At 71.7% G+C, this 113346-nt stretch carries 98 protein-coding genes and 3 pseudogenes (2 of these 101 cut by a window edge); 38 read left to right on the top strand and 63 right to left on the bottom strand.

What is annotated here, in order from left to right:
• The 4 genes from ACNYS0_RS31640 to ACNYS0_RS31625 form a co-directional block, all read right to left on the bottom strand.
• Window positions 1-143: the 5' portion of an MFS transporter gene (locus ACNYS0_RS31640; RefSeq protein WP_422478424.1), read on the bottom strand. 1084 nt of this gene lie to the left of the window's left edge; 143 of the gene's 1227 nt are visible here — the first part of the coding sequence; the start codon lies at window positions 141-143; the stop codon falls past the left edge of the window.
• Window positions 144-164: 21 nt separating this feature from the next.
• Window positions 165-1562 (bottom strand): CitMHS family transporter, encoded by a 1398-nt coding sequence (locus ACNYS0_RS31635; protein ID WP_422478422.1) that lies wholly within the window; start codon window positions 1560-1562, stop codon window positions 165-167.
• 143 nt (window positions 1563-1705) lie between these two features.
• A complete protein-coding gene (locus tag ACNYS0_RS31630; protein ID WP_422478420.1) occupies window positions 1706-2317 on the bottom strand; it encodes a TetR/AcrR family transcriptional regulator in 612 nt (203 codons plus the stop codon).
• A gap of 10 nt (window positions 2318-2327) precedes the next feature.
• A complete protein-coding gene (locus tag ACNYS0_RS31625) occupies window positions 2328-2816 on the bottom strand; it encodes a hypothetical protein (protein WP_422478418.1) in 489 nt (162 codons plus the stop codon).
• A 177-nt stretch (window positions 2817-2993) separates the two neighbouring features.
• On the opposite strand from ACNYS0_RS31625, the gene hmgA reads away from it, so the two are divergent.
• The 3 genes from hmgA (at window position 2994) to ACNYS0_RS31610 (ending at window position 6497) form a co-directional block, all read left to right on the top strand.
• Window positions 2994-4316: a homogentisate 1,2-dioxygenase gene (hmgA, locus tag ACNYS0_RS31620; protein WP_422478416.1), complete on the top strand. Its 1323-nt coding sequence runs from the start codon at window positions 2994-2996 to the stop codon at window positions 4314-4316.
• A gap of 53 nt (window positions 4317-4369) precedes the next feature.
• A complete protein-coding gene (locus ACNYS0_RS31615; protein ID WP_422478414.1) occupies window positions 4370-5119 on the top strand; it encodes a GntR family transcriptional regulator in 750 nt (249 codons plus the stop codon).
• A 175-nt stretch (window positions 5120-5294) separates the two neighbouring features.
• Complete coding sequence (locus ACNYS0_RS31610) at window positions 5295-6497, top strand: type ISP restriction/modification enzyme (protein WP_422478412.1); 1203 nt, start codon at window positions 5295-5297, stop codon at window positions 6495-6497.
• 19 nt (window positions 6498-6516) lie between these two features.
• On the opposite strand, the gene ACNYS0_RS31605 is transcribed toward ACNYS0_RS31610, so the two are convergent.
• Complete coding sequence (locus ACNYS0_RS31605; RefSeq protein WP_422478410.1) at window positions 6517-7227, bottom strand: TetR/AcrR family transcriptional regulator; 711 nt, start codon at window positions 7225-7227, stop codon at window positions 6517-6519.
• A gap of 63 nt (window positions 7228-7290) precedes the next feature.
• On the opposite strand from ACNYS0_RS31605, the gene ACNYS0_RS31600 reads away from it, so the two are divergent.
• A complete protein-coding gene (locus tag ACNYS0_RS31600; RefSeq protein WP_422478408.1) occupies window positions 7291-8268 on the top strand; it encodes an ATP-binding cassette domain-containing protein in 978 nt (325 codons plus the stop codon).
• Window positions 8265-9050 carry an ABC transporter permease gene (locus ACNYS0_RS31595; RefSeq protein ID WP_422478406.1) on the top strand — a complete coding sequence of 262 codons (786 nt, stop codon included), beginning with the start codon at window positions 8265-8267 and terminating at the stop codon, window positions 9048-9050. Before ACNYS0_RS31600 ends, ACNYS0_RS31595 begins: the two co-directional genes overlap by 4 nt.
• A gap of 13 nt (window positions 9051-9063) precedes the next feature.
• Here the strand turns inward: ACNYS0_RS31595 and ACNYS0_RS31590 are convergent, their stop codons facing one another.
• The 4 genes and pseudogenes from ACNYS0_RS31590 to sigK form a co-directional block, all read right to left on the bottom strand.
• Window positions 9064-10803, bottom strand: a complete 1740-nt coding sequence (locus tag ACNYS0_RS31590) for an amidohydrolase (protein WP_422478404.1) — start codon at window positions 10801-10803, stop codon at window positions 9064-9066.
• Window positions 10804-11077: 274 nt separating this feature from the next.
• On the bottom strand, window positions 11078-11347 hold the full coding sequence (locus ACNYS0_RS31585; RefSeq protein ID WP_422478402.1) for a hypothetical protein: 270 nt from the start codon (window positions 11345-11347) through the stop codon (window positions 11078-11080).
• 126 nt (window positions 11348-11473) lie between these two features.
• Window positions 11474-12220: an anti-sigma factor gene (locus ACNYS0_RS31580; RefSeq protein ID WP_422478400.1), complete on the bottom strand. Its 747-nt coding sequence runs from the start codon at window positions 12218-12220 to the stop codon at window positions 11474-11476.
• Window positions 12217-12768: pseudogene (gene sigK / locus ACNYS0_RS31575) on the bottom strand (ECF RNA polymerase sigma factor SigK); the annotation flags it as partial. The pseudogene sigK and the gene ACNYS0_RS31580, both read right to left, overlap by 4 nt.
• 320 nt (window positions 12769-13088) lie before the next feature.
• Between sigK and ACNYS0_RS31570 the strand changes: the two are divergent.
• From ACNYS0_RS31570 to ACNYS0_RS31555, 4 genes are all read left to right on the top strand, one after another.
• On the top strand, window positions 13089-14618 hold the full coding sequence (locus ACNYS0_RS31570) for a DUF4331 domain-containing protein (protein WP_422482830.1): 1530 nt from the start codon (window positions 13089-13091) through the stop codon (window positions 14616-14618).
• Between the two features lie 122 nt (window positions 14619-14740).
• On the top strand, window positions 14741-16099 hold the full coding sequence (locus tag ACNYS0_RS31565) for a tetratricopeptide repeat protein (RefSeq protein WP_422478398.1): 1359 nt from the start codon (window positions 14741-14743) through the stop codon (window positions 16097-16099).
• Complete coding sequence (locus ACNYS0_RS31560; protein WP_422478396.1) at window positions 16096-17616, top strand: nickel transporter; 1521 nt, start codon at window positions 16096-16098, stop codon at window positions 17614-17616. Before ACNYS0_RS31565 ends, ACNYS0_RS31560 begins: the two co-directional genes overlap by 4 nt.
• A gap of 49 nt (window positions 17617-17665) precedes the next feature.
• Window positions 17666-19354 carry a serine/threonine-protein kinase gene (locus ACNYS0_RS31555; protein WP_422478394.1) on the top strand — a complete coding sequence of 563 codons (1689 nt, stop codon included), beginning with the start codon at window positions 17666-17668 and terminating at the stop codon, window positions 19352-19354.
• 22 nt (window positions 19355-19376) lie between these two features.
• Here the strand turns inward: ACNYS0_RS31555 and ACNYS0_RS31550 are convergent, their stop codons facing one another.
• Window positions 19377-20186 (bottom strand): SGNH/GDSL hydrolase family protein, encoded by an 810-nt coding sequence (locus ACNYS0_RS31550; protein ID WP_422478392.1) that lies wholly within the window; start codon window positions 20184-20186, stop codon window positions 19377-19379.
• A 224-nt stretch (window positions 20187-20410) separates the two neighbouring features.
• Here ACNYS0_RS31550 and ACNYS0_RS31545 point away from each other — a divergent pair, with 224 nt between their 5' ends.
• From ACNYS0_RS31545 to ACNYS0_RS31525, 5 genes are all read left to right on the top strand, one after another.
• Window positions 20411-20821 carry a hypothetical protein gene (locus ACNYS0_RS31545; RefSeq protein ID WP_422478390.1) on the top strand — a complete coding sequence of 137 codons (411 nt, stop codon included), beginning with the start codon at window positions 20411-20413 and terminating at the stop codon, window positions 20819-20821.
• Window positions 20822-21216: 395 nt separating this feature from the next.
• On the top strand, window positions 21217-22047 hold the full coding sequence (locus tag ACNYS0_RS31540) for a glycosyltransferase family 2 protein (RefSeq protein WP_422478388.1): 831 nt from the start codon (window positions 21217-21219) through the stop codon (window positions 22045-22047).
• Complete coding sequence (locus ACNYS0_RS31535; protein WP_422478386.1) at window positions 22044-23072, top strand: glycosyltransferase family 2 protein; 1029 nt, start codon at window positions 22044-22046, stop codon at window positions 23070-23072. Before ACNYS0_RS31540 ends, ACNYS0_RS31535 begins: the two co-directional genes overlap by 4 nt.
• Window positions 23073-23116: 44 nt before the next feature.
• Window positions 23117-23926, top strand: coding sequence for a polysaccharide deacetylase family protein (locus ACNYS0_RS31530; protein WP_422482829.1), 810 nt, complete (start codon window positions 23117-23119; stop codon window positions 23924-23926).
• Window positions 23919-27875, top strand: coding sequence for a lipopolysaccharide biosynthesis protein (locus ACNYS0_RS31525; RefSeq protein ID WP_422478384.1), 3957 nt, complete (start codon window positions 23919-23921; stop codon window positions 27873-27875). Before ACNYS0_RS31530 ends, ACNYS0_RS31525 begins: the two co-directional genes overlap by 8 nt.
• A gap of 84 nt (window positions 27876-27959) precedes the next feature.
• Here ACNYS0_RS31525 and ACNYS0_RS31520 read toward each other — a convergent pair whose 3' ends face one another.
• On the bottom strand, window positions 27960-29381 hold the full coding sequence (locus ACNYS0_RS31520; protein WP_422478382.1) for a GH39 family glycosyl hydrolase: 1422 nt from the start codon (window positions 29379-29381) through the stop codon (window positions 27960-27962).
• Window positions 29382-29543: 162 nt separating this feature from the next.
• On the opposite strand from ACNYS0_RS31520, the gene ACNYS0_RS31515 reads away from it, so the two are divergent.
• Window positions 29544-30638 (top strand): DUF5925 domain-containing protein, encoded by a 1095-nt coding sequence (locus tag ACNYS0_RS31515; RefSeq protein WP_422478380.1) that lies wholly within the window; start codon window positions 29544-29546, stop codon window positions 30636-30638.
• 185 nt (window positions 30639-30823) lie between these two features.
• Here the strand turns inward: ACNYS0_RS31515 and ACNYS0_RS31510 are convergent, their stop codons facing one another.
• Window positions 30824-31189 carry a GntR family transcriptional regulator gene (locus ACNYS0_RS31510; protein ID WP_422478378.1) on the bottom strand — a complete coding sequence of 122 codons (366 nt, stop codon included), beginning with the start codon at window positions 31187-31189 and terminating at the stop codon, window positions 30824-30826.
• 71 nt (window positions 31190-31260) lie between these two features.
• On the opposite strand from ACNYS0_RS31510, the gene ACNYS0_RS31505 reads away from it, so the two are divergent.
• Together ACNYS0_RS31505 and ACNYS0_RS31500 are read left to right on the top strand one after the other, a co-directional pair.
• Window positions 31261-32202: a GNAT family N-acetyltransferase gene (locus ACNYS0_RS31505; RefSeq protein ID WP_422478376.1), complete on the top strand. Its 942-nt coding sequence runs from the start codon at window positions 31261-31263 to the stop codon at window positions 32200-32202.
• The gene (locus ACNYS0_RS31500) at window positions 32174-32683 is read left to right on the top strand and encodes a ribonuclease FAU-1 family protein (protein WP_422478374.1); all 510 of its coding nucleotides are present in this window, start codon (window positions 32174-32176) and stop codon (window positions 32681-32683) included. Before ACNYS0_RS31505 ends, ACNYS0_RS31500 begins: the two co-directional genes overlap by 29 nt.
• Before the next feature lie 60 nt (window positions 32684-32743).
• Here ACNYS0_RS31500 and ACNYS0_RS31495 read toward each other — a convergent pair whose 3' ends face one another.
• Window positions 32744-33367 (bottom strand): class I SAM-dependent methyltransferase, encoded by a 624-nt coding sequence (locus ACNYS0_RS31495; RefSeq protein ID WP_422478372.1) that lies wholly within the window; start codon window positions 33365-33367, stop codon window positions 32744-32746.
• Window positions 33368-33475: 108 nt separating this feature from the next.
• Here ACNYS0_RS31495 and ACNYS0_RS31490 point away from each other — a divergent pair, with 108 nt between their 5' ends.
• Entirely contained in the window at window positions 33476-33613 is a 138-nt protein-coding gene (locus tag ACNYS0_RS31490; RefSeq protein ID WP_422478370.1) for a hypothetical protein, read from the top strand.
• A gap of 10 nt (window positions 33614-33623) precedes the next feature.
• Here ACNYS0_RS31490 and ACNYS0_RS31485 read toward each other — a convergent pair whose 3' ends face one another.
• Genes ACNYS0_RS31485 through ACNYS0_RS31470 form a run of 4 tightly spaced genes read right to left on the bottom strand, consistent with a single transcriptional unit; the run spans window position 33624 to window position 37138 of the window.
• Entirely contained in the window at window positions 33624-34100 is a 477-nt protein-coding gene (locus tag ACNYS0_RS31485) for a GNAT family N-acetyltransferase (protein WP_422478368.1), read from the bottom strand.
• The gene (locus ACNYS0_RS31480; protein WP_422478366.1) at window positions 34097-35605 is read right to left on the bottom strand and encodes a tripartite tricarboxylate transporter permease; all 1509 of its coding nucleotides are present in this window, start codon (window positions 35603-35605) and stop codon (window positions 34097-34099) included. Before ACNYS0_RS31480 ends, ACNYS0_RS31485 begins: the two co-directional genes overlap by 4 nt.
• 4 nt (window positions 35606-35609) lie before the next feature.
• The gene (locus tag ACNYS0_RS31475; protein WP_422478364.1) at window positions 35610-36158 is read right to left on the bottom strand and encodes a tripartite tricarboxylate transporter TctB family protein; all 549 of its coding nucleotides are present in this window, start codon (window positions 36156-36158) and stop codon (window positions 35610-35612) included.
• A complete protein-coding gene (locus ACNYS0_RS31470) occupies window positions 36155-37138 on the bottom strand; it encodes a Bug family tripartite tricarboxylate transporter substrate binding protein (RefSeq protein ID WP_422482828.1) in 984 nt (327 codons plus the stop codon). The genes ACNYS0_RS31475 and ACNYS0_RS31470 overlap by 4 nt, the downstream gene beginning before the upstream one ends.
• A gap of 155 nt (window positions 37139-37293) precedes the next feature.
• On the opposite strand from ACNYS0_RS31470, the gene ACNYS0_RS31465 reads away from it, so the two are divergent.
• Both ACNYS0_RS31465 and ACNYS0_RS31460 read left to right on the top strand, forming a co-directional pair.
• The gene (locus tag ACNYS0_RS31465) at window positions 37294-37983 is read left to right on the top strand and encodes a response regulator (RefSeq protein ID WP_422482827.1); all 690 of its coding nucleotides are present in this window, start codon (window positions 37294-37296) and stop codon (window positions 37981-37983) included.
• A 179-nt stretch (window positions 37984-38162) separates the two neighbouring features.
• Window positions 38163-39113, top strand: coding sequence for a lytic polysaccharide monooxygenase auxiliary activity family 9 protein (locus tag ACNYS0_RS31460; RefSeq protein ID WP_422478362.1), 951 nt, complete (start codon window positions 38163-38165; stop codon window positions 39111-39113).
• Window positions 39114-39204: 91 nt separating this feature from the next.
• On the opposite strand, the gene ACNYS0_RS31455 is transcribed toward ACNYS0_RS31460, so the two are convergent.
• On the bottom strand, window positions 39205-40227 hold the full coding sequence (locus tag ACNYS0_RS31455; RefSeq protein WP_422478360.1) for a DNA polymerase Y family protein: 1023 nt from the start codon (window positions 40225-40227) through the stop codon (window positions 39205-39207).
• The gene (locus ACNYS0_RS31450; protein WP_422478358.1) at window positions 40224-43712 is read right to left on the bottom strand and encodes a DNA polymerase III subunit alpha; all 3489 of its coding nucleotides are present in this window, start codon (window positions 43710-43712) and stop codon (window positions 40224-40226) included. The genes ACNYS0_RS31455 and ACNYS0_RS31450 overlap by 4 nt, the downstream gene beginning before the upstream one ends.
• Before the next feature lie 200 nt (window positions 43713-43912).
• Between ACNYS0_RS31450 and ACNYS0_RS31445 the strand changes: the two genes are divergently transcribed.
• Window positions 43913-44956 carry a DUF3533 domain-containing protein gene (locus ACNYS0_RS31445; RefSeq protein WP_422478356.1) on the top strand — a complete coding sequence of 348 codons (1044 nt, stop codon included), beginning with the start codon at window positions 43913-43915 and terminating at the stop codon, window positions 44954-44956.
• A 28-nt stretch (window positions 44957-44984) separates the two neighbouring features.
• On the opposite strand, the gene adhE is transcribed toward ACNYS0_RS31445, so the two are convergent.
• The 9 genes from adhE to ACNYS0_RS31400 form a co-directional block, all read right to left on the bottom strand.
• Window positions 44985-47600: a bifunctional acetaldehyde-CoA/alcohol dehydrogenase gene (gene adhE, locus ACNYS0_RS31440; protein ID WP_422478354.1), complete on the bottom strand. Its 2616-nt coding sequence runs from the start codon at window positions 47598-47600 to the stop codon at window positions 44985-44987.
• Window positions 47601-47775: 175 nt separating this feature from the next.
• Complete coding sequence (locus ACNYS0_RS31435; RefSeq protein ID WP_422478352.1) at window positions 47776-48858, bottom strand: S1 family peptidase; 1083 nt, start codon at window positions 48856-48858, stop codon at window positions 47776-47778.
• 230 nt (window positions 48859-49088) lie between these two features.
• Window positions 49089-50021 carry a slipin family protein gene (locus ACNYS0_RS31430; protein WP_422478350.1) on the bottom strand — a complete coding sequence of 311 codons (933 nt, stop codon included), beginning with the start codon at window positions 50019-50021 and terminating at the stop codon, window positions 49089-49091.
• A 163-nt stretch (window positions 50022-50184) separates the two neighbouring features.
• A complete protein-coding gene (locus ACNYS0_RS31425) occupies window positions 50185-51090 on the bottom strand; it encodes a S1 family peptidase (RefSeq protein WP_422478348.1) in 906 nt (301 codons plus the stop codon).
• Window positions 51091-51331: 241 nt separating this feature from the next.
• The gene (locus ACNYS0_RS31420) at window positions 51332-51928 is read right to left on the bottom strand and encodes a GTP-binding protein (protein WP_422478346.1); all 597 of its coding nucleotides are present in this window, start codon (window positions 51926-51928) and stop codon (window positions 51332-51334) included.
• Complete coding sequence (locus ACNYS0_RS31415) at window positions 51912-52268, bottom strand: DUF742 domain-containing protein (protein WP_422478344.1); 357 nt, start codon at window positions 52266-52268, stop codon at window positions 51912-51914. The genes ACNYS0_RS31420 and ACNYS0_RS31415 overlap by 17 nt, the downstream gene beginning before the upstream one ends.
• Complete coding sequence (locus ACNYS0_RS31410) at window positions 52265-52693, bottom strand: roadblock/LC7 domain-containing protein (RefSeq protein WP_422478342.1); 429 nt, start codon at window positions 52691-52693, stop codon at window positions 52265-52267. The genes ACNYS0_RS31415 and ACNYS0_RS31410 overlap by 4 nt, the downstream gene beginning before the upstream one ends.
• Window positions 52690-55050 (bottom strand): sensor histidine kinase, encoded by a 2361-nt coding sequence (locus ACNYS0_RS31405; RefSeq protein WP_422478340.1) that lies wholly within the window; start codon window positions 55048-55050, stop codon window positions 52690-52692. Before ACNYS0_RS31405 ends, ACNYS0_RS31410 begins: the two co-directional genes overlap by 4 nt.
• Window positions 55051-55245: 195 nt before the next feature.
• A complete protein-coding gene (locus tag ACNYS0_RS31400) occupies window positions 55246-56412 on the bottom strand; it encodes a DUF5685 family protein (RefSeq protein WP_422478338.1) in 1167 nt (388 codons plus the stop codon).
• 329 nt (window positions 56413-56741) lie between these two features.
• Here ACNYS0_RS31400 and ACNYS0_RS31395 point away from each other — a divergent pair, with 329 nt between their 5' ends.
• A complete protein-coding gene (locus ACNYS0_RS31395; protein WP_422478336.1) occupies window positions 56742-57191 on the top strand; it encodes a cell division protein SepF in 450 nt (149 codons plus the stop codon).
• A 28-nt stretch (window positions 57192-57219) separates the two neighbouring features.
• Here the strand turns inward: ACNYS0_RS31395 and ACNYS0_RS31390 are convergent, their stop codons facing one another.
• Entirely contained in the window at window positions 57220-58851 is a 1632-nt protein-coding gene (locus tag ACNYS0_RS31390; protein ID WP_422478334.1) for an MFS transporter, read from the bottom strand.
• Between the two features lie 259 nt (window positions 58852-59110).
• On the opposite strand from ACNYS0_RS31390, the gene ACNYS0_RS31385 reads away from it, so the two are divergent.
• Complete coding sequence (locus ACNYS0_RS31385; RefSeq protein WP_422478332.1) at window positions 59111-60244, top strand: hypothetical protein; 1134 nt, start codon at window positions 59111-59113, stop codon at window positions 60242-60244.
• A gap of 222 nt (window positions 60245-60466) precedes the next feature.
• A complete protein-coding gene (locus ACNYS0_RS31380) occupies window positions 60467-61456 on the top strand; it encodes a phosphatase PAP2 family protein (protein ID WP_422478330.1) in 990 nt (329 codons plus the stop codon).
• Window positions 61457-61558: 102 nt separating this feature from the next.
• Here the strand turns inward: ACNYS0_RS31380 and ACNYS0_RS31375 are convergent, their stop codons facing one another.
• A complete protein-coding gene (locus tag ACNYS0_RS31375) occupies window positions 61559-61774 on the bottom strand; it encodes an I78 family peptidase inhibitor (protein ID WP_422478328.1) in 216 nt (71 codons plus the stop codon).
• A gap of 334 nt (window positions 61775-62108) precedes the next feature.
• Between ACNYS0_RS31375 and ctaD the strand changes: the two genes are divergently transcribed.
• Window positions 62109-63794, top strand: a complete 1686-nt coding sequence (ctaD, locus tag ACNYS0_RS31370) for an aa3-type cytochrome oxidase subunit I (protein ID WP_422478326.1) — start codon at window positions 62109-62111, stop codon at window positions 63792-63794.
• Window positions 63795-63801: 7 nt separating this feature from the next.
• On the opposite strand, the gene ACNYS0_RS31365 is transcribed toward ctaD, so the two are convergent.
• From ACNYS0_RS31365 to ACNYS0_RS31350, 4 genes are all read right to left on the bottom strand, one after another.
• Window positions 63802-64584, bottom strand: a complete 783-nt coding sequence (locus ACNYS0_RS31365) for a hypothetical protein (RefSeq protein ID WP_422478325.1) — start codon at window positions 64582-64584, stop codon at window positions 63802-63804.
• Window positions 64585-64640: 56 nt separating this feature from the next.
• Window positions 64641-65888, bottom strand: coding sequence for a glycosyltransferase family 4 protein (locus tag ACNYS0_RS31360; RefSeq protein WP_422478323.1), 1248 nt, complete (start codon window positions 65886-65888; stop codon window positions 64641-64643).
• Window positions 65889-66054: 166 nt separating this feature from the next.
• A complete protein-coding gene (locus ACNYS0_RS31355; protein ID WP_422478321.1) occupies window positions 66055-67344 on the bottom strand; it encodes an ABC transporter substrate-binding protein in 1290 nt (429 codons plus the stop codon).
• A complete protein-coding gene (locus ACNYS0_RS31350; protein ID WP_422478319.1) occupies window positions 67319-67891 on the bottom strand; it encodes an MTB12 C-terminal domain-containing protein in 573 nt (190 codons plus the stop codon). Before ACNYS0_RS31350 ends, ACNYS0_RS31355 begins: the two co-directional genes overlap by 26 nt.
• Before the next feature lie 166 nt (window positions 67892-68057).
• Here ACNYS0_RS31350 and ACNYS0_RS31345 point away from each other — a divergent pair, with 166 nt between their 5' ends.
• The 3 genes and pseudogenes from ACNYS0_RS31345 to ACNYS0_RS31335 all read left to right on the top strand — a co-directional run.
• Window positions 68058-68522, top strand: a complete 465-nt coding sequence (locus tag ACNYS0_RS31345; protein ID WP_422478317.1) for a hypothetical protein — start codon at window positions 68058-68060, stop codon at window positions 68520-68522.
• Between the two features lie 12 nt (window positions 68523-68534).
• Window positions 68535-71081: an ABC transporter permease subunit gene (locus ACNYS0_RS31340; protein ID WP_422478315.1), complete on the top strand. Its 2547-nt coding sequence runs from the start codon at window positions 68535-68537 to the stop codon at window positions 71079-71081.
• A pseudogene (locus ACNYS0_RS31335) lies at window positions 71078-71728 on the top strand (ATP-binding cassette domain-containing protein); the annotation flags it as partial. The gene ACNYS0_RS31340 and the pseudogene ACNYS0_RS31335, both read left to right, overlap by 4 nt.
• Before the next feature lie 303 nt (window positions 71729-72031).
• Here the strand turns inward: ACNYS0_RS31335 and ACNYS0_RS31330 are convergent.
• Window positions 72032-72337 (bottom strand): annotated as a pseudogene (locus ACNYS0_RS31330) (transglycosylase family protein); the annotation flags it as partial.
• A 110-nt stretch (window positions 72338-72447) separates the two neighbouring features.
• A complete protein-coding gene (locus tag ACNYS0_RS31325; protein ID WP_422478313.1) occupies window positions 72448-73098 on the bottom strand; it encodes a LysM peptidoglycan-binding domain-containing protein in 651 nt (216 codons plus the stop codon).
• A gap of 400 nt (window positions 73099-73498) precedes the next feature.
• Between ACNYS0_RS31325 and ACNYS0_RS31320 the strand changes: the two genes are divergently transcribed.
• Both ACNYS0_RS31320 and ACNYS0_RS31315 read left to right on the top strand, forming a co-directional pair.
• On the top strand, window positions 73499-74296 hold the full coding sequence (locus tag ACNYS0_RS31320; protein ID WP_422478311.1) for a hypothetical protein: 798 nt from the start codon (window positions 73499-73501) through the stop codon (window positions 74294-74296).
• Between the two features lie 205 nt (window positions 74297-74501).
• The gene (locus ACNYS0_RS31315) at window positions 74502-74789 is read left to right on the top strand and encodes a hypothetical protein (protein WP_422478309.1); all 288 of its coding nucleotides are present in this window, start codon (window positions 74502-74504) and stop codon (window positions 74787-74789) included.
• Window positions 74790-74871: 82 nt separating this feature from the next.
• Here the strand turns inward: ACNYS0_RS31315 and der are convergent, their stop codons facing one another.
• The 5 genes from der to aroH all read right to left on the bottom strand — a co-directional run bounded on the left by der (window position 74872) and on the right by aroH (window position 79323).
• Entirely contained in the window at window positions 74872-76347 is a 1476-nt protein-coding gene (gene der / locus ACNYS0_RS31310) for a ribosome biogenesis GTPase Der (RefSeq protein WP_385765043.1), read from the bottom strand.
• Window positions 76348-76428: 81 nt separating this feature from the next.
• Complete coding sequence (locus tag ACNYS0_RS31305; RefSeq protein ID WP_422478307.1) at window positions 76429-77076, bottom strand: lysophospholipid acyltransferase family protein; 648 nt, start codon at window positions 77074-77076, stop codon at window positions 76429-76431.
• Window positions 77073-77765, bottom strand: coding sequence for a (d)CMP kinase (gene cmk / locus ACNYS0_RS31300; protein WP_422478305.1), 693 nt, complete (start codon window positions 77763-77765; stop codon window positions 77073-77075). Before cmk ends, ACNYS0_RS31305 begins: the two co-directional genes overlap by 4 nt.
• A 113-nt stretch (window positions 77766-77878) precedes the next feature.
• On the bottom strand, window positions 77879-78964 hold the full coding sequence (locus ACNYS0_RS31295) for a prephenate dehydrogenase (protein ID WP_422478303.1): 1086 nt from the start codon (window positions 78962-78964) through the stop codon (window positions 77879-77881).
• A complete protein-coding gene (gene aroH / locus ACNYS0_RS31290; RefSeq protein WP_422478301.1) occupies window positions 78961-79323 on the bottom strand; it encodes a chorismate mutase in 363 nt (120 codons plus the stop codon). The genes ACNYS0_RS31295 and aroH overlap by 4 nt, the downstream gene beginning before the upstream one ends.
• A gap of 176 nt (window positions 79324-79499) precedes the next feature.
• Between aroH and ACNYS0_RS31285 the strand changes: the two genes are divergently transcribed.
• Genes ACNYS0_RS31285 through ACNYS0_RS31270 form a run of 4 tightly spaced genes read left to right on the top strand, consistent with a single transcriptional unit; the run spans window position 79500 to window position 81982 of the window.
• Window positions 79500-80180, top strand: coding sequence for a hypothetical protein (locus ACNYS0_RS31285; protein WP_422478299.1), 681 nt, complete (start codon window positions 79500-79502; stop codon window positions 80178-80180).
• 47 nt (window positions 80181-80227) lie between these two features.
• The gene (locus ACNYS0_RS31280) at window positions 80228-80806 is read left to right on the top strand and encodes a DUF6529 family protein (protein WP_422478297.1); all 579 of its coding nucleotides are present in this window, start codon (window positions 80228-80230) and stop codon (window positions 80804-80806) included.
• Window positions 80803-81270, top strand: coding sequence for a Rieske (2Fe-2S) protein (locus ACNYS0_RS31275; RefSeq protein WP_422478295.1), 468 nt, complete (start codon window positions 80803-80805; stop codon window positions 81268-81270). Before ACNYS0_RS31280 ends, ACNYS0_RS31275 begins: the two co-directional genes overlap by 4 nt.
• Before the next feature lie 22 nt (window positions 81271-81292).
• A complete protein-coding gene (locus tag ACNYS0_RS31270; protein ID WP_422478293.1) occupies window positions 81293-81982 on the top strand; it encodes a nucleotidyltransferase domain-containing protein in 690 nt (229 codons plus the stop codon).
• On the opposite strand, the gene ACNYS0_RS31265 is transcribed toward ACNYS0_RS31270, so the two are convergent.
• From ACNYS0_RS31265 to ACNYS0_RS31215, 11 genes are all read right to left on the bottom strand, one after another.
• A complete protein-coding gene (locus tag ACNYS0_RS31265) occupies window positions 81972-82988 on the bottom strand; it encodes an ADP-ribosylglycohydrolase family protein (protein WP_422478291.1) in 1017 nt (338 codons plus the stop codon). The genes ACNYS0_RS31270 and ACNYS0_RS31265 overlap by 11 nt on opposite strands.
• Window positions 82985-83731, bottom strand: a complete 747-nt coding sequence (locus ACNYS0_RS31260; RefSeq protein ID WP_422478289.1) for an NUDIX hydrolase — start codon at window positions 83729-83731, stop codon at window positions 82985-82987. The genes ACNYS0_RS31265 and ACNYS0_RS31260 overlap by 4 nt, the downstream gene beginning before the upstream one ends.
• 80 nt (window positions 83732-83811) lie before the next feature.
• The gene (locus ACNYS0_RS31255) at window positions 83812-85002 is read right to left on the bottom strand and encodes a pseudouridine synthase (RefSeq protein ID WP_422478287.1); all 1191 of its coding nucleotides are present in this window, start codon (window positions 85000-85002) and stop codon (window positions 83812-83814) included.
• 11 nt (window positions 85003-85013) lie between these two features.
• Window positions 85014-85646, bottom strand: a complete 633-nt coding sequence (gene scpB, locus ACNYS0_RS31250) for an SMC-Scp complex subunit ScpB (protein ID WP_422478285.1) — start codon at window positions 85644-85646, stop codon at window positions 85014-85016.
• Complete coding sequence (locus tag ACNYS0_RS31245) at window positions 85643-86740, bottom strand: segregation and condensation protein A (protein WP_422482826.1); 1098 nt, start codon at window positions 86738-86740, stop codon at window positions 85643-85645. The genes scpB and ACNYS0_RS31245 overlap by 4 nt, the downstream gene beginning before the upstream one ends.
• Window positions 86741-87097: 357 nt before the next feature.
• Window positions 87098-87676, bottom strand: coding sequence for a hypothetical protein (locus tag ACNYS0_RS31240; protein WP_422406478.1), 579 nt, complete (start codon window positions 87674-87676; stop codon window positions 87098-87100).
• Entirely contained in the window at window positions 87661-88839 is a 1179-nt protein-coding gene (locus ACNYS0_RS31235) for a ParA family protein (protein ID WP_422478283.1), read from the bottom strand. The genes ACNYS0_RS31240 and ACNYS0_RS31235 overlap by 16 nt, the downstream gene beginning before the upstream one ends.
• Before the next feature lie 342 nt (window positions 88840-89181).
• Window positions 89182-90297 carry an alanine dehydrogenase gene (ald, locus tag ACNYS0_RS31230; RefSeq protein WP_422478281.1) on the bottom strand — a complete coding sequence of 372 codons (1116 nt, stop codon included), beginning with the start codon at window positions 90295-90297 and terminating at the stop codon, window positions 89182-89184.
• A gap of 145 nt (window positions 90298-90442) precedes the next feature.
• Window positions 90443-92425, bottom strand: coding sequence for a tetratricopeptide repeat protein (locus ACNYS0_RS31225; protein WP_422482825.1), 1983 nt, complete (start codon window positions 92423-92425; stop codon window positions 90443-90445).
• A 345-nt stretch (window positions 92426-92770) separates the two neighbouring features.
• The gene (locus ACNYS0_RS31220) at window positions 92771-93409 is read right to left on the bottom strand and encodes an NUDIX domain-containing protein (protein WP_422478279.1); all 639 of its coding nucleotides are present in this window, start codon (window positions 93407-93409) and stop codon (window positions 92771-92773) included.
• 105 nt (window positions 93410-93514) lie between these two features.
• Window positions 93515-95200, bottom strand: coding sequence for a CTP synthase (locus ACNYS0_RS31215; protein WP_422478277.1), 1686 nt, complete (start codon window positions 95198-95200; stop codon window positions 93515-93517).
• A gap of 542 nt (window positions 95201-95742) precedes the next feature.
• Between ACNYS0_RS31215 and ACNYS0_RS31210 the strand changes: the two genes are divergently transcribed.
• A complete protein-coding gene (locus ACNYS0_RS31210; RefSeq protein ID WP_422482824.1) occupies window positions 95743-97545 on the top strand; it encodes a glycoside hydrolase family 15 protein in 1803 nt (600 codons plus the stop codon).
• Here the strand turns inward: ACNYS0_RS31210 and ACNYS0_RS31205 are convergent.
• Together ACNYS0_RS31205 and ACNYS0_RS31200 are read right to left on the bottom strand one after the other, a co-directional pair.
• Window positions 97542-99140, bottom strand: coding sequence for a flavin monoamine oxidase family protein (locus ACNYS0_RS31205; RefSeq protein WP_422478275.1), 1599 nt, complete (start codon window positions 99138-99140; stop codon window positions 97542-97544). The two genes, ACNYS0_RS31210 and ACNYS0_RS31205, sit on opposite strands and share 4 nt — an antisense overlap.
• 25 nt (window positions 99141-99165) lie before the next feature.
• Window positions 99166-100692 carry an APC family permease gene (locus tag ACNYS0_RS31200; protein ID WP_422478273.1) on the bottom strand — a complete coding sequence of 509 codons (1527 nt, stop codon included), beginning with the start codon at window positions 100690-100692 and terminating at the stop codon, window positions 99166-99168.
• Between the two features lie 233 nt (window positions 100693-100925).
• On the opposite strand from ACNYS0_RS31200, the gene ACNYS0_RS31195 reads away from it, so the two are divergent.
• Window positions 100926-102590 carry a PucR family transcriptional regulator gene (locus tag ACNYS0_RS31195; RefSeq protein WP_422478271.1) on the top strand — a complete coding sequence of 555 codons (1665 nt, stop codon included), beginning with the start codon at window positions 100926-100928 and terminating at the stop codon, window positions 102588-102590.
• 6 nt (window positions 102591-102596) lie between these two features.
• Here the strand turns inward: ACNYS0_RS31195 and ACNYS0_RS31190 are convergent, their stop codons facing one another.
• The 5 genes from ACNYS0_RS31190 to ACNYS0_RS31170 form a co-directional block, all read right to left on the bottom strand.
• Window positions 102597-103727, bottom strand: coding sequence for a glycosyltransferase family 4 protein (locus ACNYS0_RS31190; RefSeq protein ID WP_422478269.1), 1131 nt, complete (start codon window positions 103725-103727; stop codon window positions 102597-102599).
• A 234-nt stretch (window positions 103728-103961) separates the two neighbouring features.
• Window positions 103962-105686, bottom strand: a complete 1725-nt coding sequence (gene recN / locus ACNYS0_RS31185) for a DNA repair protein RecN (protein WP_422482823.1) — start codon at window positions 105684-105686, stop codon at window positions 103962-103964.
• A 136-nt stretch (window positions 105687-105822) separates the two neighbouring features.
• The gene (locus ACNYS0_RS31180) at window positions 105823-106752 is read right to left on the bottom strand and encodes an NAD kinase (protein WP_422478267.1); all 930 of its coding nucleotides are present in this window, start codon (window positions 106750-106752) and stop codon (window positions 105823-105825) included.
• Complete coding sequence (locus ACNYS0_RS31175; RefSeq protein ID WP_422478265.1) at window positions 106749-107564, bottom strand: TlyA family RNA methyltransferase; 816 nt, start codon at window positions 107562-107564, stop codon at window positions 106749-106751. The genes ACNYS0_RS31180 and ACNYS0_RS31175 overlap by 4 nt, the downstream gene beginning before the upstream one ends.
• Before the next feature lie 6 nt (window positions 107565-107570).
• Entirely contained in the window at window positions 107571-107855 is a 285-nt protein-coding gene (locus tag ACNYS0_RS31170; protein WP_422478263.1) for a hypothetical protein, read from the bottom strand.
• A 42-nt stretch (window positions 107856-107897) separates the two neighbouring features.
• On the opposite strand from ACNYS0_RS31170, the gene ACNYS0_RS31165 reads away from it, so the two are divergent.
• Complete coding sequence (locus tag ACNYS0_RS31165; protein ID WP_422478261.1) at window positions 107898-108245, top strand: SCP2 sterol-binding domain-containing protein; 348 nt, start codon at window positions 107898-107900, stop codon at window positions 108243-108245.
• Here ACNYS0_RS31165 and ACNYS0_RS31160 read toward each other — a convergent pair.
• From ACNYS0_RS31160 to ACNYS0_RS31145, 4 genes are all read right to left on the bottom strand, one after another.
• Window positions 108229-109095, bottom strand: coding sequence for an ABC transporter ATP-binding protein (locus tag ACNYS0_RS31160; protein WP_422478259.1), 867 nt, complete (start codon window positions 109093-109095; stop codon window positions 108229-108231). The genes ACNYS0_RS31165 and ACNYS0_RS31160 overlap by 17 nt on opposite strands.
• Window positions 109092-110156, bottom strand: coding sequence for a FecCD family ABC transporter permease (locus tag ACNYS0_RS31155; protein ID WP_422478257.1), 1065 nt, complete (start codon window positions 110154-110156; stop codon window positions 109092-109094). Before ACNYS0_RS31155 ends, ACNYS0_RS31160 begins: the two co-directional genes overlap by 4 nt.
• Entirely contained in the window at window positions 110153-111199 is a 1047-nt protein-coding gene (locus tag ACNYS0_RS31150) for a FecCD family ABC transporter permease (RefSeq protein WP_422478255.1), read from the bottom strand. Before ACNYS0_RS31150 ends, ACNYS0_RS31155 begins: the two co-directional genes overlap by 4 nt.
• Window positions 111200-111409: 210 nt before the next feature.
• On the bottom strand, window positions 111410-112477 hold the full coding sequence (locus tag ACNYS0_RS31145) for an HAD hydrolase-like protein (protein ID WP_422478253.1): 1068 nt from the start codon (window positions 112475-112477) through the stop codon (window positions 111410-111412).
• Between the two features lie 72 nt (window positions 112478-112549).
• On the opposite strand from ACNYS0_RS31145, the gene ACNYS0_RS31140 reads away from it, so the two are divergent.
• A protein-coding gene (locus ACNYS0_RS31140) for a DUF1015 family protein (RefSeq protein ID WP_422478251.1) crosses the window boundary here: on the top strand, window positions 112550-113346 show its 5' portion. It continues 505 nt past the right edge of the window; only the first 797 of its 1302 coding nucleotides appear in the window; its start codon is at window positions 112550-112552; the stop codon falls past the right edge of the window.

Raw genomic sequence — 113346 nt, 5'->3', positions numbered from 1 at the left:
TAGACCCCCGCGATGACGCCGACGGCACGCTCGTCGGCGCCGAGCGCGAGGGCCCGGTAGGAGACCGCGGGCCGCGCCATCGACACCGCCCCCTGCGCGAAGCTGAAGGCGATGACGAGGCGGAGCAGCCAGGCACGGCTCATGAGGTCACGGGATTCATCGGGTCACACGATTCCGAACAGCAGACCGGCACCGAGGACGACCAGCGCGGTCAACGCCGCCCATTTCACGGTGAACTTGGTGTGGTCGCCGAACTCGACCTTAGCCATGCCCACGAGCACGTAGACCGCCGGGACCAGCGGGCTCGACATGTGCAGCGGCTGTCCGACGAGCGAGGCCCGGGCGATCTCGAGGGTCGAGACACCGTGCGCGTTGCCGGCCTCGGCGAGCACCGGAAGGATGCCGAAGTAGAAGCCGTCGTTGGACATGAAGTACGTGAAGGGGATGGACAGCACGCCCGTCACGAGCGCCATGTGCGGGCCCATCCAGTCCGGGATGCCGCTCACGACCCACTTCGCCATGTGGTCGACCATGCCGGTGCCCTGGAGCACGCCCGTGAAGACGGCGGCGGCGAAGACCATGCCCGCGACGTTGAGGACGTTCTCGGCGTGCGCGCCGATCCGGGCCTTCTGGTCGGCCATGTGCGGGTAGTTGACCGAGAGCGCGAGCGCGGCGCCGAGCATGAACAGGACCGGGATCGGAAGCAGCTCCATGATCATGGAGGCCAGGAGCACCACGGTGAGCAGCGCGTTGAACCAGTACAGCTTGGGGCGCAGGGTGGCCCGGTTCGGGTCGAGCCCGGAGAACGTCTCGCCCTCCTCGTTCTCGTACGAGGGGGCGGCGGCGGAACCGCCGCCGGTGCTGGTCCCCTTGCCGCCGCTTCCCGCGCCGACGAGCACCTTCTCCTCGACGGTCTCGGTGACCGTGACGCCCTCGTCCAGGGAGAGGTAGCCGAGCCGCTTGCGCTCCCGGCGCCCGAGCACGTACGAGAGGGCGAACACGAAGAGCAGTCCGACGCCGAGCGCCGGGATCATCGGCACGAAGATGTCGCTGGCGTCCACCTTCAGCGCGGTGGCGGCGCGGGCCGTCGGGCCGCCCCACGGCAGCGTGTTCATCACACCGTTGGCCGTCGCGGCGACACCCGTCATCACGACGAGGCTCATCTTCAGGCGCTTGTACAGCGGGTACATCGCCGAGACGGTGATCATGAAGGTGGTCGAGCCGTCGCCGTCGAGCGAGACGATCGCGGCGAGCACGGCGGTGCCGACCACGATGCGGACGGGGTCGGCCTTCGCGAACTTCAGGATGCCGCGCACGATCGGGTCGAAGAGCCCGACGTCGATCATCACGCCGAAGTAGACGATCGCGAACATCAGCATGGCGGCCGTGGGCGCCAGGTCACCGATGCCGGCGATCACGTAGTCACCCAGCTTGGCGCCCTGGCCCACCAGGACGCAGAACAGCGCCGGTATGAGCACAAGTGCCGCGATGGGCGACACCTTCTTCATCATGATCAGCACCAGGAAGGTGGCGATCATCCCGAATCCGAGGATGGTCAGCATGGGGAGGGCCCTCTCACGTCTACGTTCGCCTTCGAACAGCCGCCGTGGGGGAGGCAGCCAGCGAGACGCTAGGTGGGCCGGAGAAGTGTTAACAAGACATTGACACGCGAGCAATAAGCGCAAAACTCCAGGTCACGGGCTGTTCAGTCGAGCACGCGTGCCAGATACGCGCGCAGCAGCTCCCGCACCTCCGCGATGATCGCCTCGTCGCCGCGCTCCGGGTCGATCCGGAACGCGAGCCGGACCAGGGCGTCGGCGGACTCCACGGCCACCAGGAACGCGCGGCGCAGGGCCGCGTCCGGGGTCCGGTCGAGGCGCGGGGCGAGGAGTTCGGTGAGGGTGTCGGCGACGCGGTGGTTGGGGCCGGCGTCCGGGGCGCCCACGGGGAGCTGGGTGCCGAAGTCGACCAGGGAGAAGCCCGGCGCCGTGCGCTTCATCGCGAGGTACTCGTCGAGCACCGCGTCCATGGCGGCCCGCCAGTCGCCGGTGGGGACGTCCCTGAGGCGCGCGTCGACCCGCCGCACGTACCGCTCCAGGTTGCGCTCCGCCAGCGCGTCGACCAGGGCCCGCTTGTTGCCGAAGAAACGGTAGACCGAGCCGATGGGGACCTCGGCGCGGTGCGCGACGGCGCGGGTGCTCAGCTCGTCGTAGCCCGTCTCGTCGAGGAGTTCGGCGCAGGCGTCGAGGATCCGGGTCAGACGCTCGGCGCTGCGCCGCTGAACGGGCGTGCGGCGCAGGGACGTTGGGTGGGCCATGCGGGCCACCCTACGGGGACGCGGTGAGGTCCGCGGTGGCCTGGACGGGCTTGTTCGCGACGGCCCACACCGTGTGGTCGTCGGCGTAGAGGCGGGCGGTGAGGTGGTGGGTGCCGCGGTGCAGACGGGTGCCGGGGAGGCGGTAGTCGACGGCGCGCAGCCGGGCCAGGCAGCGGCCGTCGAGGTAGAGCCGGGCGTAGCCGCGGCCCCGGGCGGCGCGGGCCGGGGTGCCGTGGGGGCTCAGGCGGAAGCGGCGCACCCAGATACGGACCTCCCAGCCGCCCGCGGGGCCCGTCCGCGGCTTCACGATCAGGCCGATCTCGGGCGCGCCCTCCTCGGGGACCCGGCGGTAGTGATGGCCCGAGGAGTCGGTGCGGGAGAGGACCTCGCCGACGGGCCGCCGGCCGCCGCCGTCGCCCCCGCAGCCCGCGGCGCCGGCGAGCAGGGCACAGGTCAGCAGCACCGCGGCGACCGTGCGCAGGGACGGAGAACTGGGCATGTCCGGGACGGTAGAGGACCGTCGGCGCCGGCGGATCCCTCGCGGGGAGGACGACCGCGGGCCCCCGCTCGGCCGCTGGTACCGCCGCGCGTCAGCCATCCGAAGGACGGGGTGTCTTGCGCCGCACACCCGTGAATCCTACGGTGTTGCATAGGAATCATTGACCAGGGAGCGATGATGAGCGGGGACGTACGCAAGACCGCCGAGGGGCTGACCTACCTCTCCGGCTTCGGGAACGAGCACGGCTCGCAGGCCGTGCCGGGAGCCCTGCCCGAGGGGCGCAACTCGCCGCAGCGCGCACCGCTCGGCCTGTACGCGGAGCAGCTCAGCGGCAGCGCGTTCACCGAGCCGCGGGCGCGCAACCGCCGCTCGTGGCTGTACCGGATCCGCCCGTCGGCGGCGCACCCGGAGTTCACCCGGGTCGACAACGGGGCGGTGCGCACGGCCCCGTTCACCGATACCACGCCCGATCCCAACCGCCGCCGCTGGGACCCGCTGCCGGAGCCCGCGCCCGGCACGGACTGGCTGGCCGGCCTGTGGACCCTCGGCGGCAACGGCGACGCGACGCAGCGCACCGGCATGGCCGTGCACCTCTACCACGCCAACTCCCCCATGCTGGACCGGGTGTTCAGCGACGCGGACGGCGAGCTGCTGATCGTCCCGGAGCGCGGCGGGCTGCTGCTGCGCACGGAGTTCGGGGTGCTCGCCGTCGAGCCGAGCGAGGTCGCGCTGATCCCGCGCGGCGTCCGCTTCCGGGTGGAGCTCCTCGACGAGTCCGCGCGCGGGTACGTCTGCGAGAACTACGGCGCCCCGTTCCAGCTCCCCGACCTCGGCCCGATCGGCGCCAACGGCCTGGCGAACGCGCGGGACTTCAGGGCGCCCGTCGCCGCGTACGAGGACACCGATGGCCCGGTCGAGGTCGTCAACAAGTTCTGCGGAAACCTCTGGACGGCGACGTACGACCACTCCCCGCTCGACGTCGTCGCCTGGCACGGCAACCACGTCCCGTACGTATACGATCTGCGGCGCTTCAACGTCATCGGGACCATCTCGTACGACCACCCGGACCCGTCGATCTTCACGGTGCTGACGTCGCCGTCCGACACCCCGGGCCTCGCGGGCGTCGACTTCGTCGTCTTCGCGCCGCGCTGGCTGGTCGGTGAGGACACGTTCCGGCCGCCGTACTTCCACCGGAACGTGATGAGCGAGTACATGGGGCTCATCGAGGGCGCCTACGACGCGAAGACCGCCGGAAAGGGGGGTTTCGTGCCGGGCGGCGGCTCCCTGCACAACATGATGTCGGCGCACGGCCCCGACCGGGACACGTTCGACAAGGCGAGCGCCGCCGAGCTGAAGCCGCAGAAGGTGGACGACGGTCTGGCGTTCATGTTCGAGACGCGCTGGCCCGTCACCCTCGCGCCGCAGGCCTCGACCGCCGGGCATCTCCAGCGCGGCTACGACGACGTGTGGCGGGGTCTGGAACGCCACTTCCGCGGATAGACCCCGTGGTCGCCGCATTGCACCACTCCCCCCGCGACCGGTACGGATAACCCGTGACGTCATTCGCCCCGGACTCGATCGTCCTGAACCGCAAATTGCCGCTCTGGTATCAGGTGTCGCAGTCCCTGCGCGCCTCGATACTCGGAAGATCGCCGCAGGACCCGCTCCGCCTGCCCACCGAGGAACAGCTCGCGGGGCACTACGGGGTCTCCGTGCTCACCATGCGTCAGGCGCTCAAGGAACTGGAGGACGAGGGCCTCATCACGCGGCACCGGCGCCGCGGCACGTTCATCGAGCCGGATGCCCAGCAGGGCGCGCCGGTGCGCCTGCTGGGCTCGGTCGACGCGATCGTCGCGCAGCAGTCCGGCATGACGACGCGGCTGCTCGACCACGCCACGGTGCCGGTTCCGGTGGCCTTCGCCGAGCACTTCCCTGGCTTCGCGGCCGTTCCCACGTACCACCGGCTGCGCTCCGACGAGAAGACCGGCGAACCGACGAACCACGCCCGCAACTATCTGCGGCCCGACATCGGCGCCCGCGTCGACCTCGCGGACCTGGAGCGGTGGCCGATGACGAAGGTGCTGCGGGACGTGGTCGGCGTGCGCATCAGCCGGATCACGGACTCGGTGCAGGCGCGCCTCGCGGACCCCGAGACGGCCCGGCTCCTCGAAGTCCCCCTGCTCAGCCCGATCCTGCACTACACGGGTGTGACGTACGACGAGGAGGGCAGGGTGCTGGACGTGGCGGTCATCCACTACCGGGGCGACCGCTTCTCGTTCACGGTGACGCTGGACGCGGACTGATGTTGCGCGGCACCGGCGTTGCGGCCTCGGGGCTCCGCCCCGGACCCCGCTGCTCAATCGCCGCAGGGGCTTGATTCGGGTGGGCCATTCAAGCCCCGCCGGCGATTGAGGCGCGGGGTCCGGGGCAGAGCCCCGGGAGCGCAACCACGGTGCCGCGGAAGAAGGGGGACGTACCATGCCGGGCGTGACGAACGACCCGCTCCTCGCGGAGCTCATGCCCTGGTCCGTCGCCCCGCTGCGCACGGGCCGCGGCTGGCCCGTCGCCCCGGACGCCGCCTCCCTCAAGGCCCGTTGGAACGCCTTCGTGGCGGCAGGACAGGACGAGCGCGCGGCCCTCCTCGAACCCTCGCGCGCCCGCACCCTGCACACCGCCGCCGCCCAGCTCCCCGGCCAACGCACCGGCACCGAGCCGCTCGCGCACGCGGAGGGCCCCTGCCCGGAACCCGTACCGCTGCTGCACGGCCCGTTCGACGAGCAGTGGCTCATCCCGGACCAGCGCCTGATCGACGCGGCACGCCCCGAGCTGTGGCGGGTCGCGGACGAGCGGCAGCTGTTCCTCGTCGAGCAGGGGTACGTGCCCGACGCCGAAGGGCCCGCGCTGCTCGCGTCCGCCGTGCTCCCCGAGGGCCGCTCCCCCGCGGGCCGGCCCGGCCGCATCCGCCCGCTGTACCGCCGCCCCGGCGGCGCGGAGCCGAACGTCGCGCCGGGCCTCCTCACCCACCTCTCCGGGGCGTACGACCGGGAGGTGACGGCGGCCGACCTGTTCGCGTGGATCCTGGCGGCGGGCGCCCGCGACGGCTCGCCCGACATCCGCGTGCCGCTGCCGGACGCCCCCGACGTATGGGCGCGCGGCGTCGAACTCGGCCGCCGCGTGCTGTGGTTGGAGCGGCGCGGCACGGACGGCGAGCGCCCCAAGCTGCCGGGAGGCCGCCGCCCGTACGTGCGCGCCCCGCTGCCGGCCCGGCCGACGGAGATCGTCTACGACCGCGAGGAGGAGGCCCTGCTCGTCGGCGAGGGACGGGTCTCCCCGGTTCCCGCGGCGGCCTGGGACTTCCACGTCAGCGGGGTCCGGGTCCTGGAGCAGTGGTTCGCGCGCCGCACCGCACCCGCCGAGCCCGGCACCCTCGCGGCCCTGCGCCCGGCCACCTGGCCGCAGCCGTGGACCTCGCAGCTCCTGGAAGTCGTCACGGTCCTGACCCTGCTCGCCGAACTCGGCCCGCGGCAGGACGAGTTGCGCCGGGCCGCCCAGGCGGACCCTCTCACCACGAAGGATCTGGAACGGGCCCGCGTGCTCCCGGTGCCGGACGCGGCCGCCCGCCCCGCTTCGGTCCTCGACCACCAGGAAGAGGGCCCTGGCGGCCAGTTCGCGATCCTGTGACCCGGCGGGGCGGGCCTCCTCACTCCGCCGCGAACCCCTCCAGCGTCCGCCGCAGCGCCCGTTCGAACACGGCCTCCAGGTCGATCGGGCCCGCGTCCTCGGCGAACGACGCCGCGAGGCGCGGGTAGCGGCCCGAGGCCACCTGCTGCCCCAGGTACGCGATGCGCACCGCCTGCTCCTTCTCGGCGCTCCACGGCAGGGACCGGGTGCGCTCGGCGGTGGCGATCTCGTTGGCCACGTACGTCGTGACCACGCTGGTCACCGCCGCGATCAGCTCCATCTTCGTGCCGTACGGCAGATCGAGCGGGTCGAGGCAGCTCAGGCAGTACTCCAGGTACGCGAGCGCGTTCGGGCTGAACCCGTAGACCGGTGACATCAGGCCCGGCATCCAGGGATGCCGGTGCATCAGCGCCCGCGACTGCCGGGCGAGGCCGAGCACGTCCGCCCGCCAGTCGCCGCTCGGCTCGGGGAACTCGTACTCGCCGCTGACGGCGTCGACCATCAGCTCGTACAGGTCCTCCTTGCGCGGCACGTAGTTGTACAGCGACATCGTGCCCATGCCCAGCTCGGCGGCGATCCGCCGCATGGACACCGCGTCGATGCCCTCGGCGTCGGCGACGCGGACCGCCGTCGCCGCGATGTCGGCCCTGCTGTGCGCAGGTCTCGGCCCCCGCCCGGCGCGCTCGGGGCGCGCCCAGATCACTTCGGGTTCGGCCGCTCGGCCCGCCATTGATCATCACCTCGCGCACCATCCTAGTTACGTACACCGTACGTAGTGCGCTACGGTGGGGCCATGACTTCTACGTACGCTGTACTTAGTGAAGGTCTGGAGAAGCGCTTCGGCAAGGGGCCGAAGGCCGTGCACGCCGTGCGCGGCCTGGATCTGGCGGTCCGTGAGGGCACGGTGTGCGGCCTGCTCGGGCCGAACGGGGCGGGCAAGACGACCGCGGTCCGGCTGCTCACGACCCTGCTCCGCCCCGACGCCGGCACCGCGCGTGTCGCCGGGCACGACATCACCGCGGACCCGCACGCGGTACGCCGCCGCATCGGCGTCACCGGCCAGTACGCCTCGGTCGACGGGGACCTCACGGGCCGCGAGAACCTGCGCCTGTTCGGCCGCCTGCTGCGCGCGCCGCGCGCCCGTTCCCGCGCCGACGAGCTGATCGAGCGCTTCGAGCTGACCGACGCCGCCGACCGCCCGGCCCGTACGTACTCCGGAGGCATGCGCCGCCGCCTCGACCTGGCCGCGAGCCTGATCACCCGGCCCGCCGTGCTCTTCCTCGACGAGCCGACGACCGGCCTCGACCCGCACAGCAGGAACGGCATCTGGGAGGCCGTGCGCGAGCTCTCCCGCGAGGGCACGACCGTCGTCCTCACCACGCAGTACCTGGAGGAGGCCGACCAGCTCGCCGACGACATCGTGCTGATCGACGGTGGCCGCGCCGCCCACTCGGGCACGCCCGCCGAGCTCAAGGCGCAGATCGGCCACTACGCGCAGGTCGTCGTGGCGGACGACGCGGACGAGCGGGCCCTGCACGCCGCCGCCGTCGTCCTCGACCAGCTCACCGGCGCCCGGCCCCGCGTGGACGCCGAGCGCCGCACCGTGGGCGCCGTCGTCCTCGACCCGGCCGTCACCCTCCCCCGCGTCGTACGCGAACTCGACGCTTCCGGCGTCCCGTTGCTCGACGCGACGCTGCGCCCGCCCACCCTCGACGAGGTGTTCCTGCGCCTCACCGTCACCGGCCGCGAGACCCAGGAGGTCGCCGCATGAGCACCGCCATCCTCTACGACGGCACGGCCATGCTCGGCCGGCACCTCCAGCGCGTCCGGCACTCCCCGGCCATCCTGATCATGACGCAGACCATGCCGATCGTGTTCCTGCTGTTCTTCGGCTACGTGTTCGGCTCCGCGCTCGCCATGCCGGGCTCGGACTACCGGGCGTTCCTGGTGCCGGGGATGCTGGTGGCGACCGCCGCCAACGGGATCATGACCGGGATGTTCGGCGCCGCCCAGGACTCGCACCGGGGCGTGATGGACCGCTTCCGCACGCTGCCGATGAGCCGGGCCGCGGTGCCTCTCGGGCAGGCCGTCGCCGATCTGCTGACGACGGCGGCCGGGCTCGTGCCCCTGGTGCTCGTGGGGCTCGCGATGGGGTGGCGGATCGAGGGCGGCCTGCCGGGCGCGCTCGGCGCGTTCGGGCTGCTCCTGCTCTTCCGGTTCGCGACGACCTGGGTGGGGATCCTGCTCGGCCTCGCCTCGCAGAGCGAGGAGGCGGCGGGGCAGCTGGGCGGCGCCACGTTCATGCTGCCGCTGCTGTCGAACGCGTACATCCCGACCGACGGGATGCCGGGCTGGGTGCGCACCCTCGCCGAGTGGAACCCGATCAGCGCGGTCGCCACGGCGGTGCGCGAGCTGTGCGGCAACGCGCCGGTGCCGCACGGCGCGGCCTGGCCCGTGGCGCATCCGGTGGCGGGCTCGCTGGCGTGGTGCGCGGTGCTGCTCGCGGTGTGCGTGCCGCTCGCCGTCCGCCGCTGCACCAACGGCGGACGGTGAGCGGATCACCTGCCTACTTCTGCGGCTCCAGGGCCGGGCCGAGCGAGGAGAACTTCTCCTGGGACACGACCCGCTTCGGCGGCCAGGTGATGTTGCTCGGCGGCCACTTCTGCCCGGTCTTCTTCAGGAACCACTCCGGCGGCTCGTACATGGGCGGCTCATAGCCGTCGGGGATCGCCGTCTTCCACTCGACGTCCTTGGTGCGGTCCTTGAACTCGTCCTTGATGGCCTTGAGCCGCTCCGGCTGGGTGATCAGGTCGACCGCCGTGGCCGCCAGGTACTTCGCGGCGGCGAGCACCGCGGCCTGACCGGGAGCCGCCGCCGCACAGGCGGCCGTGGACCAGGTGTGCATCTTCGTGCCGATCGGGGCGAGCGCGGAGCCCATCGACACGGTCGGCACGTTCCAGCTGATGTCCGCGACGTCGGTCGAGCCGCCACCGAGGAACACCGGGTCCGGCGGCTTGAGCTCGGCGACCTTGTCGTGCATGCCGGACTCGGGGAGCCCCAGGGACTTCTGAAGGTCCTTCGCCAACTGGTGCGCCGCCGCACTGAACTTGGGCGGGCCGATCTGTTGCATGTTGTCGTGCAGCAGCTCCGCGAAGGCCTTGGACGGCAACTGGTTCCAGCAGGCCGAGGTGATGCGGTGCTGCACCTTCGTCTGCGAAGCCTTGGCGGCGGCCTCGGAGATCGCGATCACCTTGTCGAGCAGCACCTGGACGCGCGCGGTGCTGCCCTCGCGGACGTAGTAACTGATCTCCGCCAGCTCCGGGGTGACGTTCGGTATGTCACCGCCGTTGTTGATCACCCAGTGGAGGCGGGCGCTCGGCGCCATGTTCTCCTCGCGCAGGAACTCCGACATCGTCGCCATCATCACGGCGGCGTCGAGCGCGGACTTGTTGCCGAGCGGGGTGCCGCCGTGCCCGGCCACGCCGAGGAAGGTGAAGGTCACGGCGGTCATGGCGTTGCTGGTGCCCCAGCCCGTGGCGTTGGCGGTGGAGGGGTGCCAGTCGAGGAAGGCGTCGAGCCCCTCGTACACGCCCTTGCTGACCGCGTACGTCTTGCCGATCAGGGTCTCCTCGGCGGTGGAGCCGAAGAACTTCACCGTGACGGGCAGCTTGTGCTTCTTCGCGGCCTGGGCGACGGCGGCGGCAGCGGCCGCCGCGGCGGTGCCGAGCGCGCTGTGCCCGCAGCCGTGCCCCGGGCCGTAGCTCGGGGCGAAGGGGTCGTGGATGTACTCGCGCGGGTCGTGGTGTCCGACGCCCTTGTTCTGGGAGAGGCCGGGCAGCGCGTCGTACTCGCCGCTGAAGCCGAGCACCGGGCCGCCGCTGCCGTACGAGTAGGTCGCGGTGAACGCCGTCGGGAAGCCGGCCGTGCCGAACTTCACGTCGAATCCGGCCTGTTCGAGGAAGCCCGCCTCGGCGAGTGAGGAGTTCCACTCGCGCAGCGACAGCTCCGCGTGCTCCCAGATCTCCTCGTTCAGGCCGGTGATGCGGGAGCTGTTGTCCCCGATCCAGCCGAGGGCGGCGGACTTGGCGGGGCTGTCCTCCGCGAGCCCTTCGGGCGCTTTGTATTTGAGCGGGGCCGCGTCCGCGCCGTCCGACGCGGCGGCCATCGCCGGGTCCGCCTGGGCGGTCACCGCGGCGGTGGTCACTCCGGCGGCGCCGAGCATCTGCATGATGCGGCGTCTGCTGATCTGCGGCCCTGACATGGCCTGGGGCATCTCGTGCTCGTGGTGGTCGTGCAGGTCACACACGCGTACCTCCGGGGGGTGAGGTGGGTGTAGCTGTAACTGCCAACGACGATCACGCGCCACACTGAACCCTGGAGGTTGCCCCGTCAACATCCGTGCGTGACAGGGGCGTTACGCGATGTACAGGAACGCGGACACGGCAAAGGCCCGCACCGTCCTCCTTGCCGGAGTGTCCGCCGCGTGCCGTGGGGATGACGGTCGCTGTGATGCGCGGCGGTACACCGGACGGCGCGGAGGCGCGATGCGGGCCTTGTCTCTAGCTGAAGCGGCCGTCCTTCTAGTGGCCGCCGAAAAGCGAGCGACGAAGCCGCCGCAGCGGCGCGAAGAGGGAGACCCTCCGCACGCGTGCGCGCCTGCCGCTGCGCTCGTGCGCCGTGTCCCGCGTGGTCAGCTCGCGCATCAGAGACGTCGCCTCCATCGTCTCGCGCTGCGGGACGGCAGGGCCGCCGAGCACCGAGAGATGGCGGTCGAGACGCGAACTGGTCGCACTGTTCCCGCAGGTAATCGCAGGCACTCGCGGCCTGCTGCGCACTGTTATCTGTTCCATGTCACTCCCCACCCGTACGAGGGCACCCGGCCCGGGCAGGTTAACCCTATCGCCCCAGCGCGACACCCGTGTATCCCGGTGGCAGTATTCACCTCCCCCGTAAGGGGGTTGACGGTTCGAAAGCGATCACTCTCCGAATCCGACTGATTCCAGGGCGAGTTGGACAAGTGGGGCTCCCGTGGGCCGTTCTGAGCCGCCGTCCGGCTCCGTCGTGACAGCGAGTGAGGAGGCGTCCGGAGTCAAGCCGGTGGCCACCACGGGCGTGTCGGAGCCGCCGTCGGGCAGCAGACCGAGGGAGCGGGGCGGCGCCGAGGGCTCCATCAGCCACAGCTGGTGGACCCGGCCGCGGGGCGGCGTCCGGAGACCTGTGACAGTGATCACCGCGCTGCCCCGCTCCGGCGACGCGACCACGTTCAGGCCGTCGGCGCGCACCGCACCGGCGTCCGGCGCCGCGAGCACCCGCGCCACCTCGCGCGCGGCGGCCCGCTGCGCGTCGAGCCGGTCCGAGGTGCGCTCCAGCTGTACGGCGAAGAGCGCGGCCACGGTGAGCGCGCCCGCCCCCGTGGCGACGCCGAGCGGAATCAGCAGCCCACGCGCGCGTGGTGCGACGCGGGGCCGCGGCTCCACCGTGACCTGCCCGGTGAGCCGTACGGCGGTCAGGACCCGCTCGCGCAGTTCGGTGGGCGGCGCGACGGCGGCCGAGCAGGCGAGCCGCACGGAGCTCTCCGTGAGCGCGCGCACCTCGTCGGCGCAGGCGTCGCAGCGCTTCACGTGCCGCTCGAAACGAGCGCGTTCGCGGTCCTCCAGGGCGTCGAGGGCGTAGGGCGCCACGAGGGAGCGCGGCCGATGGGTCAACCGGATGCGGAGGTTCATGCGGCGTCCCCCAGGCAGGCGCGCAGCCGGGTGAGGCCGTCGCGCATCCGCGTCTTGACGGTGCCGAGCGGGACCGCGAGGCGTTGGGCGACCTCCCGGTAGGTGTAGCCCTCGTAGTAGGCGAGGGTCACGGAGCGGCGCTGGAGTTCGGTGAGCCCTTCGAGGCAGCGGCGCACCCACTCGCGGTCCAGGTTCGTCTCGACCTGCTCGGCCACCTCGTCGAAGGCGGTGCGGTGCCAGCGGCTCGCCGCCCGCTCCTCGCGCTCCCTGGCCGCGCGGGCCTGCCGCACCCGGTCGACCGCTCTGCGGTGGGCGTGGGTGAGCACCCAGGCCATGGCGGTGCCCCGGCCGGGGTCGAAGCGGGCCGCGTCCCGCCACAGTTCGAGGAACACCTCCTGGGTGACCTCCTCGGACTGGGCGGGGTCGCGAAGGACCCGGAGCACGAGCCCGTACACCGCGCCCGACACCAGTTCGTACAACTCCTCGTACGCCCGTACGTCGCCCTGTCCGACCATCGGCAGCAGCTTGTCCGCCCGCATCCGGTTCCCCTCCCGCTCGGCGGCGCGCGGCCCGGTGCCGCGCCGCCCCCACTAGGTGGTTCGCGGCCGGTCCCGGTCCGGATCGGGGGTGCCGCGAGGTTTCGTGAGGGAAGTACGGGCGGCCGGGGGTCCGTCGCCCAATCGGCGGCCGACCAATCCGCCGGGCGCGGCGCGCCGAATGGCTTGGCGTCAACCGCACTTCGTGCACGGACCGCGTGAGGACGTAACCCATGACCTCTCAGTCAGCGAAGCCATCGACGGCATCGACGGCATCGAAGACATCGGCTTCGGCAAGCCCCGACAGGGCACGCGGCGCGCCCCACGCGCGGATGCGGCGCCGGAGCCTGGCGCTCCTGGTCTGCGGCGGTCTCGCCGCGGGCGGTCTCGCGGCCGCCGGGGCGACCGGTGTCGGCCCGCAGCGGGCCGAGGCCTCCAGCCACCGCGAGGCTCCCTTGATCTCGGGCCAGCCCCAGTACGACAACACCGACGTGTACGCGTTCGTGAGCCCCGACAAGCCGGACACCACGACCCTGGTGGCCAACTGGACGCCCTTCGAGGAGCCCGCCGGCGGCCCGAACTTCTACCCGTTCCCCGAGGACGCCCATTACGACCTGCACATCGACAGCGACGGCGACGCGCAGGGCGATCTGCTGTACCGGTGGACGTTCAGGACCCACACCAAGAACGGGAACACGTTCCTCTACAACACCGGCCCGGTGAACAGCCTCGACGACCCGAACCTCAACGTCACACAGACCTACGACATCGATCTGCTGCGCCTCAAGGACCAGAAGATCGTCTCGAAGTCGAAGATCGCCGACGACCAGCCGGTGGCGCCGTCGAACGTCGGCAAGGCGTCGATGCCCGACTACAAGAAGCTGCGCGACCAGGCGGTCAAGAAGGTCGGCGGCGGCGTCACCTCGTACGTGGGCCAGGCCGACGACCCGTTCTTCCTCGACCTGCGCGTCTTCGACCTGCTGTACGGCGGGAACCTCTCGGAGGTCGGCCGGGACACCCTCAAGGGCTACAACGTGAACACGGTCGCCCTCCAGGTGCCCACCGCGTTCCTGACGGAGTCCAAGGACCAGCCGACCATCGGCGTGTGGTCGACGACCTCCCGCAAGGACGCGAAGGGCGACTGGACGCAGGTGTCGCGGCTCGGCAGCCCGCTGGTCAACGAGGTGGTGAACCCGCAGAAGGTCAAGGACCGCTTCAACGCCTCCGCGCCGTGGAACGACGCCCAGTTCCTGCCGTTCGTGACCGAGCCCGAACTGCCCAAGCTGATCGAGTCGATCTACAAGATCAAGGCTCCGAAGACGCCGCGCAACGACCTGGTGGACGTCTTCCTGAAGGGCGTGAAGGGCCTCAACCAGCCGCCGGGCGTGCGCCCCTCGGAGATGCTGCGCCTCAACACGTCCATCCCGCCAACGAGTTCACCGAAGCGACTCGGCGTCCTCGATGGCGACAAGGCCGGCTTCCCGAACGGCCGCCGGCTCTCCGACGACGTCGTGGACGCCGAGCTCCAGGTCGTCGAGGGCGAGCTCCTCGGCAAGAAGAACGACCTGGGCGACGCCGTCGACGCCAACGACAAGAAGTTCGAGTCGTCGTTCCCGTACGTGGCGCTGCCCACCGAGGGTTCGCGCGGGCCGCTCGCCAAGACCAAGTCGCAGAGCGACACCGAGGTCCGCGACCAGCTCACCGGCAGCTCGGTGTCCTCGGGCTCCGGCGACGACAACACCCTCGTACTGGCCTCCGCCGCCGCGGCGGGCGCCGGATTCCTGCTGATCGGCACCGGTCTCGTGTGGTGGCGCGGCCGGAGCAGGCGGCGGGCGCGGTTCGATCCGCCGTTCTCCATATGAGCCGCCCCCGCTGAACGGCGCGGCCCGCGTGCCTGATCCTCCACACCGCGGGCCGCGCCTTCCACCCGTCTCTTTGTCTCTTCATCCCTTCATCTCTCGCCACCTCGTCCCAAGGAGCGCGCATGCAGGCCTTGTCCGTCAAGGGAATGTGGGCGTCGGGGCTCGGGCGGCTGCTCGCCCTGGGCGCCGCGCTCGCCCTCGCCGTCACCGCGGGCGCCCTGGTCGCCGACGACGGCTCCCCGCCGAGCGCCGTCACCACGGGGACCGTCCCTGACCCGGCACCGGCCCGGCTCGCCTCCGGCGATCTCGACCGGGGCGTCGCCGAGCTGCAAAAGCATCTGAAGGCCCGGCCCAGGGACTACGCGTCGTGGGCATCGCTCGGCACCGCGTACGTCGAGCAGGCGCGGGTGAACGCGGACCCGTCCCGCTACCCGCAGGCCGGGCGCGCCCTGGCCCGCTCCCTGAAGCTGCGGCCGGGCAACGACCCGGCGCTCGCCGGACAGGCCGCGCTCGCCGCGGCCCGGCACGACTTCCACGGCGCGCTGCGCCACGCCCGCAGGGCCCTCGCCACCAACCCGTACAGCGAGGCCGCGCTCGCGCTGCGCGTCGACGCGCTCGTCGAACTCGGCGACTACAAGGGCGCGTCGAAGGCCGCCGACGTGGCGGACGCGCGGCGCCCCGGCATCCCGACCTTCACCCGCTTCGCGTACGTACATGAGCTGCGCGGCGACGCCTCCACCGCACGCAAGGTCCTGGAGCGGGCCCTCGCCACGTCCACGGCCCCCGGCGACGTGTCGTACGTGGCGACGTCGCTCGGCCAACTCGCCTGGCGCCAGGGCGAGTACAAGGCGGCCCTGCGCCACTACGCGACGGCGCTGCGCGCGGACCCGGACGCCGTCGCCGCCCTGGAGGGGCGCGGCAGGGCGCGGGCCGCGAGCGGGGACACGGCGGGCGCGATCCGTGACCTGAAGGCCGTCGTCGCGCGCGCCCCGCTGCCGACCGCGCTGGTGGAACTCGGCGAGCTCCACGAGACGCGCGGCGAGAAGCAGGCGGCGAAGCGGCAGTACGCCCTCGTCGGCACGTGGCTGCGGCTCGCGCGCGCGGGCGGCGTCGACGTCGACCTGGACACGGCGCTCGCCTCGACGGAGCACGGCGACCGGGCCGCGGGCCTGAAGGCGGCGCGCGCCGAGTGGCAGCGCCGGCACACCGTGCACACGGCGGACGCGCTCGCCTGGGCGCTGCACGTCAACGGCCGGGACGAGGAGGCGCTGCCGTACGCGCGGCGGGCCACGGCGACCGGCTTCGGCGAGGCCGCGTTCCTCTACCACCAGGGCGTGATCGAACTGGCCGCGGGCGACCGCTCCGAGGGCCGCGAGCTGCTCCGCGAGGCGCTGGACCGCAACCCCGGATTCTCGCCGCTGGGCGCGAAGGCGGCGCGGGCGGCGCTCGACGGGGCCGCGAAGAAGGGGGCGGAGCGATGAGGCGCTGGAAGCGGTACGTCGTCCTGCCCACGGCCCTGGGCGCCGCCACGGCCGGGCTCCTCCTGGCCGCGTCCCCGCAGGCCTCCGCACACCCGCTCGGCAACTTCACGGTCAACCGCTACGACGGGCTGCTCGTCCGCCCCGGCACTCTGCGCGTGGACCACGTGGAGGACCTGGCCGAGATCCCGACGCAGCAGGTGCGGCCGGAACTCGACGCGCGGGGACGGGAGGCGTGGGCGAAGGAGCGCTGCGCGAGCGCCGCGCGGCGCACCGAGGCCGACGTCGACGGGCATCGGGCCGCCCTTGCGGTGGGTACCGCCGACGCGGTGCTCCGCCCCGGCCAGGCGGGCCTCAGGACGCTGCGCGTGGAGTGCGCGTTCACGGCGCCGCTGCCGCGCGGGAAGGGCGCAGGGAAGGTCGGCGCCACGGTCCGCGTCGAGCTGCGCACCGGCGCCGCCGAGGGGCCGGGCTGGCGGGAGATCACGGCGCGCGGCGACCGGACGACGCTGACGCGCTCGAACGTGCCCGCCGCGTCGACCTCGGACCGGCTGACGCGCTACCCGAAGGGCCTGCTGTCCTCTCCCCCGAACCGGACCTCCGCCGTGGTCACGGCGGCGCCCGGCGGCCCGGCGGCCCCGGCCGAGGAGGACCGCGCGGCCGGATCCGAGATCCTCCCGCGCGGCGCCGACCGCTGGACCGAGGCCCTCACCGGCCTGGTGTCGCGGCACGAACTCGGCCCCGGGTTCGCGGCGTTGGCGCTCGCCGTCGCGCTGCTCCTCGGCGCGCTGCACGCGCTCGCGCCCGGACACGGGAAGACCCTGATGGCGGCGGCCGCGGCGGCCCGGAGCCGGGCCCGGCTCCGGGACGTACTGCCGCTCGCCGCGTCCGTGACCGTCACCCACACGCTCGGCGTGATCGCCCTGGGCATCCTCGTCACGGCCGGCTCGGCGGCCGCGCCCTCGGTGATCGCCTGGCTGGGCCTGGCGAGCGGTGTGCTGGTCACGGCGGCGGGCGTGGGCCTGCTGCGCAGGGCGTGGCGGTACCGCGCGGCGGCACGGGCACACACGCACGACCACGGGCACACACATGACCACGGACACGATCACGGCCACCCGCACCCGCACCCGCACCCGCACCCGCACCCGCACCCGATGCCTCAACCCACCCTCCGCGGAACGCTGTTCCTCGGATTCGCCGGAGGTCTCGTGCCCAGCCCCTCGGCCGTCGTCGTCCTCGTCGGCGCCTCCGCGCTCGGCAAGGCGTGGTTCGGCCTGCTGCTCGTGTTCGGATACGGTGCCGGGCTCGCGCTGACCCTCACCGCCGTCGGTTTCACGGTGGTGCGGATCGGCGGCCGGATCGCGCAGGCGCTCGCCGATCTGCCGCGCCCCGGACACGGTCCGCTCACCGCGTTCGTACGCCGTGGTCTGAGCCGCGCGGTGCCGTTCGGTTCCGCCTTCGTCGTCGTGGCCCTCGGCTGCGGATTGGTGTTCAGGGGGGCGGCAACGGCGCTCGGTTGAGCTACTTTTGTTCAGACTTGTCGTGCCGCACCTGCTTGTCTTCCCACGAATGGGGGCGCCCGTGGTTGAGCGTGTGGTCGCCGGACGGTACCGGCTGCTCGACCCCCTCGGTGAGGGCGGCATGGGCACCGTGTGGCGGGCCCGCGACGAGGTGCTCGGGCGCGAGGTCGCCGTGAAGGAGGTGCGCGCGCCCGCCGGGCTCCCGGACGCCGAGGTGCAGCGCATGTACGCGCGCCTGGAGCGGGAGGCGTGGGCGTCGGCGCGGGTCACGCACCGCAACGTCGTGACGGTGTACGACGTGGCCACCGATGAGGAACGCCCGTGGATCGTCATGGAGTTGGTGCGCGGCGTCTCGCTCGCCGAGCAGCTGGACGCGGAGGGCCCGATGCCCCCGGCGCGCGCGGCGCACATCGGCGCCGAGGTGCTCGCCGCACTGCGCGCCGCGCACGGCGTGGGCGTGCTGCACCGCGACGTGAAGCCCGGCAACGTCCTCCTGTCGAACGACGGCAGGGTCGTGCTCACGGACTTCGGCATCGCCATGGTCGAGGGGACGCAGGCCCTCACCATGACGGGCGAGGTCATCGGCTCCCCCGAATTCCTGGCCCCTGAAAGGGCGTTGGGGCGCACGCCGGGACCCGAGTCGGACCTGTGGTCGCTCGGTGTGCTGCTGTACGCGTCCGTGGAGGGGCACTCGCCGTTCCGCCAGGACACCCCGCTCAGCACGCTGCGGGCCATCGTGGACGAGGAGTTGCCGCCGCCGCGCCGGGCGGGCCCGCTGGCCCCCGTGATCGAGGGTCTGCTGCGCAAGGATCCGGCCGAGCGGACCCCGGCGTCCGACGCCGAGCGGGACCTGCGCATCGTCGGCTCGGGCGGCACGCTGCGCGCGGGCCCGGTGCAGGCCTCGCCGCTCGCCTCGCAGCCGACGGTGACGTCGATGCGGCCCCCCGTCCGCACGCCTCTCCCGGCGCCCCTCCCGGCGGGCTCGGCGGGGGCGACCGGGACGGCCGCCACGACACCCGTCGCGGCCCAGTCCGACCCGCGGTACCCGCGCCGCGCCTCGATGGCGATGATCGCGGGCATCGTGGTCCTCCTCCTCGCCATCGCGGGACTGACGTACGCCCTGATGAACCGCGATTCGAACCCCAACGGGAACACGAACAACGGCGGCGGCAGCTCCGGCGGCGGGACCAGCGGGGGCACCACGGGCGGCGACAACGGCGGCAGTGGCGGCGGGAACGGGGACGGCACGGGCGGCGGAACGACCGGCGACAACAACGGCGGCGACGGCGGCTCGTCCAACGGAGGAAGCGGCGGCAACGGCGGTTCCGGCGGCGGCCCCACGACCACGCCGGCGCAGTCCGTCCGGGTCAGCGTCCATGCGGTGCGGGGCAGCTACTCGGGCCCGTGTCCGCCGCCCGCGGCGGCCGCCCCGGCGTTCAGCGCGACGATCACGCTGGGCCGCGTCCCGGCCTCCGTGCAGTACCGCTGGGTGGTGCGCGGCGGCGAGGCCTCCGACCCGGGCTGGAAGACGCTGAGCGTCCCCAAGGGAGCCGCGAACAGGGCCCGTACGGTCACCACCACGCAGACGCGCTACGAGGAGGGCGGGACGCTGCGCGACCAGATCGGCGTCGAGGTGCGCAGCCCCGTGGCGGCGACGTCCAACTACGTCTCGTACACGACCACATGCAAGGTGGTGACCCCGACGAGCGGGGCCACCACCGGTTCACCCACGTACTGAGGTTCGCGTTCCGGGGTCCGCGCTACGCGGCGGACGCGAACACGGGCAGGTAGCCGCTCGACTGTCCGGTGGCCGTGGGGTGGTACGACTCGCCGATGTTCGACCAGTTGACGCTGTGCAGCCACGCGTCGCCGGAGCAGATCTCGTGCCCGGTGAACGTGGTGGTCACGTCGCCGAAGGCGAAGCCCCGGGTCGCCGCGTTCTGCTTGATGGTGGAGTTGAGGAGGTCCGCGGCGCCGTTGATGGCCGAGCGCTCGTTCTCGGTCAGGCCCGCCACGCAGGTGCCGCTGAGCTTGTAGAAGCGGGGGTAGCCGAGGACCACCACACGGGCGGCGGGGGCCTTCGTGCTGATGGCCGAGTAGACGTCGGAGAGCTTGCTCGGGAGCGTCGAAGTGACGTACGCACGCGCCTGGTTGACGCGGTCGATGCAGGTGGACTCGGAGTACAGGACGCAGGTCGTCATGACGTCCGCGAAGCCCGCGTCATTGCCGCCGATGGAGATGGACACGAGCCCGGTGCCCGAGCCGAGCGGGCCGAGCTGATTGGCGATGACATCACCCGTACGAGCACCCGAGCACGCGGTGAAATTAAAGCTTGAGGGTGAGTGGGCCGCCGCCCACAAGGCGGGGTACGCCTTCGTGGAGCGCTTGCAGGCTCCGCTGCCGGAGTCGTAGCTGCCGGCGCCGACACCGGAGGAGTAGGAGTCGCCCAGGGCCACATAGCCCGTGGCGGCAGCGGAGTCGGAGGCTTGCGCGGCCGTTGCCCCGGTCAGGGCTGCCACCGCGGCGAGAGCGAAAGAGGAGACGTAGGCCGCAATCCGGAAAGATCTCATGGAACCTCCCTTTAGCAGGATCAGCAGGGTCTCTGCCGCCCACCGTTGTTGCAGGTTCATGTCAGAGGTATGACATACCCGCGCCGCGCTGGCGCTACGCCCGTAGAGCGCCCACCAACTGGGCCGCACCGGGCCCGAGTTGCCCGGTCGACACCTTGACGCCGGACCGCGGACTGCGCCACATTGAAGCCCGGCATCCGGCGCTTCGGGGGGCAAAGTCGCCAATGCAGACCATCGGCATCAAGCCGTCGTCATCGGACGGCCAATATCTGCTCGCGGGGGCGGGCGTCGTCGCGGCAGGCGCGGGGCTCGTCCTCGCGCTCTCGCACGCCGAGTCGCCGCTGCGCGGACCACTCGCACTCTTCTTCCTGCTCGCCGCGCCCGGCGCCGCGTTCGCGGCCGCCCTGCGCGGACTCGACCCGTGGGCCCGGGTGCTCACTTCGACGGCCGGCGCGATCGCGGTCGTCATGCTGGTCGCCCAGGGCATGCTCGCCGTGCACCGCTGGTCGGTGACCGGCGGAGTGCTCGCCGTGGCGATACTCAGCGCTTCCGCTTTTCTTGTGCAATGGATCATTCGGCGGCTGCGCGGGGGCGCGGTCGAGGAGATCCGTAAACGGATCGGGAAAATCCACTAATGGGGACGGAAGTTAAGAGAATGGCCAAAACAATAAAAACGTGAGGCCTCGTTCCAGGTCTTGCCATACAGTCTCAATCATCAATACCGTCGTACATCCACCCGCATCGGACCGGCACGAAATGCGATCTAGGGGAGGGACCGAGGTCGCGAAGGTCCGGAGCGGGGCGCGGCAGGGGGGTGCCGCGTTCCGGTGAGCCGCTCGCTTCGGCGTCCTGGGTCGCCGGGTCGCGTGCCGCGCGACCGGTCCGACAAACCGGTGTGTACAGCCAGCTCACCCGGCCTGCTCGGAGAGCTCTTCCGGCACGGCCGTCAGTGAGAACCCCCCTTTCGAACCGGACACGAAGCCGGACCGCCCGGGGGCGGGCGGTCCACCGGACGAGAGGGACCAGACTCATGAGCAGTTCCGTTGTGCCTCCGGTGATACCCGAGGGGACACCTCCGGAAGGCCGAATTCCCGCCCGTTACCGGGCCATCTCCACGCACCTGGCGATCGCGCCACGGGTCAGCGTGGTCATTCCGGCCATGAACGAGGCGGAGAATCTTCCGTACGTCTTCAAGACCCTTCCCGACTGGATCCACGAGGTCGTTCTGGTGGACGGCAATTCCACCGACGACACCGTGGAAGTAGCCAGGGAATTGTGGCCGGAAGTGGTGGTCGTACCGCAGCGCGGAAAGGGCAAGGGGGATGCCCTGATCACCGGCTTCACGGCCTGCACCGGAGACATCATCGTCATGGTCGACGCGGACGGCTCCGCCGACGGCCAGGAGATCGTCTCCTACGTCTCCGCCCTCGTCTCGGGCGCCGACTTCGCCAAGGGCTCGCGGTTCGCCAACGGCGGCGGCACGGACGACATGACGCCCATCCGCAAGCTCGGCAACTGGGCGCTGTGCTCGGTCGTCAACGCCAAGTTCGGGGCCCGCTACACCGACCTCTGCTACGGGTACAACGCGTTCTGGCGGCACTGCCTGGACGAGATCGAGCTCGACTGCACCGGGTTCGAGGTGGAGACCCTGATGAACATCCGGGTCGTCAAGGCCGGCCTGAAGGTCCAGGAGATACCGAGCCACGAGTACCTGCGCATCCACGGGACCAGCAACCTGCGCGCCGTCCGCGACGGCCTGCGCGTGCTCAAGGTCATCATGAAGGAGCGCTCCAACCGGCGCGCCCTGCGCAGCAGGCAGACCCACGCGAAGCTCAACCTCGTGCGGGAGGACGGGTCTTGACGCAGCGACAGACCACGCGGGTGACGGCATCCGTCGTCATCTGCGTGTACACCGAGGACCGCTGGGGCGACATCCTCGCCGCGGTCGCCTCCGTGCGCGCGCAGTCGTACGCCGCCCTGGAGACGCTCCTCGTCGTCGATCACAACCCGTCCCTGCTGGAGCGCCTCACCAAGGAGTTCGACGGCGCTGCGGACGTGGCGGTGCTGGCGAACGCCGGGCCGCGCGGGCTCTCCGCCGGGCGCAACACCGGGATCGCCGCGGCGCGCGGCGACATCGTCGCGTTCCTCGACGACGACGCCGTCGCCGAGCGGGACTGGCTGCACTGGTTCGCCGACGGGTACGACGACCCGCGGGTCCTCGCGGTCGGCGGGCGCACCGAGCCGATCTGGGCATCCGGGCGCAGGCCGCCGTGGTTCCCGGAGGAGTTCGACTGGGTGGTGGGCTGCTCGTACAAGGGCCAGCCGCCCGGCAAGATCCGGGTGCGCAACGTGCTCGGCGGCAACGCCTCCTTCCGGCGCGACGCCTTCGACATTGCGGGCGGCTTCGCGACCGGCATCGGCCGGGACGGCGACAAGCGCCCGCTGGGCTGCGAGGAGACGGAGCTGTGCATCCGGATCACGCGGGCGAGACCGGACGCGGTGCTCCTGATCGACGACCGGGCCGTCATCCACCACCGGGTGCCGGCAGGCCGCGAGCGCTTCGCCTACTTCCGCACCCGCACCTACGCCGAAGGCCTCTCCAAGGCACTGGTCGCCCGAAGTGTCGGTGCCGACAAGGGACTTGAGACCGAGCGGGCCTACTCGACGCGGGTGCTGCCCGCCGGAGCGGCGCGCGGCGTGCGGGACTTCGCGCTCGGCCGGGCGGGCGGCGCGGGCCGTGCCGGGGCGATCGTGGCCGGGGTGCTGACGGCCGCCGGGGGCTACGCACTCGGCAGCTGGCGGGCGCGCGGCGCGGGCGCGACGTTCACCGTGGCGCGGATCGACGCGCCCGCGAAGGACGTCGGGAGAACGGAGGCGGCGGCGTGAGCGCCCAGCAGCGGAGGTCCGACGGCGGGCCGGTGCCGATCCTCATGTACCACGCCGTGTCCCGCGAACCGAACCCCGAGACGCATCAACTGTCCGTCTCTCCGAGCCAGTTCGCCGAGCAGATGGAACTGCTCGCCGACCGCGGCTGCACCCCGCTGACCACCGCCGAGCTGGCCGGGATCTGGCGCGGCGGCCGGGCGCTCCCGGACCGGCCCGTCCTGATCACCTTCGACGACGGCTACGAGGGCGTCCACACGCACGCCCTGCCAAGCCTCGCCAAGCACGGCTTCGCGGCCACCCTGTTCGTCTCGACGGGGTGGCTGCGCGGCGCGTACGACACCGGGGGCGGGCTCGATGCGATGCTCGACTGGAACCAGGTGCGGGCCCTCGCAGGACAGGGCGTGGAGATCGGCGGGCACAGCCACACGCATCCGCAGCTCGACCAGCTCGACGACGCGGACCTGGAGTTCGAGCTGCTGCGCTGCCGGGAGATCGTCACCGGCGAGCTGGGCCGGGCGCCGGTCTCCTTCGCGTATCCGTACGGGCACTCCGACCGGCGGGTGCGGCAGGCGGTGCGCGCCGCCCACTTCGCCCAGTCGCTCGCCGTCGGCAACGCGCTCGCCGCGCGCCGCCAGGGCCCCTACGCCCTGCGGCGGGTCACCGTGCGCCGTTCGACCGGCGTCACCGAGTTCGAGCGGCTCGTCGACGGCCGCGCCATCGGCCGCACCTTCGCCGCGGACCGCGCCCTCACCAAGGGCTACGCCGTGGTCCGCAGAGCCCGGCGGGCCCGCCGGAAGGCGGCCGCCCTGCTCCCCGGCCCGATCCGTCAGAAGGGCCCGAGCACCCGTGTCTGACACGACGACCACCCGCGCCAAGGCCGACCGGGCCGCCACCACCGACGCCGAGTCGCCGGCCACCTCGGGACGGCGGCTCAGGCTGCCCGGCATACGGCGCGGCAAGAAGGGCACAGAAGACGGCATGGGCGGTTCGGGGGGCGGGAGCCAGCTGTTCCGGAACGCCTACGCGCTGATGCTGAACACCGGCATCTCCGGCGTGCTCGGCGTCGGCTTCTGGCTGGCCGCCGCGCACTACTACACGGCGGACGCGGTCGGGCAGGGCTCCGCGGCCATCGCGGCGATGAAGTTCCTCGCGGGACTCACCGCCGTGACGCTGACCGGCGCGCTCGCCCGCTTCATCCCGATCGCCGGGCGCGGCACGGGGCGGCTCATCTTCCGTACGTACGCGGGGAGTTCGGCGGCCGTCGCGTTCGCCGCGCTGGTCTTCCTGCTCACGCTCGACGCGTGGGGGCCCTCGTACCGGTTCCTGCACGGGACGCTCCACGGGCTCGGGTTCATCGCCGCCGTCATCGCCTGGTCGCTGCTCACCTTGCAGGACGGGGTGCTCACCGGGCTGCGCAGCGCGCTGTGGGTGCCGGTGGGCAACACCGTGTTCTCGCTGGTGAAGCTGGGCCTGCTCGTCGCGTTCGCGACGGCGCTCGCGACGACGGGCGTGTTCGTCTCGTGGGTCGTCGCGATCGCGTTCTCCGTGGTCCCGCTCGGCCTGCTCGTGTTCCGGCGGCTGGTGCCGCGGCACATCGAGGCCACGGACGGCAGGACCGAACCGCCCTCGCTGCGCGAGATGGGCCGGTTCCTGGCCGGCGACTACACCGGTTCGCTGTTCTCGCTCGCCGTCGTCTACCTGATACCGGTGATCATCGCCTCGCAGGTCAGCTCGGCGGACAACGCGTACTTCTACATCGCGACCACGATCGGCGGCACGGTCAACCTGCTGGCCATCAACATGGGTGCCTCGCTGACCGTGGAGGGCTCGCACGACCCGGCGCAGCTCGCCGCGAACACCCGGGCCGCGCTGCGCCGCATGGCCCGCATCATGCTCCCGATCTGCGCCCTGCTCTTCCTCCTCGCCCCGTACGTGCTGCGTGTGTTCGGGCAGGACTACTCGGACGCGGCGACCCCGCTGCTGCGCTGGTTCGCGGTCGGCGCGGCGCTGCGCGTGGTCATGGAGACGTACTTCGCGGTGCTGCGCGCGCAGAGCCGTACCGCCGGACTCGCGTGGCTCCAGGGCCTGTTGTGCCTGCTCGTGCTCGGCCTCACTGTGCTGCTCCTGCCCCGGATGGGACTCACAGGGGCCGGCGTCGCCGAGATCTCCTCGCTCACCGTGATCGTGGCGATCGCCGCGCCGAAGCTGTGGCGTGTGGTGCGCACCGCGCCCGCCGAGCCGACGCCCGTGGACGCGCCGCCCGACGGCGACCTCGCCGACCTGGGCACGCCGAAGGCGCACGCCGGCAAGGAGGACGGCCCCAAGTGGGCGCTGCGCGACGCGATGGACTCGGACACGCTGAAGCTCGCGGTGCAGCTGAACCTGGACCACCAGGAGCGCCGTCCCGACGTCCGACCGGGCCCCGTGACACCTCCGGCGGGCACCCATATGCCCAGGTGGGCGACCAAGTCGACGGCCCCTTCTTCCGCTTCCGCTTCCGCTTCCGCATCCGCATCCGCATCCGCATCCGCTTCTGCCTCCGCGCCCGCTTCTGCCTCGCAGGCGTCGAGCGGTGTCCATGGGGAGGAGGACTCGGCCCTTCGTCCCGACCCGTACCCGGAGGCCGTCGACCTGGCCTTCGAGCCCGACACCGACACCGGCCTCGACTCCGGTCTGGAGGCCGACCTCGATTCCGACGCCGGCACCGGCCCGGCCGCCGAGCCCGGCCCGGATACGGCCGCCCCGGCCCACCCCGCCGCGCCGCCGGAGCCGGGCCGCCGGGCCCGGCTCACCCCCACCGTCGTCGTCCTCGCGCTGCTGCTCGTAGCGGCCGTCGGGCTCTACTGGGGGCCCGTCCTCGGGATGGGCGAGCCGGATCTGGACCGGATGGGCGGGCTCGGACTGATCTCCGTCCTGTCCCCCGTGACACTGCTCGGCGCCGCCCTGCTCGTCGGCGTCTTCGCCTCGCTCCTGTGGCTCGAACGCCCGCACAAGCGGCTGCTGTTGCTCACCCTGCTCGCCACCGTCGTGTCGCTGCACGCGCTGCCCGCCGTCATCGAGGCGGAGCCGCGGTTCGCGACGGCCTGGCAGCACCTCGGCTTCATGGACTACATCGACCGCACCGGTTCCGCGGTCCCCGACCTGGACGCCCGCTGGAGCTGGCCCGGCTTCTTCGCCGCGGCCGCGTTCCTCGCGAAGTCCTGCGGCGTCAGCGATCTGACCGAGATCATCCGCTGGTGGCCCACGGCCATCCAACTCCTCTACCTGGCACCGATGTTCCTGCTGCTGCGCTCGGTACGGGCGAGCTGGCGGGCCAAGTGGTCCGGCGTCTGGATCTTCGTCCTGAGCGGCTGGGTGGGCCAGGACTACTTCTCGCCGCAGGGCTTCACGTACCTCCTCTATCTGGTCTTCGTGGCGATCCTGCTGGTCTACTTCCGGGCGCCCCGGATGCTGTGGGCGAAGCGGCGTCCCGGCGAGGCGGAGGTCGCGCCGACGGACAGGCGGCAGCGCGCGGTGCTGCTCGTCGTCCTGATCGCCCTGTTCGCGGCGACGGTCCCGGCGCATCAGCTGACCCCGTTCGTGATGCTGGGCGTCCTCGCGGTCCTCGTCCTGGTCGGCAGGTCGGAACTGCGCGGCCTGCCGCTCCTGTTCGGCGTCATCGTCGCCGTCTGGCTGGGCTTCCTGGCCGAGCCGTACTGGTCCGGTCACTTCAACGACCTGTTCGGCGGGATCGGCGGCGTCGGCGGCAATGTGACGTCCTCGGTCTCCGGCCGCATCCAGGAGGGCAGTTCGTCCCACAAGCTCGTCCTCTACACGCGCGTCCTGCTCGCCGGCGCCGTGCTCGCGTTCGCCTGCTACGGCTGGTGGCGGCGCCGCGACTGGAAGTACCGCGAGCGCTCACTGATCGTCCTTGCCTTCGTGCCGTTCCTGGGCTTCGGCATGCAGTCCTACGGCGGCGAGATGGCGCTCAGGGTCTTCATGTTCGCCCTGCCCGGCGTCGCACTCCTCGCCGGACTCGCGCTCTTCCCGCGCACCGGCGCCACGGCCAAGGAACGCGACAAGGACCGCATCAGCCTCGCCCCGCTGGCCGCGCTCATGGCGGGCCTGGTGCTCATGGGCGGGTTCCTGGTGGCCCGCTGGGGCAACGAACCCTTCGAGCGGATCCGGCCCGGCGAGGTCGCGGCGATGGACTACGTCTACGCGCACGACAAGCCGACCGTGCGGCTGCTGTGGCTGAGCAACGACACGGTCGACAACGTCACGCCCGCGATGCCGTGGGGCGCCCGCGACATGGAGCGGGTCAACTACGTCCCGACGCTCGCGCCCGTCGACCCGGTGCTCGTCGGCGGTCTGGTCAAGGCGCTCAAGGACGCGGGCCCCAACTCGTACCTGATGCTCAACAAGAGCCAGGTCGTGTATCTCCAGATGGACGTCGGCTACTCCAAGACCTGGCCCACGCGCCTCGTCGAGAACCTGGACCGGCGCCAGGAGCTGAAGAAGGTCTACGTCAACACGGACGTGACCATGTACCAGCTGCGCAAGGAGCCCACGGGCCCGGTCGCGAAGGCCGACCCGGGGCCGATCGGACCGCAGGTCACCTGGACGCCGTGGTCGCTGGTCGGCGCGCTCGCGGCGCTCGCCCTGATCGTGCTGCTGACGGCGCGCGAGGTGGTCCGGGTCGCGCTGCGGCCGAGCGTGCGCCAACTCCGCTGGTTGCAGAGCACGTTCTGGTTCTCGCTGCCTCTGCTCGCGGTGGTGCTCGCGTCGCTGATCCAGCGGTTCATCACGATGGGGCTCGGCTGACGCCAGTTCAAGCCCCTGCGGCGATTGAGCAGCGGGGTCCGGGGCAGCGCCCCGTGGCCGCAACGCCATCGACCGCAGGGGTCACTACCGCCGCAGCCACTTCACCTCGTAGCCCCGCATCTCGAACCGCTTGCCGTCGATCTTCGCGCTGATCGGCCGCTTCAGGATGTTCACGACGAGCACGGCCTTGTCGTCGGCGAGCACCCGCACGTTCGGCACGTCGTCGGGGGCCACCGACACCTTCTCGAACCTCGTGCCAGGACCGAACTCCTCGTTGAACCGCGACACCAGGCCGTACATCGGCAGCGCGCCCCCGCCGGAGGCCCGGTCGGTGGGCCGCCACAGGCAGCCGGCGCAGCTCGCGCCCTTCTCGTCCTCGGGGTTCCAGTAGAACCCGGACGTCGCCCCTCCCATGGCCATCGCGATCATCCCGGAGGCCTGCACGGCGACGCGGTGCGGCTCGCTCCAGCCCTGCCGCTCGTCCCTGCTGTCGGCGGGCTCCACGTAGTACTCGGCCCACCACAGCGGCAGGTCGTCGGTCTGCCGCTCGATCCACCTGCTGACGTCGGTGAACTTGTCGGTGGCGGCGAACTCGTCGGGCAGCAGCTCGTCGTCGTTCGTGTAGCTCGATCCGTCGACGACGACGAAGTCGGCGCCCGCCTTGTTCTTGTTCCAGTACTCGAAGGCGTCGACGATCCGCTGGTCCATCCGCCCCCAGGCACCCTTGACGGCATCGGACCCGCCGTCGGTCTGCTTCGGATGGAGGCTGTCCATGACGAGGTACGGGCCGCCGACCATGATGTCCTTGCGGACGTCCTTCAGCGCCTTGTAGACGAGGTTGTAGAGCTTCGTGTACCCCTCGTAGTCCCAGCGGCCCTTGTCGTCGCTCCAGAATCCCTTGAACTCGTTCCAGACGATGAAGTGCCGTACGTACGGGTACCGCTTGGCGACCGTCGCCGCGAGGTTCGCGTAGTCCTTGTAGTGCTCGGGCGACGGCGCGGTCTCCAGGCTGGCCTTGCTCCAGTCGGTGTTGCCGACGCCCGCCCTGCCGCCCTTCATCCAGTCGGGCGCGCAGCACAGCGTGACCACGGGCGTGCCGCCGGACTTGCGGACGAAGTCGATCCGCCGGTCCATCTCCTCGAACTGGTAACGCCCCTTCACCGGCTCCGGGTTGCTCGCACCCCAGCCCATGATGTGCTGGTTCTGCGGCATCGGCCGCTCCCCCAGCAGCTTCTCCGCGCGCTCGGTCGCGGCGGACGAGCCCTCGTCGGCGGAGAACTGTGTGTGCGTGAACCCCCAGCCGACCTGCGGCCCCAGTTCCTTCGGCGGCTCCCCGGGTGTGCCGTGCACCCTGTCACCGTCGGGGGTGGTGCCCGCGGTGCTCTGCTTGCTGTCCGGAAGCGTGCTGATCACGGTCAGCACCAGGGCCAGTACGGCCATACCCACACCGAGCAGGGCGATGAGCCGCCATCGCCGCGCCCCCGATTCCCACCCATGACGTCCCATCAAGGACAAGGGTAACGAGGGGAGTTGGCGGAAGGACCAGCTCCGTTGCCACGGACTCGTAACGAGGTTCGACGGCCGGGGTGCGCGTGTCGGCCGGTACGGGGCGGGGGCGCGCTGCGGAAATTGCGTGCGGGAGACCCGTTCGTGTCGGATCATGGCGGCATGTCTGCGAACCCCTTCGACGTGCTGCCGGTCCGGCTGGGCGTCGACGACAGCGACTCACCCTCCGACGTCGTCGACGCGCTGTTCCTCGGCCGCTTCGCCACGGGCGAGCAGCCCTTCTCGCACGCGATGAACATCGACCGGGTGCGCTCCGCGGCGACACTGCTGCCGCCGAACGCCCGGGTGCTGCGCTGCGCGCGCGACGACGACCGCAGCGCGACGCTCGCCGAGGGCGACGGGTGGACGCTGCTCGTCTCCCGGTGGAGCAGGGGCGCGGACGTCACCGTGACGGCGACGACGGCGGAGCTGGCGGAGAAGGTCCTGAAGCAGGCCACGGACGGCGCGGCCGACGAGCCCGAGCCGCAGCCGGAGAACGTGGCGATGGGCTTCTGGTACGTGTCCCCGCGCCGCGGCCCGCATCGCACGACCCGGCAGATCTCGGCCGGTACGTGGGAGGAGGTGCGGCCCAACTACACGGCGCCGGTCGCCGAGGCGATGGACGAGCTGATGAAGACGCGCCCCGAGGACATCGCGGGCCGACTGCTCCTGCTGCACGGGCCGCCTGGCACGGGCAAGACGTCGGCGCTGCGGACGCTGGCGCGGTCCTGGCGGGACTGGTGCCAGGTCGACTGCGTCCTGGACCCCGAGCGGCTCTTCTCGGACGTCGGCTACCTGATGGACATCGCGATCGGCGAGGACGACGGTTCGGCGAACGGGCGTTGGCGGCTGCTGCTCCTGGAGGACTGCGACGAGCTGATCCGCGGGGAGGCGAAGCACACGGCGGGGCAGGCGTTGTCGCGGTTGCTGAACCTGACGGACGGGCTGCTCGGGCAGGGCCGCAATGTCCTGGTCGGGGTCACCACGAACGAGGACCTGGAGCGGCTCCACCCGGCCGTCGTCCGGCCCGGCCGCTGCCTCGCCCGTATCGAGGTCTCCCCGCTGACGCGCCGCGAGGCCACGGAGTGGCTGGGGACGGAGGAGGGGGTGGGCCGCGAGGGCGCCACCCTGGCGGAGCTGTACGCGCTGCGGCGCGGGGTGTCTCCGACGGCGGTGCCGGATCCACGGGGCGGGTCGGAGGCGGGCCTGTACCTCTAGGCCCTCGTCCCCCTACGCCACGGGGCTCCGCCCCGGACCCCGCGCCTCAATCGCCGGCGGGGCTGGAAAAGATCGGGGCGCTGCCCCGTACCCCGCTGCTCAATCGCCGCAGGGGCTTGATTTTGGCCACCCGCGACGATTGGCCGCCACCGCCTTGGGCGGCAGGGTGGGCAAGGCGGCCCCGGCTACGCGTACGCCGCGCGCAGTGCGTCCCGGGCCGCGGACAGGGCCGCGTCCTCCGAGAGGCCCAGGCGGCGGACCCGTTCCGCGTACGTCTGCGCCGCCACCGATGCCTCCCGTTCCGCCGCGTCCCCGGCCGCCGCGACGAACGTTCCATTGCGCCCCCGCGTCTCGATCACCCCGTCCGTCTCCAGGGCCCGGTACGCCTTGGCCACCGTGTTCGCGGCGAGCCCGAGTTCCTCCGCGAGCCCGCGCACCGTGGGCAGCTTGTACCCGACGGGCAGCACCCCCGACCGGGCGAGCTCGGAGATCTGGGCCCGCACCTGCTCGTACGGCGCGCCACTGTCGTCAATACGGATCTTCAAGGTCACGCGGCCGATTCTCCCGCAGCACCGAAAAATAGGAGGCACCCGGTAGCGCGCGGCGCGTAGCGTGCGCCCCCATGACCGTCATCGTGCGTGCGCTGGACCTCGGCAGTTCGGCCGACACCGAGGCCTTCGCCCGTATCCGCCGCGCCTGCCTGCCCGCCATGCTCGCGACCCCGGCCTCCGTCGCGTACGAAGCCGCGCACGCCCACCCGGCCGCCCGCTACCGCCAGCTGATCGCCCAGACCGGCGACGGCGAGGTGATCGGCACCGCCCAGGTGGGCCTCGCGTACGACAGCCCGCAGCCTGGCCAGGGCTACGCGAACGTGTACGTCCACCCGGAACGCACCGGCCGCGGCGCCGGCAGCCTCCTCCTGCGCACGGCGGAGGAACACCTCGCCCAGCACGGCGCGACGGAGGCGCACTGCTGGGCCCTGGACGCCCCGCGCAACCTGGCCTGGGCCGCCGCCCGCGGCTACCGCGCGAGCCGCAGCGCCCACTTCCTCCGCCTCGACCTCACCGGCGGTGCCCTCCCGCCCCGCCAAGCGCTGCCGCCGAACGTGGAGTTGCGCACCGCCTCCGCCTACGCGGCGGACCCCCGCCCCCTCTTCGACCTGGACTCCGAGGCCACCTCCGACGAACCGGGCGACATCCAGTCGGAACTCACCGACTACGAGCAGTGGTTGAGCGACACCTGGCGACAGCCGCTGCTGAACCACGAGCTGACCACGGTGGCGCTCGTGGACGGCACCCCCGCGGCGTTCACCGCGGCCCTCACCGACGGCGAAGGCCGCTACGTGTCGGGGATGACCGGCACCGCCCGCGCCTTCCGCGGCCGGGGCCTCGCCAAGCTCGCCAAGAACGACTCCCTGCACCGGGCCCGCGCCGCCGGCATCACGGTGGCGTACACGGGCAACGACACCGAAAACGAGCCGATGCTCGCGATCAACAAGTGGTTCGGCTACGTACTCGACGCGACGGAGATCCGCCATGTCCGCACCCTCGCCCCCGCCCACTGACGGCGCCCTCCGGGTCCACCTGGTCAAGGCGGGCCGTACGAAGATCAGTTACCCGGTGGAGCTCCTCCACGACGACGGCACGCGCATCACGGTCCGCGCCCCGTGGGCGGGCGACGGCGTACGCGACTTCGGCTTCGTCCAGTTCGCCCCCGGTGATGTCTTCACCGAGCACTACTGGCGCGACCGCTGGTACTCCGTGAAGGAGGTCCGCGCGGCGGACGGCTCGCTCAAGGGCTGGTACTGCGACATCGCCCGCCCCGCCGTGCGCACCGCCGATGGCGACATCCGCTGCGAAGACCTCGACCTCGACCTGTGGGTGTCGGCGGACGGAGAGCAGGTGATCCGCCTGGACGAGGACGAGTTCGCCGAGAGCGGCCTCACCGAGCGCGACCCGGAGGCCGCGCGGAACGCGGTCCAGGCCCTCGACGACCTCGAACTCCTCGCCAAGCAGGACGAGTTCACCGCCCTGCTCGCCCACTAACCACTAACCGCCGACCCCTGACCCCTGACCGCTGACCGCTGACCGCTGACCGCTGACCGCTCACGTAACAGCGACCACCGCGTACCGCTCGTCCGCGACCTCCCGCCCCCACAGCCGCGCGTCCCCGGACAGGGGCTCGCGGCGGACGTCCGCGACGAGCGGCGCGAGCGCTTCCGCGAGCCGCGCCGCCGGTATCCCGGCCGGGCTCACCTCACCCCACACCCCCTCCACCAGGACGAGCCGCCCACCGGGCCGCGCCAGCGACACCCAGCGCCGCAGCACGGCCCCCATGTCGGGCAGCGCCCACAGCACGTGCCGGGCCAGCACCACGTCGTACGCCCCCTGCTCCACCGGCGGCCGCGCCGCGTCGCCGAGCAGGAACTCCGCGTCACGCCCCGCGAGCTTGCGGCGGGCGTGTTCGAGCATGGCCGGTGCGCTGTCCACCCCGGTCACCCGATGCCCCCGCTCGGCCGCGAGGAGTGACAGACTGCCCGTCCCGCACCCGAGGTCGACCACGTCACAGGCGTCTTCCGGCAGCCACTCCGCGAGCCGTCCGGCCCAGGCCGCACGGACTTCCGGGTCCCGCAGCCCGTGATCCGGCTCCTCGTCGAAGCCGTCGGCGGCCGCGTCCCAGTCGATCGGCCCCTCGATCGGCCCCTCGGCCGTTCCCCCACATGTCGTCATGCCCCCATCGTGACAACCGCCACTGACAATTGCGCTTCGAAGGGGGACCCTCCGGGAACAGGTCTACAACGGCACCACGTTGGAAACCGTGTAGGTACAGGAGGCACCATGCGCCGAGTGACCATGCACAAGCCGACCGGATCGAGCAGCATCAGCCGTCGGCTGCGCGAGGACGCGGCCGAGGCCAAGCGCGAGCGTCCGGAAGTGCGCAAGGACGTCCGCAAGACCTGGTGGCCCGACGAGTGAGCGGGGCCGGTCAGATGCCGCCCAGACCCAGCCGCTTGCGGTAATGGACCCGGTCGTAGGGGCCGTCCGTACGGCGCTCCACGACCTCGTATCCGTAGCGCGGATACAGCTCCTGGTTCTCCCACATGAGGGCGTTCGTGTAGAGCCGCACCTCCGGGAGGCCCAGTACGCGCGCGTGCTCGTCCACGAAGGCGAGCAGGCGGCGGCCCACCCCCTGCCCGTGGGCGTCGGGATGGACCGCGATGCTGTCGAGGAAGAGGTGGTCGGGGCGGGCCTCGACCACGACCAGGCCGGTGACGTCGGGATCGCCCGTGACGTGCACCAGGCCCGCCGCCACGTTCGCCGCGTGGTCCGCCTCCATGGGTGCCGGTACGACGCCGATACGGGCGATGTAGTGGTGGTACGCCGCGTCCGTGACCGCCTTGACGGCGGGCACGTCCGCGGCCGTCGCCCGGCGGATCGCGGGTTCTGCGCTGTCGTTGGTCATGCCGTCCTGTCTACGTCACTTCCCCTTCCGCGCACCACCAGCTTCTTGAGCAGCGGCCACGCCACGATGAGCAGGACGACCGCGTAGACCGTCACGGAGAACGGCGTGTTGACCAGGCCGCTGACGCTGCCGTCGCTGATCTGGAGGGCGCGGCGCAGCTGTTGCTCGGCGTTCGGGCCGAGGATGACGCCGATGACGGCGGGCAGCACGGGCAGTCCGTATCGGCGCATGCCGAAACCGATGAGGCCGATGATCAGCAGGATGACGAGGTCGATGGCCTCGCCGCCGACGGCGTACGCGCCGACCGCCGCGAAGAAGAGGATGCCGGCGTAGAGGTACGGGCGGGGGATGCGCAGCAGCTTCGCCCAGACCGGGGCCAGGGGGAGGTTCAGGGCGAGGAGCAGGACCATGCCGACGAAGAGGGACGCGATGAGGCCCCAGACCAGTTCGGGTTCGCGTTCGAAGAGGAGCGGCCCGGGCTGGATTCCGTACTGCTGGAAGGCCGCGAGCATGACCGCGGCGACGGCGGTCGTCGGGAGACCGAGGGTGAGCATCGAGACGAGCGTGCCCGCGGCGGAGGCCGAGGCCGCCGATTCGGGGCCCGCCACGCCTTCGATGGCGCCCTTGCCCCACTCGTCCTTGTGCTTGGACAGGCGCTTCTCGGTGACGTAGGAGAGGAACGTGGGGATCTCGGCGCCGCCCGCGGGGATCGCGCCGAACGGGAAGCCGATGAGCGGTCCGCGCAGCCAGGACTTCCAGGTGCGCTTCACGTCGGAGCCGCCGAGCCAGGGGCGGCCGACGGGGATCGCCTCGCCGCTGGTGCGGCGCAGGTGGGCGGCGACCCACAGGGCCTCGCCGATGGCGAAGAGGCCGACCGCGACGATGACGACGTCGATGCCGTCGGCGAGTTGCAGGGACCCGAAGGTGAGGCGCTGCTGGCCGGTCATCTGGTCGAGGCCGACCAGGCCGATGGTGAGGCCGATGAGGAGCGAGGCGAGTCCGCGTACGCGGGAGGAGCCGAGGACCGAGGTCACCGCGATGAACGCGAGGACCATGATGGCGAAGTAGTCGGGCGCGCCGATGTCGACGGCGAGCGAGGCGACCTTGGGGGCGAGGGCGACCAGCAGGATCGTGCCGATCATGCCGCCGGCGAAGTGTCCGACGGCGGCGGCCGCGAGGGCCTGTGCGCCGCGTCCGGCCTTCGCCATGGGGTTGCCCTCCATGGCGGCGACCACGGCGGCGCTCTCGCCCGGGGTGTTGAGCAGGATCGAGGTCGTCGAGCCGCCGAACATGGCGCCGTAGTAGATGCCCGCGAACATGATGAACGCGCCGGTGGGTTCGAGTCCGTACGTGACCGGGAGGAGCAGGGCGACGGCCATGGCGGGGCCGATGCCGGGCAGGACGCCGATGGCGGTGCCGAGCAGGACGCCTATCGCCGCCCAGAGCAGGTTGATGGGCGTGAGGGCCGTGCCGAAGCCGTCGAGGAGGGAGTTGAGGGCGTTCATGGGGTCACAGCACTCCCATCAGGGGGCCGCCCGGCAGGGGCACGCCGAGCAGGTTGTTGAAGAGGACGAAGGTGAGCAGGGAGAGGCCCGCGGCGATCAGGGGGTCGCGGGTGAGGTGGCGGCTGCCGAGCGCGTACGCGGCGCCCCAGAACAGCAGCGCGCCCGCGAGCGGGAAGCCGAGCGGTTCGATGAGGACGGCGGTGGCGAGGAAGACGCCGGCGAGCAGCAGCACGGTGCGCCAGTCGGCGGGTTCGGACAGGTCGATGTCCTCGCCGGCCTCGGCCTCTCCCCTGCCGCCGCGCAGGACGTCGACGGCGAGCAGGACGGCGACGGCGAGGAGGCCGATGCCGACGACGACGGGGACGGTCTTCGGTCCTACGGGTCCGCGCTGGGCGATGTCGACGTTCATGGTGAGCGCGTCGGTGAGGACGAGCACGCCGAGCACCAGGAGGAGTACGCAGACGCCGAGTTCGGAGTGTGCGCGCAGCCAGGACGTGCGCGTGCCCTCGTCGGGGCGGGTGTCGGTGGCGGTCGCGGGCTCTACCGGGTTCACAGGCCAAGCTCCTTCAGTACGGACACGACCCGCTTGTCCTCGGCGTCGAGGAAGGTCCCGAAGTCGTCGCCGACGAGGAAGGCGTCGTCCCAGCCGTTCGTCTTCAGCGACTTCTTCCACTCCTTGGAGGCGTGCAGCTTCCGTACGAGGTGGGTGAGTTTGTCCCGTTCGGCGCCGGACAGGCCGGGCGGGGCGACGATGCCGCGCCAGTTGGTGAAGTCGACGTCGTAGCCGGACTCCTTGAGCGTGGGTCCGTCGAGGCCGGGGGCGCGTTCGGGCCCGGTGACGGCGAGGAGGCGCAGTTCGCCGCTCTTGATCTGGTCGAGGTATTCGCCGACGCCGGAGACGCCGAAGGCGACCTTGTTGCCGAGGATGGAGGCGAGGAGTTCGCCGCCGCCGTCGAACGGGACGTAGTTGACCTTCTTGGGCTGGATGCCGGCGGCGCGTGCCATCAGCATGGGGGCCAGGTGGTCGGGGCCGCCGGGCGAGGAGCCGCCGCCGACGGGCAGCTTGCCGGGGTTCTTCTTCCAGGCGTCGATGAGCTGCTTGATGTTCTTGTACGGGGAGTCCTTCGCGACCACGACGACATCGGGCTCCTCGGTGAGCCGGGCGATGGGTGTGGTGTCGGCGAGGGTCTTCGGGGAGTGGTTGGAGCGGGCGGCTCCGACGACGCCGAGGCCCATGGACATGGCGAGCTTGCCGTTGCCGTGTTCGCCGACGAGGCGGGTGAGGCCTACGGTGCCGCCGGCGCCGGGCAGGTTGAACACCTCGATGTTGTGGGTGAGTCCGGCGTCCTCGGCGTTCTTGGCGGCGGTGCGTGCGGTGATGTCGTAGCCGCCGCCGGGGGTGTTGGGGACCATGAGGCGCAGGCCGGGGATCTGGGTGCCGGTGTCGGCGCCGCTGCCCGTGGTGAGCAGCGGCGGCGCCACCAGGACGAGCAGCGCGGCCCCGAGCAGGGCGAGGGGTGTGCGCAGGCGCACGTGTGCCACCTACTTCTTGGGTTCGTTTTGACGGTGGGTTGGTTGTGAGGTGGCCCACATGTTGCCCACGCGTTAACAAGCTGTCTCCCTTCCGCAAGCAACGAACGTTGTGGTCGTTCTGGTCGCGCACCTACTCTGCGCCAGTGACAAAGGTCTTGATCAAAGTCTTGATCGTGGACGACGACTTCATGGTCGCGAAGCTGCACAGCCGGTACGTGTCCGCGATGGACGGGTTCGTGGTGGCCGGGGTGGCGCACAGCGGCGCGGAGGCGCTGCGCGCGGCCGAGTCGCTGCGGCCCGATCTGGTGCTGCTCGACGTGTATTTGCCGGACATGGACGGCATCGAGGTGTTGCGTGCGCTGCGTGCCGCGGAGGAGCGGGACGCGGGCCGGACGCCGGTGGACGCGCTGTTCATCACGGCGGCGCGGGACGCGGAGGTGGTGCGGGCGGCGCTGCGTGCGGGGGCGCTGCACTATCTGATCAAGCCGTTCAACCAGGCGGCGCTACAGGAGCAGTTGAGGCATGTGGCGGCGCTGCGGACCCGCCTCGACGATCTCGACGAGGCCCGCCAGGAGGACGTCGACCAGATCTTCGGGGCCCGTCCGCCGGGTTCGCGGGAGCTGCCGAAGGGGCTCGCGGCGCACACCGCGGATCTGGTGGAGCGGACGCTGCGGGCGCATCCGGCGGGGCTTTCGGCGACGGAGTGCGCGCAGGAGGCGGGCACGCTGTCGCGGGTGAGCGCGCGCCGCTATCTGGAGTTCTTCGCGGGTACGGGGCGGGCGCGGGTGTCGCTGCGGTACGGCGGGACGGGGCGTCCCGAGCGGCGGTACCGGTGGGTGTCCTGAAGGGCGTCGCAGGGGTGTTCTGAGGGGCGCTTCGACGGGGTGTCCTGAGGGGAGTCTGAGTGGCGTCTTAAGGGGGCCATAAAGATCCACTCGGAGCGCTCCCAGGGGCCTGACAGGGCGTTTTTTCGGGCTAACTTCCTTGCCGCAACCCCCAATGCACTCGAGCAAGGAGCACCCCCATGCCCGCATCCCGACGCAAGGTCACCGCGTTCGCCACGGTCGGCGCGATCCCCCTCGCGCTGACCGCCCTGTCCGCGACGCCGGCGGCAGCGCACGGCACGCTCGGCGATCCGGCCAGCCGGGTGGCCGCCTGTTACGCGGAGGGCGCCGAGAGCCCGACGTCGGCGGCGTGCAAGGCGGCGGTCGCCGAGGGCGGCCCGCAGGCCCTGTACGACTGGAACGGCATCCGGGACGGCGAGGCGGCCGGCAAGCACCAGGAGAACATCCCGGACGGCAAGCTGTGCTCGGCGAACTCCGAGGAGTTCAAGGGCATGGACCTGGCCCGCGACGACTGGCCCGCGACGAAGGTCTCGGCGGGCTCGTACACCTTCAAGTACAAGGTGACGGCCCAGCACAAGGGCACCTTCAACCTCTACATGACGAAGCAGGGCTACGACCCGTCGAAGCCGCTGAAGTGGTCCGACCTGGACCTGGAGAACCCGGTCGCGACGAAGACGGACCCGACGGCTTCGGGCGGCTACTACACGTTCTCCGGGAAGCTCCCGGACCGCACGGGCCGTCAGCTGGTCTACGGGATCTGGCAGCGCTCGGACAGCCCGGAGGCGTTCTACTCCTGCTCGGACGTGACGTACGGCGGCGCGTCCACGGCCTCCGCCGCGTCCGAGCCCTCGGACCAGCAGATCGCCGCGGACGCCGACAAGTCGACCGTCGACCACAGCGGGATGGACATGGGCGACGACGCGCACGAGACCCACGAGTCGGCGTCGCCCGCCGCGGGTGACGCCAACGCGCCTGCCGCGCAAGGTGGTTCGCAGAACCTCGCGGAGACGGGTGGCGACTCCACGACCCCGTACATCGCGATGGGTGGCGCGGCGGCGCTGGCGATCGGGGCGGCGGGGCTGTTCGCGTCGATGCGGCGTCGCGCCGCGGGTGGCCGTCACGGCCGCTGAGCCGCGTCTTTCAGGTCGCCGTGCTTGACGTCTCGGGGCTCTGCCCCGGGCCCCGCTGCTCAATCGCCGCAGGGGCTTGAAATGCAGGGGCTCAGGCCGCCGCCGGTCGCGCCGCGTCGGGGCCGAACTTGGTCCGGACGGAGTCGACGGCGGCCTCGATGCGGCGGTCCCGCTCGTCGGTCGGGTCGAACAGGAGCTGGCGGGGGGCCAGTTCGGCCGCGACGAGCTGCTCGGCCCGCAGCGCGAAGGAGCGGACCCGGGCCCGTTGCAGCCCGAGCCGCTCATGGAGCTCGTACGCGAGCGAGGTCAGCGTCGGGGTATGGGCGGACGCCTCACGCAGGGTGCGGGTGCGCGTGGTCGTGCTGCGGTCCGCGTAGCGCACGGTGAGGGTGAGGGAGCGGGTCGTCTGCTCCTCGGCGCGCAGCCGCAGGCCGAGCCGGTCGGTGAGCGCGAGCAGTGCGGCGCGCTGCCGGTCGCGGTCCAACTCGTCCTGCGGGAAGTCGTGTTCGACGCGGATCGAGCGGGCCGGGGCCGCCGGGACCACCGGCGTCGGGTCGAGGCCGCGGGCCGCGTCGTACAGCTTGCGCCCCGCCGCGGCGCCGAGGATCCGTTGCAGGGTGCCGAGCGGCGCGGCGGCGATCCGGCCGACGCTGTCGAGGCCGTACGAGGACAGGGTGCGGGCGGTGGCGGGCCCCACGCCGTGCAGGGCGGCGGCCGGTTTGTGGGCGAGGAAGGCGGTGACCGCGTCGAGGTCGTCGGGGAGTTCGCGGACGGCCGAGGGCGGGCCGTCGACGGCGACCATGCGGGCCAGCATCGGGTTGGCGGCGACGCCGATGGTGGAGCGGAGCCCGTACAGGCCTCCGGTACGGGCCCGGATCCGCTCGGCCAGAGCGGGCGCGTCCGTGCCGAAGTAGCGCAGGCTGCCCGTGACGTCGGCGAACGCGGCGTCCGGCGGCAGCGCCTGCACGAGGGGCGTGAACTCGGCGAGCAGGCCGAGCAGCCGGAGGTAGAGCTTCTCGTCCGCCAGGTCGTGGAAGTGGACGTACAGAATCTGCGACACCGGCGCCGACACTGAACCCGACACCGCCGTCTGCTCCTCGCTCTCCCTCGTCATCCCGCGCTCCCCGGACTCTGGTGCCACAACTTGCGGCTCTGCTTGACGGATTCGCCGGGTGGCTGGAGGTCCGCCCAGGGGTGCAGGTCGTAGCCCGTCTCCAGGCGGATGCTGCGACCGCCGTCCGCCGCCCCGCCGGCAGCGGGGCGCTCCTCGGTGAGCCGCTCGGTGACGGCCGACAGGCCTCCGGTGCGGCGCAGTTCTGCGAGTTCGGCCAGGTCCCAGGCGGCGGAGCCGGTGACCGAGAGCGCCTTGCCGCTGCCGCCGCCGCGACGCTGCACCACGCCGCGCACGAGGAGCAGCCAGGAGTGGAAGACGGTGTGCGCGGCCGCGTCGTGGCTGTCCTCGAAGAACGCGCAGTCGACAAGGCCCGAGGTGTCGTCGAGCGTCGTGAAGATGACGCGCTTGCCGGAGCGGACCGGTGGTGTCTGCACGGCGCCCTTCGCCCCGGCGACCAGGACCACCTGTCCGTGCGGCAGGTCCTTCAGCCGGTGCGCGGAGGCCACGCCGAGTTCGTCGAGCAACTCCCGGTGGTCGCCCAGGAGATGGCGCGAGGTGTCCATGCCGAGCACGCCGAGCTCGGCGCCGAGCCGTTCGGCGTCGTCGAGGTCGGGGAGCTGGGCGGGGGCCACCTCGGCGGGGGCCTCCCCCGTCTCACCGAGCGCCAACTGCCCCTGTGCGCCGGTTCGTTGGCCCCGATGCGACTCGGCGATGTGCAGCATCAGGTCCCGCCGGTTGCGCCCGAAGGCGTCCAGCGCGCCGACCTGCGCGAGCCGTTCGGCGACCGGCCGGGACGGGCGGGCGCGGGAGAGGAAGTCCTGGAGCGAGACATAGGGGCGCCCCGTCACGATCCGCTCCGCCTCGGCCTCGCTCATGCCGCGCACATCGCCGAGCGCGAGCCGGAGGCCGTGCACCAAAGATGCCCCCTCTCCACCATTTACGTCAGACACCAGTTCGATTCGATAGGCCGGATCCGACGCGTTCACATCGAGCGGCAGCACCGGCACCCCCCACCGCCGCGCGTCCGCGAGCAGCAGCCGCTTCGGGTACATGCCGGGGTCGTGCGTGAGCAGCCCGGCGTAGAACGCGGCCGGGTGGTGCGCCTTCAGCCACGCCGACTGGTACGAGGGCACGGCGAACGCGACGGCGTGCGCCTTGCAGAACCCGTACGCGCCGAACGCCTCGATGATCTCCCAGGTCCGCGCCACGACCTCCTCCTCGTAGCCGCGCCCGCGGGCCCGCTGTTCGAACCAGGCGCGCACCCGACCGACCTGGTCCGCCTTCGACAGGGCCCGCCGCGTGTAGTCGCCGAAGGCGAGGCCGCACCCGGTCATGACGTGCAGCATCCTGATGATCTGCTCGTGGAAGACGACCACGCCGCACGTCTCCTCCAGCGCCTCCTTCAGATCCGGATGCGGGTACGCGGGCGCCTGCTTTCCGTGCCGTGCCTTGATGAACGGGTCGACCATGTTGGCCGCGACCGGCCCCGGGCGGAACAGCGAGATGTCCACGACCAGGTCGTGGAAGGTCTCGGGCAGCAGCCGCGCGAGCAGATCGCGCTGGCCCGGCGACTCGGTCTGGAAACAGCCCAAGGTCTGCGAGGACTTGATGAGTTGATACGTCTTCGGGTCGCCCGGCGGCACCTGCGCCGGATCGTCCAGGTCGATGCGGCGGCCGCTCACCCGCTCGATCTCCTGGACGGAGTGCGCCATCGCGGACTGCATCCGCACCCCGAGGACGTCGAGCTTGAGCAGCCCGAGGTCCTCCACGTCCTCCTTGTCGAACTGGGACATGGGAAAGCCCTCGGTGCTGGTCGGCACGACGGGGGTGCGGCGCAGCAGGGACGTGTCGGAGAGCAGCACCCCGCACGGGTGCATGGCGATCCCGCGGGGCAGCGCGTCGAGCGCCTCGACCAGGTCCCACATCCGGCTCCCGCCGTGCGCCTCGGGGTCGATGCCGCGCAGTTCGGGGAGTTCCTGGAGCGCGGAGCGGGCGTCGCGGGCGCGGATGTGCGGGAAGGACTTGGCGAGCCGGTCCACCTCGGCCGGTTCCATGCCGAGGGCGAGGCCCACGTCCCGTACGGCATGGCGGACCCGGTAGGTCTCCGGCATGGACACGGTGGCCACCCGCTCGGGTCCGAAGCGGTCCAGGATCGTCCGGTAGACCTCCAGGCGGCGGGCGGACTCCACGTCGATGTCGATGTCGGGCAGCTCCATGCGCTGCTCGGACAGGAAGCGCTCCATGAGGAGCCCGTGTTCGACCGGGTCGGCGGTGGCGATGCCGAGGAGGTGATTGACGAGTGAGCCCGCACCGGAGCCGCGCGCGGCGACCCGGATACCCAACTCGCGTGTATCGGCGACCACTTGGGCGACGGTGAGGAAGTACGAGGCGTAGCCGAGCCGTTCGATCAGGCCCAGCTCGTCCTCGAGACGCTCCCAGTACCGGCGCTTGTAGTCGTAGCGGCGGGACAGCATCGCGGCGTCGCAGCGCGAGCGAAGGACCCGGTCGGGGGTGCGCCGGGCGGCGCCGACAAGGTCCGGTTCGGGGAAGTGGACGCGGCCGAGCCCCAGGTCGTCCTCGGGGTCGACGCGGCAGGCGGCGGCGGTGTCCTCGGTGACGGCGAGGAGGCGGCGCGCGGTGTTCTCGCGGTAGCCGGCGGCCTCGGACACCTTCAGGGCGATGGCGGCCATGTCGGCGGCGGGCTTGAGCCAGCGTTCGCCGCTGTCGAGGGCGCCGCGCGGGTCGATCGGCACCAGGCGGCGCGCGGAGTCGAGGACGTCCGCGACCGGCCCCTGTCCGGCGTCGGCGTAGCGGACGGCGTTGCTGAGGACGGGGAGGATCCCCTGGTCCGCGGCGAAGCCGAGGGCGCGGGCGGCATGGCGCAGCGAGCCGGGTCCTGTGCCGCTCAGGCCGTGGGAGACGACCTCGATGCGCAGTGCCGTGCTGCCGTACCGCTCCCGCCAGGGCGCGAGCAGCCGGGCCGCGCGGTCCGGGCGGCCCGCGGCGAGCGCGCGGCCGACGTCCGAGTCGGGGCCGAGGAGTACGACGACGTGGTCCGCCCCCAGTACGTCCCACGGCAGCAGCGGGCGGCGGCCGTCCCCCGCGTCGCGGTGGGCCGCGGTGACGAGCCGGCACAGTTCGGCCCAGCCGTCCGCGCCGTCCCGTGCGAGGAACGTCACGCGCTGCGCCGACTCGTCGACGAAGGCGCCGCCCCTGGCCGGTGCGCGCCGCCGTTCGGTGCGCTCGGCCGCCGCGGCTCTCTCGGGGGGCCCGGCCACCGCGAGGTCCACCCCGAACAGCGGGCGGATGCCGGCCCGGCCCGCGGCCTTGGCGAAGCGGACGGCGCCGCCGAGGGTGTCCCGGTCGGTCAGGGCGAGGGCGTCGAGGCCGCGCTCGGCGGCCCGCTCGGCGAGCGCGTCCGGGTGCGAGGCCCCGTACCGAAGGGAGAAGCCTGAGGCGGTGTGCAGATGCGTAAAGCCCCGCATCCGAACCACCTCGCCACTACTCCCCCCTCTGTACGACCTGCCACACCAGCCCCATCAGGGCCGATGCCCTCACCGTAAACCATGTTCGAATACTTGTGCGAGTCGAAACGGCCACCCGGAATCCGGCCACCCAGGAACCCGCCCCACCCGTTCGGCCCTCCCCGACTGCATGACCCGGGGCTGCGCCCGAGCGTTGAGGCATGAAGTTCGCCGAAGAGTTCAAGAACGCCGTCACCCCCCGAGCCGCGCTCCTCGTCATCGGTGTCCTGGCTCTCCAGCTCCTGTTCATCACCTCCTACGTGGGGGCGCTGCACAATCCGAAACCGAAGGACGTCGCGTTCGGCGTCGTCGCGCCGCAGCCCGCGGCGGCGAAACAGCTCGCGCAGCAGCTGGACAAGCTGCCGGGCTCCCCGCTCGACGCGCGGGTGGTCGACGACGCGAAGAGCGCGCGCGAGCAGATCCTGAACCGGGAGATCGACGGCGCCCTGGTGTTCAAGGCGAAGGGCGCGCAGGACACCCTCTACGTCGCGTCCGGCGGCGGCACCGTCCTGGCGTCCGCCCTTGAGGGCCTGGCCACCACGATCGACGCCCAGCAGCAGCGCACGGTGAAGACCGTCGACGTGGCGCCGGCGTCGGCGCAGGACTTCGACGGCCTCTCGGCCTTCTACCTCGTCGTCGGCTGGTGCGTCGGCGGCTATCTGTGCGCGTCGATCATGTCGATCAGCGCCGGGTCCAAGCCGGCGAGCCCGCAGCGCGCCGCCATCCGGCTCGGTTCGCTCGCGGTCTTCGCGGTCGTGGGCGGCATCGGCGGCTCACTGATCATCGGCGACTCGATCCTGGGCGCGCTGCCGGGCTCCTTCTGGGGCCTTGCCGGGCTCGGCGCGCTCATCACCTTCGCGGTCGGGGCGATCACCCTCGCCCTGGTGGAGCTGGCCGGCATCGTCGGCATCGGTCTCGCGGTGCTGATCGTCGTCGTCGCAGGCAACCCGAGCGCGGGCGGCGCCTTCCCGCTGCCGATGCTGCCGCCGTTCTGGCAGGCGATCGGCCCCTGGCTGCCACCGGGCGCGGGCACCTGGGCGGCCCGCTCCATCGCCTACTTCAAGGGCAACGACCTCACCCAGTCGCTGCTCGTCCTGTCGGCCTGGGCCGTGGCGGGTGTGCTGGTGACGCTGCTGGTGTCGGGCCTGCGCGAGAAGCGCCGCGGCGTGCGCCCCGAGCCGACGGCGGAGCCCGCCGCGTCGTGACACGAGGCGGCGGGCGCGGCGCGGGGTGCTACTCGGCCCCGTAGTACGCCTGCCGCATCAGCCGCTTCATGTCGTCGATCATCGGCATCCGCGGGTTGGCGGGCGCGCACTGGTCGGCGTAGGCGTTCATGGCCTGCTGCGGCAGGGCCTCCATGAACGCCCGCTCGTCGACGCCCTCCGCCCGGAACGACGCCGGGATGCCGCACCGCTCGCGCAGCTCCTCGACCGCCCTCGCGTACGACTCCACGCCCTCCTCGGGGGTGGCGGCGGGCAGGCCGAGCATCTTGGCGATGTCCTGGAGCCGCTCGGGCGCCCGGTACGTCTCGGCCTTCGGCCACGGCGTCGCCTTGTACGAGACGGTGCCGTTGTGCCGGATGACGTGCGGCAGAAGCAGCGCGTTGGTGCGGCCGTGCGCGACGTGGAAGGTGTTGCCGAGGGTGTGCGCCATCGCGTGGACGAGGCCGAGAAAGGCGTTGGCGAAGGCCATGCCCGCGATGGTGGAGGCGTTGTGCATCCTCTCGCGCGCCTCGGGGTTCTTGGCGCCGTCCTTCACGCACGCTTCGAGGTTCTCGAAGATGAGCTTGATGGCCTGGAGGCACTGGCCGTCGGTGAAGTCGTTCGCGTACACGGAGACGTACGCCTCGGTGGCGTGGGTCAGCGCGTCGAAGCCGGAGTCGGCGGTGACGGTCGGCGGCAGGTCCATCGGCAGTGTCGGGTCGACGATCGCGACGTTCGGGGTGAGCGCGTAGTCGGCGAGGGGGTACTTCTGGGCGGCGGCCGGGTCGGAGATGACGGCGAAGGGGGTGACCTCGGAGCCGGTCCCGGAGGTGGTCGGGATCGCGACGAGCTTCGCCTTCTCCCCCAGTTGCGGGAACGTGTAGGCCCGCTTGCGGATGTCGAAGAACTTCTCCTTGGTGTCCGCGAACTCGATCTCCGGGTGCTCGTACATCAGCCACATGATCTTCGCGGCGTCCATCGGCGAACCACCGCCGAGCGCGACGATCGTGTCCGGCTCGAAGTCCCGCATGGCGGCGGCGCCCGCCTGCACGGTGGCCAGCTCCGGGTTCGGCTCGACGTTGTCGATGACCTGCAAAGTCACCGCTGTGGGGCGGGAGTTGAGGATGTCGCTGATCTTCCGTACGAAGCCGATGGCGCCCATCGTCTTGTCGGTGACGACGGTGACGCGGTGCACGTCGTCCATCTCGGCGAGGTACTTGACGGCGCCCCGCTCGAAGTAGATCTTCGGCGGGATCTTGTACCACTGCATGTTGGTGTTGCGCCGCCCGATCCGCTTGATGTTGACGAGGTTGACCGCGGAGACGTTGTTGGAGACCGAGTTGTGGCCGTAGGAGCCGCAGCCGAGCGTCAGCGACGGGACGAAGGCGTTGTAGACGTCGCCGATGCCGCCGAAGGTGGAGGGCGAGTTGACGATGACGCGGATCGCCTTGACGCGGCGCCCGAACTCCTCGGCCAGCTCCTCGTCCTCGGTGTGGATGGCGGCGGAGTGCCCGAGCCCGTTGAACTCGACCATCTGGGCGGCGAGTTCGATGCCGTGCTCGGTGTCGCGGGCCTTGAGGGCGGCGAGGACCGGGGAGAGCTTCTCGCGGGTGAGCGGCTCGTCCGGGCCGACCTCGGCGCACTCGGCGACGAGGATCGAGGTGTCCTCGGGGACCTCGAATCCGGCCTGTTCGGCGATCCAGGTCGCGGACTTGCCGACGACGGACGCGTTGAGCTTGGCGCCCGCGCAGTCGCTGCCGTGGGCGGTGGTGCCGAAGACGAACTCCTCCAGCTTGGCCTTCTCCGCGGCCGTCACCACGTGCGCCTTCAGCCGCTGGAGCTCGGCGATGCCGTCCTCGTAGATCTCCGCATCGAGGATGACGGCCTGCTCGGAGGCGCAGATCATGCCGTTGTCGAAGGCCTTGGAGAGCACGATGTCGTGAATGGCGCGCTGGAGCTTGGCGTCCTTCGCGACGTACGCGGGCACGTTGCCCGCGCCGACGCCGAGGGCGGGCTTTCCGCACGAGTAGGCGGCCTTGACCATGGCGTTCCCGCCGGTGGCGAGGATCGTGGAGACGCCCTCGTGGTTCATCAGAAGGCCCGTCGCCGCCATCGACGGCTCCTCGATCCACTGCACGCAGTGCGCGGGGGCGCCGGCCTCGACGGCCGCGTCGCGCACGATGCGGGCGGCCTCGGCGGAGCACTTCTGGGCGCTGGGGTGGAAGGCGAAGACGATCGGGTTGCGGGTCTTCAGGGCGATCAGCGCCTTGAAGATCGTGGTGGAGGTGGGGTTGGTGACGGGGGTCATCGCGCAGATGACGCCGACCGGTTCGGCGATCTCGGTGATGCCGCTGAGCTCGTCGCGGGAGATCACGCCTGCCGTCTTCAGGCCGCGCAGCGAGTTCACGACGTGCTCGCAGGCGAAGAGGTTCTTGACCGCCTTGTCCTCGAACAGGCCGCGGCCCGTCTCCTCGACGGCGGCCTTCGCCAGGTCGCCGTGGTGGGCGAGCGCCGCGAGCGACGCCTTCTTGACGATGTGGTCGACCTGTTCCTGGTCGTACATCTCGAACACCGCGAGCGCTTCGCGTGCTCCGGCGACCAGTTCGTCGACCGCCCCCTCGACATCCACGTCATCCACGACATCCACGGCAGGCTCCCTTTTCGTGCCTTTTCGCTGATGCCTCAATTCCACACCTTTACGCTCCGCTGAAGGGGCGGAGAACGGCCCTGACCTGCGGGACCAAAGTCCCTACGGGGGCGGGACACCACGAAAGAGCCCCGCCCCCGGTCTCCCGGGGGCGGGGCCCGAAGGCGTCAGCCGGTCAGCCGATTTCCGTGCCCGTGGCGGAGAGCGCCTCCGTCACCGGCTGGAAGAACGTCTCGCCGCCGGACGTGCAGTCGCCGCTGCCGCCGGAGGTGAGGCCGATCGCCGAGTCGCCCGAGAAGAGCGAGCCGCCGCTGTCACCGGGCTCGGCGCAGACGTCGGTCTGGATGAGACCGTTGACGATGTCGCCGTTGCCGTAGTTCACGGTGGCGTCGAGGCCCTTCACCGTGCCGTCGTGCACCTGCGTGGTGGAGCCGGAGCGGGTCACCTTCATGCCCACGGTCGCTTCCGCGGCCTTGGTGATCTGCTGCGCGGAACCGTTGTAGAGGTTGACCTCGCTGGGGTGGTCGACGCCGGACGCGTACTTCACGAGCCCGAAGTCGTTGTCCGGGAACTGGGAGTCGGCGTTGGTGCCGATCTCCTGGCCGCTGGAGTCCGTCCACGTGGAGATGGACTCGGTGCAGTGGCCCGCCGTGAGGAAGAACGGCTCGCCGCCCTTGGTCACGTTGAAGCCGAGGGAACAGCGGCCGCCGCCCCCGGTGATGGCGTCGCCGCCCGCGACGAACGGCTTGAACTCGCCCTGGCTGCGCTTGAGTTCGGCCTTGCCGCCGAGCTTCTCGACGACGCCGGTGAGCTGGTTCCAGTCGGCGCCCTTGACCGTGCGGTCGGCGGTGACGACGACCTTGTTGGTGGCGGGGTCGACGGCCCAGGAGGTGCCCGGGATGGTCGCGTCCTGCTTCAGGGTCGTCCGCGCGCCCTTCAGCTCGGCCAGCGAGTTCTGGACGACTCTGGCCTTCGCGCCGGCGGCCTGCGCCGTCTGCGCCGCGTCCTCGTTCAGGACGTTGACGACGAGCTGCTTGGTCTTGGCGTCGTAGTAGCTGCCCGCCGACTCCGCGCCCAGGTCCTTGGTCAGGCTCGAGGCGAGAGTTCCGGCCTTGGCGATCGAGAGCGTCCGGGGCGTCAGATCGGGAGCGTCGGTGCTGGCGTTCGCGGTCTGGAAGGTGATGCCCGCTGCGGCCAGGGCGAAGATTCCCGCTCCGACCACGGCGGCACGCCGCTTGGGTATGCGTCGGTGCTTCAACTCACGTCCTCCTGTGGGGGGTTGGGATACCGGTTCGAGTGGGGACGGACCGGATCCGTGAGGCTGACTGGGCCACTATCCCGACCGTCACAGGGAACACACAAGGTCGACTTCCGGACGCGCGTTCGCCAAACGTCGAACGCCCTTCACTCCTTCGGTGCGCCCCCGCGCCGCACGTCGATCCCCATTGCAAACACTCCGGGCACCCGGGGATGGGCGGAGGGTGAGGTCTAGTCCTGTCCGGATTTCGCCCCCGCCTGCCCACCGCTCACGGCGGGTTCGGGGGCCTCCGCCGCCCCCTTCTCCTCGAACACGGGGGCCTGCGCCCGCGCTTCGGTCAGCCCCGGCAGCGTCCCTTCGGCGAGCTGGGTGACGGCGGAGCGCGCCGCGTGCTCCGCGTCCCCCGGCGTGGCCCGCTCCAGGAAGCGCAGCAGCTCGACCGGGAACGGCAGCACCAGCGTCGAGTTCTTCTCGGCCGCGACCGCCACCACCGTCTGAAGGAGCCGCAGTTGCAGCGCGGCGGGCTGGTCGGACATCACGCCGGCCGCCTCGGCGAGCTTCTTCGATGCCTGAAGCTCGGCGTCGGCGTTGATGACGCGGGCCCGGCGCTCACGGTCCGCCTCGGCCTGCCGGGCCATCGAGCGCTTCATCGTCTCCGGCAGCGACACGTCCTTGATCTCGACCCGGTCGATCTGCACGCCCCAGCCCACGGCCGGACTGTCGATCATCAGCTCCAGGCCCTGGTTGAGCTTCTCCCGGTTCGACAGCAGATCGTCGAGGTCGCTCTTGCCGATGATGGAGCGCAGCGAGGTCTGCGCCATCTGGGACACCGCGAACCGGTAGTCCTCGACCTGCACCACGGCCTCGGCCGCGTCGACGACCTTGAAGTAGATGACGGCGTCCACCCGCACCGTGACGTTGTCCCGCGTGATGCCGTCCTGCGCGGGCACCGGCATCGTCACGATCTGCATGTTGACCTTACGGAGCCGGTCCACGAACGGCACGATCATCGTGAACCCCGGGCCGCGCACGGACCGGGTGAGCCGGCCGAGCCGGAACACCACCCCGCGCTCGTACTGCTTGACGACCCGCGCCGCGGACATCACGTAGACCCCGCCGGCACATGCGACGGCCACTCCCGCCGTCACCAGTTCCTCGACCATCTCACGGCCCCCCAGGGTCCGAAGTGGGCGCAAAAGGCGTGTACTTCGAAGGTAATCCCGTAAGGGGCACTTAGGGAGAGCCCCCGCCCGGCCGAAATGGCCGGACGGGGGCTCCCACTGCTGGCTGCGACTGCGAAACGTACGACGGGGTGGAGCGGTCGGATCAGTAGACGCTCACTCCGTACGCGCTGAGCGCCTCGGTCACCGGCTGGAAGAACGTGGTGCCGCCGGAGGAGCAGTTGCCGCTGCCGCCGGACGTGAGGCCGTAGGCCTTGGTGCCGCCGTAGAGCGGGCCGCCGGAGTCGCCGGGCTCGGCGCAGACCGTGGTCTGGATGAGGCCGGAGACGATGTCGCCGCCGCCGTAGTTCACGGTGGCGTTGAGCGCGGTGACCCGGCCGCTGTGCGTGCCGGTGGTGGAGCCGCGCCGGTACACGGTCGTCCCCACGGAGGGGGTCGCCGCGCTCGTGATGTCCTGGCTGCCCACGGTGCCGGAGGGCGTGGAGACCCCGCTCGCGTACTTGACGATGCCGTAGTCGTTGCCGGGGAAGCTGGACCCGGCGGTGGAGCCGAGGGTCGAGGTGTGCGAGGAGTTGGACCACCAGGTTCCGGCGCCGTCGGTGCAGTGACCGGCGGTCAGGAAGTAGTAGGCCCCGGCGCTGTTGCGGACGTTGAAGCCGAGGGAGCAGCGCCAGCTGCTCGCGTAGATGGCGTCGCCGCCGGAGAGCAGCTTCTTGAAGGTGCCCGCCGTGCGCTCGATCTTGAGGGCGCCCGCGGTGTCGCCGGCCTCCTTCTTGATCTTGCTGATCTCGGCCTGCGAGACCGTGCTGTCGACGGTGACGACGACCTGTTTGGTCTTGGAGTCGACGGCCCAGGCGGTTCCGGCGACATCCGCGGAGCGGACGGCGTCACGGGTCTGGGTGAGTTCGGCGGCGCTGAACGTCTGCGATGCGTCGGACGCGTTGGCGGAGGGGATCGCGAATGCTGCCACGGCGAGCAGACCGGAGCCGACGGCGATCAGCCGGGTCGATCTGGTTCTGCCGCTGCGGGGGGTGCTGCGCTTGATCCTCACTGCTCGTTCCTCCCGTAGGAAGTCGGGGGCCCTCGTGGGGTGGGGCCCGTGAGGCGCAGTCAGGATCACGACGTTCGTCCGGATTCCGAACACGTCGTGCTCCTGACAATCGCTGACGGGAGTATTCGCCGGTCGAACCGCCGCGCACAAGAGGGCCTTTGAGACTTCCCTCGTTTCTTCGCAATCGCCTCCGCCCCGCCGGAGGAGGAGCGGGGCGGAGGCGCTCGCGGTTCACAGGCTCTCAGCGGGACAGCGCCGGCATCCGCCGCGGCCGGGTGCGCACCCCGATCACCTGGTCCATCAGCGCACCGAGCACATCCCGCACGGAGGTCCGGGTGCGCGCGTCGCACTCGACGACCGGCACCTCGTCCCCGATCCCCAGCGCCTCACGAATCTCGCCGATCTCGAACCGTTCGGCGCCCTCGAACCGGTTCACGGCGAGCACGAACGGCGCCCCCTGCGCCTCGAAGTAGTCGAGCGCGGGGAAGCAGTCCTCGATGCGCCGGGTGTCGACGAGCACCACGGTGCCGAGCGCGCCCTCCACCAGGTCGTCCCAGAGGAACGAGAACCGGTCCTGCCCGGGCGTACCGAACAGGTACAGCGCGAGGGTCGGATCGAGCGTGATGCGGCCGAAGTCGAGGGCCACGGTGGTCGTGGTCTTGTCCTCCACCCCGGCGAGCGAGTCGACGCCCACCGAGACCTGGGTGATGGAGGCCTCGGTGTCCAGCGGTTCGATCTCCGACACCGCCCCGATGAACGTGGTCTTGCCGACGCCCAGACCTCCGCTGACCACGATCTTCACGGCCAGCGGGGCGATGCGTTCAGAGCGCCCTGACATGGTCCCTGATCCTTTCGAGGGTGTGGAGCGGCAGCTCCGCGGGTTGCGAGCACGACAGGCGTCCGCCGACGACGAGGTCGGCCACGAGCACCTTGGCGACTCCGAGCGGAACCCCCACCGCCTCCGCGATGTGCGCGACGGTGGTGGGTTCCTGGCACAGCGCCACGATGCGCTGGTGCTCGAACGCGAGCGGCGCGGCCCCCTCCGCCGCGTCGAGCGCGACGACGAGGGTCTCCAGGCGCAGATCGGCCTGCGCGGGCAGGGAGCGCCCGCCGGTGATGATGAAGGGGCGGACGAACTGGCCGTCCTCCGCCTCCTGTTCCTGCGACGGCTCACTCATCGCGGCAGCGTCTCCCGCAGGTCGGCGATGAGCGCCGGGGTCAGGAGGTCTCCCGCCCGTTCGGCGAGAACGGCCATCTCGTAGCCCACGAGGCCGAGTTCACCGCTGCTGTCGGCGAGTACGCCGAGGCAGCTGCCGTCGCGGATCGCCGAGACGAGCAGGAAGCCGCGCCCCATCTCGATCATGATGAGTTTCACGCCGTCGAAGCTGTACCGCTTCGAGGCGCTGCGCGCGAGGCTGGACAGGCCCGACACGATCGCGGCGAGACGGTCCGCCTCGGTGCGGTCGAGCCCGTCCGACACCGCGATGAGCAGCCCGTCGGAGGAGACGGCGACGGCGTCGCGGACGCCGTCGGTGTTGCGGACGAAGTTGGCGAGCAACCAGTTGAAGGTCTGCGATTCGCCCCGCGTGTCGACGGTGGTCACTTGGTGTCGCCCTGCCCTTCGGCGCCGTCCCCGGCCTCGGTCCTCTGCTGTGCGCCGGCCTTCTCCCGGGCCGCGCGCTCCCTCTCGACGCTGATGGAGCCGCGCAGGTGCGCGCTGCGCAGGCCCGACAGCATCCCGGACACCCCCTCGGGGGTGCGCTCGGCGGCGGGCGCCTCGGGTGCGGGCCGCGTCGACGGTCCCGTCTCGTGCACCGCCTTCGAGATGGCACTCCGCTGCGGCCGCTTGACCAGGCCGTTACGGGTACGGGAGGCGGAGGACGCGGAGGACGCAGTACCGGAGTGCGCCGTACGCGGTGCGGCCTCGGCGCCGACCGCGGCAGGCGCCGGCACCTCCTTGCGCGGGACGGGCACCTTGGCCGGCTCCGCGGGGGCCCGCCCGGGCTCCCGGCCGGACTCCACGGCAGGCTTCGCGGGCCGGTCCGTCGTGGCCTCGGCCTCGGTGAGCAGCCCCGCGGGCACCAGCACCCGGGCCACCACACCGGCGGCGGGCGCCTCGCCGAGCCGCACCTCGATGCCGCACTTGCGGGCGAGGGCGCCGACCACGAAGTGGCCGAGGAACCGGGTGGGTTCGGCCATGAAGCTGGCGTTGCCCGACAGCCGGACGTTGGCCTCGGCGAGGGACTTGGTGTCCATGCCGAGCCCGTGGTCGACGATGGCGACGAGGTAGCCCTCGCTGGTGCGCCGCCCCTCGATCTCGACGTCGGAGTCCGGCGGCGAGAAGGTCAGCGCGTTCTCCACCAGCTCCGCGAGCAGATGCGAGAGTTCGGCGACGACGGAACCGGAGATGCGGGCGGGCTCGACGCGCCGCAGGGTGACCCGCCGGTACTCCTCGACCTCGGAGAGCGAGGCCCGCAGCACGTCCGTGACGGACAGCGGGGTCGACCAGGTGCGCGGGCTCGACTCCCCCGCGAGCACGAGCAGGGATTCGGCGTTGCGGCGCATACGGGTGGCCAGGTGGTCGAGCTCGAAGAGGTTGGCGAGGGTGTCGGGGTCGGCGTCCTGGTGCTCCAGCCTGTTGATGAAGCCGATCTGACGGCGCACCAGGTTCTGGTTCCGGCGTCCGAGGCTGACCAGCGAATCGGTGGCGTTGCGGCGCAGCACGGCCTGCTCGGTGGCGAGGTCGAACGCGACGTTCTGCACCCGGTCGAAGGCCTCGGCCACCTCACGGACCTCGGCGCCCGCCCGCAGGTCCGGGGTGAGCGGGGCGGGTGGCTCGGGCGCGGTGTCCCCCGCGGTCTGCACCGCGGCGACGGCCCGTGGCAGCCGCACCCCGGCCAGCTCCCGCGCCTGCTGGGCGAGCCCGGTGAGCGGCGCGGAGACGGAGCGTACGCAGTCGTGGGCGAGCGCGACGAGTGCGGCGAGGACGGCGAGCGCGAGGGCGACGAAGAGCAGCAGGTCGCGCTGGGCGGAACCCTCGAGCTCCGCGGCGCGGTGCTCGACGTCGGCGCCGATGGACACCTGCACGTCCCGCAGGCCGTCGATGGTCGACGTCATCGTGTCCCACCAGGCCGAGGGCGGTACGTCGCGGGGGCTGAGCCGGCCCGCGCCGTGGGCGGCGGTCGACTCGTACGACAGGGCGCGCTCGGCGTCGGGGGTGGCGAGAGCCGCGTCCAGGCGGCGTTCCTGAGCGGCGGTCGCGGTGCGCGGGAACGCTTCGAGGGCGGCGAGCCGACCGGAGCGGATCTCCATGAAAGTGCTGTAGTCGTCGCCGCGGAAGTGTCCTCCGGCCCGCACGGAGCCGAGCACGATGGCCCGCTCCTGCCCCATGAACTCCTTGGCGCGGCCGAGGCCCTGGAGCGACTGATACGCGTCGCGCAGCGGCCCGTCGGCCACGTCGTCGAGGCCCCGGCCGAGCCCCGCCAGTTCGGCGATGGTGTGCGTGAAGTACTCGAAGGTGGGCTTGACCTGCCCGGAGCCGTCGTCCGCGCTCTTGCGGATGCCGGCGAGCGAGTCGAGTCGCCCGAGCGCGTCGTGGGCGGCGGCAGAGGTGCCGCGCTTCTCGTACGCGTCCTGGAGTGCGACGCGCGCGGTGTCGGTGGCCTTGCGCTGGGCGGGCAGCTTGGCGCTGAACTGCCGCACCCCGCCGACGTAACCGGTGGTGAGGCCGCGCTCCTTCTGGAGTTCGTGGACGAGTCCCTGGAGGGTGACTTCGAGGCGGGCGTCGGCGGCGGTCGCGGAGGCGCTGCGGTAGCCGGAGATCTGCTCGGCCGCGAAGAAGCCGAGGAGGGCGAGGAGGACGGCGGTGGCCAGGGCGAGGATGCGCAGGAGTCGTGTGCGAATGGTTCTGGGTCGGGCTGAGGCGGTGACGGATGCCGTCACCGACGAGACGAGGTCCACAGAAATGCCTTATGGAGAGGGCCAGTTGACGGTGCGGAAACGGTGCTTCCCGCGCCGGGCCAACGAGCCCTCGAAGACCCCGGTCACCGGATCAGATGATGGTTTTACGTTCCGGAAACAGCGCCGCGGAAGGCGCGCAGGTGACCCCGCGTCACACGTTCGGGCCACCCCGGAGCCGTATACAGGGCCAGCGCCTCACAGCCCGCAGTCACAGCACGAGCAGCAGTCACAGCAGTCGCATCCGTCGCCGTCGCAGCAGCAGTCGCACCCGTCACAGCCGTCGCAGCCCCGGCAGGCACCCTCGCGCTTCTTCCCCGACCACGGCCCGTGGAACTCCTCGGCGCAGCACACCTGACAGGTGCAGAAAAGGCCCGCGGCGACGGCGCATCCGGCGAAGAGACCCCGCTTCCTGCCCTGGCTCGGCGGCTCCGGAGGCGCCCCGCCCGGGTGCCCACCGGGCGCGCCGGGGTCCGCGCCCGGATCCGCGCCCGGCTCCGTGGTGGTCCCGAACGCCCGGTCCACCGAGCGGCCCAGCTCGTGCGCGAGCAGCAGGTGCGCCAGCTTGCCGTCCACGAACTCGACGTCGCGCAGGGCGAGCCGGACACCGTGCAGGGCGTCGTCGGCCAGGCGCCGCGCCTCGTCGAGCGGCGTGCCGGTCGCGGTGAGCGGGTTCCAGGCCCCCGAGGCGGCATCGGCCTCCCGGTCCTCGACGGCGTCAAGCAGATGCGCGAGCCGCCCGAACAACCGGCCGACCTCGGCCAGCGGCTCGGCGTTCGCGGGGCGTCCGGCGAGCGTCGCGGTGTGCGCGAAGGCGGCAGCCGTCGCGGTCTCGGTCGGCTCGGTCACCGCGAGCACGCTGCTGCCGGGCCCGGCGAGCGCCTCGACCCCGGCCTGCCGCTCGACGGCGTCGACCAGGACCGCCGTGTCGAACCCGACGTCAGATCCCGTACGGGCCCCCGCCCTTGTCCAGCCCGCGGCGACCTTCCGCGCGGCCATGGCCACCGGCCTGCGCGCGAAAAGACCGTCCCGGTCCTCGACGTGGTCGCGCACCTTCGCCGAGGCGAGCACCAGGGAGACGGCCGCGGCGAGCCGCGCGCCCTCGCCCTGGGCGACGGAGGCGCCCCGCATGCCGCGCAGCGGGCACGGACCGGCCTGCCGCCGCCACGCGCCGCCCGCGCCCGCCTTCTCGCTCTGAGCCTCCGTCAGAACCGAGATGAGCAGACCGTCGTAATTGGTGACGACACGGGCGAACTGCCCGTGGTCACCGCGCAGTGCCAGACACAGCCCGCAGAGGTGCGCCATCCACTGGGTTCTGAGGCTCTCGCCGAGCCGATGAGAGCAGGGTCGAACCATGCCGAACAAGAAGACTCCCCCGTACACCGAATGACGGCCCGTCAACTCGGGCGGCCGTCCCCGGCATCGTATCGAGCCCTTGCGCGAGCCTCCCGTTCACCCGTACGCACCGAAGGTCACCCATACGCCGTGAAGAATCATATTTCACTCACCATCAGCAGCCGTATCCCGTACAACCCTTGGGAACTGGGGGACAACGTCACGCAGACTGTGCACCAGTACCGTCACGAAACCCCCGCGCGGCGCCTATCCCCTTGGCGCCGCATCTGCATCATGGACGAACATTGGGGATGCACGACATGCGGAACGCAGAGGAACCGCTGTGAGAGGAGGCGTCCATGGGATCGGTGCGCAAGGCGAGTGCCTGGCTTGGCCTCGTCGACGACAACGATGAAGAGCGTTACTACGACGACGACTACGACGAGGGGCCCGAGCCCGCCGCCACCGGCGACGCAGCCTGGGTCACCGACCCGCGCGTGAAGGTCGCCTCCGAGGAGGCCCAGGAGAAGGGCCGCCGGATCGGCACGGTGACCCCCGACACCTTCCGGGACGCGCGGCGCATCGGGGAGATGTTCCGGGACGGGGTCCCGGTCATCATGAACCTCACGTCGATGGAGCCGGCCGACGCCAAGCGCGTGGTGGACTTCGCGGCGGGGCTGATCTTCGGCCTGAGGGGTTCGATCGACCGGGTCGCCACCCGGGTGTTCCTGCTGAGCCCCGCGGACACGCAGATCGTCTCGGGCCGTGACACCAAGGCCCCGACGGACGGTTTCTTCAATCAGAGCTGAGCGGTTCGGGGGTCTCCCCCGAACCGCGTCACGCGGCCGAGGACGCCGAGGATTCGGTCTGTGACGAAGCCCGCCGCGGCGCCGCCACGTCCGCGTCGTCCGCCGCGGGTGCCTCGCACTCCATCCGCTTGGGCAGCCGCAGCGCGGCGAGCGCCCCGAGGAAGAGCAGGACCGCGCTGACGACCAGCGTGACGTGCAGGCCGTGCACGAAGGCCGCGCGCGCGGCCTCCCGCAGCGCGTCCCCCGCCGCGCCCCCGAGCCGCGCGGCGATCTGGTACGCCTCCCCCAGCGAGTGCCCCGCGGCGGTCGACGTGCCGTCGGAGACCCCCGGCACATTGCCGAGACCGGGCGCGTACGCCGCGTTCATGACGGAGCCGAGCAGCGCGATGCCCATGCCGGCGCCCAGCTGGTACGAGGTCTCGCCGATCGCGGCCGCGCCGCCCGCGTCGTCCGCGGGCGCCTCCGTGAGCATCGACTCGTAGGCCCCGAACAGCGTGGTCTGGAAGCCGAAGCCGAGCAGGACGAAGCCGAAGCCGAGCAGCCACGGCTTGTCCTGCTCGCCCATCGCGCAGAGCATCAGCACGGCGCAGGCGGTCAGCGCGAAGCCGGACGACACCATGGCGCGCGGCCCGAAGCGGCGCAGGTTCCCGGAACCGATGATGCCCGCGGTCATCGCGGCGAAGGTCAGCGGCAGCATCCGCAGGCCGGTCTCGAGAGGGCTGAGGCCGAGCACCAGCTGGAGGTACTGGACCGCGATCAGCTCCAGGCCGACGAGGGCGAGCATCGCGATGACGATGCAGCCGACGGAGGTGGAGAACGCGACCCGCGAGAACAGCTTCATGTCGATGAGCGGGTGCTCGCGGCGGCGCTGGCGGCGCACGAAGAGGAAGAGCAGCACGACGCCGACGACGAACGGCAGCACGGCCTCCGCGTCGAGCAGATCGCGCTTGGTGCCGAGTTCCTTGATGCCGTAGACGACGCCGAGCACACCGAGCGCGGCGAGCAGCGCGCCGAACAGGTCCCACGGACCGTCGCTGCGCCCCTTGGACTCGGGCACGAGGACCCGGCACAGCGGCAGCATGATCAGCATCAGCGGGATGTTGATGAGGAAGACGGAGCCCCACCAGAAGTGCTCGACGAGGAAGCCGCCGAGCACGGGCCCGGTGGCGGCGCCGACCGCGGCGACCGCGGTCCACACGCCGATCGCGACGGCCCGCTCGTGCCGGTCGGGGAAGACGTCGCGCAGGATCGAGAGCGTCGCGGGCATGATCATCGCGCCGCCGATGCCGAGGATCGCGCGGGCCACGATGAGCACCTGCGCGGTGTCCGAGAACACGGCGAGCGCGGAGGCCGCGCCGAACAGGGCGTAGCCGAGCAGCAGGATCTTGCGGCGGCCGACTCTGTCGCCGAGCGTGCCGAACAGGATCAGCAGCGAGGCGCACACCAACGGGTACGCGTCGCCGATCCACAGGAGCTCGACGGAGGTCGGCTTGAGGTCCTCGGTGACCGCGGGCAGCGCGACGTAGAGGATGGTCGAGTCGAGGGCGACCAGAAGAAGGCTTGTGCACAGGACGACGAGGACGACCCAGCGGTGGGGTCGGGCGCCCATTGCGGCCAGGCGCCCGAGCGCGCGCCCGGAGGCCGTGTTCGTCCCGGACATGTGCGTACCTCCCAGTGGTCCTCGCGTTCGGCGGTTCCCAGGACAGGGGATGCCATAGGCGTTGTCTGGGTTCCGGCTCGGGAGGAGCGGTCTCCCGGCCCCGCGGCGACAAGGCGAGTAAGCCGTCAGCGTACGCGAGTTCTCGCCAATGACACGTGGCGGACCTCTCAAGGCCGCCGCACGCGGGTGTGGCGTGCACCACTCCTGGGGCGGGGACCTGCTGGTGGGGCGGACGGGACGAACGCCGATAATCGGGGCCGTGACGGACGTGGACCAACGACATCGACCCTCGCCGCGGCACGCCGCGCCCGCCCTGCTGGGATACGCCGCGGTGCGGGCGCTCGGCCTGCTCGTGCTCGCCGTGTGGAGCGCGGCGAACGGCAAGAGCGCGCACACGCTGCTCACGGCCCGCTGGGACTCGCTCTGGTACACGCGGGTCGCCGAGCACGGCTACGGCTGGTCGGTGACGCTGCCCGACGGCACCGTGCACTCGAACCTCGCGTTCTTTCCGCTGCTTCCGTGGCTCGAACGTTTCGTCTCGGCGGTCAGCCCGCTGTCGTACCCGGACGCGGGTCTCGTGGTGAGCCTGCTCGCCTCGCTCGCGGCGGCGTGGGGGATCTTCGCCGTCGGTGATCTGCTGCACGGGCGGACAGCCGGGATCTGGCTCGCCGTGCTGTGGGGTGCGCTGCCCGTCGGGATCGTGACGTCGATGGCGTACAGCGAGGCGCTGTTCACGGCGCTCGCGGCGTGGGGCCTGTACGCGGTGCTGCGCCGGCACTGGGTGCTCGCGGGGCTGCTCGCCTCGCTCGCGGGCCTGACCCGGCCGATCGGGGCGGCGGTCGTGGCGGCGGTGTGGGTGGCGGCGGCGCTGTGGATCGCGCGGGAACGGCGGGCGACGTGGCGGCTGCTGCTCGGGGTGCTGCTCGCGCCGCTGGGCGCCGCGGCGTACGTGCTGTGGGTCGGGCGGCGGACCGGTGGCGGACTCTTCGGCTATCTCGACGTGCAGGCGCAGTGGGGCAACGGCTTCGACGGGGGCGCGGCCTTCGCCGGGTTCGTCGCCGACCGGTTCACCTCGCCGCTGGGCGCACTGGCCGGAGTCGGTCTGATCGTCGGGGTCGCGCTGGTGATCTGGCTGTATGTCGCCGGGGTACGGGGGCACCAGCCGGTGCCGGTGCTCGTCTACACGGGCATCGTGGTCGTGCTCGCCCTGTGCGCCTCGGGGTACTTCGGCTCGAAGCCGCGGCTGCTGCTGCCCGCCTTCCCGCTGCTGCTGCCGCTCGCGACGGCACTCGCCGGATGGCGTACGAGCAGGTCGGCGTGGGCGGTCGGCGGTCTCGCAGCGTTGTCGGCGGCCTACGGAGCGTTCTGGCTGAACGGGTCGGGCCCGCCGTGAGCGGTGAGTGAACGGCCAATTCCGCACGGGTATCAGGTGAACGCATTCATAAGCGTCATATAATGAGCAGCGGAAACGATCTTTGAATTCGGGAATCACCCCTTCCGGACAGCCGAAATCATGGGAATATTCGGCCACCTGAGATCAATCCCACATCACATCGTCATCACAAAGCCCCTGATTCGCGTCGGTCCACCTCGCGGTCGCTGTAGCGTCGATTGGGTGCGTACCGAACGAAACCTGACCCGCCGTGTGGAGCGGGTCTTCGCCAGGCTCGATCGCGAGCCCGAACGACCGACCCATGTGGACATGCCCCACATGAGCCGGCACCGGGTCGTGCTCTTCGGGCTGACCCTGTCCTTCTACCTCACGATCGTCGTGGCGGTGCTCACCACGTCATGGCTGGTGGCGGTGGACTGGCAGGTCATGTTCTTCCGGCCGTACCAGCAGTGGCCCGACATCCACGCCTTCCTCGACTACTGGGTCGTCCTCGGCCAGCGCGGCCCGACGGCGGTCATGGTGACGGCATGGCTGGGCTGGCGCTCGTGGCGGCAGCACACGCTGCGGCCGCTGCTGATGTTCGGTACGGCGCTGCTGCTGCTCAACGTGACGGTGGGCGCCGCCAAGTACGGCATGGGCCGTGCGGGGCCGCACTACGCCACGACCATCGGGTCGAGCGAGATGTGGCAGGGCGGCGACATATTTCCCTCGGGCCACACCGCGAACGCGGTGGTCACCTGGGGCATCCTCGCCTACCTCGCCTCCACCCCGCGGGCCAGGCGCTGGCTGTCCGCGGTCTCCGCCGTGATCTCCCTGAGCGTCGGCCTGACCACGGTCTACCTCGGTACGCACTGGCTGAGCGACGTGCTGCTCGGCTGGGCCGCGGGCCTGCTCATCCTGCTCGCGCTGCCCTGGTTCGAGCCGCTGGTGGCCCGCGCCGAGGCGTGGATCTTCGCGGTCCGCGACCGCCTGCGCGGCCGCAGCTCCGACGCCCGGCTGCCACAGCCGGAGTCCGAGCCCGTGCCGGTTCCCGCGATGACCACGACCCATACGCGCGAGTCCGTCGGCACCACCAGGACGAGCCGCCAGCTGCTCCCGCAGGGCCCGCACACCCCGCGCGGCGAGCGCACGCCGATCACCCCGGCGGGGAGCCGCCGCCCGGCCACGGAGAGACTCACGCGCGGGACGCCGTCGACCAGAACGGTGTCCTAGCGCACCACAGACGGCGGGGCCCGGTACGCACAGCCAAGCCCCGCACCACGAAGGCCCCCGAACCTCTTGCGGGTTCGGGGGCCTTCGCACGCCTCAGGGGCCTCAGCCCTTCCAGCAGCGCGTCACTCTTCCGTCCGTGATCTCGAGGTTCAGCCGGCCTGTCATGTACTCCATGGTGATGATCGCGCCGGGCGGCAGCTGCCTCACGGAGGTCCAGCCGCGGCCACGGGCCTGCGACTCGGCGGCCTCCGCTTCGAGGCCGAGATACGCGTCCGGATTGTCCTGCGGCTCGGTCGGCGGGGTGGGAATGGGTGCCATGCCGCCACCGTAGGCCGCGCGTCACACTTTTGTCACAAGATCACGACAGTTGGCTATTCGGAGTTCCTCACACGTTCGAGGGTTTTCTGCTTCTTACTCGCTTCCTACTTTCGCTTTCTCTGTGCGGCGCGGGGGAATTGCCGCGGCCCGCGCGCAATTCCCCCGCGCATTCCGAATCCGGTGGCGGCGCCGACGAGTTGAGGCCGTCCGGGAATTGTCTGTCCATGCCAGAAACAGGGGTACGCCCTCTGTCGCGGCGGGTGCCACGCGAGCATCATGTCCTTCAGTCCGCAGCAGGCCCGAGGCGCGCAGCAGAACAGCGAGGGGGCAAGCGATGGGAACGACCGGAGTGCAGGCCGGGCCTGCGACGGTGGGGGCGCCGCGCGAGCGACGCCCGGGCCGGATCGTCGTGGACTGGCTGACCACGACCGACCACAAGAAGATCGGTCACCTCTACCTGATCACGTCGTTCGGCTTCTTCCTGATCGGCGGGGTCATGGCCCTGCTCATGCGGGCCGAACTGGCCCGCCCCGGCCTACAGGTGCTCTCCAACGAGGAGTACAACCAGCTGTTCACGATGCACGGCACGATCATGCTGCTGCTGTTCGCGACGCCGACCTTCGCCGGCTTCGCCAACGAGATCATGCCGTTGCAGATCGGCTCGCCCGACGTCGCGTTCCCGCGCCTCAACATGTTCTCGTACTGGCTGTTCCTCTTCGGCGGCCTGATCGTGCTCGGTTCGCTGATCGTGCCGGGCGGGGCCGCGGACTTCGGCTGGTTCGCGTACGCGCCGCTGAACAGCCTGACCCGCTCCCCCGGCGTCGGCGCCGACCTGTGGATCATGGGGCTCGCACTCGCCGGGTTCGGCACGATCCTCGGCTCGGTGAACTTCCTGACCACGATCATCGGGATGCGGGCGCCCGGCATGACGATGTTCCGGATGCCGATCTTCACGTGGAACACGCTGTTCACGTCGATCCTGGTGCTGCTCGCGTTCCCGGTGCTCGCCGCCGCGCTGCTCTGCCTGGAGGCGGACCGGCGGTTCGGGTCCGTGGTGTTCGAGGCCCAGTACGGAGGCGCGCTGCTGTGGCAGCACCTCTTCTGGTTCTTCGGGCATCCGGAGGTCTACATCATCGCGCTGCCCTTCTTCGGGATCATCAGCGAGATCCTGCCGGTCTTCAGCCGCAAGCCGATCTGGGGCTACACGATGCTGGTCGGCGCGACGATGGCGATCACGGGCCTGTCGGTGGTCGTGTGGGCGCACCACATGTTCGCGACGGGCGGGGTGCTGCTGCCCTTCTTCTCGTTCATGTCGTTCCTGATCGCGGTGCCGACGGGCGTGAAGTTCTTCAACTGGACCGGGACGATGCTGAAGGGCTCGCTGTCCTTCGAGACGCCGATGCTGTGGTCGGTCGGCTTCCTGACCACGTTCCTGTTCGGCGGCCTGACCGGCGTCATCCTCGCCTCGCCGCCGATGGACTTCCACGTCACCGACTCGTACTTCGTGGTGGCGCACTTCCACTACGTGGTGTTCGGCACGGTCGTCTTCGCGACCTTCGCCGGCTTCTACTTCTGGTGGCCCAAGCTCACGGGGAAGCTGCTCGACGAACGGCTCGGGAAGATCCACTTCTGGACGCTGTTCGTCGGCTTCCACACGACGTTCCTGGTCCAGCACTGGCTGGGCGCGGAGGGCATGCCGCGCCGGTACGCGGACTATCTGTCGGCGGACGGCTTCACGGCGCTCAACACCGTCTCGTCGATCGGCGCGTTCCTGCTCGGCCTGTCCACGCTGCCGTTCCTCTACAACGTGTGGCGGACGACGAAGTACGGGGTGAAGGTCGAGGTCGACGACCCCTGGGGGTTCGGCAGGTCCCTGGAGTGGGCGACGGCCTGCCCGCCGCCGCGCCACAACTTCGTCACGCTGCCGAGGATCCGCTCGGAGTCCCCCGCGTTCGACCTGCACCACCCGGAGTTCGCGGCCTTCGAGGACCGGCCGCTGGAGCCCGGGAGGAAAAGCTAGCCAGGGCTCAGTCCTGGGCCGGTCCGACCTGCACGGAAAGGTCGTTGGCCCCCGTGTAGTAGGCCTCCGCGGTCAGTTCGCCGCGGCCCGCGACGGTCACCCGCACGGGCGGGTACGTGAAGATCGGCTTCTTGTCCGCGATGTCGTCGAGCAGCCGGGCGAGCCGTACCCGGGGGCCGTCGTCCCCCGAGGGCCGCAGCCACAGGTCCCAACGGCCCTCGCGCAGCTCGTCGTAGCCGATGCGGAGCGTGAACTGGGCTCCCTCCCAACCAAGTTCGCCGCGCAGTACGGGGCCGCGCTCCGCACGGGAGCGGATCTCCGCGTACGCCTTCGGCGTGAACTCGGCGCCGTAGATCCGCCCGTGCACGGTCAACTCGCCGTCGGCGATCAGCAGTTCCCCGGCCTCCGCGTGCGGCGCCCGGAGCCAGCTGCGCACGGAGAGGTTGCCGTGCTTGGTGGCGTACGGGATGCGTACGGCGACGTAGCCCCGCGAGCCGCTCGGTGCCCGGTCCACCAGGGAGCGCAGATCGTTGACGCCCGGCATGAGGCGCACCGGCTCGTCCCCCGCGACCTGCGCGTACGCGTCCCAGCGGCCCTCCGCGAGGGAGACGCTTATCGGCAGCGACGCACGAAGCCGCCCCTCGCCCGTCGGCGTGAGCGGCAGCCGCACCGTGTGCCCCGCGGCCCGGTCGACGAGCACCAGGTGGGCCGGGTCGGGCGACCCGTGGTCGGTGACGTCGAAGGTGAGCCCGCCGGCGGAGTCGGCGATGCAGTCGGCTCGGGGCGGCATGCGGACGCTCCTGTCGCTGTCTTCGGGGCACGGCGGGGGCGGGGCCGTGGGGGCTGTCATGCGGGGTGTCCCTTCCGCTGCGGTCTGAGGGCGTCGCGCACCGCGTAGGCGCCGCCGAGGAGCGAGCCGCGGGCCCGGTGCAGCAGGCCGAGAGACCCGCCGCGGCTGGTGAGCGAGCCGAACAGGTCCTCGTAGCGCTCGGCGATCCGTGCCGGGTCGAAGCGCTCGGAACCCTTGAGGGCGCGGGCGCTCATCTCCTGGCGCAGGGTGTCGTTGTTGATGAGTTCGAGCAGGCCGCCGGAGATGGCCTCGACGCTGCCGGTCTTGACGAGCCGGCCGTCCACGCCGTTCTCGATGATCTCGCCGGGGCCGTGCGGGCAGTCGGTGGAGACCACCGGAAGGCCGCAGCGCATCGCCTCGACGATCGTCATGCCGAAGGACTCGTAGGTCGAGGTCACGGCGGCGAGGGAACCTTTCGCCCACTCCGGCTCGATGGGGTGGGCGGGCCCCATGAGATAGACGTGGTTGTAGAGGCCGAGCTCGTCGATGAGCGTGCGCAGCTTGTCCTTCTGCTTGCCGCCGCCGTAGATGCGCAGCCGCCAGTCGGGCCGCTCGGCGCGCACCTGGTCGAAGGCGCGGACCAGCAGGTCGTAGCGCTTCACGGGCGCGAGCCTGCCGGCCGCGACGACCCACTTCCCGCTGCCGTCGGCGGGCGCGATGCCGGGCTGCGGGACCGGGTTGGGCATCGCCTCTATGCGCACACCGGGGAGCCGCAACTGCTCGCGGTAGGCGTACGCGTCGGCCTCCGTGGTCGTGGTGAGCGCGTCGAGGCGCGGGTAGATGCCGCGCAGTTCGCGGCGGAGCTCGGTGGAGTGCGTGCCGAGAGTGAGGTGCTCCTGACCGACGCGCAGCACTCCGCGCCGGGTGTCCCGGGCGAGGTGCACGTTCAGGCCCGGCCTGGTGCCGACGACGACGTCGGCATCCAGCGAGCCGAGGTGGTCGGCGATCCGCCGGTCGGTGAGCGCGCTGTACTGCTCGTACCGCCCCTCGCTGCGCGGGAAGACCGAGGCGGACCGCCGGAACTCCGGGTCGTCGCCCTCGTACCCCGGGGTGCCCTTGCGCAGGTCGACCAGGTGACGCACCCGCACGCGCGCGTCCGGCGCGAACACCGGCTCGTCCCGGTGCCGGAAGACGGACACGACCTCCACGTCGTGGTGGTCGGCAAGCGCGCTGGCAAGGTTGTACGTGGTGCGGATCGTCCCTCCGATCCCGTACGCATTGTGAATCAGGAAAGAAATCTGCATGCGCCCTCGTATCTGTCTGAACAGTCCGTCTTCTCCGCCTACCGGGTAGTTAGACGGAGATGACCTGGCGAGGGTTGTTCCTCATCGCCATCTTGTTCCTGAACAGATGCCGGATTGGTAGGTGTTTTCGGGAACCTTCTTGCCAAATCACCCATCAGGGGGTACGTCAGGGCTGGTAGGAGAGCTGCGGAACGTCAAAACAGGTGTGCGTCATGCCGCCGCCCTGGGTGACCCAGCCTTTCGCGTCGGTCCATCTCGCGACCGACAGGCACGTCTTTCGAGTTCTCGGCGGTTTCGTGTGCTTCGCGAACGTCACGGGAAGCAGCAGCCCATCGGCCGAGTACCGTACGCGGCGCTCCATGAAACGGTCGACGCACGCGCGCGTGACGGTGCGGCAGGAACGCGCGGCGTCCGTGAACCACATGGCGGCGGCCCAGCCCTCCAGCTGCCACTGGGAGTGCGTCCTCAGCCCCTTCGTCGCCTCCCGGAAGGCGCGCACCGCGGGATGCCCGGTGTCCTCGTAGTTGCGGCTCGCGCCGGTCGCCCACAGGGAGGCGCGGCAGTGCGGCGCGTCCTTGTAGGCGGTCCGGACGGTCGAGGTCCAGTTCTGTACGTTCGTGACCTTCGCGGTGACGCGGGCGCCTGCCCGGTCCATGGCCTCGCAGAGCCGTGCGTTGCCGTGCGCGTCGATGGCGTCGAAGACGAGATCGGCCTTCTCGTCCTTCAGATCGGCGGCCGCGGCCCGGAAATTGGGCAGCGCGAAGTCGAGCTGCTCGGTGACGACGCGGTAGCCCTCGGCCCTGAGCCCGCGCGTCACCAGCCGGGCGTACGCGGCCGAGGCGGCCTGGTTGTAGGAGACGACGGCGGCGGTGCGGGCGCCGTGCTCGCGCTTGAAGTAGCGGTAGACCTCGGTGCCGCCGTACAGCTTTCCGTCCCAGCCCGGCGTCCCCTCGCGCGGCGCGAGGCTGCCGTAGATCCCGTACAGGTGCGGATAGGTGTCGTAGGCGGCGCCGATCGGCTGGCCGCCGATGTCGGGCACGCGCGCGTGGGAGACGCGTTCCGCGCCCGCGTAGTCCAGCGCCGTGGTGGCCACGAGGGCGACGACCTTCTGCTCGTCGACGAGTTTGTGCACGCAGGAGGTGTTGCCGACGCCGCTGCCGCCGTCGTCGCACAGGTGCGCCTCGACGCGGCGCCCCTGGATGCCGCCCTGCCGGTTCAGCTTCCGGAAGTACGCCTGCGCGCCGTCGCGGGTGTCGGTGAAGGTGGCGCCGCCGACGGGGCTGGTGGCGCTGGTGATGATGCCGACGCGCAGCGGCGCGGTGGTCCGGGGCGCGGGCCCTGAGCGGTCCTCGAAGTCGCTCTCCGGCAGCCGGGAGCCGCAGGCCGCGACGGCCAGCAGGGCCAGGCCCGCCGCGAGGACGCCCAGCGCCTCAGCAGCCCGGCCCGGGCGACGCATTCCCGCTCAACTGCACCAGCGCGCACAGGGTGTTGACGGACACCTTCCAGGTGCCGCGCTGCTCGACGGACGTCCCCTTGGCGTCGGGCAGCACCGTCGCGCCCTTGAGGGCGAGGCCGTACGTCACATCGGCCGCGGTCGCCGAGGTGAAGGCGACCTTGGTGACGGTGGCCTCCACCTGGCCGCCGCGCTTGTCGCCGCTGAAGCCCTTCAGGACCGGGCGCATCCTGGCGCCGTCCTCCAGGACGGCCTCCTTGTCCTTCATCGACACCTTCGGGTCGAAGAACTTCTTCCAGTTGGTCCTGATCTCCTTCTCGGCGGCGGCCCGGTCGGCGGGCCCGCTGCCGCCGGGCCGCGCCGACGAGGGCTCCTCGCTCGTGGGTTCCTTGTTCGTGGGCTGCTTCGAGGCCGGCGTCGGCGGGGCGCTGTCGTCGCCGCCGCTGTCGTCGCCGCAGGCCGCCAGGGCGGGGCCGAGAACCAGGGCCAGGGCGAGGACGAGTGCCGCGCCCCGTCCGCGAGCCGCGCGAGATGTGCTCCCGAGAACCATCAGGCCACCACCGGGTGTCGGTCCGGGGACGGGGCCGGCGGGCTCGACGAGATCGAGGATGATGCGCCAACTGTCCCCGGAGCTTTCCGAGTTGGACTCCAGAAGGCATAGTGCAAGCGATCGGCGGACAAGGCCAGACACACGCGCGCACCAGTGGGGGCCGGCGATGCGGACTGCCCGACTACGAACTGTGCACCCGGCCCTGTGGGCGGGGCTCGCGGCGCTCGCCGTCGGCGCGGTGCTCTGCGTGATCGGCTGGTACGGCATGTCGGGCGAACGCTTCGCCGAGCGTCAGCTCCCCTATCTGGCCTCCTGCACGGTGCCGGGCGCGGCCCTGATCGTCGCGGGCGCGGTGCTCCTGACGCACGGCAAGGACATGCTCGCCGCTTCGCGCGTGGAGCGCCTCTACGAGCTGCTGGTCACGGCCGAGCCCGCGCCCGGGGAGACGGCTCCGGCGCCCCCGCTCGCCTCCAGCGGCCGACTGCTCATGGTGCCCGGCGGCACGCTGTGGCACCGCGCCGACTGCCCGCTCGTGGAGGGCAAGCCGCGGGCGGTGCCCGCGGACGCGGGCACGATCACGGAGGCGGGCCTGGGCCCGTGCCCCATCTGCGAACCACCCACCGGGAGTTGAGGAGCCGAGGTCGTGTCGTCCCTCAGTTACGACCTCACGCTCGCCGGACTCTCGGTGGGAGCGGCGGCGGCCCTCACCGGGATCGGCCTGATCGTCACCCACCGGGCGACGGGCGTCCTCAACTTCGCGCACGGCGCGGTCGCCATGCTCTGCGCCTATCTGCTGCGGCAGTTGGTGGTGGCGTGGAAGGTGCCGCTGTGGGTGGCCGCGGCTCTGGTGCTCCTGGTGGTGGCGCCGGGGGTCGGACTCGCCCTGGAACGCTGGGTGTTCAGGCCGCTGGCCCTCACAGGGAACGATCCGGCGCGCACCCTCGTGGCGTCCATCGGCGTGTTCGTCCTCCTGGTCGGCGCGGCGGCGCTGCTGTGGGGCACGGGTGCGCAGGAGGACGCGCCGACGCTGCTCCCCGGGGAGCCGTGGGGGCAGCTCGCGGCGGCCTGCGCGATCGGGGTCGCGGTGTGGGCGGTGACGCGCTGGACGCGGTTCGGCGGTGAGCTGCGGGCGGTCGTCGACAACCGTCCACTGGCCGTGCTCGGCGGGATCGACGCGGACCGCGTCGCGGCGGCGGGCTGGGCCTTCGGCACGTTCACGGCGGGTCTGACGGGGGTGCTGCTCGCCCCCTCCGTGCGCCTCGACCCGTACGGCCTGCCGTTGCTGGTGATGGAGGTCGTGGCGGTGGCGGTCGCGGCGGGCATGCGGCGGCTCGGGGTGGCGGTGGGGGCGGCGCTCGCGATCGGGGTCGCGCAGAGCCAGTTGACGCGGCTGCATCCGGGCGGCTGGGCCGAGCCGCTCGTCCAGGCGGTGGGGGCGAACCTGTTCGTGGTGGCGCTGCTGGTCGCGGCGCTCGCGCTGCCGGGCGTCGGCGGGAGGGGTGCGCTGCCGACGACGGTGACCCGCAGGACACGGGCCGCCCCGCGGGGTGCCTGGCTGGTGGCGGGGGTGCTGTTCCTGCTGCCGCTCGGGTTCGCGGGCTCGGACCTGCGGACGTCGATCCAGGTCCCGGCGCTGGCGCTGATCCTCCTCTCCTTGGTGGTGGTGACGGGAAGGGCGGGCCAACTCGCGCTGGGGCAAGGGGCATTCGCTGGCCTTGGAGCACTGTTCGCCGCGCTTCTGACGACGGGCCACTTCCCGGGCCTCCCCCAACTCCCCGGCCTGCTCGCCCTCTTGGCGGCCGTGGTGATGGTGGCACCACTCGGCCTGCTGACCGCCGCCCCCGCCATCGGGCGGCACGGTCTCGCCCTGGCGCTCGCGACGTTCGCGGTGGGGGTCGGGGTGAGCCGATTCGTGTTCGCGCAGCCGTACGCGACGTCGGGCCCCACTCCGTCGCGCCCCGCGGGCTTCGGCGACGACAGGGCGTTCTACGTCCTCGAACTCGCGCTGCTGCTCGGGGCATTGGCGGTCGTGGCGGCCCTGCGCCGGGGACGCGTGGGCCGGGCGCTCGCGGCGGTCCGGGACCACGAGGCGGGGGCCTCGGCGGCGGGGGTCGGGGTGCCGGGCCTCAAGGTCGCGGTGTTCGTGGTGGGGGCGGGACTCGCGGCACTGGGAGGCGGGCTCCTCACCCTCGGCCTGCGCTCCTTCGACCCGTCGGCGTACGACCCCGTGCGGGGCCTGCTGTGGTTCGCGGCGGTGGTGGTCCTGGGCGCGGACTCCCCGTTCGGCGCGCTCATCGGGGCGGGCCTCCTGGTGGGCCTGGACGCGGGGGCCCGGGGCGGGGTGGCCGCGCTGGTGATCGGCGTACTGGCGGTGCTGGTGGGCCGGATCTTCCAAGCCCCTGCGGCGATTGAGCCGGCCGTTAAAGCCCCGCCGGCGATTGAGGCGCGGGGTCCGGGGCAGAGCCCCGAGACGTGGGACCGGCCGACCGCAACAGAACACCAACCGAAACCCACCGCCCTCACCGCCACCGGCCTCACCGTCACCTACAACACCCACCCCGTCCTCCAGGACACCACCATCCGCCTCCGGAGTGGCACGGTCACCGCCATCGTGGGGCCCAACGGCGCAGGAAAAAGCACCCTGTTCCACTGTCTCGCCGGAACGATCCGGCCCGCCGCCGGCCGAATCCGGCTCGGCCCACGGGACATCACCCGCCTCCCCGCCCACACCCGCACCGGTCTCGGCATCGCCCGCACCTTCCAACAGCTGGTCGTCTTCCCCTCGTTGACCGTGGCCGAGAACATCCGGGTCGGCGCCGAGCAGGGCCGCGTACGGGACCCGGCGGCCGTGGAGCGGATGACGCGGCTGTTCGGCCTGCGGGGCGGGCAGGAGACGGACGGGCTGCCCACCGGAACGTTGCGCCGGGTCGAACTGGCCCGCGCGCTGGCCGGCGACCCGCACGTACTCCTGCTCGACGAACCGACCGCCGGGCTCGACCCCGCCGAGGTCGCCGCCCTCGCCCGCCTGCTGGGGGCGCTCGCCGCCGACGGCGTCGCCGTGCTCGTCGTCGAGCACGACCTGGACCTCGTCGCCGAACTCGCGGACACCGTGCACGTGATGGCGGCTGGCCGCATCGTGAGCTCGGGCGCCCCGGACTCCGTCCTCGAACGCGCCCCGGAGCCCTCATGACGTCCACCTCGGGCGGCGGCATCCAGCTGCGCGACGCCCGCGTCCGCTACGGCCCCCTGGAAGCGCTGCACGGCGTCACCCTGGCCGCCCCCGCCCGCGCGCTCACCGTGCTGCTCGGGCCGAACGGCTCCGGCCGCAGCACCGCCCTGCGCGCCCTCGCCGGCACCGTGCGGCTCGCCGCCGGGTCCGTGATCTGGGACGGGGCCGACGTCACCCGGCACACCGCCCATGCCCGCGCGGCCGCGGGTCTGCGTTTCGTACCCGACCGGCAGGCCGTCTTCGCCGGGCTCACGGTCGCCGAGAACCTCCGCCTTGCCGCGCACGAACGGGACTTCGGCGCCGCCCTCGACGCCTACCCCGAGCTGCGCCCCCACCTCGCCCGCCGCGCCGGCACCCTCTCCGGCGGCGAGCAGCGGATGCTCGCCGTCTCGCGGGCCCTGGTCTCCCGCGCCCGCGTCGTCCTCGTCGACGAGCCCACCCAGGGCATGGCCCCGCCGGTCGCCGCCCGCACCTACGCCCTCCTGCGCGCGCTCGACGCCTGCGTGGTCCTCGCCGAACAGCGCCTGCCGCCCGGCCTGCGCGGGACGCCCGTATTCGTGTACGAACTCGGTCGCGGCGCGGTCGTCTTCCGGGGCGAGGCCACCGAGGACCCGCCGCACCGGCCGTCCCCGGTCAGCCCGACGAGCCCGTCGCCCCGTCGGCTCCCCCGGCTCGGGGATGACCAGCGTCGTCCCCTCGTCGAGCCGGTCCGGGTGCGGGCCGATCACGTCGCGGTTGGCCTTGTAGAGCGCCTGTGCGCCGCCCTGCACCTCGAAGCGCCGCGCGATGGATGCCAGCGTGTCGCCGCGCTGCACCACGTGGACGCGGCCCTTGAGCCCGTACCGCTTGGAGCAGACCGGCCACGCCTCCCAGCCCTGGGTGCGCAGCACCTCCTCCGCGACCTTGATCTGTTCGGCGCGGGTCGCGAGGTCGGCGCGCGGCGCGTACTGGAGGCCGCCGTGCTCCTCCCAGGTGGACTGCCGGAACTGGAGCCCCCCGTAGAAGGAGTTGCCGGTGTTCTCGTCCCAGTCGCCGCCACTCTCGCACTCCGCGAGGCAGGACCACGGCCACTCGGTCTTGGCGCAGTCGTGCGGTTCGGCGGCGTCCGCCCTCGCGGCGAGGGCCGGCAGCGCGGTCAGGGCGAGCAGCACGCCCAGCAGGGCCGCCGTCCACCGCCGCGGGCCGTGCGCCTTCGGAAACGTAGCGCTCAGGTGCATAGCGCGGACGCTAGGCAGCCGGCGCGCGGCCGCCCGTCGTGCCGCGCCGCGCCCGCCGTGCGGCCCCACCCGGTCGGCGGACCGGGCGGGGCCGCGTGGCGCACGTGCGGTCAGCGCAGCAGCAGCCGCTGTCCCGGCATGATCAGGTCCGGGTCGCCGCCGATCACCGCCCGGTTCGCGGCGTACAGGCGCTGCCAGGTGGTGCCGTGGGCGGCGGCGATGCGGCCGAGGGTGTCGCCGCCGCGGACGACGTAGCCGCCGCGCCGGGTGGCGCCGCGGTCGGTGTGGCCTGAAGTGCGCGGCTTCTGCGCGAGCTTGGGAGCCGGCTTCTGCGCGGCCTTGGGCGCCGCCTTCGGGGCCGCCTGGGGGGCCGACTGCACGCCCGGCGCGCTGCCGTACGCCCCGGCCCGTGCCGCACACGTGGGCCAGGCGCCCCAGCCCTGCGCGCGCTGCACCTTGGTGGCGACGGCGATCTGCTGCCCCTTGCTGGCCCGGTCGGCGGTCGCCGCGTAGGCCCCGCCGCCGTACGCGCGCCAGGTGCCCGCCGAGAACTGGAGGCCGCCGTAGTAGCCGTTCCCGGTGTTGGTGTGCCAGTTGCCGCCGCTCTCGCAGCGGGCGATGCGGTCCCAGACGCCGCCGTCCGCCGCTGGGGCGGGGCCGGCGAGGGCGAGGAGACCGAGTGGGGCGGCGAGGGCCACCCCGGCGAAGACCGCTGTCGTGCGAGCCGTTGTCGTGCGTGCCGTACGAATCGGCGCGGACATGAGAATCCCTCTCGTGGACTGCTCGTTGCGGACGGCGGTGGAATCTAGGCAGCCCACGACGGCCGCGGCAACCAACGGTCCGTCCCGCCAGGCCAGTTCGCCGTTACCCGGAGTATCGGCGATTTCAGGCCAACCGATAGATACAAGGATTTCAGTATTTGTCGACCTGTCGCCCCGATGATCTGTGACCCACTTCACCGACCCAACTTCCTTGGAAAACCAACAAGTTGGCGGGGAGTGACGGATTCCGGGCGGTCGTTCACGGTGTGCGCCGGATGAGGTGATTCCGTTCCGATCCGGGCGTGACCGAGGACACAGATCATCCGTTGTCCCTTCATAAGCACTCGCCTGACCGTGGCCGATCACCCCGATCGGTCCAACAGATCCCTGAGGAGTCCCCGTGCCTCGCTTGCTCGACGTCAGCAACGACGTACGCGCCGAGATCGGCGACGAAGAAGCCGACCGCCTGATGGCCGGCGACAACGCCCCCGGCAGCTACGACTGCACCTCCTGCCGCACGCCGGGCGACTCGCAGCAGCAGCCGACCAGCACCGTCCTGTTCGTCGGCGACGAGACCGCCGTGCTCGCCTTCGCCCACGCCTCCTGCCTGCCCTCGCAGGTCGTCCAGGTCGCGGAGGACCAGTTGCAGGGCGCCGTGCAGTCCATCGGCGGCCAGGACGCCGCGGCCGCGCAGCCGGACGAAGGCGCCCCCGCCGCGCCCTCGCAGGCCGTGCTCGGCGTCACCAGCGGCCTCGTCCTGATCGGCGACACGACGCACCCCGCGCTCGTCGTCGAGCCGACGGGCCCCATCGCCCGCCCCGGCACGACCACGGACGGGGACGACTTCCTGCCGCTCCTGATCGAGCAGGGCTTCATGCCGGCCACCACGCTCGACGGGGTCCCCTCGGTCCTCGGCGGCTGGTCCGTGCTGCTCGCCATGGGCCAGCTGCACGCGATCCTCCAGCCCGGCACCGGAGGCTCCCCCGCCCAGGTCGCCTGGTGGCAGGCGCACCAGCCGCTCCAGGTGACGGAGGGCTGGCGGACCGCGGCGAACAAGACGCAGACGGTGCTCGTCTTCGCCGCCTCCGCCGGTTCGATCGGCCACCAGCCGCGCGAGGACCTGCTCCGTCAGGCCCTCGACAAGGCCGCGGCGAACGGCCGCCTGGTGGCCGCCGCGATGCCGCTCGCCGGCACCTGAGCCGGCCCGGCCGCACCCCACGGGCCCCCACGAATGCGCCGGTCACACCGCTGACAGCCCGCAACAGCGCAGGCCAAGGGCGCATCCGTCGGGGGCCCGGTTCGTTGGCACATACGTGCACCCATACGACCCGACCTCATCCCCCGCGCCCGGTTCCGCCCCTTCGTCCCGACGGCACCAGCCGTATCAGAACCCCATCCCGTCGATGCGCCCCGCAGAGGACCAGCCGGGCGGCCGTGCCGCGGGCGGTTACGCCGGGAGCGGTCCATCGGTGACCCCGATCTACGACGCCCTGTACGCGGAGTGGCGCCGCTCCTTCCGGACGCTGCCCGGCGACCGCAGCGGCGAGGAGGACCTCGGGTTCAGGGGCTTCGACCCGCTCCACGGTCCGCGCCCGCACCATCCGCCGCGCTGGCAGCCGTACCCCCCGCAGCACGCCACGGGACGGCACTTCCCCGCGGCCCTGCCGCCGGGGCCGCGCCGGGAGCACTGACCTCCCCCGCCCCGCACAGAAAAACGCCGCCGAGTGGATCTCTCCACCGGCGGCGTTCGCCCGAGCTCCTGCCGGAGCAGGACTACTTCTTCTTGCCGCGCTTCTCCCGCACACGCACGGAGATGTGGATCGGCGTGCCCTCGAAGCCGAACTCCTCGCGCAGGCGGCGCTCGATGAAGCGCCGGTAGCCGTGCTCGATGAAGCCGGAGGCGAAGAGCACGAACCGCGGCGGCTTGGAGGCGGCCTGCGTGCCGAACAGGATGCGGGGCTGCTTGCCGCCGCGCACCGGGTGCGGGTGGGAGGCGACGAGCTCGCCGAGGAAGGCGTTGAGCCGGCCCGTCGGGATGCGCGTCTCCCAGCCCTCCAGGGCCGTCTCGATCGCGGGGACGAGCTTCTCCATGTGGCGGCCCGTGCGCGCCGAGACGTTCACCCGGGGCGCCCAGGCGACCTGGCCGAGCTCGGTCTCGATCTCGCGCTCCAGGTAGTAGCGGCGCTCCTCGTCGAGGGTGTCCCACTTGTTGAACGCGAGGACGATCGCGCGGCCCGCCTCGACCGCCATCGTCACGATCCGCTGGTCCTGGATGGAGATCGACTCGGAGGCGTCGATCAGGATGACCGCGACCTCCGCCTTCTCCACGGCCGCGGCGGTGCGCAGCGAGGCGTAGTAGTCGGCGCCCTGCTGGAGGTGGACGCGCTTGCGGATGCCCGCCGTGTCGACGAACTTCCAGGTGACGCCGCCGAGCTCGATCAGCTCGTCGACCGGGTCGCGGGTGGTGCCCGCCAGCTCGTTGACGACGACGCGGTCCTCGTCGGCCACCTTGTTCAGGAGCGAGGACTTGCCGACGTTCGGGCGGCCGATCAGGGCGATCCGGCGCGGACCGCCGAGTCCCGCGCCGCCGAAGCTCTGCTGCGGGGCCTCGGGCAGGGCCTCCAGGACGGCGTCCAGCATGTCGCCGGTGCCGCGGCCGTGCAGCGAGGAGACCGGGTGCGGCTCGCCGATGCCGAGGGACCACAGGTACGAGGCGTCGGCCTCGCCGCTCGGGCCGTCGACCTTGTTGGCGCAGAGCACGACGGGCTTGTTGGCCTTGCGCAGCAGGCGCACGACGGCCTCGTCGGTGTCGGTGACACCGACCTTGGCGTCGACGACGAAGACGACGGCGTCGGAGGCCTCGATCGCGTACTCGGCCTGCGCGGCCACGGAGGCGTCGATGCCGAGCACGTCCTGCTCCCAGCCGCCGGTGTCGACGACCTTGAAGCGGCGGCCGGCCCATTCGGCCTCGTAGGTGACGCGGTCGCGGGTGACGCCGGGCTTGTCCTCGACGACGGCCTCGCGGCGGCCGATGATGCGGTTCACCAGGGTCGACTTGCCGACATTCGGTCGGCCGACGACGGCGAGGACGGGCAGCGGCCCGTGGCCCGCGGCGTCGAGCGCGCCCTCGACGTCCTCGAGGTCGAAGCCCTCCTCCGCGGCGAGCTCCATGAACTCCGCGTACTCAGCGTCGCCCAGCTCCCCGTGCTCGTGTTCCGGGGAGCCCTCGGGCTGGATCTGGTCGTTCATGAAGTCCGTACCTCGTCGTTCATTCGTGGTGATCGGTGCGCCCGCCTCGTGTCAGGAAAGCCGCACTACTGAAAGTCTCGCTCAGCGCCCGGTCAGGCGCCTGGCGTTGTCCAGGTGGGCGGTGAGCCGCTCCTGGATGCGCACGGTCGCCTCGTCGAGCGCCTTGCGCGTACGCCGCCCGCTGCCGTCGCCCGCTTCGAAGGGGTCGCCGAAGACGACGTCGACCCGGCTCCTGAGCGGGGGCAGCTTCTTTATCAACCGTCCCGGGCGCTCCGTGCTTCCCAGCACCGCGACCGGGACGATCGGCGCCCCGCTGCGCACCGCGAAGTACGAGAGTCCGGCCCGCAGCGACGCGAAGTCGCCCTCGCCGCGCGTGCCCTCAGGGAAGATCCCGAGGACGCCGCCGTCGGCCAGGACGCCGAGCGCCCGCGTGATGGCCGTACGGTCCGCGCTGGTGCGGTCGACCTTCACCTGCCCGATCCCGTCGAGGAAGGGCCCGAGCGGTCCGACGAACGCCTCCTGCTTGATCAGGAAGTGCGTCGGGCGCGGAGCGACGCCCATGACCATGGGGCCGTCGATGTTGTGGGAGTGGTTCACGGCGAGGATCACCGGGCCGGTCGCGGGGACCCGCCAGGATCCCAGGACCCGCGGCTTCCACAGCCCGTACATGAGGCCGACGCCGATGCGCCGACCGACCTCGGCGCCCCGCTCGGAAGGCGCTTGGGTCACTTCGAGTCCCGCTTCTCCTCGACGAGGGTGACGACGCACTCGATGACCTGCTGGAGCGTGAGGTCGCTGGTGTCGACCTCGACGGCGTCGTCGGCCTTGGCCAGCGGCGACGTCTTGCGGCTGGAGTCGGCCTTGTCGCGGGCGACCAGGGCCTCCTGCGTGGCCTTCACGTCGGAGCCCTTGAGCTCGCCGGAGCGGCGGGCGGCGCGGGCCTCGGGCGAGGCGGTGAGGAAGATCTTCAGGTCGGCGTCGGGCAGCACGGTCGTACCGATGTCGCGGCCCTCGACGACGATGCCCTTCTCGGCGCCGAGCGCGATGGTGCGCTGGAGCTCGGTGATCCGGGCGCGCACCTCGGGGACGGCGCTGACGGCGCTGACCTTGGAGGTGACCTCGCCGGTGCGGATCGGGGCGGACACGTCCGTGCCGTCCACCGTGATGGTGGGGGCGGCCGGGTCGGTGCCGGAGACGATGTCGGCCTTGCCGGCGACGGCGGCGATCGCGGACGGGTCGTCCAGGTCGATGCCGTTGTTCACCATCCACCAGGTGATCGCCCGGTACTGGGCGCCGGTGTCCAGGTAGCTCAGGCCGAGCTGGCCGGCGACGGCCTTGGAGGTGCTCGACTTGCCCGTGCCGGAGGGTCCGTCGATGGCGACGATCACTGCTGCGGCGGCGGTCGCGGCGGTTTCCATAGGTGACGGACACCTTTCTCAGTGCACGGGGGCATGGGTACGGGGCGCGGAAGCGCCCCGTACAAGGTTACTGGCTCCGGAAGACCCCTTCTTACGTGCCTCCACCGGCCTCGTTACTGGCGCATCGCCCAGCCGCGCTCGCGCAGCGCGGCGGCCAGCTTCGGCGCCTGCGCCGGCTGCACCATGAGCTGGACGAATCCGGCCTGCTGCCCGGTCGCGTGCTCGATCCGCACGTCCTCGATGTTCACGCCGGCCGCGCCCGCGTCGGCGAAGATCCGCGCCAGCTCGCCCGGCTGGTCGGAGATGAGGACGGCCACGATCTCGTACGCCGCCGGGGCCGCGCCGTGCTTGCCGGGGACCCGGGACTGGCCCGCGTTGCCCCGCCGCAGCATCGTCTCGACGCCGTCCACGCCCTCGCGGCGCTTGGCGTCGTCGGAGGACTGGAGGGAGCGCAGGGACTGCACCGTCTCCTCCAGGTCGCCCGCGACGGCGGAGAGCAGGTCGGCGACCGGGCCCGGGTTCGCGGAGAGGATGTCGATCCACATCCGCGGGTCCGAGGCCGCGATCCGCGTCACGTCCCGGATGCCCTGCCCGCACAGCCGTACGGCGGCCTCCTCGGCGTGCTCCAGGCGGGCCGCGACCATGCTGGAGACCAGGTGCGGCATGTGCGAGACGAGCGCGACGGCCCGGTCGTGGGCGTCGGAGTCCATCACGACCGGGACGGCCCGGCACAGGGCGACCAGTTCCAGGGCGAGGTTCAGGACCTCGGTGTCCGTGTCCCGGGTCGGGGTCAGCACCCAGGGCCGCCCCTCGAAGAGGTCGGCGCTGGCGGCGAGCGGACCGCTGCGCTCACGGCCCGACATCGGGTGCGTGCCGATGTACGGGGTGAGGTCGAGGCCCAGCTCCTCCAGCTCGCGGCGCGGGCCGCCCTTGACGCTGGCGACGTCGATGTAGGCCCGGGCGAGGCCCCGGCGCATCGCGTCGGCGAGCTGCGCGGCGACGTGCGCGGGCGGCACCGCCACGATGCACAGGTCGACGGGTCCCTCGGGCACCTCGTCGGTCCCGGCGCCGAGCGCGGCGGCGGTGCGGGCCTGCCCGGGGTCGTGGTCGGCGAGGTGCACGGTGACGCCGCGCGAGGCCAGGGCCAGGGCGGCGGAGGTGCCGATCAGGCCGGTGCCGATGACGAGGGCGGTTCTCACTGGGCGATGTCCTTGCGGAGGGTGGCCGCGGCGCCGAGGTAGACGTGCGCGACCTCGGCCTTGGTCCGCTCGGTCTCGATGTGGGCGAGGATCCGGACGACGCGCGGCAGGGCGCCGGCGATGTCGAGTTCCTGCGCGCAGATCAGGGGCACGTCGACGATGCCGAGCTTACGCGCGGCGGCCGCCGGGAAGTCGGAGTGCAGATCGGGGGTGGCCGTGAACCAGATGGAGATCAGGTCGTCGGCGGTCAGCTCGTTGCGCTCAAGGACGGCCGTGAGCAGCTCGCTCACCTGATCGTCCATGTGCCCGGCCTCGTCCCGTTCGAGTTGGACGGCGCCCCGGACCGCTCGTACCGCCACGTCACTGCCCCTTTTCCACGTACACGCAATTGGATAGGAGACCAGCGTAATCAAGGCGGCGGACGCGGGTGCGCGGCGCCCGACTGCCGAGACGGCCCGACCGGCCCCTGTCGCCACCCGGCCGGAGCTGCTTGCATGGAGGCGGTACCGCTGCCGCCTCGGGGGGAGGCCCGGTCATGAAGCGCTCGGGCCCGCTGTTCACCTTGCTCGCCGGACTGGCCCTCGGCCTGTTCATGCTGTCGCTCAACGCGACGACGGGCGAGGGCACGTCGTCGTACGGGAAGGCTCCCGCGGCGAAGGTCACGCCGTCCGCCTCCGCGTCGCCCTCGAAGGCGCGCCCGTCGCCGTCGAAATCCGCGAAGCCTCCGGAGGCGAGCCCGACGCGGTCGGCCCGCCCCAAGACCAGCTACGCGGGCCGCACCGACGACGACACGTCCGCGATCTCCATCTCCGTCCGAGGCGACAAGGCGATCGCCTACTTCTGCGACGGCCGCTCCAAGGAGTCGTGGCTGAAGGGGAACGTCGAGGACGACGGCGGGATGAAGCTGTCCGGCAAGCACGGCGCGAAGCTGGAGGGCCGGCTCACCGGCGACCGGGTCCGCGGCACCACGACCATCGACCAGCACCCCTACGGCTTCACGGCGAAGAAGGCCGTCAAGCCGTCCGGCCTGTACCGGGCGACCACCGAGGTGCGCGGCGCGAAGATCGACGGCGGCTGGATCGTGCTGCCCGACGGCCGCCAGGTGGGCATCGTGCGCCGCGACGACAAGCCGTCCGCCGCGCCGCGCATCGATCCGGACACGGGTGGCGTCACGGTCGACGGCGACCGTCTGACGGCCCGCCCGGTCGTCCCCTGAACGGCACGCAGAGCCGTTCCGAGCCAGAGGGTTCAGAGAGGGGTCCCATGACCGTCGACCCGAACGCCGCCACCCAGGATTTCCCGAGCCCCGACCACCGTCGCCCGTCGGTGGCCCGCTATCTGGTCCCCACGCTCGTCGCGGCGGTGGTGGCCGTGGCGCTCGGCGCGTACGGCAAGGTGCACGACCCGGAGGGCACGGCGTTCAACCTCGCCGGCTTCTCCAGTACGAGCGCGGTGAAGTCCTGGCTGGCGACGGCGGCCTTCGCCTTCGCGCTGGTCCAGATCGTCTCGGCGTTCATGGTGTACGGGAAGCTGCGCGGCCCGTCCTGGGCGCCCGCGCTGCACCGCTGGTCGGGCCGGATCGCGTTCCTGCTCGCGGTGCCCGTGGCGGTGCACTGCCTCTACGCGCTCGGCTACCAGACGTACTCGACCCGGGTCATGTGGCACTCGTTCCTCGGCTGCTTCTTCTTCGGGGCGTTCAGCGCCAAGATGCTGCTGCTGCGCACGGAGCGGTTGCCGGGCTGGCTGCTGCCGGTGGTGGGCGGTCTCGCGTTCGCGGTCCTGACGCTGCTGTGGTTGACGTCGGCACTGTGGTTCTTCCGGACGGTGGGAGTGACGACATGAGGCGCACCGCGTCGCGCAGGAGCGTCCTCGTCGCGGGCGCGGCGGCACTGGCGGCGGGATGCAGCAAGTACGGGGACGAGGGCGGCGGGGGCGACGGGGGCGGGAAGACCTCCGCATCGGAGCCCTCCCCGGCCGCCTCCAAACCGTCCGGCGCCGGATCCGAGAACCCGCCCGCGGCCAAGGAACTGGCCAGGACCTCCGACATCCCGGTCGGCGGCGGCAAGGTCTTCCCCGACGACAAGGTCGTGGTGACCCAGCCGACCAAGGGCGACTTCAAGGCCTTCTCCGCGGTCTGCACGCACCAGGGCTGCACGGTCAAGGACGTATCCGGCGGCACCATCAACTGTCCCTGCCACGGTTCGAAATTCAAGATCGCCGACGCCTCGGTGGCGGGCGGCCCGGCACCCCGCCCCCTGGACGCCCGGCAGATCAAGGTCACCGGAAACTCGATCACGCTGGCCTGACCGCTGCGCCTACCCTCACCCCATGAACGGGGAACACCTGGTGCGCGACCACACCATCTACGCCTGCGTCATGGGCTCGCGCGCGTTCGGCCTGGCCACGGACGCGAGCGATACGGACCGTCGGGGCGTGTACCTCGCCCCGACGCCGCTCTTCTGGCGCTTCGAGAAGCCGCCGACGCACGTCGACGGCCCGGCGGACGAGCAGTTCTCCTGGGAGTTGGAGCGCTTCTGCGAACTGGCGCTGCGCGCCAACCCGAACATCCTGGAGTGCCTGCACTCCCCCCAGGTCGAGCACGTCACGGACACGGGCCGCGAACTCCTGTCTCTGCGCGAGGCGTTCCTCTCCCGCCGGGCGCACGAAACGTTCGCCCGCTACGCGGCGGGCCAACGCAAGAAGCTCGAAGCGGACCTCCGCACCCACGGCGCCCCGCGCTGGAAACACGCGATGCACCTGCTGCGCCTCCTGACCTCCTGCCGCGACCTGCTGCGCACCGGGAAGCTGACGATCGACGTGGGCGAGGACCGCGCACCGCTGCTCGCGGTGAAGCGCGGCGAGGTGCCCTGGCCGGAGGTGGACCGCCGGATGACGCGCCTGGCGACCGAGGCGGAGGCGGCGGCGGCCCGCACTCCGCTCCCCGCGGAACCGGACCGCGCCCGGGTGGAGGCCTTCCTGATCCGCACCCGGCGCGCCTCCGCCGCGCTCAGCCCGTGACCGGCGCGTCCCACTGCGCCCCGAACCGCAACAGCTCCTCCCGGTGCTCGATGCGGTCGGTCCACTCCTTGGGCCACGCGTCGGCACCGAGGTGGGCGCCCGCGAAGGCGCCGGCCAGGGCCGCGATCGAGTCCGAGTCGCCGGAGGTGCAGGCGGCGCGGCGCAGCGCAAGGACCGGTTCGTCGACGAAGAGGAGGAAGCTCAGCAGGGCCGTGGCCAGGGCCTCCTCCGCGATCCAGCCGGCACCCGTGGCGAGGCACGGGTCGGTCTCGGGGGACGGCTCGCGCAGCGCGTCGCGCAGCCGGTCGAGGACGCCGAGGCACTCGTCCCAGCCGCGCGCGATGAACCGCTGCGGCGTCGGTTCCTCGCCGCGCCGCCACAGGTCGCCGAGCCAGGCCTCGTGGTACGTCTCGCGGTTCTCGTACGCGTAGGAGCGGAGTCGGCCGACCAGGCCGGTCGGCTCCGCGCCCGCGGCGAGGAGGCGCACGGCGTGCGCGGTGAGGTCGGCGGCGGCGAGGCCCGTGGGGTGGCCGTGGGTGAGGCCCGCCTGCAACTGGGCACCGCCCGCGCGCTGTTCGTCGCTCAGGCCGGGCACGAGCCCGAGCGGCGTGACGCGCATATTGGCGCCGCAGCCCTTGGAGTGGATCTGGCTGGCCTCCTGCCAGGACCGGCTTTCGGTCTTCAGGAGGGCGCACGCGCGCAGACAGGTGTTGCCGGGCGCGCGGTTGTTGTCGGGCGACTCGTACCAGTCGACGAACTCCTCGCGCAGCGGGCGCTCGAACCGCTCCGGCGCGAGGGGGCCGCTCCTGTGCAGCGCCCGCGCCACGGCGAGCGCCATCTGCGTGTCGTCGGTGATGTACGCGACGGGGTGGCCGGGCAGCTCCAGCTCCCGCCAGGGCCCGTACTTGTCGAGGATGGCGGGTACGTCGCTGAACTCGGTCGGGTAGCCGAGCGCGTCCCCGAGGGCGAGGCCGAGCAGCGACCCGGTGGCGGAACTCTTCGTCATCGGCGGGACCTTTCCGAGGGCTCGTGCGCGGGGCGCAGCAGCGGTGGGTGCAGCGACGTGGCGTCGCCGGCCCGGTACAGCGCCGCGGGCTTGCCGCGCCCGCCGGTGAGCCGGGACGCGCCGGGGATCTGCTCGACGAAGCCGGGCGTCGCGAGCACCTTGCGGCGGAAGTTCGCCGGGTCGAGGTCGGTCCCCCACACCACCTCGTAGACCTGCCGCAGCTCGCCGAGCGTGAACTCGGGCGGACAGAACGCGGTGGCCAGGCAGGTGTACTCCAGCTTCCCTCCGATCCGGATCTGGGCGTCGGCGAGGATCCGGTCGTGATCGAAGGCGAGCGGGCCCTGGGTCCCGTACGGCAGCCAGGCCGCTCGCGCCGCGTCCCCGCCGCCGTGCGCCTGCGGGGCGTCGGGCACGAGCGCGGCGAACGCGACGGACACCACCCGCATCCGGGGGTCGCGCCCCGGTTCGCTGTACGTACGCAGCTGTTCCAGGTGCAGCCCGGCGACGTCGGCGAGCCCGGTCTCCTCGGCGAGCTCGCGGCGCGCCGCCGCCTCCGCGGACTCGTGCGGCTCCAGGAACCCGCCGGGCAGCGCCCAGCGCCCCGCGTAGGGCTCGTGGCCGCGCTCGACGAGCAGGATGTGCAGCTGTCCCGACCGGAGCGTGAACACGGCCAGGTCGACGGTGACGGCGAAGGGCTCGTAGGCGTACTTGTCGTAGTCCGCCACGGTGCCGTTGTCGGACATGCGAGGGCCCCCTCCCTTTATTGGTCCAACAGACCTTAAAAGGAGGGGGCCGCCGCACACAAGACCCGCGAAGGCGCGACCTACAGGTCGACCTCCTGCATCAGCATGCCGACCTCGGTGTTCGACAGCCGCCGCAGCCAGCCCGACTTCTGGTCGCCCAGCGTGATCGGGCCGAAGGCGACCCGCACCAGCTTGTCGACCGGGAAGCCGGCCTCGGCCAGCATCCGCCGCACGATGTGCTTGCGGCCCTCGTGCAGGGTGACCTCGACCAGGTAGTTCTTGCCGGTCTGCTCGACGATGCGGAAGTGGTCCGCGCGCGCGTACCCGTCCTCCAGCTCGATGCCGTCCTTGAGCCGCTTGCCCAGATCGCGCGGGATCGGGCCCACGAGGTGCGCGAGGTAGACCTTCTTCACGCCGTACTTCGGGTGCGTGAGGCGGTGGGCCAGCTCACCGTGGTTGGTGAGCAGGATGACGCCCTCGGTCTCCGTGTCGAGCCGGCCGACGTGGAAGAGGCGCGTCTCACGGTTGTTCGTGTAGTCGCCCAGGCACTGGCGCCCCTCGTTGTCCTCCATGGTGGAGACGACACCGACCGGCTTGTTCAGCGCGAAGAACTGGTACGACTGCGTGGCCACGGTCAGACCGTCGACCTTGATCTCGTCCTTCTCCGTGTCGACACGGAGGCCCTGCTCCATGACGATCTCGCCGTTGACCTCGACACGGGCCTCGTCGACCAGCTCCTCGCAGGCGCGCCGCGAACCGTAACCGGCACGGGCCAGCACCTTCTGGAGCCGCTCGCCCTCCTGCTCGGCGCCGGGGAAGGTCTTGGGGAGCTTGACCTCCGGCTTGCCCGCGTACCGCTCGCGGTTGCGCTCCTCGGTCCGCGTCTCGTACTCACGCGAACGCGAGGGAGCCGTGCGGTTACGGCCGCCCGACTGCTGCTGCCCGCGCTTGGGGCCGCCCTTGGCGCCGCCGCGCGCGGAGGCGCCACGGCCCGCCTTCGGACCGTCCTTCGTGGCGTTCGGGCCTACGTCGTAGAGCCGCTCCTCGGGACGCGGCCGCTTCGGGCGCGCGGGCCTGTCGTCCCGCTTCTCGTCCCGCCTGTCGTCACGCTTGTCGTCGCGGTAGCCGCCGCCACCGCGCCTGTCGTCGCGGTTGTTGCCGGCGCCGCGCTGATTGCCACGGCCCCCGCTGTTCCCGCCGCGGCCGCTGCTGTTGCCACCACGGCTCCCGCCGTTGTTTCCGCTGCTGTTCCTGCCGCTGCTGCTTCGCATCAAATTTCCGTCTAGTCGGGTACTGCCTCGACACCCGGCGCATCGGGTGCGTCCGGGTCGAACGACGGAACCCCTTCCTGCGTATCGCCCTCGATCGCGTCCGCCTCGGGGAGGAAGGGCGCGAGTTCCGGCAGCTCGTCCAGGCCGCGCAGGCCCATCCGCTCCAGGAAATAGTTCGTCGTCCTGTACAGGATCGCACCTGTTTCGGGTTCCGCGCCCGCCTCCTCCACCAGACCCCGCTGCAACAGGGTCCTCATGACCCCGTCGCAGTTCACTCCGCGCACCGCGGAGACCCGGGAACGGCTGACCGGCTGCCGGTACGCGACGACCGCGAGGGTCTCCAGAGCCGCCTGGGTGAGCCTCGCCACCTGCCCGTCCAGGACGAAGCCCTCGACGGCGGCCGCGTACTCGGGCCGGGTGTAGAAGCGCCAGCCGCCCGCCACGAGCCGCAGCTCGAAGCCGCGGCCCTGCGAGCGGTACTCGTCGGCCAGCTCCCGCAGCGCGTCGCTCACGGCCCTCCTGGGCCGCTGAAGGATCTTGGCCAGATGCTCCTCGGTGGCGGGCTCGTCGACCACCATGAGTACGGCTTCCAGGGCGGGCTTGAGGTCAAGCTCCGCCACGCCTCCGGGCTCCTGCTCGCTCACGTGGCAGCCTCCTTCTGCTCGGGAACCTCGGGGGCCCCCGGCGCCTCGGGCACCTCGGGCGCCCTGTCGAACTCGTCCGTCACCACGGGCTCGGCGTCGGCGTCGCCGCCGGTCCAGCGCACGACCAGCTCCCCCAGCGGGGTCTCCTGATCGAGCCCGACGGCCTTCTCCCGGTACAGCTCAAGCAGGGCCAGGAAGCGGGCGACGACGGTGAGCGTGTCGTCGGTGTCGGCGACGAGCTCCCGGAACGGGGCCTCGCCGACCTCCTTGAGCCGGGCGACGACGAGCTGGGCCTGCTCCTGCACGCTCACCAGCGGCGCGTGGATGTGCTCGACGTACACCTGCGGCTTGGGCTTCGGCTGCATCGCCTTCACGGCCAGCCTGGCGAACCCCTCGGCGCCGATGTTGATCACGACGTCGGGCAGCAGCTCGGCGTGGTGCGGCTCCAGGCCCACGGTCCGCGGGTACCGCCGCCCCTCGTCCTCCATCCGCTCGCTGAAGATGTCGGCGATCCGCTTGTACGCGCGGTACTGCAACAGCCGCGCGAACAGCAGGTCCCGCGCCTCCAGGAGGGCCAGGTCCGCCTCGTCCTCCACCTCGGCCGCGGGCAGCAGGCGGGCGGCCTTCAGGTCGAGCAGCGTCGCGGCGACGACCAGGAACTCCGTCGTCTGGTCGAGGTCCCAGTCCGGCCCCATGGCCCGGATGTGGGCCATGAACTCATCGGTGACCTTGGAGAGCGCGACCTCGGTGACGTCGAGCTTGTGCTTGGAGATGAGCTGCAACAGAAGATCGAACGGCCCCTCGAAATTATCGAGCCGAACCTTGAACTTCCCGTCATCGCCCTCACCGCCAGCCTCAACGGCTGCGCCCCCCTCTTGGGCCGCCGCCGCTGGGGTCTCGCCGCCCACTTCGGGCGCCGCCGCTGGGGTCTCGCCGCCCTCTTCGGGCGCCACCTCCTGGGCTCCCCCACCCACTTCAGGCGCCGCCGCTGGGGTCTCGCCGCCCTCCTCGAGCGCCACCTCCTGGGCTCCCCCACCCGCTCCGGGCGCCGCAGCCTCCGCTTCGGGAGACGCCGCCTGGGCTTCACTACCCACTTCGAGCGCCGCCGCCCGCGTCTCACCGCCCTCTTCGAGCGCCACCGCCTGGGCTTCTCCACCCACTTCAGCCGCCGCCGCTGAGGTCTCGCCGGCCTCTTCGGGCGCCGCCTGAGCTCCCCCACCCGCTCCGGGCGCCGCCGCCTCCGCTTCGGGCGCCGCCGCCTTGGGCAATCTGCCGCCTTGGGCGGCAGGGTGGGCAAGGCGGCCCCCGGTTCCGGCCGAGGGTTCGGAGGGCGCGGACTCCGCTTCAGCAAGCGGCCCCCGCCCCAGCGCACGCCGCGGCGCGCCCCGGTCGGGCGAAGAGGCAGAGGATTCGTTGACGGACATCAACCCAGGACGCTACCCGCCCAGCGGCTAGCGCCCCCGCAGCCGACGTACAAGAATGCTCGCGTCCCCACGGGACTCCAGATCGGCCAGGACCACGGCGACCGCCTCACGCACGATGCGCCCCCGGTCGACGGCCAGCCCGTGCTCACCGCGCAGCACGAGCCGCGCGTGCTCGAGGTCCATCAGCTCCTCGGCGGAGACGTACACGGTGATCTTCTCGTCGTGCCGCTCGCGCCCACTGGGCCGCCGATTGGCCGCCCGCGACCGCTTCCGCGCCGCCGCGGACGACCCACGCCCACCGGAACCTTCCTGCGCCCCGCCGGAGGCCCTGCGCCCCGCCTTCTCCGCGCCTTCCGCGGCGGCGGCCCGGGTCCGCGACCCGGCGTCCGACTCGGCCTCGGCCGCGGAGTGCTCACCGGAGGCGGAGGAGGCCGGAGCCGCCTCCGCGTCACCGTCCGAGGCGGCCGCCTCGTCGCTCTCCCCGGCAGGGGAGGGAACCCGCGCCTCGCCGTTCGCCGAGCGTCTCGGCGACGACGCCTGCAACCCCATGCCCCCGGTCGTACGGAACAGTTCGTCGGCCCCCGGCAGACTCACTCGGCGTGACACCGGGCGAGCACCTCCCTGGCAAGCTGACGATAGGCCGCGGCACCGACCGAGTTGGAGGCGTACGTGGTGATCGGCTCACCGGCGACCGTGGTCTCCGGGAAGCGAACGGTTCTGCCGATCACCGTGTGGTAGACGTTGTTGTCGAACGCCTCCACGACGCGCGCGAGCACCTCACGGCTGTGCACGGTCCGCGAGTCGTACATCGTGGCGAGGATCCCGTCGAGCTCCAGGTCCGGGTTGAGCCGCTCCTGGACCTTCTCGATGGTCTCGGTCAGCAGGGCCACACCACGCAGCGCGAAGAACTCGCACTCCAGCGGGACGATGACCTTGTGAGCGGCCGTCAGCGCGTTCACGGTCAGCAGGCCGAGCGAGGGCTGACAGTCGATCACGATGTAGTCGTAATCGGCCATCAGCGGCTTGAGCGCCCGCTGCAACGTGGACTCGCGCGCCACCTCGCTGACCAACTGCACCTCGGCAGCGGACAAGTCGATATTGCTGGGGAGCAGGTCCATGTTCGGAACGGCGGTCTTCAGCAGGACCTCGTCCGCGGCCATCCCCCGCTCCATGAGCAGGTTGTAGACCGTGAGGTCGAGTTCCATCGGGTTCACGCCGAGGCCGACCGACAGGGCACCCTGCGGGTCGAAGTCGACGAGCAGGACCCGGCGTCCGTACTCGGCGAGCGCGGCACCCAGGTTGATGGTCGACGTGGTCTTGCCGACGCCGCCCTTCTGGTTGCACATCGCGATGATCTTCGCCGGGCCGTGATCGGTCAGCGGTCCTGGGATCGGGAAGTACGGCAGCGGACGCCCGGTGGGACCGACGCGCTCGCGGCGCTGGCGGGCAGCGTCGGGGGCGAGCGTGGCCGCGTACTCGGGGTCCGGCTCGTATTCGGCGTCGGGGTCGTAGAAGTGCCCCTCGGGCAGTTCGTCGTAGTCGGCGAAGTGGCTTTGTGTGTCGCCACTTCGGTCGCCGGCCATGGCGTTCACGTGATGGCCATCCATGCTCTGGTCTGCTGTCTGCGTCGGCGTCTGCTGGGGGATGCCCTGATAACTGCTCTGTTGGGCAGCGAAGGTACGCACAGCGACGGGGCCGACAGCCTGAAGCCCCGCGGAAACCCGTCCGCCTGGCTGGCCACCTCCGGGAGTAAATGTCGACTCATTCACAAGTCGTCTTACCTCCTTGGATGTGACCAGGAACATTTATCGATAGGTCAGCGTGGCACCATGCCGACGGTTGGCGACTCTATGGCGTGTCACCACTCCGCAGCAACACAATCCGCCGGACCGGGCACGATGTGTCGGTAACGAAACACCCTCATGTCAAGGGCGTACGACGGCTCTTCGGTGCATTTCGTCGCCGCGCGAATCGGGTAAAGGGTTACGTTCGCGGCGAGTTGACCATGTCCGGACCCGTCCTGATCCCCTACACGTACGGCCGGACCCCTCACAAGGTCCGGCCGTAGGCGTGAGATTGACGACTTTTGTTGACGTCGCCTTGGAGACAGGTCAGCCGAGCAGGCTCTCCAGCTCGACGTGCTCGAGACCGTGGGCCTCGGCGACCTCCTTGTAAACGACCTTGCCGTCATGGGTGTTGAGCCCCAGGGCGAGGGCCGGGTCGCGGCGCAGGGCCTCGGCCCAGCCGCGATTGGCCAGCTCGACGATGTACGGCATCGTCGCGTTGGTCAGCGCGTGCGTGGAGGTGTTCGGCACCGCGCCGGGCATGTTGGCGACGCAGTAGAAGACCGAATTGTGCACCTTGAAGGTCGGCTCGGCGTGCGTGGTCGCGTGCGAGTCCTCGAAGCAGCCGCCCTGGTCGATCGCAATGTCGACAAGGACACTTCCGGGCTTCATACGGGACACGAGCTCGTTGGTGACCAGCTTCGGCGCCTTGGCGCCGGGGATCAGGACGGCGCCGATGACGAGGTCGGCCTCGAGGCAGGCCTTCTCCAGCTCGAAGGCGTTGGAGACGACGGTCTGGATCTTCGTGCCGAAGATCTTGTCGGCTTCCTTGAGCTTGTTGATGTCCTTGTCAAGCAGGGTCACGTGGAAGCCCATGCCGATGGCGATCGTCGCGGCGTTCCAGCCGGAGACGCCACCGCCGATGACGACGGCCTTGCCCGCGTGCACGCCGGGGACGCCGCCGGGCAGCACGCCGCGGCCGCCGTTGGCGGCCAGCAGGTGGTAGGCGCCGACCTGCGGGGCGAGGCGGCCCGCGACCTCGGACATCGGGGCGAGCAGCGGCAGCTGGCGGTTCGCGGTCTCGACCGTCTCGTACGCGATGGCGGTCGTGCCGGACTCCAGGAGCGCGTCCGTGCACTCCTTGGACGCGGCCAGGTGCAGGTACGTGAAGAGCGTCTGGTCCTTGCGGAGACGGTGGTACTCCTCCGCGATGGGCTCCTTGACCTTCAGGAGCAGGTCCGCCGTGGCCCAGACCTCGTCGGCGGTGCCGAGGATCTGCGCGCCCGCCGAGACGTACTCGGCGTCCGTGATCGAGGAGCCGACGCCGGCGTTCTGCTCGACGAAGACCTGGTGGCCGTGGCGTACCAGCTCATGGACGCCGGCCGGGGTGATGGCCACCCGGAACTCGTTGTTCTTGACCTCGCGGGGGATGCCGACCTTCATCGTCGATCACGGTCCTTGGCTCAGGGGTTAAAACGGGCAATGCACTACATAGCGGCACATCACTGGACGCGCCGGGAGACGCCACGGATGACCGCGGCAGAGCCAGTCTAATGAAGGTTATTGAGCTGTCTAGCCTTTCGAAGCATCAATCTTCTGCGGATGCACTACGGATTTCGCAGGTGTTAGCGGCTTGTTCCGAAGGTTTTGCCTCCGCTCCCTCCGGAGCTGCCAGCTCCTCTCCCAGCATGCGCTCGGCCGCACCGCGGTGCAGCTTGGCGGCGGTGGGGTCGCCGAGCCGGTCGAGCGTGTCGGCGAGGCGCAGCTGGAGCGCGGCCTGCAACCGTGTGTCCTGCGCCTGGCGCGCCCACTCGATCGCCTCCTGGCAGGTGTGCAGCGACTCCTCGGGCCGGCCGGCGTACTCGAGCACCCGCGCCAACTCGCTCAGGGCCCGGGCCTGCGCGGGCACGTCACCCTCCTTGCGGTAGCCGGCGAGGGCCGAGCGCAGGGACCGCTGCGCCTCGCCGTAGCGGCCCGCGTACGTGTGGACTCCCGCGATCCGCCCGTGCAGGCGCGCGGCGTCGGCCCGCTCGCCGCGCGTGAGCCGCTGGGCGAGGGCCCGTCCGTACCAGTCGGCGGCCCGCTGCCAGTCCCCCAGCGACTGGTAGGCGCCGCCTACGGATTCCATCGCGCGGCCCGTCGCGTACGGGTCCCGTGCGGCGCGCCCCGCGTCGAGCGCGGCCCGGTAGCGGGCCAGGGCCTCGTGGGTGCGGCCGGTCCTGGCGTCGAGGTCGGCGAGGTTGAGCAGGGCCGCGGCCTTCTCCCTCGGCAGCTCGCGCCGCTCGGCGACGTCGAGCACGAGCCGGTGGATCCCGTACAGCTCGGACGCGGCGTCCTCGGTCCCCCGGTGGGCCACGATCGCCCGTACGAGGGCGGCCATCAGGCGCCGGGCGAGCGTGTCCAACTCCCCGTCGGCCACGGCGAGCCGGGCCGCGGCGAGCAGCGCGGGCTGCCGCGCGCGCAGCCATCCGGCGGCCGCCTCCCGGTCGGCGAAGCGCAGGGCGCTCGGCAGCCCGGCGAGCTTCTTGCGGGCCGGGGAGCCGTCGGGTTCGGTGACGGCGCGGCACGAGGTGAGCAGCCGCACGGTCCGCTCCAGCATCCGGGCGCGGGCCAGCTGCACCTCGGCGGGGCGGTCGACGGTCTCGGTGAGGCCGCGCAGGAACGGCGCGAGGCAGCCGGGCACCTCGTACTGCGGCAGCTCGGAGTCCACGCCGCGGACCAGGCCGAGGGTGACGAAGGCGTCGAGGGTGGAGTGGGCCGCCGCGACCGAGCAGCCGGCGAGCGCCGACGCGGTGTGCGGGTCGACGAGTCCCGCGGGGGCGAGGCACAGGTAGCGCAGTATCCGGGCGGCGGGGCCCGGCAGCGACTCGTAGGCGAAGCGGAAGACGCGGGCGAGGGCCGAGCCGTCGGGTTCGAGGGCGTGCAGCTGCTTGGCCAGGTCGGCGACGGATTCCTTGGGGCGTGCGGCGAGCCAGCCGCCGGCGATCTCCAGGGCGGCGGGTCCCGCACCGCACAGCTCCACCAGGGACTCGGCCGAGCGCGGGTCGCAGGTGACCCGGACCGAACCGGTGTGCCAGGTGAGGAGTTCGAGCGCGGCCTTGGTGTCGAGGCCGCCGAGCGTGCAGGGCCGCACGTCCGGGATGCCGGTCAGCGGGCCCTCGGCGACGGCCACGGCGAGGCAGTCCGGGGTGTCGGGGAGCAGCGGGTCGACCTGTTCGGCGCTGCCCGCGTCGTCGAGCAGCAGCACCACGCGGCGGACCGCGAGTCCTTCGCGCAGCCGCTCGGAGAGGTCGTCGGCGTTCTCACCGGGCGGGGCGGGCAGTCCGAGGGTGTCCAGCAGGTCGCGCAGGACGTGTTCGGTGGGGACGGGGGTGCCGTCGGGGGCGGTGAGGCGGGTCCGCAGGGTGCCGTCGGGGTACTGGTCGCGGACGCCCCGCAACAGCTCCTCGGCGAGGGCGGTGCGTCCCGTACCCGGGCGTCCCGCGATCAGGAGCACCCGGGCACGGGGCGCCTTGCGCCCCGAGAGCGTGTCGAGTCCGGCCCGCTCGATGTCGGACCGGAGCTGCGACAACTCCCGCTTGCGTCCCAGGAACTGACGCTCCGCCACCTCTTGCGCCCGACGGGTGCGACGCCGTTTGCGGGGCCGTCCGGGGGCCGACTCGGCCTCCGTCACGTCGTCCGACTCGACCGCCTGATCCGTCACGGGCCACGCTCCGTCTCACCCATCCCCTCCGGGGGTCGGCAGGGGGCGTTCCCGAGCCTAGTTGAGGGGATGCGGGTGCCCTTGGCGGGCGGCGCGCCCAAGTCCCCTGATCGGATCAACGGATGATGTGACCACTCAATCGCAAATCAAGCCCCGCCGGCGACTGAGGCGCGGGGTCCGGGGCAGAGCCCCGAGGCCGCAACCACGGTGGCGTCACGCCTCGAACGGCCGCGCCGGCCACTCCGCCAACGCCGGACGCAGCGCGTCGAGGCCGTCGCCCGCCAAAGCCGCGGCCAGCGAAAGCGCGCCCACCACAAGGCAGTTGTTGTGCAGCTCACCCGCGAGCACACCCTGGACCAGCTCCGGCAGCGGCACCCGCGCGAACTCCATGTCCGCCTCTTCCTCCTCCACCTCGAACCGCTCGCCCTCCGCCTCGGAGAGGTCCCGCGCGAGGAAGATGCGTACGGCCTCGGAGCAGCCGCCCGGCGTCGTGTAGACGTCCGTGAGGACCCGCCAGTCCTCGGCCTTGACGTGCACCTCTTCGTACAGCTCGCGCTGCGCCGCGTGCAGCGGGTTCTCACCGGGGATGTCCAGAAGACCCGCCGGGATCTCCCAGAGCTTCATGCCCACGGGGTGCCGGTACTGCTTGAGGAGCAGCACCCGGTTCTGGTCATCGAGGGCCACCACGGCCACCGAGCCGGGGTGCACCTGGTAGTCGCGCCGGGCGACGGACCCGTCCGGCATCACGACGTCGTCCGTACGCACGGAGGTCTTGTTCCCGACGAAGGGGGTGTCGGTCGCCCGGACCTCCCACTTCTCGGCGGTGTCCACGAGCGGCGTGTTGGCCGACATACCGAAAGCCCTCCTACGTACGCATGAGCGGTACTCACAAGAAACCGGGGCGCACGCCGCAAAGGCGTACACCCCGGTAACCGTACATCGCTGTTGTTACAAGCCTTACTTGGCCTTCTTCGCGCTCGCCGAACCGCCCTGCGCCGCCTTCACCTTGCGCTCCACGGCCGCCTTCACCAGACCGGCGAACAGCGGGTGCGGACGCGTCGGACGCGAGCGCAGCTCCGGGTGCGCCTGCGTGGCGACCAGGTACGGGTGGACCTCACGCGGGTACTCGACGTACTCGACGAGCTTGCCGTCGGGCGACAGGCCGGAGAACTGGAGGCCCGCCTTCTTCTCCAGCTCGGCGCGGTACGCGTTGTTCACCTCGTAGCGGTGCCGGTGGCGCTCCTCGACGTACTCCTTGTTGTCGTACACCTCGCGCACGATGGAGCCCTCGGCGAGCTTCGCCGGGTACATGCCGAGCCGCATGGTGCCGCCCATGTCGCCCTCACCGGCGACGATGTCGAGCTGCTCGGCCATGGTCGAGATGACCGGGTGGGCCGTGGCCGCGTCGAACTCGGTGGAGTTGGCGTCCGGGATGTCCGCGAGGTTCCGCGCGGCCTCGATCACCGTGCACTGGAGGCCCAGGCAGAGGCCGAGCAGCGGGATCTTGTTCTCGCGGGCGAACTGGATCGCGCCGACCTTGCCGGACACGCCGCGGTCGCCGAAGCCGCCGGGGATGCAGATCGCGTCGACGTCGCCGAGCGTCTTCTTGGCACCGGCCGGGGTCTTGCAGTCGTCCGACGTGACCCACTTGATCTTGACCTTGGCCCGGTTGGCGAAGCCGCCGGCGCGCAGCGCCTCGGTCACCGACAGGTAGGCGTCGGGCAGGTCGATGTACTTGCCGACAAGGGCCATGACGATCTCGTGGTCCGGCTTGTGGACGCGGCCGAGCAGGTCGTCCCACTGCGTCCAGTCCACGTCGCGGAACGGCAGGTCCAGCTTGCGGACGGCGTACGCGTCCAGGCCCTCGCCGTGCACGACCTTCGGGATGTCGTAGATCGAGGGGGCGTCGGGGCAGGCGACGACCGCGGCCTCGTCGACATCGCACATCAGCGAGATCTTGCGCTTGATCGCGGTCGGGACCTCACGGTCGCAGCGCAGCACGATGGCGTCCGGCTGGATACCGATGTTCCGCAGGGCCGCAACCGAGTGCTGGGTCGGCTTCGTCTTCAACTCACCCGACGGGCCGATGTACGGCAGGAGGGAAATGTGGACGACCAGCACGTTGTCACGGCCGACCTCGTGGCGGACCTGACGGACGGTCTCCAGGAACGGCAGCGACTCGATGTCGCCGACGGTGCCGCCGACCTCGGTGATCACGACGTCGACCTCGTCCGTCGCCATGCGGCGGATGCGGTGCTTGATCTCGTTCGTGATGTGCGGGATGACCTGGACGGTGTCGCCGAGGTACTCGCCACGCCGCTCCTTGGCGATGACCTGCGAGTACACCTGGCCGGTGGTCACGTTGGCCGAGCCGTCGAAGTCGATGTCGAGGAAGCGCTCGTAGTGGCCGATGTCCAGGTCCGTCTCGGCGCCGTCGTTGGTGACGAACACCTCGCCGTGCTGGAAGGGGTTCATCGTGCCCGGGTCGACGTTCAGGTACGGGTCGAGCTTCTGCATGACGACGCGGAGGCCACGGGCCTTGAGCAGCATGCCGAGGCTGGAGGCGGTGAGGCCCTTACCGAGGGACGAGGCGACACCCCCAGTGACGAAGATGTGCTTGGTCGTCGAAGATTTCGGCTGCATGGCCAAGAGGGGGCTCCCGTGGTCGCGGTCGTGGGGTGCGTGCCGACGCGCTCGCCCGAGTTTTCGGGGTGCGCCGTCGCTGCGGTTCGGGGGTTCTATGACCACCGGCTCACGGGCTACCAGGGTATCAGCGACGAGGCGAGGCTGCTTCCGGCCACGCTCCGCGCACAGCCCACCACGCAGGTGGGACAAGGGGTGGAGAGTCACCCGTACGGCCGAGACGTGTTGCGGTGAGCGGCACGCGGATCACTTGAGCGCGTCGTATCCTGCTCGGACACTCGGCTGGCGAGTCACAACGGAAAACGGCGTCACGACGGCAACACCCCCGCCCGTACCCCACCGTTCATCGGAGCACTACGTCCGGTCGCCGCGCTCCCCACCCGGAACGACCGGCTCGTCAGTTCGTTTGACAAGCACGTATCCGGACGGCGTATCAACGGACAGAACGATTCGTCGTCCCATCCCCCCACCCTTCAACCTCTCGCATCAGTTCTTCGCTCCAATTTTTCACTCCAACCGTGGCCGTTCGACTGGAGATGCACGTGGCCGGGCGCATCGAGGATTACGCACTCATCGGAGACATGCAGACCGCCGCCCTGGTCTGCCGGGACGGCACAGTCGACTGGCTGTGCCTGCCCCGCTTCGACTCGCACGCCATTTTCGCCGGGCTGCTCGGCACCGAGGATCACGGGTTCTGGCGCCTGGGTCCCGCCCATGCGTCCGATACCGAGCCGCCCAGAGCGGCACGCCGGGGGTACCGCGGCGACTCGCTGGTCCTGGAGTCGGAGTGGGACACGCCGCGCGGCACCGTCCGGGTCACCGACTTCATGCCGCCGCGCGACGGCGCACCCCAGCTGACCCGGATCGTGGAGGGCGTGAGCGGGCGCGTGCCGATGCGTTCCACGCTGCGCATGCGCTTCAGCTACGGCCGGATCACTCCCTGGGTGCACAAGGTCGACGGCCGTACGGTCGCCGTGGCGGGGCCCGACTCCGTGTGGCTGGACTCCGAGACCGAGACGTACGGCAAGAACCTGACGACGTACTCGGACTTCACGGTGGCGCCCGGTGACCGGGTCGCCTTCACCATCCAGTGGCAGCCCTCGCACAAGGGGCAGCCGCCGCTGCCGGACCCGGAGAACGCGCTCACGGCGACGGAGCAGTTCTGGCGCGAGTGGGTCGAGCACTGCACGTACCACGGCCCGTACCGCGAGGCCGTCGTCCGCTCGCTCATCACGCTCAAGGCCCTGACCTACGCGCCGACCGGCGGCATCGTCGCCGCGCCGACGACCTCGCTGCCCGAGGAGATCGGCGGCGTCCGCAACTGGGACTACCGCTACACCTGGCTGCGGGACGCCGCCATCACCCTGTCGTCGCTGCTGCGCACGGGGTACCGCGAGGAGGCCCGCGCCTGGCGCGAGTGGCTGCTGCGGGCGGTCGCGGGCGACCCCGAGAACCTCCAGATCATGTACGGCATCGCGGGCGAGCGGGAGCTCGGCGAGGCGGAGCTGGACTGGCTGCCCGGGTACGAGAACTCGGGCCCGGTCCGGGTCGGGAACGGGGCGGCGCACCAGCTCCAGCTCGACGTGTACGGCGAGGTCACCGAGGCGCTGCACCTCGCGCACATGACCGGTCTCGCGAGGAACGACTACGCGTCGCTGCTCCAGCTCAAGCTCATCCGGTACCTGGAGGGGCACTGGGACGAGCCGGACGAGGGCATCTGGGAGGTGCGCGGTCCGCGCCGGCACTTCGTGCACTCGAAGGTCATGGCGTGGGTGGCCGTGGACCGCACCATCAAGCTCATCGAGTCCGGGGACGCGGACGGCCCGCTGGAGAAGTGGCGCGACCTGCGCGACGACATCCACCGGGACGTCTGCGAGAAGGGCTACGACAAGGAGCGCAACACCTTCACGCAGTCGTACGGCAGCCAGGAGCTGGACGCCTCGCTGCTGCTGATTCCGCAGATGGGCTTCCTGCCGCCCGACGACAAGCGCGTCATCGGCACCATCGAGGCGATCCAGCGGGAGCTGTCGACGCCGGACGGCTTCATCCTGCGGTACCCGACGGACAGCGAGGACGGCAGCGTGGACGGACTGCCCGGTGACGAGGGGGCGTTCCTCGCCTGCTCGTTCTGGATGGCGGACGACCTCGCGATGATCGGCCGGGTCGACGAGGCCCGCAAGCTGTTCGAGAAGCTGCTCGCGCTCCGCAACGACCTGGGCCTGCTCGCCGAGGAGTGGGACCCGCGGCTCCAGCGCCAGGTCGGCAACTTCCCGCAGGCGTTCAGCCACGTGCCGCTGATCGACACGGCACTGCGGCTGACGGCGAGCGGGGCCTACGGCGGTTAACCGGCGGCTTTTATCACCTCGTTGGCGGCGCGTTCCCCTTCGGTCGCGCCGCCTTCCATGAAGCCCTGGAAGTCGTAGGAGCAGTGTTCGCCGCCGATGTGGACGTTGCCCTGGGCGACCCCCTCGTAGCCCGCGTACCGGTGGAGATAGCCCACCGGCCAGTACGAGTAGGCGCCCAGGGCGTACGGGTTCTTGTGCCAGGCGGAGAGTTGCGCGCGGCCCGTCCAGGCCGCCTTCGTGCCGGGGAAGACCCGGTCGATGCCGGCGAGACGACCGGCGCCGAGTTCGCGTACGTACGAGTCGGTCTCCGTGCTGAACGGGCCTGCCGGGTCGAGGGACTTGGCGAGTGAGCCGCCGTTGTACTGGATGAGGATGCCGCCCGTGCCCGGCTGCACCTTCGTCGTGTCCCACGTCTGCTGGAAGTCGGCGTCGGTGAAGCAGTCGCCCGCCGAGACGCCGGGCCAGGCGCCCGTGCCGCGCCAAGGGCGGCTCGTGAACTGCATGTTGAGCTTGGTGCAGTAGCCCATGCGGGCGTCGCGCAGCAGGTTCTTCATACGGGTGTCGAAGCCCGCCCTGGAGAGGTCGAGGCGCTGGAGGACGGGCAGCGGGACGCACAGGATCGTGTGGTCGGCGATGGCGGTGCGGGTGGCGCCGCCGGTCTCGGTGAAGGTGAGGGCCTGCGTACCGTCGGGGTTCGCGCGCAGCGCGGTGAGCGACATGCCGTGGCGGATCGTGCCGTCGGGAAGGAAGTCGGCGATGGCGTGCGGGAGTTGGTCGTTGCCGCCGGTGATGTGGTACCGCTCGTTGGACAGGCCCCAGATGTTGAAGTTGCCGGGATTGGTCTGATAGCCCATCAGCAGGACGAGGGCCAGGGCGGACTGGTCCTGCGTGTCCGCTCCGTACTCGACGTTGTACGCGACGTCGAACCAGCGGCCGAGCGGGGAGGAGTGGCCGCCGGGGACTCGGGAGTCGATCCACTCGTACAGGGACATGTTGTCGAGGGCCGTGCCGGTGGGCGTCGTCCGGTTCCAGAAGACCTCGCCGGAGTCCGAGAGGTCGCGGCGCAGTGCCTGGTAGACCGCCTTGAAGTCCTCGTCGGCCCGGGCGCGCGGGTAGTAGGTGCCGTTGAACCAGAGGATCTCCTCGGCGCCGTTGGGTCCGCCGCCCAGGAAGTCCTCGAGGGGGAGGTTGAAGCGGCGGGCCAGCTCCTGCATCTTCTTGTGGCTGGTGTCGATCAACTCGCCGCCGATCTCGGACGTTTGACCGTACGCCCAGTGGTCGCGCTGCGAGTACATGCGGCCGCCGACGCGGTCCGGGTTCGCCTCGTAGAGGGTGCAGCCGAGGCCCGCGTCATGGAGGGTGAGGGCGGCGGTGAGGCCGGCGATTCCGGCGCCGACGACGGCGATCCGCGGGCTCGCGGCGGCGCGGGCCCTCGGGGCGGGGAGCGCGGCGGCGGCCAGGCCGGTGGCCGCGGCCGCCTTCAGGACGGTGCGGCGGTTCGCGCGGTACTCCCCCGCGGGGACGCCGAGCCGGGCCGCCGCCCGGTGTTCCCTTGCCAGGTGTCTCAGGGCGTGCATCAGGTTCGTACGAGCCATGACGTTCTCCTTGAGGACGATGGGGTCAGACGGATGCGGCGGGCGCCGGCCGGTCCTCGCGTTCGGCCGCGTCCTCCAGGACGACGCGGCCGATCACCTCGTAGCGGTGCGGATGGCGGGACTTCACGTAGAGACCGAGTGCGAGGCCGCCGAAGAAGACCAGGCCGACGATCCATGGGATCGCCTTGAAGAACAGCGAGCCCGCGGCCGTGCCCGCGGCCGTGTCCATGTTGATGACCAGGAGGACGACGACCGCCGTCATGCCGATGCCGCCGAGCAGCGGGGCGACGAGCGTCCTGAACCAGTGCCGGTCCTCCGGGTGGTGGTGGCGGAAGTAGCCGATGACCGCGAAGGAGCACAGGGTCTGGACGATGAGGATGGCCATCGTGCCGAGGATCGCGAGGAGCGTGTAGAGGTGGATGTACGGGTCCTGGCCGGTCGCCCAGAAGGTGCCGACCAGCGCCACCGCGATCACCGACTGCACGAACGACGCGACGTACGGGGAGCCGTGCTTGTGGTGCGTGCGGCCGAGCGCGGGATGCAGGAAGCCCTCGCGGCCGATCGCGTAGAGGTAGCGGGATGCGCACTGGTGGAAGGCCATGCCGCAGGCGAACGAGCCGGTGATGAGCAGCCACTGGAAGGCGTCGACCGCCCACGCGCCGATGAAGGTGTGCGCCGGGTCGAAGAAGAGGTCCAGCGGGCTGGTGCCCGAGGAGGTCCTCACCGAGCCGTCCAGTCCGTTGCCCGCGATCGTCATCCACGAGACGTAGACGTAGAAGAGGCCGACCCCGACGACGGAGATCAGGGTCGCGCGCGGGATGACGCGCTTCGGGTCGCGGGACTCCTCTCCGTACATCGCCGTCGACTCGAAGCCGACCCACGACCAGAACGCGAAGAACAGGCCGAGCCCGGCCGAGGCGCCGGTGAAGGCGTTCTTCGGGTTGATCGGCTCGACGGGGATGCCGTCGGGGCCGCCGCCGTGGATCAGTACGGCCGTCGCCACCGCGAAGAGCACCGCGATCTCGGCGATCAGCATCACGCCGAGCGCCTTCGCGGTGAGGTTGATGTCGAAGAAGGCGAGGACCGCGGTGACGGCGAGCATGGCGGCCGCGCAGACGATCCAGGGGACGTCCCAGCCGAGCTGGTCGTGGATCGTGGTCTGCGCGAAGTACGAGAAGACGCCGACGATCGACGCCTCGAACACGATGTACGCGAGGACCGCCAGCATGCCGGAGGCCATGCCGGTGATGCGGCCGAGGCCGTGCGAGATGTAGCCGTAGAAGGCGCCGGCCGCCGTGATCCGCTTGGCCATCGCGACGTAGCCGACGGAGAACACCGTCAGGACGAGCGTCGCGAAGAGGTAGCCGGCCGGGGCTCCCGTTCCGTTGCCGAAGCCGACGGCGATGGGCAGGTTGCCGGTCATCGCGGTGATCGGCGCGGCCGTCGCGACGGCCATGAAGACCACCCCGACGAGCCCCACCGAGTTGGCCTTCAGGCGCTGCACCGGCTCCGGCCGCGTCTGCTGCCCTGCCTCTGGCCCTGTCTTTGGCATTTTCGTCCCTCTCTTGGGGGCGCTGCTGCGAAATCCGCAGGAATCCGTAGATCGAAATGCGGTGCTCGTGCGGAAACGCCAGTCTGTCCGTGTGGTGACCTACGCCACAACAGACACCCGGTCGTACAAATCCCGCCACGGGGCGACGACTTGTCGCGGAAGCGGGGACCGCGACCGCCCCTGTGACCGGGCGGAGATGTTCCGGAAACCCGTGCGCCGGTAGCGTCCGTGTCATGGACAGCACCTCCCCCGAGTTCTCCGCCTTCTCCTCGCCCGGTGGCATCACCGTGCGGCGCGCCCTGGAACTGCCCGGGCTGCGCAGCGGGCTCCCCGAGGTCCTGGCCGGCGGGGAGCGCCTGCACCGGACCGTGCGCTGGGTGCACGCCGGTGAGGTGCCGAACATCGCGTCGCTCCTCAAGGGCGGCGAACTGCTGCTGACCACGGGATACGGGGTGGGGACGCGCCCCGCCGAGCAGCGCGCCTTCGTGCGCAAGCTGGCCGAGCGGGGCATCGCGGCGCTCGTCATCGAGCTGGGCCAGCGGTTCGCACGGCTGCCCGCGGCGCTCGTGGAAACGGCTCGGGCGGCGGGACTCCCGCTGGTCCAGCTGCACCGCGAAGTGCCGTTCGTGACGGTGACGGAGGAGATCCACACCGAGATCGTCAACGGGCACTACGCGCTGCTCCAGCGGGCGGAGGAGGTGCACCGGCGCTGCACGGAGGCGTTGCTGAGCGGCGGCGGAGCCCCTCAAGTCCTGCGCATCCTCGCCGAGTTCAGCGGCAACCCGGTCTTCCTGGAGACCGCCGACGGGCAGCTGCTCTACGCGGCAGGCGCCGAGGAGGACATCACCGATCCGCTCCAGGTGTGGGAGGGCATGCGCGCCACGCACAAGGACGAGCCGCCGAGCGGGGCCGTCCTCGTGGACGTGCCGGGCGGCGGCCCCGGCGCGGGTTCCGTACGCGCCAGGCTCGTGCTGCTGCCCGTGTCGGGGAGGCTCGCACCCGTGCACCGGATCGCCGCCGAGCGGGCCGCCGGGTCGCTCGCCGTGGTGCTGATGCAGGCCCGCCAGGAGGAGGAGCTGGCCGCGCGCGGGCGCGGCGACTTCCTCACCGACCTCGCGGAGGGGCGGATCGCGCCGGACGACGCCCCGGCACAGGCCCGCGTCCTCGGCTTCAAGCCGGCCGGGAGCGGTCCGCTGCTGCCCGTGGTGATGCGCCTTCCCGAGACGGGGATGGGCCTGTCGCCGGGCGGCGGCTGGGCGGTGCTCGCGCGGGCCGTGTCCGAGGAGCTGGCCTCGGTCGGGGTGCCGGTACTGCTCGGCGTGCGCCCGGTCGAGGGGCGGGTGCCGCTGCTGCTCGGGCTGCGTTCGGAGTCGGAGCGCACCGCGGTCGCCGACCGGGTCGCGGCGGCGCTGCGGGCGGGTGTGGCGCGGGCCGGGATGCAGCGGGCGGGCGGGCAGCCACCGGTCGTGGTGGTCGGCGGTGCGGGCGGCTGGGCCGCCGCCGCGGCCGGGCTCCGGCACGCGGCGGAGACGGCGACGGCGGGGCAGGGCCTGGACGACCGGCCGTGGTTCGACGCGCGGCGCCTCGACATCGACCTGCTGCTGTGGCGGCTCCGGGACCATCCGGATCTGGCGGCGTTCGTGGAACGGGCGATCGGCCCGCTCCAGGAGCACGACAGGCGGGCCAAGCCGCCGCTGCTGCCCACGCTCCAGACGTACCTCGCGCACGCGGGCCGCAAGGCGGAGACGGCGCGCGAACTCCATCTGAACCGGCAGACGCTCTACAACCGCCTCGCGCGGATCGGCGAGTTGCTCGGCACGGACCTGGACGACCCGCAGACGGTGCTCGCGCTGAGCCTGGCGCTGCGGGCGCGGCGGCACACTCCGGGTACCGCCTAGAGACCTTTAGTGAAAGCCCGTCAATTCGTCGTAGACGCTGAGGACTTGGGCAACCGTCGCGTCCTCGGTCGGCCAGGACGCGGCCTGCGCGGCGCCGCGCTCCTTGAGCTGGTCCCGCCGGACGGGGTCGGCGAGGAGCCGCTCGACGGCGCGGGCGAGCGCGGGCGCGTTCCCGTACGGCACCAACTCGGCGCCGTCGCCGACCAGTTCGGGAATGCCACCGACGTCCGTCGCCACGAGGGGCACGCGCGCGTGCAGCGCCTCCTGCGCGAGCAGCGAACGGGACTCCCAACTGCTGGGCAGCACCGCGACATCGGCGGCGCGCAGCAGTTCCGCGACGTCGTCGCGGCGCCCCGCGAGCCGCACCGGAAGCCCCTCGGTCTCGATGCGCCGCTGGAGGGCGGCCCGCTCGGGCCCCTCCCCCGCGATCACGAGCAGCGGCACCGGGTCGAGCCCGAGCAGCGCGTGCGCGGCGTCGAGCAGCACGTCGTAGCCGCGGTGTCGCTCCAGGCTGCCGACGGCCATCAGCAACGGCCGGTCCACGCAGCCGAGTTCGGCCCGCGTCTTGTTGCGGGTGCGCTCGGCCTCCTCGCCCTCCGGGAGCGGCCCGCGCGGCGCGGGGAAGGCCACCGCGGCGAGCCGGGCGTCCCGGGCGCCACGCGCCCGCGCCCGGTCCACCAGGTCGGAGGAGGTGCCGAGGACGACGGCCGCCGCCCTGGCCACGCGCCGCTCCAGCACGCGCAGCAGGTGGGCGCGGGCCCCCTCGGCGTGCGAGCGGGTGTGCCAGGTGACGACGAGCGGTACGCGGCGGCCGCCGAGCGCGATGGAGGCGCGCAGCGCGGCGTGCAGCCCGTGCGCGTGCACGAGGTCGGCATCGGTGCAGGCGACGCGGAGCGCGGCGACGGACGCCGGATCGCCGCGGCGAGGCACCGGAAGGTGGTGTGCTCCCGCGGCCGCGAACCCGTACGCCCGCTCGGCCGCCATCGGCGCGCACACCGTGACCCGCACCCCGCGGGCCACCAACCCCGCGGTCAGGGACCGGACATGGGCGCTGCTGCCCGCACTGCCGCCGCCCAGCACCTGCACGGTGCGCAGCGTCGGCTGTCCGTGCGCTGACGGGCTGCTGGGGTGGCTCACGCGGCCGGGCTCCTGAGGTGTCGGCGAACTCGGTAGGTACGGAAGGGGTTAGGTATACGGAGAGTACGGGCTCAGGGATACGTACACCGTCGGGCCCCCAGGATGCCAGCCCGCACCGACGTTCCGGCACCGGTCGCCGTCCCCCACCGCCCGGGCCTGGGCAACACGACGCACGGGACCACCCACATGGGTGAGTTGAGGAACCCGATGCTTACGTCGCCCGCAACAGCGCCCTCAGGCGTCCGACCTGGCCGCCGACAGCAGCTCCTCCGCATGCGCCCGCGCCGTCTCCGAGTCCTCCTGGCCCGCCAGCATCCGGGACAGCTCCCGCACCCGGTCCTCGCCCTCGAGCACCGTCACACCGGAACTCGTCACGGAGCCGTCGTTGGTCTTCTCGACCAGGAGCTGCCGGTCCGCGAACGCGGCGACCTGCGGCAGGTGCGTGACGACCACGACCTGCGCCGACCTGGCGAGCTTGGCGAGGCGCCGGCCGATCTCGACGGCGGCCTTGCCGCCGACGCCCGCGTCCACCTCGTCGAAGAGATACGTAGGTACCGGGTCGTTGCCCGCGAAGACGACCTCCACGGCGAGCATCACGCGCGACAGCTCACCGCCGGACGCGCCCTTCGCGATGGGCCGGGGCGGCGCGCCGGGGTGCGGGGCGAGCAGCAGCTCCACCTCGTCGACGCCGCTGGGGCCGCAGGCCACGTTCCGGCCGTCGACCTCGACGCCGTCGGCCGCGTCGGTCTCGGTCTGCCGGATGTCGAAGGAGACCCGGGCGTGCGGCATCGCGAGCGAGGAGAGCTCCTCGGTGACCGCGGCCGCGAAGCGGTCGGCCGCCTCTACGCGCGCGTGCGTCAGCTCCTGTGCCAGTACGCCCAGTTCGGCGCGGAGGGACTCGCGCTCCGCGGTCAGCTCGCCGATCCGCTCGTCGTCGCCGTCGAGTTCGAGAAGGCGCGCGGCGCTCGTCTCGGCCCACGCGAGCACCGCCGTGACGTCCTCGCCGTACTTGCGGGTGAGCGCCGTCAGCGCCGCCCGCCGCTCCTCCACCGCGGACAGCCGCAGCGGGTCGGCGTCCAAATCATCCGCGTACCCGGCGAGTTCGGCCGCGACATCGGTGAGCAGGATCTGCACCTCGCCGATCCGCTCCGCGAGCGTGCCGAGCGCCGAGTCGTGGGAGCGCACGGCCTCCAGGGCCCGGTGCGCACCGCCGACCAGCGTCTGCGCGTCGACGCCCTCCGGGTCCTCGGGGTTCCCTGCGAGCGCGGCGTGCGCGGCGGCCGCCGCCGAGGCCAGCGCCTCCGCGTGGCCGAGCCGGGAGGCCTCCTCGGCCAGCTCCACGTCCTCGCCCGCCCTGGGCTCCACGGCGCCGATCTCCTCGAGCCCGAAGCGCAGCAGATCCGCCTCCTGCGCCCGCTCACGGGCGCGCGTGGTGATCTCCTCCAGCTCGGTGCCGACGGCCCTCAGCCGCTTGTAGACGGCTCCGTACTTGGCGAGCGGCGCCGCGACGGCGTCCCCCGCGTACCGGTCGAGCGCCTGCCGCTGCCGACCGAGCTTCAGCAGTCCCTGCTGGTCGGTCTGGCCGTGCACCGCCACCAGTTCGTCGGCCAGCTCGCTCAGCACGCCCACCGGCACGGACCGCCCGCCCAGGTGCGCCCGGGAGCGCCCTTCGGCGGACACGGTGCGGCTGAGCAGCAGCACCCCGTCCTCGAGCTCGGCGCCGGCCTCCTCGGCCCGCTCGCGCGCGCCCGAGTCGGCGGGCACGGCGATGCGCCCCTCGACGACGGCGTTCTTCGCGCCGATCCGTACGAGCGCGGGGTCGGCCCGCCCGCCGAGCAGCAAACCGAGACTGGTGACGACCATGGTCTTGCCCGCGCCCGTCTCACCGGTGACCGCCGTGAAGCCGGGCGAAAGCTCGACCACGGCGTCGTCGATGACTCCGAGCGACCGTATCCGCATCTCCTCCAACACGCCTCTGACCTTACGAGGTCAGAGGCCGTCCGTGCGACGGACCCTGGCCACCGGCACCGATTCCGCAGGTGGGAGGGCACCTGCGGTGACAAACCTTCACGCCGCCGTCACTCGATCGTGCCGGTCAGTGCGGGGCTCCGCGCCACCCGGCGACCGGAAGCGCGAACTTGGCGACGAGCCGGTCGGTGAACACCGCGTGGTGCAGCCGCGCGAGCCGGACCGGCACCTCGCCCCGGCGCACCTCGATGCGCGCGCCCGGCGGGAGCTCCACGGTCCGCCGCCCGTCGCACCACAGCACGCCGTGCGGCGTGTGCTGCTGGACCTCGACGGCGAGCACCGAGTCGGGCGAGGTGATGAGCGGCTTGGCGAACAGGGCGTGCGCGCTGATCGGCACCATGAGCAGCGCCTCGACCTCGGGCCACACCACGGGCCCGCCGGCGGAGAACGCGTAGGCGGTGGACCCGGTCGGGGTGGCGCACACGATCCCGTCGCAGCCGAAGCCGGTGACCGGACGCCCGTCGATCTCAAGGATCACCTCGAGCATCCGCTCGGGCTCGATCTTCTGGACGGCCGCCTCGTTGAGCGCCCAGTCCCGGTGCACGACGTCGCCGTTGCGGTGCACGACGACGTCGATCGTCATCCGCTCCTCGACCTCGTACGCCTTGGTGACGACGCGGTCGACGACCTTGTCCAGATCGTCCCGCTCCGCCTCGGCGAGGAAGCCGACGCGGCCCAGGTTCACCCCGAGCATCGGCACCCCGGACGCCCGTGCGAACTCGGCGCCGCGCAGCAGCGTCCCGTCGCCGCCGAGCACGATGAGCAGCTCACATCCGTCGAGGCAGGCCGGTGTCGCCTCCGACTCCTTCACCAGTTCCACGGAGTCGGGCAGCGGCAGGTCCACCGCCTCCGTCTCCAGGACCCGCACCCCGAGGCCGCTGCGCAGCAACCCCTGCACGACGAGTTCGGCGCTGCGGATCGCGGCGGGCCGCCCCGTGTGGGCGAGCAGGAAGACCGTACGAGCTCCGGTCCGTGGCCGATGTGTCAGCTCTGTCACTGGGGGCCCTCCGCAACTGCACGGTCTACGTCGGCCGGGTCGAGCTGGTCCGCCCCGGCACGCAGCCACAGAAAGTACTCGACGTTCCCTGACGGTCCCGGCAGGGGGCTCGCGGTCACCCCGCGCACGCCGTATCCGAGCTTCCATGCCTGCTCGGCGACCCTGCGCACCGCCTCGGCCCGCAGTTCGGGGCTGCGCACGACGCCGCCGCTGCCGAGCCGCTCCTTGCCCACCTCGAACTGCGGCTTGACCATCAGCACGAGATCCGCCTCCGGCGCCGCGCAGCGCGCGAGGGCGGGCAGCACAAGGCCGAGCGGGATAAAGGACAGGTCTCCGACCACGATGTCCACGGGTACGTCATCGATCGCCTCCAACGTCAATTCGCGTACGTTCGTACGGTCCTTGACGGTGACGCGTTCATCGCTCTGGAGCGTCCACGCGAGTTGCCCGTAGCCGACGTCGACGGCGACGACGTGCGCGACACCGGCCCGCAGCAGCACATCGGTGAAGCCACCGGTGGACGCGCCCGCGTCGAGCGCCCTGCGCCCCTTGACCTCGAGCCCCTGCGGGCCGAACGTGGCGAGCGCGCCCGCGAGCTTGTGCCCGCCGCGCGAGACGTAGTCGGGGTCGCCGTCGTCCGCCGCGACCACGATCGACACGCCCTCGTTGACCTGCGTCGCGGGTTTGGTCGCGACGATCTTGGAAACGCTGACCCGGCCGGCCGCGATCAGCTGGCTCGCGTGCTCGCGCGAGCGCGCGAGCTTGCGGTTGACGAGTTCGGCGTCGAGGCGGCGACGTGCCACACCTGCCACGGTGGTTCAGCTCCTGAAGTCGGACGGAGACGGAGAGGTGGGGCGGGCATCCAGCGCGGTCAGTGCGTTCCGCAGCCCCTGGTGTACATCCTCGTACACCTCGGCGTGCCCGTCCGCCGCGAGGTGGTCCACATCGCCGAGCCGCTCCAGCTGCGCGTCCACCTCGGCGTTGCCGGTGGGGGTGCGCTCGATGCCGAGCGGGGCCGGGGCCGCCGGGTCGTACGAGGGTTCCGCAGCCGGGTCCCGCTCGGGTTCCGGCACGTCGGTGGGCTCGGTGGGCGTCTCGCTCATGCCCCGACGCTACCCCGAAGCGCCGGTGTACCGTCGATCACGATGGCGACGACTGAGGAGTGCCGGGCGGCGCTCGACAAACTCTCGGACAACATGGCGGGGGCCGACGGGGACGTGCGCACCGCCGCGGCCCTGGACCGCTCGCTGAGCTGCCGCATCACGGATCTCGACGTGACGTTTTCCGGCCGGCTCAAGGACGGCCGGATCGAGGTCCTCGACACCCGCCAGGGGCCGCCCGCCGAGAAGGCGCAGATCCGGCTCGCGATGACCGGGGACGACCTGGTGGCGATGGTCGACGGCGAGCTGAACTTCGCGAAGGCGTGGGCGGCGGGACGCGTCAAGCTCGAAGCGTCCTTCCGCGACCTCCTGCGGCTCAGGACGCTGCTGTAGCGACCTCCTTGCGGCGCGCCTTGCGGGCGGCCGGCACCACCAGCGGGGTCCCCGTCTCCGGGTCGTCGATGACCTGGCACTTCATGCCGAAGAGCCGCTCGACGAGCTCGGCCGTGACGATGTCCTTGGGCGCGCCCTCCGCGATCACCTCGCCCTCGCGCAGGGCGATGAGGTGGGTGGCGTAGCGGGCCGCGTGGTTGAGGTCGTGCAGGACGGCGACGAGCGTGCGTCCCTGCTCCTCGTGCAGCTCGGCGCACAGGTCGAGGACGTCGATCTGGTGCTGGATGTCGAGGTACGTCGTCGGCTCGTCGAGCAGCAGCAGCGGCGTCTGCTGGGCGAGCGCCATGGCGATCCACACGCGCTGGCGCTGGCCGCCGGAGAGCTCGTCGACGTACCGCTCGGCGAGCTCGGCGACGCCGGTCGAGCCCATGGACTCCTGGACGATCCGCTCGTCCTCGGACGACCACTGGCGCAGCAGCCCCTGGTGCGGGTAGCGGCCGCGGGCCACGAGGTCGCCGACGGTGATGCCGTCGGGCGCCGTCGACGACTGCGGCAGCAGGCCGAGCGTCTTGGCGACCTTCTTGGCGGGCATCGACTGGATGACGCTGCCGTCGAGCAGGACGCGGCCCGCGCTCGGCTTGAGCATCCGCGACAGGGCGCGCAGCAGCGTGGACTTGCCGCAGGCGTTCGGGCCGACGATCACCGTGAAGGAGTTGTCGGGGATCTCCACCGACAGCTTCTCGGCGATGACGCGCTGGTCGTATCCGAGGGTCACGTCGTCGGCCATCAGCCTGTTCACTGCGGTGCTCCTTTGGTTCGTACGGGAGGTGTGCGGGTCGCGCGAGGTCATATCCGCCCCGCCTTCCGCTCGGTGACCAGCAGCCACAGGAGATAGATGCCGCCGACGACACCGGTGACCACGCCGACGGGCAGCTGGTCGGCGCCGAACGCCCGCTGGGACACCAGGTCGGCGACGATCAGCAGGGCCGCGCCCAGGATCGTCGAGGCCGCGAGGTTCGGCCCCGGCGACTTGGTGAGCCGCCGGGCGATCTGCGGCGCGGTCAGCGCCACGAAGGTGACCGGGCCCGCGGCCGCGGTCGCGGCGGCCGTGAGCACGACGGAGGCCGTGAGCAGCAGCAGCCGGGTGCGCTCGACGCGGACGCCGAGGCCGCCCGCCGCGTCGTCGCCCATCTCCAGCATCCGCAGCGGACGCGCGTACGCGGCGACGACCGGGATCAGCACGACGAACATGATCAGCAGCGGCCAGACCTGCGTCCAGTCGCGGCCGTTGAGCGAGCCGGTCATCCACACGGTCGCGCGGGCGGCGTCGACGAAGTCGGCCTTGGTGAGCAGATAGCCGTTGACCGCGGTCACGAACGCGGAGACACCGATGCCGACGAGGACGAGCCGGTAGCCGTGCACGCCCCGCTTCCACGCGAGGAGGTAGATCGCGACCCCGGTGACGAGTCCGCCGACGAGCGCGCCGATCGCGACCTGCCCCGCGCTGCCCCCGAAGATCACGATCATCACCAGCGCGCCCGCGGTCGACCCCTGCCCGAGGCCGAGCACATCGGGGCTGCCGAGCGGGTTGCGGGAGACGGACTGGAAGAGCGCGCCGGACAGGCCGAGCGCGGCGCCGACCAGCAGGCCGACGAGGACCCGCGGCAGGCGCAGGTCGTTGATGATGAACTCCTGGCCGGCGTTGCCGTTGCCCGCGAGGGTGCGCAGGACGTCGGGGACCGGGATCGGGAAGTCGCCGGTGCCGATGAGGAAGACGCTCGCGGCGAGGGCCGCCACCAGGAGTACGGCGACGACCAGGAGCGAGCGGACGTCGAGCCGGACGGAGAGTCCGCCCGGGGTGCGTATCGCCTTGGTCTTCGGCTTCCTGGTACGGGTGTCGGTGGCGGTCACAGCTGGGCCATCCTTCGGCGACGTACGAGCACGATGAAGACCGGCGCGCCGATGACGGCCGTGACGATGCCGACCTGGAGCTCGGACGGGCGGGCCACGATCCGGCCGATGACGTCGGCGCCGAGCAGCAGCACGGGCGAGAGGACCGCCGCGTACGGCATGATCCAGCGCATGTCGGGGCCGGTGAACGAGCGCACCATGTGCGGCACCATCAGGCCGACGAAGGCGATCGGGCCGCAGGCCGCGGTGGCCGCGCCGCACAGCAGCGTCGCGGCGACCATGCTCAGGGCGCGGGTGCGGCCGAGGTGGGCGCCGAGCGCGCGGGCGGTGTCGTCGCCCATGGCCATGGCGTTGAGCGGGCGGGAGAGCAGCAGCGCGAGCACGGCGCCGACGGCGATGAACGGCCACACCTGCTGGACGGTGTGCATGGTGGACGTGGCCAGCGAGCCGACCTGCCAGAACCGCATCCGGTTGAGGGCCATGTCGTCGGTGATCATCACCGCGTAGAGATAGCCGGAGAGCGCCGCGTTGATCGCGGTACCGGCGAGGGCGAGCCGCACGGGCGTCGCGTTGCGGGTGCCGCCGAGCGCGTACACGAGGACGCCCACGGCCGCGGCGCCCGCGAAGGCGAACCATACGTAGCCGGTGAGCGAGGTGACCCCGAAGAAGCTGATGGCGGAGACGACGGCGGCCGACGCGCCCATGTTGATGCCGAGGATGCCGGGGTCGGCGAGCGGGTTGCGGGTCAGCGCCTGGAGCACGGCGCCGGCGAGGCCGAGCGCGACTCCGGCCAGCAGACCGAGCAGGGTGCGCGAGATCCGCTCTCCGACGACCACGTCCGCGTAGTTCCCGGTGTCCTGGAACAGGCCGTGCCAGACCTGGTCAAGGGAGAGCGGTTTCGCGCCCACGGCGATGCTCGCCACAAGGACGGCCACCAGCACCAGGACAGACGCGAGCAGCCCGACGGAGCGTATGAGCGCTCGGCGGTCGGGGGGCGCGGGAGCGGTCACCGCGCTGGCTTCGGGAGGACTGTCGACCAACACGAAGTTAGGTTAGCCTACCCTGCAACCCCAGAACATCACGGTCCCCGCCGCCTTGGGCTGCCGCCAGCGACAGCCGGGTGGGCAAGTCGCCCTCGCCTTGGGCAATCTGCCGCCAAGGGCGGCAGGGTGGGCAAGGCGGCACCCCGGTGCGGGGCGAGCACACTTCGGCCCCCAACCCCGCCGCGGCCCACCCGCCAACGCATCGGCGCGCTACAACCCCAACCGTGCAACCGCCTTCCCGGCATCCAACTCGCACACACCCTCCCCGGCCGCATTCCACGCCGCCCCGCACAACGCCCGCAGCCCGTCGATCGCCTCACCGTCCCCCTCGATGCGCAGCTCCCCGTCCCCGGCGACCGCGGTCCAGCCCCCGCACCGGAACCCACCGTCCCCGCCCTGTAGTTCCTCGACCTCCGGCTGCCCGGTGAGCAGGCCGCGCAGATCCAGGTCCACATACGTGGGCCGGTGCTGCGGCGGCGCGGCGAGCAACTGCGCGGCATCGGTGACACCGGTCAGCACGAGAAGCGAATCCACTCCCCCGTTGAACGCCCCTTCGATATCCGTGTCCAGCCGGTCCCCCACCACCAACGGAGTCTGCGCACCGGTCCGCAGAATCGTCTCCTTGTGCATCGGCGGCAACGGCTTCCCCGCGACCTGCGGCTCGGCACCCGTCGCAATCCGGACGACCTCCACCGCCGCCCCGTTCCCCGGCGCGATGCCGCGCGCACTCGGAATCGTCAGGTCCGTATTGGACGCGAACCACGGCACCCCGCGCGCGATCCCGTAACAGGCCTCCGCGAACCGCCCCCACGCCATGTCGGGCCCGCCGTACCCCTGCGCCACCGCGGCCGGGTCCTCGTCCGCGGAGTCCACCGGCACGAGCCCGCGCTCCCGCAGAGCCACCCGCAGCCCTTCGCCGCCGATCACCAGCACCCGCGCCCCGCTCGGCACCTGCTCGCTGATCAGCCGCGCGACGGCCTGCGCCGACGTGATGACATCGGCGGCCCCGGTCGGGATCCCCAGCTCGGTCAGATGCTCGGCCACGGCGTCCGGCGTCCGCAGCGCGTTGTTCGTGACGTACGCGAGCCCCATCCCGCCGCCGCGCGCCACGGCCAGCGAATCGACGGCATGCGCGATGGCCTGCCCGCCCGCGTACACCACCCCGTCGAGGTCGAGCAGCGCGGTGTCGTACGCCTCGCTCAACGCCCGCGCGCTGTCACCAGGCCGCACCCGAACCCCGCTGTCGGCCGCCCCGCTCGCCCTGTCGCCCTGGCTCATTCCGCATCGCTCCTCGCTCGATCCCACTCCCCCGATCATCCACCACGCCACTGACACTCGTACGATGCGGGGATGAACACTGCAGGTCGCACGGCACTGACAGGCAGCAACGGCCTGGACCTGATCCCGTTCAGGGGCGTCCGCTACGTCCCCGAACAGGTCGGCAGCCTCGCCGCCGTGACCTCGCCCCCGTACGACGTGGTCGTACGGCCCGACGGACTGCACCACCTGGAGAACGCGGACCCGCACAACATCGTCCGCCTGATCCTGCCGCAGGCCGTGGAACCCCGGACCCGCAACGAACTGGCGGCCACCACCCTGCACCGCTGGCTCGCCGAGGGCGTCCTCGCCCCGGACGCCGAACCCGCCTTCTACGTGTACGAACAGCGAAACGGCGACATGCTGCAACGCGGCATCATCGGCGCCCTCCACCTCTCCGAGGCCTCAGAAGGTGTGGTCCTGCCCCACGAGGACGTCATGCCGCATGTGGTCGAGGACCGGGCGGGCCTGATGCGCACCACGGCCGCGAACCTCGAACCGCTCCTGCTGACCTACCGGGGCAACGGCAACGCGACCGGCGCCACCGCCGTCATCGAACGCACGGTCCAGCGCCCCCCGCTCCTCGCCACCACGACCGAGGACGGCTACAGCCACCGCCTCTGGGCCCTCACGGACGCCGCCGACCAGCACCAGGTCCGAACCGGCCTCGCCGCCCACCAGGCCCTCATCGCGGACGGCCACCACCGCTGGGCCACCTACCTGCGCCTGCGCACCGAACACGCCTCGTCGGGCCGCACCCCCTGGGACTACGGCCTGGTCCTCCTCGTCGACACGGCCCGCTACCCCCTCCGGGTCCGCGCCATCCACCG

The sequence above is a fragment of the Streptomyces anthophorae genome, assembly GCF_049310305.1.
Lineage (GTDB): Bacteria > Actinomycetota > Actinomycetes > Streptomycetales > Streptomycetaceae > Streptomyces.
This window is presented reverse-complemented; position numbering and strand designations above follow the sequence as displayed.

Excerpts from the sequence above, each read along its gene's own strand:
- ACNYS0_RS31635 (WP_422478422.1), bottom strand. The coding sequence starts at position 1,562 with ATGCTGACCATCCTCGGATTCGGGATGATCGCCACCTTCCTGGTGCTG.
- ACNYS0_RS31630 (WP_422478420.1), bottom strand. The coding sequence starts at position 2,317 with ATGGCCCACCCAACGTCCCTGCGCCGCACGCCCGTTCAGCGGCGCAGC.
- ACNYS0_RS31625 (WP_422478418.1), bottom strand. The coding sequence starts at position 2,816 with ATGCCCAGTTCTCCGTCCCTGCGCACGGTCGCCGCGGTGCTGCTGACC.
- hmgA (WP_422478416.1), top strand. The coding sequence starts at position 2,994 with ATGAGCGGGGACGTACGCAAGACCGCCGAGGGGCTGACCTACCTCTCC.
- ACNYS0_RS31610 (WP_422478412.1), top strand. The coding sequence starts at position 5,295 with ATGCCGGGCGTGACGAACGACCCGCTCCTCGCGGAGCTCATGCCCTGG.
- ACNYS0_RS31605 (WP_422478410.1), bottom strand. The coding sequence starts at position 7,227 with ATGGCGGGCCGAGCGGCCGAACCCGAAGTGATCTGGGCGCGCCCCGAG.
- ACNYS0_RS31600 (WP_422478408.1), top strand. The coding sequence starts at position 7,291 with ATGACTTCTACGTACGCTGTACTTAGTGAAGGTCTGGAGAAGCGCTTC.
- ACNYS0_RS31595 (WP_422478406.1), top strand. The coding sequence starts at position 8,265 with ATGAGCACCGCCATCCTCTACGACGGCACGGCCATGCTCGGCCGGCAC.
- ACNYS0_RS31585 (WP_422478402.1), bottom strand. The coding sequence starts at position 11,347 with ATGGAACAGATAACAGTGCGCAGCAGGCCGCGAGTGCCTGCGATTACC.
- ACNYS0_RS31580 (WP_422478400.1), bottom strand. The coding sequence starts at position 12,220 with ATGAACCTCCGCATCCGGTTGACCCATCGGCCGCGCTCCCTCGTGGCG.
- ACNYS0_RS31570 (WP_422482830.1), top strand. The coding sequence starts at position 13,089 with ATGCGGCGCCGGAGCCTGGCGCTCCTGGTCTGCGGCGGTCTCGCCGCG.
- ACNYS0_RS31565 (WP_422478398.1), top strand. The coding sequence starts at position 14,741 with ATGCAGGCCTTGTCCGTCAAGGGAATGTGGGCGTCGGGGCTCGGGCGG.
- ACNYS0_RS31560 (WP_422478396.1), top strand. The coding sequence starts at position 16,096 with ATGAGGCGCTGGAAGCGGTACGTCGTCCTGCCCACGGCCCTGGGCGCC.
- ACNYS0_RS31555 (WP_422478394.1), top strand. The coding sequence starts at position 17,666 with ATGGGGGCGCCCGTGGTTGAGCGTGTGGTCGCCGGACGGTACCGGCTG.
- ACNYS0_RS31550 (WP_422478392.1), bottom strand. The coding sequence starts at position 20,186 with ATGAGATCTTTCCGGATTGCGGCCTACGTCTCCTCTTTCGCTCTCGCC.
- ACNYS0_RS31545 (WP_422478390.1), top strand. The coding sequence starts at position 20,411 with ATGCAGACCATCGGCATCAAGCCGTCGTCATCGGACGGCCAATATCTG.
- ACNYS0_RS31540 (WP_422478388.1), top strand. The coding sequence starts at position 21,217 with ATGAGCAGTTCCGTTGTGCCTCCGGTGATACCCGAGGGGACACCTCCG.
- ACNYS0_RS31530 (WP_422482829.1), top strand. The coding sequence starts at position 23,117 with ATGTACCACGCCGTGTCCCGCGAACCGAACCCCGAGACGCATCAACTG.
- ACNYS0_RS31520 (WP_422478382.1), bottom strand. The coding sequence starts at position 29,381 with ATGGGACGTCATGGGTGGGAATCGGGGGCGCGGCGATGGCGGCTCATC.
- ACNYS0_RS31515 (WP_422478380.1), top strand. The coding sequence starts at position 29,544 with ATGTCTGCGAACCCCTTCGACGTGCTGCCGGTCCGGCTGGGCGTCGAC.
- ACNYS0_RS31505 (WP_422478376.1), top strand. The coding sequence starts at position 31,261 with ATGACCGTCATCGTGCGTGCGCTGGACCTCGGCAGTTCGGCCGACACC.
- ACNYS0_RS31500 (WP_422478374.1), top strand. The coding sequence starts at position 32,174 with ATGTCCGCACCCTCGCCCCCGCCCACTGACGGCGCCCTCCGGGTCCAC.
- ACNYS0_RS31495 (WP_422478372.1), bottom strand. The coding sequence starts at position 33,367 with ATGACGACATGTGGGGGAACGGCCGAGGGGCCGATCGAGGGGCCGATC.
- ACNYS0_RS31490 (WP_422478370.1), top strand. The coding sequence starts at position 33,476 with ATGCGCCGAGTGACCATGCACAAGCCGACCGGATCGAGCAGCATCAGC.
- ACNYS0_RS31485 (WP_422478368.1), bottom strand. The coding sequence starts at position 34,100 with ATGACCAACGACAGCGCAGAACCCGCGATCCGCCGGGCGACGGCCGCG.
- ACNYS0_RS31480 (WP_422478366.1), bottom strand. The coding sequence starts at position 35,605 with ATGAACGCCCTCAACTCCCTCCTCGACGGCTTCGGCACGGCCCTCACG.
- ACNYS0_RS31460 (WP_422478362.1), top strand. The coding sequence starts at position 38,163 with ATGCCCGCATCCCGACGCAAGGTCACCGCGTTCGCCACGGTCGGCGCG.
- ACNYS0_RS31455 (WP_422478360.1), bottom strand. The coding sequence starts at position 40,227 with ATGACGAGGGAGAGCGAGGAGCAGACGGCGGTGTCGGGTTCAGTGTCG.
- ACNYS0_RS31450 (WP_422478358.1), bottom strand. The coding sequence starts at position 43,712 with ATGCGGGGCTTTACGCATCTGCACACCGCCTCAGGCTTCTCCCTTCGG.
- ACNYS0_RS31445 (WP_422478356.1), top strand. The coding sequence starts at position 43,913 with ATGAAGTTCGCCGAAGAGTTCAAGAACGCCGTCACCCCCCGAGCCGCG.
- ACNYS0_RS31430 (WP_422478350.1), bottom strand. The coding sequence starts at position 50,021 with ATGGTCGAGGAACTGGTGACGGCGGGAGTGGCCGTCGCATGTGCCGGC.
- ACNYS0_RS31420 (WP_422478346.1), bottom strand. The coding sequence starts at position 51,928 with ATGTCAGGGCGCTCTGAACGCATCGCCCCGCTGGCCGTGAAGATCGTG.
- ACNYS0_RS31415 (WP_422478344.1), bottom strand. The coding sequence starts at position 52,268 with ATGAGTGAGCCGTCGCAGGAACAGGAGGCGGAGGACGGCCAGTTCGTC.
- ACNYS0_RS31395 (WP_422478336.1), top strand. The coding sequence starts at position 56,742 with ATGGGATCGGTGCGCAAGGCGAGTGCCTGGCTTGGCCTCGTCGACGAC.
- ACNYS0_RS31390 (WP_422478334.1), bottom strand. The coding sequence starts at position 58,851 with ATGTCCGGGACGAACACGGCCTCCGGGCGCGCGCTCGGGCGCCTGGCC.
- ACNYS0_RS31375 (WP_422478328.1), bottom strand. The coding sequence starts at position 61,774 with ATGGCACCCATTCCCACCCCGCCGACCGAGCCGCAGGACAATCCGGAC.
- ctaD (WP_422478326.1), top strand. The coding sequence starts at position 62,109 with ATGGGAACGACCGGAGTGCAGGCCGGGCCTGCGACGGTGGGGGCGCCG.
- ACNYS0_RS31365 (WP_422478325.1), bottom strand. The coding sequence starts at position 64,584 with ATGCCGCCCCGAGCCGACTGCATCGCCGACTCCGCCGGCGGGCTCACC.
- ACNYS0_RS31360 (WP_422478323.1), bottom strand. The coding sequence starts at position 65,888 with ATGCAGATTTCTTTCCTGATTCACAATGCGTACGGGATCGGAGGGACG.
- ACNYS0_RS31355 (WP_422478321.1), bottom strand. The coding sequence starts at position 67,344 with ATGCGTCGCCCGGGCCGGGCTGCTGAGGCGCTGGGCGTCCTCGCGGCG.
- ACNYS0_RS31350 (WP_422478319.1), bottom strand. The coding sequence starts at position 67,891 with ATGGTTCTCGGGAGCACATCTCGCGCGGCTCGCGGACGGGGCGCGGCA.
- ACNYS0_RS31345 (WP_422478317.1), top strand. The coding sequence starts at position 68,058 with ATGCGGACTGCCCGACTACGAACTGTGCACCCGGCCCTGTGGGCGGGG.
- ACNYS0_RS31325 (WP_422478313.1), bottom strand. The coding sequence starts at position 73,098 with ATGTCCGCGCCGATTCGTACGGCACGCACGACAACGGCTCGCACGACA.
- ACNYS0_RS31315 (WP_422478309.1), top strand. The coding sequence starts at position 74,502 with ATGCGCCCCGCAGAGGACCAGCCGGGCGGCCGTGCCGCGGGCGGTTAC.
- der (WP_385765043.1), bottom strand. The coding sequence starts at position 76,347 with ATGAACGACCAGATCCAGCCCGAGGGCTCCCCGGAACACGAGCACGGG.
- cmk (WP_422478305.1), bottom strand. The coding sequence starts at position 77,765 with ATGGAAACCGCCGCGACCGCCGCCGCAGCAGTGATCGTCGCCATCGAC.
- ACNYS0_RS31285 (WP_422478299.1), top strand. The coding sequence starts at position 79,500 with ATGAAGCGCTCGGGCCCGCTGTTCACCTTGCTCGCCGGACTGGCCCTC.
- ACNYS0_RS31280 (WP_422478297.1), top strand. The coding sequence starts at position 80,228 with ATGACCGTCGACCCGAACGCCGCCACCCAGGATTTCCCGAGCCCCGAC.
- ACNYS0_RS31275 (WP_422478295.1), top strand. The coding sequence starts at position 80,803 with ATGAGGCGCACCGCGTCGCGCAGGAGCGTCCTCGTCGCGGGCGCGGCG.
- ACNYS0_RS31270 (WP_422478293.1), top strand. The coding sequence starts at position 81,293 with ATGAACGGGGAACACCTGGTGCGCGACCACACCATCTACGCCTGCGTC.
- ACNYS0_RS31265 (WP_422478291.1), bottom strand. The coding sequence starts at position 82,988 with ATGACGAAGAGTTCCGCCACCGGGTCGCTGCTCGGCCTCGCCCTCGGG.
- ACNYS0_RS31260 (WP_422478289.1), bottom strand. The coding sequence starts at position 83,731 with ATGTCCGACAACGGCACCGTGGCGGACTACGACAAGTACGCCTACGAG.
- ACNYS0_RS31255 (WP_422478287.1), bottom strand. The coding sequence starts at position 85,002 with ATGCGAAGCAGCAGCGGCAGGAACAGCAGCGGAAACAACGGCGGGAGC.
- ald (WP_422478281.1), bottom strand. The coding sequence starts at position 90,297 with ATGAAGGTCGGCATCCCCCGCGAGGTCAAGAACAACGAGTTCCGGGTG.
- ACNYS0_RS31220 (WP_422478279.1), bottom strand. The coding sequence starts at position 93,409 with ATGTCGGCCAACACGCCGCTCGTGGACACCGCCGAGAAGTGGGAGGTC.
- ACNYS0_RS31215 (WP_422478277.1), bottom strand. The coding sequence starts at position 95,200 with ATGCAGCCGAAATCTTCGACGACCAAGCACATCTTCGTCACTGGGGGT.
- ACNYS0_RS31205 (WP_422478275.1), bottom strand. The coding sequence starts at position 99,140 with ATGGCTCGTACGAACCTGATGCACGCCCTGAGACACCTGGCAAGGGAA.
- ACNYS0_RS31200 (WP_422478273.1), bottom strand. The coding sequence starts at position 100,692 with ATGCCAAAGACAGGGCCAGAGGCAGGGCAGCAGACGCGGCCGGAGCCG.
- ACNYS0_RS31195 (WP_422478271.1), top strand. The coding sequence starts at position 100,926 with ATGGACAGCACCTCCCCCGAGTTCTCCGCCTTCTCCTCGCCCGGTGGC.
- recN (WP_422482823.1), bottom strand. The coding sequence starts at position 105,686 with ATGCGGATACGGTCGCTCGGAGTCATCGACGACGCCGTGGTCGAGCTT.
- ACNYS0_RS31170 (WP_422478263.1), bottom strand. The coding sequence starts at position 107,855 with ATGAGCGAGACGCCCACCGAGCCCACCGACGTGCCGGAACCCGAGCGG.
- ACNYS0_RS31165 (WP_422478261.1), top strand. The coding sequence starts at position 107,898 with ATGGCGACGACTGAGGAGTGCCGGGCGGCGCTCGACAAACTCTCGGAC.
- ACNYS0_RS31160 (WP_422478259.1), bottom strand. The coding sequence starts at position 109,095 with ATGACCTCGCGCGACCCGCACACCTCCCGTACGAACCAAAGGAGCACC.
- ACNYS0_RS31145 (WP_422478253.1), bottom strand. The coding sequence starts at position 112,477 with ATGAGCCAGGGCGACAGGGCGAGCGGGGCGGCCGACAGCGGGGTTCGG.